Here is a 102,252-nt window from a genome sequence, read left to right on the forward strand (position 1 = left end):
CGCTGGAGTGCCGCTGCAGACTGTGGTTGTGCAGCCTGTTGCGCGGGCGGTTGCTGTGGTTGCGGCTTTTGTGAGCTGCAAGCGGTGAGTGCGAGCAACAGGACTGCGCCCACTATTTGCAGGGCGCGTTGTGCGCCCTGGGAAAATTGAAAAGAGGGCAGAGAGAGAACGTCAGCTTTCCGTAACATGCTGTTCCAGTCTTTGTTGATCCTGTAGCCGCTGCATGGCCGCTGGGATTAGTTTACTTTCGGGGTTGGACTGCAATCCCTGCTCCCACACCTGCATGGCCTGTTGGTGTTTTCCAAGTGCCCATAGAGCTTCGCCCAGGTGTGCGGCAATTTCGTGGTCTTTCATCAGCTCGTGAGCTTTTTGCAGGTACCTCACGGCTTCGACGTGGTTGCCCAGGCGATGATGTGCCCAGCCCATGCTATCGATGATGGCGGGGTCGTCCGGGCTTAGTTCCAGTGCTTTAGTGATCAGTACCAGCGCCTCATCGAGGCGGTCGTCATAGGAAAGCAGTTTGTAACCCAATGTGTTAAGCAGGTTCGCATTATCCGGGTCGCGGGACAACAATTTACGCAAACCCAGTTCAAAATTTTCTACATCGCCGAGCTGCTCACTGGCCATTGCATGTGCGTAGACAAGGCGGTTGCTGTCGTCATTGCGCTTGAGGGCGTCCGCCAATAACGTCTGCGCTTCCTTCAAATAACCATGTTTGGTCAGCAACTCCGTCTGCAGCAGATAAAACTGTTCCTCCTGCGCGGGGTGGCGTTGGCGCAGTTCTTCAAACCACTCCTGGGCGCCCTCGGTGTTGCCACTGGCCGCAAGCAGGTTGGTGCCGCGGGTAATGGCCGGCACATAGTCGCCGCCGGGACGCACCATGCGGTAATGCGTCACCGCTTCTTCGATTTCACTGGTTTGTTCGGCAATGCCCGCGAGATAGAAGTGCGCGGCAGATTCGTGCTCTCCCAGTGCCAGCAGTTTTTCCAGCAGGGGTTTGGCGTTATCAAACTGATTGGTTTCGTACTGAATCAGGGCCAGCGAGAGAATCAGGTTGGCGTCGTTGGGGCGCTGTTTTACCAGCTCCACAAACTGATGCTGGGCCAGGTCCAGATCTTCCCGGATTAGCAGGCGGGCGTATTGAAGCCGCAGGCGGCTCTCCTTGGGATAAAGGTTGACGAGGTTTTCCAGCAGTCGGCGCGCCTCCTTGTTGCGCCCCATATCGATCAGGACATGAGATTCCAGTAGTGGGGCGTCGAGCAATGACGGGTCGCGCTCCTGAACCTGGCGAGTGAGTTTCAGGGCCTCTTCTGATCGTTTATTGGCGCGCAGCATCATTGCCAGCGCGAGGGATACCTCGTTGTTGTTGGGGTGTTTCAGCGACAGGCGCTGAAATTCAGGCAGGACTTTTGCCGCCAGTTCGTCGTTGTCCACAACGGTGGCGGCAACCGATTGCAGTGGCGCATCGGCGCCGAGATCCAGCGCCAGCTCCGCGTGGCGCATGGCGGCATCTAGCTCGCCGGCGAGGGTGAGCTCGGCAGTGGCGGCCAGCTGCGCATCCGGGTTCTCTGGCTCCAGTTCTACCCATAGCTGGGCAGAACGCAGGGCTGCGCGGCGCGCATTGAGGAAGCGCGCGATGCGGGTAGCGCGGGCGGCGATACCGGCATCCTTGGTGCGTTCAGCCTGGAAGTAGTAGTTGGCGAGGGCAAGGTCGTACTGCTCGCGGTTGCCGGCCACTTCGGCGACCAGCAGCGTGTAGAAAGTCTCGATAGGGAAAGGCCTGGTTTTGCTTTCAGGCTCGGCCACGGATTTGGTCGCTGGTTCGCCGGTCGGGTCGGTAGAAGGCGTGGCGGTGGTCGCCTGCCCGTCCGCTGGCTGCTCCGAGACGGATTCCGGCGTCTGGTCAGCGGCTGCGAGAGTGGGCGGGTTCTGCACACTGTGTGGTTGCTGGGTACAGGCGCACAGAACCGCCATCGAAACGGCCGCGGCCAGTCGTTTTCCGTGGCGGCACTCCGCTGGTTGCTGGAGCCGGGGGGCTGCCACTGTGCGCATAAGGCGTGGCGTTAACAGGGTGGCGAGCACTGGGAGGGAGAAAAGCTGCATATAAACGTGTCCGTACGTTCGCGCCACGCACCGTTTGGCGACCGGTCTCTGGCCGGGTCGTGGCGCTGAAGTCACTGCATCCGGCAGCAACCAAAGGCCAATCTTTGTGGTGAGGCGTCTGTTGGCGTATTTTTCCGGGTTATCGCCGTATAATTCTAGTTCTGAATTCTGTGTCCTGCGGTGCCGGCCCGAATCGAGCAACAAAGTCAGCACTTTTTTAAACCGACGGATAGCAGTTCTGCGCCGTCGTTGAGGCGCCTGTGATCAGGCTGGTTCGGTTGAGTCTGGCGCCTGATGGCCAGGTACCCCGGGAGGGCGGCTGTGCCGGCCCCGGCATGACGGCCAGGGACATACAATTGCAGCGATAGCTTGATACCGCTTGCACGGCGTGCGGCAGCCCCGGACAATGTGCGACCTTTTTACCGACAGAAGTACCATTTTCGGGACGGGTGTATAGAGGCACCCGGACGAGATGATGAGAGCCTATGCCGATCCTAGCTCTGGGAATCAATCACGATAGTGCGCCGGTTGCCGTGCGCGAGCGGGTTGCGTTCGCGCCCGAGGTGATGCCCAGTGCGCTGGCGGAAGCACGCGCGGCACTGGATTGTCGTGAACTGGCCATTCTCTCGACCTGCAACCGCACCGAGATTTACGGTGAGGTGACTCCTGAGTCTGTGCTGGCGTGGATATCCCGCTATCACGATGTCCCCATGGAGCAGCTGACCAGCTGTTACTACCAGTTCACTGATGAAACCGCTGTGCGCCATATGATGCGGGTAGCCTGCGGCCTGGACTCGCTGGTATTGGGCGAGCCCCAGATTCTTGGGCAGATGAAGTCCGCCTACGCAGTGGCGAGAGAGTCCGGCAGTGTCGGTTCTACCCTGCACAATGTGTTCCAGCAGGTGTTTTCGGTAGCGAAAAAAGTGCGCACCGAGACCGCTATTGGTGAAAACCCTGTCTCTGTGGCCTTCGCCGCGGTGTCGCTGGCGTCGAGGATTTTTACCGATCTCGGCCAGCAGACTGCGCTGTTGATCGGTGCCGGGGAAACGATCGAGCTGGTGGCCCGCCATTTGCTGGATAAAGGGGTGAAAAAGCTGATCGTTGCCAACCGGACTTTGCACCGGGCGCAATCGCTCGCGGAAGAGTTTGGCGCCGAGGCGATTCTGCTCGCCGATATTCCCAATGTTTTGCCGCGCGCGGACATCGTGATCAGCTCCACCGCCAGCCAGCTGCCTATTCTCGGTAAGGGCGCGGTGGAGACGGCGCTCAAGCAGCGCCGCCACAGCCCCATGTTTATGGTGGATATCGCGGTGCCCCGGGATATCGAGCCACAGGTGGGCAAGCTCGATGACGTCTACCTCTATACAGTGGACGATCTGCGCGGCGTGATTGACGAAGGCCGGCGCCTGCGCGAAAAAGCCGCCGAAGCCGCCGATCTGATCGTCGATTCTGCCGCCCACGATTTCATGCGCGAGCACCGCAGCCTGCGCGCGGTGGACTCCATTCGCAGTTACCGGCAACAAGCCCAGGGCATCAGCAAGGAAGAGCTGGAAAAAACACTGATCCAATTGCGCATGGGTGGTGACCCGGAACAGCTGATGGAGCAACTGGCCCGCTCTCTGACCAACAAACTGATTCACGCACCCACCGTGGCCCTGCGTCAGGCCACCGCCGATGGTGATCTGGAGCGGTTGCGCATCGCGCGGGAAATTATCGGCCTGGCCCCGGAAAAAGGGGGCCAGCAAATGGATGTATCGGCCACGTCGCCGGATAAGAAGAAACTCAAGTAATGAAAGCTTCTGTACAACAGAAACTCGACAACCTGGTGGAGCGCCACGAGGAAGTTTCCGCGTTGCTCGGCGATGCGGAAATCATCAGCGATCAGGACAAGTTCCGCGATCTTTCGCGGGAGTTTTCCGAGCTGGAAGAAGTGGTTAAGTGCTATAGCCGTTATAAGTCCCTGCAGGATGATATGGCCACCGCCCGCGAAATGCTCGATGAAAGCGATACAGAAATGCGGGAGATGGCGCAGGAGGAACTGCGCGAGGCCGAAGTGCAGGTGGAGCCGCTGGAAAAAGAACTGCAGACCCTGCTGTTGCCCCGCGACCCCAACGACCGCAAGAACGTCTATCTGGAAATTCGCGCCGGTACCGGCGGGGACGAAGCCGCTATTTTTTCCGGCGACCTGTTTCGCATGTATTCCCGCTATGCGGAAAAACAGGGCTGGCGCATCGAGGTAATCAGCGAAAACCCCGGTGAGCACGGCGGCTACAAGGAAATCATCACCCGTGTTGCCGGTGAAGAAGTCTACGCAAAACTGAAGTTCGAGTCCGGCGCGCACCGGGTGCAGCGGGTCCCGGAAACTGAGTCCCAGGGGCGTATCCATACTTCCGCGTGTACCGTGGCGGTGATGCCTGAACCAGACGAGCGCGATGCTATCGAGATTAATAAAGCGGACTTGCGCACCGATACCTACCGCGCCTCTGGAGCCGGTGGTCAGCACGTCAACAAAACCGACTCTGCAGTGCGCTTGACCCATATTCCTACGGGTATTGTGGTGGAGTGCCAGGACGAGCGCTCACAGCATAAAAACCGCGCCAAGGCCATGGCATTGCTGCAGGCCAAACTGAACAGTGCCCAGGAATCTGCCGCCGCCCAGGAAATTTCCGACGCGCGCAGAAACCTGGTAGGCAGTGGCGATCGCTCCGAGCGTATTCGCACGTACAATTTCCCGCAGGGCCGGGTGACCGACCACCGCATCAGCCTTACCTTGTACAAGCTAGATGAAGTGATGCAGGGCGCGCTGGATGAAGTGATCGGGCCGCTGCGCACCGAATACCAGGCAGACCAGCTGGCGGCCCTGGGGCAGAACTGATTCCGATGGCCACCGTAAAGGAAAACCTGCTGCGCGCGACGGAACTGGCAGAAAGCGACAGCCCGCGGCTGGACCTGGAGGTGTTGCTCTGCCACCTGCTCGGCAAGTCCCGTGCCTGGCTCTACACCTGGCCAGAACACTCGCTGGATGAATCCCAGCAAACTGAATTTGATGCCCTGGTAGCGCGGCGCATCGCCGGAGAGCCGGTGGCCCACCTCACCGGCAGCCGGGAGTTTTGGTCCCTGCCGTTAAAGGTCAATCGCTCCACTCTGATTCCGCGCCCGGACACCGAGGTGCTGGTGGAAACCGTGCTGTCGCTTTGCCCGCAAACTGAGGCAAGCGTACTTGACCTGGGCACCGGTACTGGTGCTATTGCCCTGGCACTGGCCAGTGAAAAAAAACACTGGCAGATCACCGCCGTCGATACCATGCCGGCGGCGGTGGCGCTGGCGGAAGAAAATCGAAAGTTGCTCGGTTTCCACAATGTGGAAATCCTGCAGAGCGACTGGTTTTCTGCACTGGCAGACCAGCGTTTTGATGTGATCGTCAGCAACCCGCCCTATATCGATACCCAGGATCCGCATTTACGAGAAGGTGACGTGCGTTTCGAGCCGTTGTCGGCACTGGTAGCGGATGAGCAGGGGCTGGCGGATATCCGCAAAATAGCGGCTGACGCCCGCGGTTTTCTCTCCCAGAATGGCATGCTTGCTGTGGAACACGGTTGGGAGCAGGGCAAGGCGGTAAGAAAAGTTTTCGCAGAACACGGCTATACCGAAGTGGAAACCCGTCTTGACTATGCCGGGCGGGAACGTATTACGCTCGGCCGATATCACAACGCTCTCCCGTAGGAGTCAGCTCTGCAGGCGAACAGCCAAGAGTTACGCCCGATCGCCTGCGAGGCAGGCTGTTACAGAAAGTCGCGCAAATGGCAGGATGCTCCCATGCACGATCACTCTCATCATCACCGCGGAAGCGGTCATCTGAAGCCCTTGGTCTGGGGTCTCGTTATCACGCTTACCTTTGCCGTGGTAGAAGCTATTGGCGGTTGGGTTTCCGGGTCCCTCGCGCTGCTCGGTGATGCCGGACACATGGTTACCGATTCTTTTTCTCTCGCTCTCGCTGCTATTGCGGCGCTGCTCGCACAGAAGCCCGCAAGCCGCGAAATGTCGTTCGGCTGGGGGCGTGCAGAAGTACTCGCGGCGATGGTCAACGCGGTACTGATGTTGCTGATTGTTGTTGGTATTTCCATTGCCGCATTTGACCGCCTGCGCAACCCACAGCCAGTTCAGGGCGGTATGGTGATGCTTATCGCGTCGATCGGGCTGTTGGTCAATCTCGTGGTCGCCTGGGTGCTACACCGGGGTGAGCAGACGTTGAATATCCGCGGTGCGCTGTTGCATGTGATGGGAGACTTGCTCGGCTCAGTGGCGGCGCTGGCAGCGGGTGCGGTGATTTACTTCACCGGCTGGACGCCGATCGATCCGCTGCTGTCCGTACTGATCTGCGCCCTGATCCTTTTTTCCAGCCTGAAATTGCTGCGCGATGCCGTGGACGTATTGATGCAGCGGGTGCCGCGGGAATTGAGCCTGCCCGTAGTGGGGGAAACCATGGTGGCGGTGGAAGGCGTGCGCTCGGTACACGACCTGCATATCTGGCGGCTGGACAGCAGAATGGTTTCGCTGTCGGCGCACATTGTTGTAGACGACCTGGAAGCCTGGCCGCGAGTGCTGGAGCGTTTGCGGGAAACGCTGGGCCAGCGCTTCGATATTCAACATGTAACACTGCAGCCGGAGCCGTTGCAGTTTGATACCGCGCCGATTATCGACCGGGTTAGCCCGGGAAAATAGCGACGGTACCAGACTGAATTTTTCTTAGTCCTCTTCCCTGTCCTCGTCGTGCTCTGCTGGCGGTGCATCGCCTTCAGCGCTGGATTCCTCCGTCGCCTGTTCGGGTTGTTGCTCTGTGGTATTTGCGTCAGTTTGTTCAACCTCTGCGGGCTCCGCTTCTGCGGTCACTTCTTCCGGCGAACTGATCTGTTCCTCCGGTGCCTGGATTCCGATGTGATAGGCGGCAAATCCGGGTTGCACGACCTGGTTCATGGCCATACCCAACACGCGTCCATTGTATTGTGAGCGGATTTCCTTGCGCACATTGGTAATCGGGTTGGTAACCGTGCCCAGCAGGTCGCCCTTGCGCACGAATTCGCCCAGCTGCACCTTGCTGAAAATGATCCCGCCGGTGGTGGCGCGTTGCCAGGTTGAGTTGTAGTACACCGGTTCCGGGTCGCCCCACAGGCGGAATTTGCTCACCATCCCCAGCTGGTTCAGCAGGGTGCGAATGCCCTTCACGCTATGGCTGACCGAGGGCTCGTCCAGCACCATGGGAGCGCCGGCCTCCAGCGTTACCGTGGGAATACCGGATTCGACCGCGGCGCGGCGCAGGGTTCCCTTGGCGCCATCGCTGTGCAGTACCACCGTGGAGCCGAAGCCTTTGGTGAGTTTTACCACCTTCGGATTTTTCAGGTCACCGCGCAGCTGTGGCAGGTTGGTGCGGTAGAAAGATCCGGTGTGCAGGTCGACAATCGCATTGCATTGGGTAACGACTTCATCAAAAAATGAGCGCGCGATACGGGAGGCGGAAGAGCCGTGATCGTCGCCCGGGAAGTGGCGGTTCAGGTCCCGGCGATCAGTCAGATAGCGGGAGCCCCGATGGAAGCCCTGAAGGTTGACGATGGGCACCCCGATAACGGCGCCTTTCAATGTTTGCGGATCCAGGTTGTACATCACCCGGCGCACGGTTTCGATACCGTTCAATTCATCGCCGTGGATCGCCGCGAACAGGCACAGTGTCGGGCCGGTCTCCGCACCGTTAACCACCAGTACCGGCGTTGCACTGTAAACGCCTTCAAAATGCTGACTGGGTGACCAGGCCAGGCGGGTGGAGGTGGCTGGTGGCACTTCCGCGCCCAGCAGCTGCAACGCCTTGCCGACCGGTGCTTCCTGGGTGGGCTCGGTTGCAGGTTCTGCCGTGGGCTTTTTCGGGGATTCGGCCGCTGGGCTTTTCCGCTCAGCTTTGCTCTCAGGCTCTTCCTGCGGTGGTGTTGCCAGCTCCTGTTCACTGACCGGCTTGTCCAGCTCGATGCTTTTGGCTTTCGGCATCGGCTTTTCCGGTTGGTCGGCCGGGCTGGCATCGGTGGCCGGGCGTTTGCTGGCCTCCAGTTCTTCCGGGTTCTGTGGTGGTTGCTCGGATTGCGGTTCTGCGATTTGTGCCGAGGTACCCCCCACCGGTTCGCCATTCTCGTCCAACTCCTCCGCGATTAGCGGGGTGGCGTGGCAGGCGAGGGCAAGGATCAGGGGTAAGCTGGTAGAAAGGCTCGAAGAGCGGCGGCGCATGAACAACTCCGGTGCGTGCAATCAGGGAAATCAGTCAGTTTGCTGAGAGCGCGAGTATAGCCAATCGGTTCCCGGGAAATTGCGCGGCAATTGGCGGTTTTGTGATCTCGCGCGGATTAGCGTGCACTCACTAGCGCTGTGCGGCTTGTCTGCCGCAACCGCCAGATCAGCAGTATCGCCGCGGTGCCAAGGCCAATGCAGATACCCACCCAGTAACCGTAGACCCCCCAGAATTGCTCCCCCAGCCAGTAGGCTGAAGTCAGCCCCACCAGCCAGTAGGAAAACAGTTGCAGATACATGGGCACCCGGGTGTCCTTGTAACCGCGCAGCGCGCCCCAGGCCATGGCTTGGGCCACATCCACCAGCTGGAAGGCCGCAGCGAGAAGCAGCAGGTTGGTGGCCACGGCAATGATTTCCGGGTTGCTGGTGTAAGCGAGTACAAACAGGTTGCGCAGGCTAATCAGCACGATACCCGTACATAGGGCGTAAATAAGGCCACTGCCGACGCCCACAATACTGACAAATCGCGCTCGCTTGGGGCGCCCCTGGCCGAGTACCTGGGCGGTGCGGATACTGACTGCCTGGGCCAGCGCCAGTGCCACCAGATAGAAAATAGAGCCGATGCTCAGGCCGATCTGGTGTGCTGCGACAATAGTGGCGCCGTAAGCGGCCAGCAGCAGGGTAAGGCTGGCAAAGAAGGTAACCTCACTGGCAGCGCCAATGCAGATCGGCATACCCACTGCCAGCAGGTGCTTCAGGGTAGGCCAGTGTGGGCGCGGCGGCAGAAGTTTCAGATCGAGGGCGCGGTAAGCGGGGTCGTGGCCCGCGTGCCAGTAGAGAGCGATGGCGATACTCCAGCACACCATGCTGGTGGCCCAGCCGCAACCAGCCCCACCCATGGCGGGAATAGGGCCCCAGCCAAAGACAAACAGGATGTCCAGCGGGATATTCAGGGCCGCGGCGGCGAGATAGATCCGCATCACCGGTCGCACCTGCGCCATCCCCTCACAGTAGCCGCGCAGCGCACTGCCAAAGGCAAAGGGCAGGGTACCGGTAGCCAGCGCCATCAGATATTGCACCATGACCTTGCGCACCGGCTCTTCGGTCTGGATCCACTGGCTCCAGAGGGGCGCTGCTAACAAAGCGCCGGCCACCAGCAGGCCGCCGATCAGTGCAATCCATACCGACTGGCTCATCTGTCGCGCGCAACCCTGCTCGTTGCGGGCGCCGCGCAGGTTGGCTACCACCGGCGATACGGCTGCGAGCATGCCGATCAGGGTGACAGCGCAAACCGCCCAGATACTGGAGCCCAGCGCCAGCCCCGCCAGATCCACCTCGCCGGACTGCCCGGCAACAATAGTGTCGGTGACCCCCATGCTGACCACCGCCAGGTTGCTCACCACCAGTGGGCCACCCAGCTTGGTGAGGTGGCGCAGCTCCGTGGCTGTGGCGCGTTTGTAGAGTCTGAACATCGGATTGCTATTGGCGATAGTTGGCGATAGATAGCAGCTGGCTAAACTGATCGAACTCGGTCCGCGCGAAGTGTAAGAAATCACGGCCTTCGGCGACCAGTCTTCGGTAAATAAAAACGTGCTGCAATCAGTATTGAAGAAAACGGGAGCGGATTATGGATGGGGCACACAGCGGGTTCAATCGGATTTACAGCTGTTTTCTGCACTCGCTGCGGCCACTGGATGGACTGGGGCCGCTGGCATTGCGCCTCTTCCTCGGTCCCATTTTTATTCTCGCCGGCTGGAACAAGATTAACGGGATCGACAATGTAGCCGCCTGGTTCGGCAACCCAGACTGGGGGCTTGGGTTGCCCGCTCCGGTATTGATGGCCTGGTTGGCGGCGCTGACGGAGTTTCTTGGTGGCATCGCGCTGGTGCTTGGCTTGGGGGTGCGCCTCGCCGCCATCCCCCTGATGATCACCATGGCGGTTGCTGCAGTAACCGCTCACTGGCAGTACGGCTGGCATGCGTTGCCGGAGCAGACGCTCACCATGCCCTGGGAGTGGCGCAAAGATCTGATTGAAGAGGCGGTAGCGCGTAAGGAAAAAGCGGTGGAGCTGCTCGAGGCCTATGGCAATTACGCGTGGCTTACCGAAGCGGGTAATTTCACCGTGCTGAAAAATGGTATTGAGTTTGCGGCCACTTACTTCGTGATGCTGTTGGCGCTGCTGTTCACCGGGGGCGGGCGCTTTGTGAGCCTCGACTACTGGATTGCCCGCCGCCGCGGGTTACTGCAGGAGTGATACAGGATTGAGATGAGAACCTTGGGGAAAATGCACCATTAGCTCGCCTTTCCCATATAGATGATATACTCGCCGATTATTTAACCCGTTTCCGTGGCCTGCCGGTCACGTGACTACCCGGTTTGGCCATTTGCGGCCCGCCGGCGCAATTGAGCGAGCAATCTTTTGATAGGCAAGTTTTTCCGTCGTTCGTCTGACAAGTCCGAATCCACTTCCGAGGGCCAGAAGTCGGCCTCATCAAAACCTGAGCAGAGTGCCGGTAACGCTCGCCAAGAGGGCGCTAGTGAGGGCACCAAAGGGCGCCAGCGCGACCGTCGTCGAGGTGGTGCGAAAGGTGCGAGTAAAGGTGCCGGCAAGGGCGGTGAAGGTTCTCGTGGGCGCAGCGCGGCGAAGAAGGCCCCGCAGAAGCCCTGGAGCCTCGACGAGTTTCAGGTGCCGGAGCAGGAAGGTAAAGTACGCTTCCACGACCTCGACCTGCCGCTGCCGCTGATGCACGCCATTGCGGACCTCGGTTTCCAGTACGCCTCTCCTATTCAGGGCCAGTCTCTCCCCCATACCCTGAATGGTCACGACCTGGTAGGTAAAGCCCAGACGGGTACCGGCAAGACCGCGGCCTTCCTGATCACCGTTATCGACGACCTGCTCAAGAATCCGTTTGATGGCCAGCGCTACGCTGGTGAAGCCCGCGCGCTGATCATTGCGCCCACCCGCGAGCTGGTAATGCAGATCGCCGACGACGCCAAGGGGCTGTGCAAGTACACCGATCTGGAAATCCACACCCTTGTAGGAGGTATGGATTACCAGAAACAGCAGAAAGCGTTGAATGAGCGTCTCGTGGATATTCTGGTGGCCACCCCCGGTCGTCTGCTGGACTTTGTCAGTAAACGCGACTGCTTCCTCGATCAGACTGAAATCCTGGTGATCGATGAAGCGGACCGCATGCTGGATATGGGCTTTATTCCCGATGTGCGCCGCATTGTGCGCCAGACCCCGCGCAAGACCCACCGCCAGACCATGTTCTTCTCCGCCACCTTCACCCCGGAAGTGGACGACCTGGTGGAGCAGTGGACGACGGAACCGGTGATTGTAGAAATCGAACCGGAGCGCGTGGCGACGGAATCGGTCACCCAGCATGTGTACCTGGTGTCAGGCGATGAGAAGTATCCGCTGCTGTATAACATCGTGCAGCAGGACGACGTGGAAAGCCTGATCGTCTTCGCCAACCGTCGCGACCAGTGCCGCCGTTTGCATGAAAACCTGCTGGCGCACGGTATTAACGCGGGCCTGTTGTCGGGTGAAGTAGCACAGAACAAGCGTGTGCGTACCCTGGAAGATTTCAAGACCGGAAAATCCAAGGTGCTGGTCGCCACCGATGTGGCCGGCCGCGGTATCCATATTGACGGCATCAGCCACGTGGTGAATTACACCCTGCCGGAAGAGCCGGAAGATTACGTGCACCGAATCGGTCGTACCGGTCGTGCGGGCAAGAGCGGTACCTCTATCAGCTTCGCCTGTGAAGATGATGCGATGCGCCTAGAGCCGATCGAGGGTCTGCTGGGCAACAAGCTGAAGTGCGAAGTGCCGCCGGAAGAGTTGCTGGTAGCGCCGCCGAAGGTGCATGTAAAACGCAGCAGTGGCGGCGATCGCAATGATCGCGGCGGTCGTGGTGGAAGCCGCGGCGGGCGCAGTGGCGGTGGACGTCCGCGCCGGTAATTCCTTTCTTTATTGTACTGCCCGGGACGCATCCGACCCCGGGTAGCCACCTTCTTTAATCCCGGCCGACCGGGTTTCCGTCAGTCTTTCAGCAATTGCTTGCGATACTCCCTGAGTAGCTTGCGACGTGCTTTGGAGACGGTGGGATAACACATATTCATTTCATTCAGCGCCTTGAGCACTGCGCTCGCAACAATGAGGCGCATGTTTTTTTTGTCGTCTGCGGGCACTACATACCAGGGAGCGTGCGGGGTGGCAGTCTCATTGATCATATCCTCAAACGCGCGTTGATAATCGTCCCAGAAACCGCGTTCTTTCAGATCCGTCTCCGAGAATTTCCAGTTCTTTTCTGGCTCATCAATACGGGATAGAAAGCGCTTGCGCTGTTCGCCGCGAGAAAGATTAAGGAAAAACCTCAGTGTGACGGTGCCATTGTCTGAGTTGTAGCGCTCGAGAGAGCGGATGGCTTCAAAGCGGCTGGCAAAAAGTGCGTCCAGGTCGCGCGTATGCTCACCCGGTATTTTCTGGTATTTGGTAACCAGCTCGGGGTGCACACGGCACACCAGCACTTCTTCATAATAAGATCGGTTGAAAACCCCGATATTGCCGCGCTTGGGCATGACGATGGAGGTGCGCCAGAGGAAGTTGTGCTCCAGCTCCGCGCTGGTGGGGTGTTTGAATGAAGTGATTTCCACACCGTGTGGATTGACGCCGTTAAAAACCGCGCGGATGGTTCCGTCCTTACCTGCCGCATCCAGCGCCTGAAAAACGGTCAGCAGGCTGTAGCGGTTGTGCGCGTACATGATTTGCTGACGTTCATCGATGGCGCCGCGTAATTTGCGAATCCTTTTCTGGTAATCCTGCTTGTCCCGGTAGAGAGGATCGATCCGGGTAGGGCAACTTCCCCGTCGATACTTCTTCTCACCGTCGAATCGGATTCCCTTCCAGTCGATGTCCATTTGCCTGTCATGCTCCGCCGCCGGTCTTGCCTCTATTCAAGGTTAGACTCTTGGCTAGAGAGGCGGCGGGCGTTGAGGCTCTCGGCCGGTAGGCCCAGTCTTCAGGGTTACTTCTTGGGGCCGTCGATCCCTTTTGGCCACTTCTTTTCGGCGGGAGTGCTGGCGCTGGAGGTCGTGGCTTGCGCCGGAGCGGTCGGCACGGCGGCGCCATTTGGTCCCCCATTTGGACCTTGTCCGGGGTCGCCTTCGGCCCAGATGCGCTCCACCCACAATGCGGTGCCGCCGGCCACGGCAGCAGGCATAACGAAGATGTTGAGTATCGGCACCATCTTCGCCAGCATCACTGCGCCACCAAAGCCCAGGGTGGTGAACTTCTTGCGCATCAGTACGGTTTTCAGTTCAGAAAAAGAGCGCTGGTGGTTGTCCAGCGGGTAATCCACGTACTGGATGGCCATGCACCAGGCGCCCCAGAGGGCACCGAGAATGGCGGGGATGAAGACTGTCCAGCTGGTAAGCAGGGCGATGATGAAGATCACGATACCCCAGCCGATAAAGTACATCAGCTTGCGCAGCTCGCGCCCGAGGGTGCGGAATACCATGCTGTGCAGGGCTTCCGGGGGCGGCGGGTGGCCGGTGAGCAGCTCTTCGACCTTTTCCGCGAGGAAGCCGTTAAACGGTGCGGCAATAATGTTGGTAATGATGCCGAACAGGTAGCCGTACACAAAGAAGAACAGCAGCACCACGACAATGGCAATCAACCACGCCAGCCACTGGAATACACTCGCGGCCCAGTCTGCGCCCTTGGCCAGGATCGCGCGCCACCAGGACATGTTGGAGGTATCGACGGGGGTGTCGGAAAGCAGGCTGCCGATATAGCTGCCGAGGTCGTCGAACTGGCTGATCATCAGGGCGCCCAGTGCGATAAACAGCACCAGGTTGATGAGCAGGGGGATAATGATGAATGGGCGCAGCTCTTTCCGGGTTAGCAGCTGCGCCCCCCGGATCAGTGCGTGTACGCCGTGTGCCGGGTTGGAAGTCATGACTTACTGCGCTCCTGCTGCCTTCAGAATGTCAGCATACTCGGCACTCTGCTCATGTTCGCTGATTCGCGCCAGCAGTGTCTGCCCTTCCGGGCTCTGGCTGTTCAGGTCCAGTCCCTGTTCCTTGAACATGCGCACGAAGGTTTCAAAATTCTCCGCCTTCATGCCGCGGTAAGCGCGCTCCAGCAGGTAGAAATCCCGATTGAACCCTTCCGGGGCTTCACCAACTAAAAAGCCGGCGATACGTTCATCGTCGAATACTTCGCCGAGGACTTTTTGTTTGTCTTTTTTCAGGCTCACTTGTTAATTCCTTTTTGGTCTGTTATTGCTCTTGTGGTCGTGCCACCTTTGCTACCTGTTGGGCAGTTTGGTGGCGGCGCTGCCGCCGGTATTTGTTTGCGAAACACGCCGTGAACCCATCCATGGGGGCTCTTCCGCGAGGTCCCTCTCGCGGAAGGTTTCGCAAACAAATACCGGCGACATCGCCTTAGCATGTGAGTTTTTTGCCTTCGACAATCAGCTCGAAGTGCAGTTGTTCGAATTGAAGGTCAGGTGCCGGGGGAGGCTTTTCGAAAGCGTCAGCGACAGGGACGTCGCTGACGCAGCGTACAGGGATGTATTCCCAGGGGGACGCCTAGTTCGGTTTCGAAAAGCCTCACCCGGTGCCTGGCTGCCACCGGTGGTGCTAAAAAACGTACCTCCGGGATAAGTCGTCAGAGAAGCGCGTCCAGTTTCTCTTTCAGGATCTTGTTGATCATCTGCGGATTCGCCTGTCCCTTGGAGGCCTTCATGATCTGGCCTACAAAGAAGCCCATCATCTTGGGGCGTTTGTCCGGATCGGCGTTGCGGTAGTTTTCCACCTGGGAAGTCGAGGCTGCAATCACATCATCTACCAGTTTCTCGATAGCACCCGTGTCGGAAACCTGCTTAAGACCCTTGGCTTCAATTACTGTGTCCGCATCGCCGTCACCATTCGCCATCGCCTCAAACACCTGCTTGGCGATCTTCGATGAAATGGTGTTGTCCTTGATACGCGCAATCAGACCCGCCAGGTGCTCCGCAGAAACTGGAGAATCCTCGATGGATTTCTCCTCGCGATTCAACAGCGCCGCCAGCTCACCCATTACCCAGTTTGCAGCGAGTTTCGCTTCGCCGGACTTGGCCGCTACCTGCTCGAAGTAGTCCGCAGTCGCCCGTTCCTGGGTTAGCTGATCTGCATCGTAGGCGGATAGGCCGTAGTCCTTCTCAAACCGTGCGCACTTCGCATCCGGCAGCTCCGGCAACTCGCCGCGAATCTGCTCCACGTAATCATCGGTGAGTACCACCGGCAACAGGTCCGGGCAGGGGAAGTAGCGGTAATCATTGGCTACTTCCTTGCTGCGCATGGAGCGGGTTTCGTTTTTGTCCGCATCGTACAGGCGGGTTTCCTGTGTCACCTTGCCACCGTCTTCGATCAGGTCGATCTGGCGCTGGGCCTCTACCTTGATGGCCTTCTCGATAAACCGGAAGGAGTTCAGGTTCTTGATTTCGGTGCGTGTACCCAGTTCCTCTTCGCCCTTGAGACGTACGGAAACGTTGGCGTCGCAGCGTAGGGAGCCCTGGGACATGTCGCCGTCGGAAATACCGAGGTAGGTAACGATGCTGTGGATCTTTTTCAGGTAGGCAACGGCTTCCGCGGCGCTGCGCATATCCGGCTCGGACACGATCTCGATCAGCGGCGTGCCCGCGCGGTTCAGGTCGATACCGGACATGCCGTGAAAGTCTTCATGCAAAGACTTGCCCGCGTCTTCTTCCAGGTGCGCGTGGTGCAGGCGCACGGTCTTGCTACTGCCGTCTTCCAGGTGAATCTCGATCTGGCCTTCGCCGACGATCGGTTGTTCCAGCTGGGTGGTCTGGTAGCCCTTGGGCAGGTCCGGATAGAAATAGTTTTTGCGCTCGAACACGGAGCGCATACCGATTTCTGCATTCATGGCGAGGCCGAACATCACCGCGAAGCGAAAAGCTTCCTCATTCGGCACCGGCAAGGTACCCGGCATGGCCAGGTCTATTGCGCAGGCCTGGGTGTTCGGTTCGGCACCAAAGGCGGTGCTGGCGCCGGAGAAAATTTTTGATTGGGTGGCCAGTTGCACGTGCACTTCCAACCCGATAACGACTTCCCATTCCACGTCGCTTCTCCTTATTCCTACTTATTCTGCTGCCGGGGCGGTTTTTTGATGCCAGTCACTGGCCTGCTGGAACTGGTGCGCCACATTGAGCATGCGTGCCTCGTCCAGGTAGTTGCCAATGAGCTGCAGGCCGACGGGCAGGCCGTGGGCGAAACCGCAGGGGATGGACATGCCGGGCAGGCCGGCCAGGTTGGTGGCAATGGTGTAAATGTCTTCCAGGTACATGGCCACCGGGTCGGCATTTTTCTCGCCCAGCTTGAACGCGGGGTTGGGGGCGGTGGGGCCCATGATCACGTCGACTTTCTGGAACGCGTCGACGAAGTCCTGCTTGATCAGGCGGCGCACCTGCTGGGCCTTGTTGTAGTAGGCGTCATAGTAACCGGCGGACAGGGCGTAGCTGCCGACGAGGATGCGGCGTTTCACTTCCTCACCGAAACCTTCGCCGCGGGAGCGCATGTACAGGTCGCGCAGGTCCGCGGGGTTTTCACAGCGATAGCCATAGCGCACCCCGTCAAAGCGGGACAGGTTGGCGGAGGCCTCTGCCGGGGCAATCACGTAGTAGGCGGGTACCGCCAGCTTGCTGTGGGGCAGGCTGACCTCCACCAGCTCCGCGCCGAGCTTTTCGTAGGCCTTCAGTGCTTCCTGAACCCGCGAGCCCACCTCGCTGTCGAGGCCCTCGCCGAAATACTCTTTCGGTACACCGATCTTCAGGCCCTGGATGCTGTCATTCAGCCTGGCGGTATAGTCTTCGCGCGGGCGGTCGAGGCAGGTGGAGTCTTTTTTGTCCGGGCTCGCCATGACGGACAGCATCAGCGCGGCGTCTTCCGCGGTGCGGGCAATGGGGCCGCCCTGATCGAGGCTGGAGGCAAACGCAATCATGCCCCAGCGCGATACGCGCCCGTATGTGGGCTTCAGGCCGGTAGTACCGGTCATTGCCGCTGGCTGGCGGATGGAGCCGCCGGTATCGGTGGCGGTGGTGCCGGGGACCAGTTGCGCGGCGACCGCGGCGGCGGAACCGCCGGAGGAACCACCGGGAATACGGTCGAGATCCCAGGGGTTTTTCACCGCGCCGTAATAACTGGACTCATTGGAAGAGCCCATGGCGAACTCGTCCATATTGGTTTTACCCAGGCTGACGGCGCCGGCCTGCAGGAAGTTCTCCACCACGGTGGCGTCGTAGGGGGGTACAAAATTGTCGAGCATCTTCGAGCCGCAGCTGGTGCGGACACCGTTGGTGGTGAAGATGTCTTTGTGGGCAATGGGCACGCCGCACAGGGCCGGGGCGTCGCCCTGGGCCAGTCGCGCGTCGGCGGCGGCGGCGTCTTTAAGGGCCTGGTCGCCGGTGACGGTAATAAAACTGTTGAACTGGCTGTCCAGCTGCTGGATACGCTCCAGCAAATGGCTAGTGATTTCGACGCTGGAGAACTGTTTGTCGCGTAGGCCGCGGATGATCTCGGCGATGGTCAACTGATGCATTGGAAATCCGGTTTCTTGTCTATTCTGTATTCGCGTACGGTCCGGTGGGGGGATCGCGGGGTTGGTCTTTGCCCCGTTAGTCGATCACCTTGGGTACCAGATAGAGGCCCGCTTCCGACTGGGGGGCCAGGGCGAGGAATGCTTCGCGACGGTTGGGCTCGGTCACTTCGTCTTTGCGCAGGACCTGCACTTCGTCCAGGGGGTGCGCCATGGGCTCGACGCCGTCGGTATTGACCGCCTGCAGCTGGTCTACCAGTTGCAGTACGTCACCGAGGCGGCTGCTGACTTCGTCAATGGTTTCTTCGGAAATGGCGATGCGGGCCAGTTCGGCCAGCTTTTCAACGGTTTGCGCGTCCACGGCCATGGGGTTAGAGACTCCAGCTTCTCATTGGCTAATTTGCGGCCGGGCCCGGTTTTCCGGGGCCGGCGGGTACAGAAGGAGCGCAAATTTAGCATATCTGTGGGGGAATCTCTTTATGCTTATTTATTAAGGGGCTCCTGAGCCTTGCCCTGAACCCGCGCCGTTGTTAGAGTTTGCCGATTCTGGCCATGGTCCATAGCCGCTGGCCTATTTGACGATGATCGGACGAAAACGCTGTCCGGAACACAGAATTATTTGTGCTGACTAACTACCCTGTAACGCTTTCCCCGCCGGGAGCGCCTCGGGGGCTCCAGTCGGCGCTCACGGCACCTGACCCAGCTTGGGTGTTGTATCTCAGAATTAAGGTAATCGAATTCCATGTTTAAACGTTTGCGGGGCATGTTCTCCAGTGATCTCTCCATCGACCTGGGTACTGCCAATACGCTGATCTACGTACGCGATCGCGGCGTAGTCCTCGATGAACCCTCTGTTGTCGCCATTCGCCATTACAACGGCACCAAGATCGTGGAAGCGGTAGGTGTGGAAGCGAAGCGCATGCTGGGCCGCACCCCGGGCAACATCACGGCTATCCGCCCGCTGAAAGACGGTGTGATCGCGGACTTCCAGGTCACCGAGAAGATGCTGCAGCACTTTATCAAAAAAGTGCACGAAAACAGCTGGATGCGCCCGAGCCCGCGGGTTCTGGTGTGCGTGCCTTGCCAGTCTACCGAAGTGGAGCGTCGCGCTATTCGCGAATCCGCCCTCGGTGCCGGTGCCCGCGAAGTGTGGCTGATTGAAGAGCCCATGGCCGCGGCCATCGGTGCCGGCCTCAAGGTTGAGGAAGCCAGCGGTTCCATGGTTGTGGACATCGGTGGCGGTACTACCGAGATTGCGATCATCTCCCTGAACGGTGTGGTCTACTCAGACTCTGTGCGTATCGGTGGCGACCGCTTCGACGAGGCCATCGTTAACTATGTGCGTCGCAACTACGGCAGCGTGATTGGTGATGCCACCGCCGAGCGCATCAAAGAAGAGATCGGCTGCGCCTACGCAGGCAGCGAAGTGCGCGAGATCGACGTGCGCGGCCGCAATCTGGCAGAAGGGGTACCGCGCAGCTTTACCCTGAACAGCGACGAAATTCTGGAAGCCCTGCAGGAGCCACTGACCGGTATCGTGCAGGCAGTGAAGAGCGCGCTGGAGCAGTCCCCCCCCGAACTGGCTTCTGATATCGCCGAGCGCGGTATGGTGCTTACCGGTGGTGGCGCGCTGCTGCGGGATCTGGACCGTTTACTGATGGAAGAGTCCGGCCTGCCGGTGATCGTCGCCGACGACCCGCTGACCTGTGTTGCCCGTGGTGGTGGCCAGGCGCTGGACATGATGGACAAGAGCCGCCTGTATCTGGTTTCCAACTGATCGGAACCCGTCTGGTGCGGCCGCGCTCAGGGACTATACCCATAGCAGGTATACGAGTGCGGCCGATTCTCCCGCGTACGGACACGCGCAATAGCCAATAACAATATTCTTGCTGAACAGGTCGATGGGGGCCGCCCATTAAACCGCTATTTACCCGAGGTCCGTCGCCGGAATCCCGCATCGTTGTGCTGGGACTGGCGGCGACTGCGCTGATCCTGATCAACCTCTACACCGATTGGCTTGATCCGGTGCGCGAGCGCCTCTCCAGTCTTGCCGCCCCTTTCTACTGGCTGACCGACACTCCCTCTCGCGTGGGCGACTGGGCCGGTGAACAGTTGCGCACCCGAGAAGAGCTGTTGGAAGAAAACAGCCGTCTTCAGCACCAGGTGATGCTGCTGGAGCAGCAGACCCAGCTACTCGCCGCCGTGCGCGCTGAAAATACCCAGCTCAAGGAATTGATGAACTCTGCCGAGAGTGTCGATCAGCGCGTGCTGGTGGCGCAGGTAATCGGCGTGTCACCGGACCCGCTGGAGCATGTGGTGATCATCGACAAGGGGCGCAGCGATGGCGTGCGCCAGGGTGCGGCGATCATGGATGCAAGCGGACTGCTGGGGCAGGTGATCGAGGCCGGGGACATTTCCAGTCGGGTACTGTTGATTACCGATGCCAACCATGCGCTGCCGGTGCAGGTACTGCGCAACAGTGTGCGCGCGGTGGCAGAGGGCACTGGCGACCTCTATCGCCTGAAACTGCGCCACCTCGCCAACACCAGCGATATCCGTGAGGGCGACCTGTTGCTCAGCTCGGGTCTCGGTGGCCGCTTCCCGGCGGGCTACCCGGTGGGCGAGGTGATTTCCGTCAAGCGCGATCCAGGCCATGCCTTCGCCGATGTGGACGTGCAGCCCCGGGGGCGGATGAATCGCAGCCGGTTTGTGATCGCGGTCATTGAGCAGCCGTCCACTGAGCTGCCCGCAGAGAGTGGGTTTGAGCCGGAGTCGGACAGCGGCCTCGAGCCCCGGGATTGAAGCCATGGAAGCTCACAACCGCTGGTTTATCCTGCTGACGATATTTTTTGCCCTGTTATTGTCCGTGATGCCTTTGCCCACCAACTGGCTCTGGTTTCGCCCTGCCTTCTGCGCGCTGCTGGTGATTTTCTGGACCACCCGTATGCCCCAGGAACTGGGAGTTGGCTTTGCCTGGATGGTCGGGTTGGTGGAGGATCTGGTGACTGGCTCAACCCTGGGGGCGCATGCACTGGCGCTGGCGGTTCTGGCGTATTTCAGCCTGCTCACCTACCGCCGCACCCGGGCGTTCAACCCGGGCCAGCAATTGATGTGGATTTTTGTGCTGGTGGGAATCCACCAGTTGCTGGGCAACTGGGTACACAGTCTGGCAGGCCGGGCGGTACCGGGTCTTACCTTTCTGTGGCCGGCACTGACCACCGCACTGCTGTGGCCACTGGTGACTCCCTGGTTACATGGGATGGCTTCCCGGCTTCAAATTCGCTGACCTGAGCCACCCGGGAAGCGTGACCGCGCAAAATAGTGTTAAGTCCTGCACTCAGTGCGGTCATTTTTCGAGCGCTGACGCTATAATCAGGCCCTCAGCCGACCATATTTATGACTCTAATAACCATAAGCCTTGCCCGTGCCCAGATTCGACACCAATACGACCGACACACAGCAGCCTGACAGACAGGAATCTGGTACCCGGCAGCGCCTGATCCTCGCCTCCGCCTCCCCGCGGCGTGCGGAGCTGCTGATGCAGATCGGCGTGACGTTTTCTTCCGCCGCGACTTCCGTTGAAGAGCGCCGCAGCCCCGACGAAGCGCCTGAGGCCTATGTGCTGCGCCTGGCTCAGGAAAAGTCCCGCGCTGGTCTGGCGCTGCTGGACAATCCCAGCACCTGGTCCCTGGGGGCTGATACCCTTGGGGTGGTCGATGGCGAGATCCTGGAAAAACCGCGCGATTTCACCGATTTTGCCCGCATGATGCGCCTGATGTCCGGGCGCGAGCACTCGGTGCTGACCGCCATCTGCCTCACCGGGGCAGGGCAATCGTTCAGTGAGGTGGTAGAGACCCGGGTTCGGTTTCGTGAACTGGATCGGAGATTGATCGAGGGGTACTGGAGCACCGGAGAACCCGCCGACAAAGCGGGTGGTTATGGCATTCAGGGCATGGGTGCGCTGCTGGTGGAATCCATTCACGGCAGTTACAGCAATGTGGTGGGGCTGCCACTGGAGACCCTGGCAGGCTTTCTGGAGCAAGCGGGAATTCCCTACTGGCAGTTCGACAAGCGCACCGCCGGTCAGGCGGCCGGCCCAGGGACGGTTTAGGAGTTACCCCTAGTGAGCGAAGAATTACTCATCAATGTGGCGCCGATGGAGACCCGTGTGGCGCTGGTTGAAAACGGTGTGTTGCAGGAAGTCTATCTGGAGCGCACCGCCAGCCGCGGTATTGTCGGCAATATCTACAAGGGCAAGGTGGTGCGCGTGCTGCCGGGGATGCAGGCGGCGTTTGTGGATATCGGCCTCGAGCGGGCGGGTTTTATCCACGCTTCGGATATAGCGCCATTGGATGAAGAAGGCATGGAGTCCCGCGAGGGCGAAGTGGCAGATATCCGGGCACTGGTGCGCGAGGGGCAGTCGCTGGTGGTGCAGGTGGTGAAGGACCCCATCTCCAGCAAGGGTGCACGCCTGACCACACACCTCTCCGTTTCTGCCCGCTACCTGGTGTATATGCCGCAGACCCGCCACATTGGTATCTCCAACCGCATCGAAGACGAGGCGGAGCGCGAGCGCCTGCGCGAGCTTGTGGACCTGGCGTCGGGGAAACTCGCCGAGGAAGGCCACAGCGGTGACGGTGGGTTTATCCTGCGCACGGTGGCGGAGGGCGTGAGCGAGGAAGAGTTGTTGCGCGACATTCCGTTCCTTTACAAGCTGTGGAATGAATTGGAGCAGCGCATTAAGATTGAGAAAGAGCCGGCGATCATCTACGAGGACCTGCCCTTATTCATGCGTGCCCTGCGGGACCTTGCCCGCCCGCACACCGAAAAAATCCGTATCGACTCCCGCGAGGCCCACGCCCGCGCGGCCAAATTCACCAGTAAGTATGCTCCGGAAATTGCGCCGCGGATCGAACACTATCCCGGCGAACGCCCGCTGTTTGACCTCTATGGTGTCGAGGAGGAGATCCGCAAGGCGCTGCAGAACAAGGTCACCCTCAAATCCGGCGGCTACCTGATCGTCGAGCAGACCGAGGCCATGAGCACCATCGATGTAAATACTGGTGCGTTTGTCGGTCATCGCAATCTCGAAGAGACCATCTTCAAGACCAACCTGGAAGCGGCCACCGCGATTGCCCGCCAGTTGCGCCTGCGCAACCTGGGGGGAATCATCATCATCGACTTTATCGATATGCAGGACACCGAGCACCAGCGGCAGGTATTGCGCACCCTGGAAAAATCCCTGGAGCGGGATCACGCCAAGAGCAGTATCACCGGTGTTTCCGAGCTCGGGCTGGTGGAGATGACGCGCAAGCGCACTCGCGAGTCCCTGGGGCAGATGTTGTGCGAGCCCTGTTCGGTGTGTGCCGGTCGCGGCACCCTGAAAACCGCAGAAACCGTGTGTTATGAAATCTTTCGCGAGATCATTCGCGAGGCGCGGGCCTACGACAGTGAAAAGATCATGGTACTTGCCAGCCAGGTGGTGATAGACCTGTTGCTGGATGAAGAGTCCGCGAATGTGGCGGACCTGGAAGAGTTTATCGCGCGTCCCATCCAGTTCCAGGTGGAGCCCATCTACAACCAGGAGCAGTACGACATTGTACTGGTGTGAGTTCACCACAGGCGCCAGTTGCGGTGGCCATATCCTGCGCGTAAGCAGCTTCGGGAGGAGATCCTGATGCTGTGGCTGCGCTGGTTTGTCCGCAAATTCTGGCTGCTGGTCGTGGTACTGGTGATCTCCCTGGCAATTCTGGTGCAGACTGGTCGCCTGTTGTCGCCACAAGTGGGCAAATACAGCCCACAAATCGGCGACTGGTTTTCCGAGCGCCTCGGTGCCCCGGTGCAACTGGAGCATATCTCGCTGCGTTGGCAGGCGCTGGAAGTGGCACTGCAAATCGATGGCCTGAAAATCGGCGAGTCTGGGCAAGTAAAGCTCGAGCGCGGCCTGTTTCACCTGGACCTGCTGGCCAGTATCTGGAACCGGGAACTGATCTGGAAAAACCTGGAGGTCGATGGTTTCTCCGCGCAACTGGAGCAGCACCCGGATGGTGGCTGGCAGGTGCAGGGCTTCCCGCTGGTCGCCGCGCCAGCAAAGAACAAGTCCGATGCCGGAGTGCGTCTCGGAGACCCCGCGCGGATTTTCCAGTTGGGACCGAAAGTACTGGTACGCGACGCCAGCATCGGCCTGACCCTGACCGACGGCCAGTCGGCAAACCTCGACCTGCGTGAAATCCAGCTGGAAAACAGCGGTCAGTTCCACCGCCTCGTGGCCCGGGCTTTTGTAACCGGCGCCATGGAAAGCCTGCACTCTGGTGAAGAAAGCCTGCGCCTGGTGCTGGAAGGACGCGGCAATCCTCGCAACAGCGATGAATTTTCTCTCAAGGGTTATGTGCAGCTAAACGAACTTCTGGTGGATTCCGACCTGGTGGGTTTGCTCTTTCAGCTGTCGCCACTGCCGGAAAAACTCTACTGGCCTGGACGCAAGCTCGCCGGCGGCCGTCTGTGGCTCAGCTCAGATGCCGCAAACGGTTACAGCCTGCGAGGGGACCTTAGCCTTGCCCAGGTTGCCCGCGGTGATAATGACGCGGGTGCCAACGGGGGCGCAGAAGAGGGCAGCGAAGCGGAGCCGGTTGTCCACAAGCGCGGGGCGCTGGAAAACCTGAATGCGCTGTCCAGCAATATTTCCGGACGCTGGCTCCCGGGAGACTCCTGGGAGCTGGTGCTGCAGCAGCTTGGACTCAACTGGCAGCAGCTTGAAGTACCCGACGTCAACGTGCAGGCCAGCGGAGATCAGCACGGCAATCTGCAGTTAGCGGTCGATCAGATAGAGCTGCAGGCCTGGCACCGCGTGCTCAAGGTGCTGGAATTGATTCCCGAGAAGGCGGACGAGTGGCTCAACGCCCTGGATCCCACCGGGGATCTACAGAATGTACGCCTATCCCGTCAGGGAGGTGAACTGACCGTGGCGGCCAATCTGCATAATGTCGTGGCCGGTGCGCATCGCGGTGCGCCAGCGGTAACCGGCGTGAATGGCTACTTGTCCCTGAACGGCAAGGGTGGCCGGGTGGAGCTGGCGAGCCGCGATGGTTTCAGCGCGCACTTCCCTGCGCTGTACGAAGCGCCTTTCGAATTTGGTGCGGCGCACGGCACCGTTGCCTGGGATGTCGACCGCGACCACAACACGGTTTCGGTCTACTCTGGGCCGATTCTGCTCGACGCGGTTACTGAGCCGCAGGGCGAGGGTAGATCCTCTGGCGGAGACCATGTTCCCTCTGGCGGAGCCTTTCGCGGGCAGTTCCTGTTGCAGATCCCGCTTGAGCCCCACACCCGCGCTGCGGATTTCACCCTGGCACTTGGGCTTCGCAATGTCGCGGTCCAGGAGCAGCGCAACCTCGTGCCCATTACGGTGAGCGACGATCTGCGCCAGTGGCTCAATCAGAGTGTGGGCAAGCGTAATGAGGGTCGTATCCCCGCGGCGGGTTTTATCTATCGCGGATACAGCTATCGCGATGGGGACGACAAAGATTTGCTGGCGCTGGGTGAGCACGATTATCGCCAGACAGTGCAGTTGCAGGCGGACATTCGCGACAGCAGCCTGGAATACGCCCCCGACTGGCCGGCGGCGGAACACGTGGATGGTCATCTCGGTATCAATGATCGCTATGTGCAGGTGGTGGCGCCGACGGCAAAACTTTGGGACGTCGATGGGGCAAACGTCTCCGTGCGACTCTCCCCGGAAGCCACAGGCTCACGCCTGGACGTTAGTGCGGAGCTGAGCGGGCCCGCTACTGACGGCCTGAAAATTCTGCGTGAATCCCCGTTGCGTGAACGCCTGGGCAACGCCTTTGATCATTGGGCGCTGGACGGGGCCATGCAGGGAACCCTGCAGTTGAGCCAGCCCTTGGGTGGCGCGGAGTTCGAGCCGCGCCAGCAGGTCGATCTGGCGCTCAGCGGAGCCAGCCTATCGCTGCAAAACCTGAACCTGGATATCGAACGGCTGAATGGCAAGGTGCGATACCACAGCCGCGACGGCCTTAAAGGCTCCAGTTTCCGCGGCCAGTTGTGGGGCAAGCCACTGCGCGCCTCTATCCAGCATCTCGGCGACGGTGACAATCGGGATACCCAGGTTATCGTGCGTGGCGAGGCGGTGACCCAAAGCATCGGCCAGTGGAGTGGACGACCGGAGCTGCAGTGGCTAGACGGTGCTCTGGATTACACGGCGCGGGTCACCATCCCCGCGCAGGCCAAGGAAAAACCCTACGCGGCGGTACTGGAATTGTCTTCCGACCTGGAGCAGGTGGCCGTGAATCTGCCGGCGCCCCTGACCAAGCCCGCTGGCGAGAAATCCCGTTTCGTATTGCGGGTACCTATTGGTGAGCAGGGCAATCTTTACCACCTCAGTTACGGCGAGCACCTGCAGGGCCAAATCTGGCAAGTGGACGGCAAGCTGGAGCGGGCCTCGATTGCCCTGAACGCGGAGGCAAAGTTGCCGCCGTCCCCGGGGATTTCGGTTATCGGCGACCTGCCGCTGGTTGATCTGAAGCCCTGGAAACAGGCTCTGGAAATTTATACCGATCCCGCTGCCGGGCAAGATGCGGGGAAAGATGCCGGAACTGTGGGCGCAACAGTAGCTTCCTCCAGTGAAATTCCCGAGGATGAAAACCCGCTGCCGATTCTGCTCGACCTGAGTACCGACCTGTTGCAGGTCTCCGATACTACCCGCATCGAGAATATCCACGTGCGCGGGCGCGGTCTGGGAGCGGACTGGAAGCTGGATTTTGACAGTGAAACCGCTGCCGGCAAACTGAGCGGCACACTCAATGCTCCAACCCCGTTGCAGCTGAATCTCGAGCATTTGCGCCTGCCAGCCCTGGCCGCGAAAGAAGCGGCAGAGAAGGGGGCCGAAGCTGAAAGTGAAGCCTCTCTCGCCGCGCGTCTTCAGGATCGCTGGAAGGGGTTCGATTTTGCCAGTCTGCCCAGTGTGGATTTCAGTACCGAAAATCTGTGGATGGGCGATGAGCCGATGGGGCCCTGGTCCTTTCAGCTGCGGCCTTCCGAGCAGCGTCTGGTAGTGAGTGAGATCGAGGGCACACTGCGCGGCATCACCATTGAGGGGCGCATTGCCGGAAATGACCGCCTGGGGGCGCAGCTGATGTGGATGCGCGACCCTGACGGCCGCGAGTCCTCCCAGTTCATCGGCCGCCTCCGCGGTGAAAACCTGGGCGATGTACTGCAGGCGTGGGGCCAGGAGGCCGCAATCGAAAGCCGCAGTGCGGTGTTTGATACGGCATTGCGCTGGCAGGGTTCGCCAGCCATGCTGAGCCCCAACAGTCTTAACGGCGAGATCCGCATTGATATCCGCAATGGACGCTTTTTGCGCGCCAGCGACAATGCGGGGACCTCGCTGCTACGCCTCTTGTCGCTGTTTAACTTTGACACCTGGGCACGTCGCCTGCGTCTGGATTTCTCCGACCTGGTCCAGAGCGGCCTGACCTTCGACCGGGTGCATGGGGAGGTGTATTTCGAGGGGGATGGTGAGCTGTTGATTGCAGTCCCGATCCAGGTGGAGGGGCCAACCAGTGAGTTGCAGATGGCCGGTCGGGTCAATCTCCAGCGGGAAGACCTCAACCTGACCCTGGTGGCAACCCTGCCTGTGGGCAATAACCTTGCATTTGTGGCGGCCCTGGCCGGTGGTCTGCCGGCGGCGGCGGGTGTCTACCTGATCAGTAAGGTCTTCAAAAAGCAGGTAGATCGCGTGGCTAGCGTGAGCTACCGCATCAATGGTGAGTGGGCGGACCCGGAGGTGCGTTTCGACAAGCTGTTTGACGATGGCGCCGCAGGTCGTGAAGGGCGCAGTGCGGTGGTTCAGAGCAATAAGGAGAAAGCCGCACGTGCGGCATCCACTCATCCGGAAACCGCCGAAGGGGGGTTGCCGATCAGGGACACAGAGGAAGTGTCCGAAGCCCCTGCAGCGGGCGCTTCCGAGCAGCAGGCTCCGAAGCCGATGCCGCTTGGCGCTAGTTGATTCTGTCGACCGGTGGTTGCAAAAACCGAATAATTGTTCGATATTGACGTTCGAGCTAACCGTTAATAGCTCCTCAACAAAAATAAATTCGCTTTCAGAGGTGCGTCGCCAATGTCTGAGGTGGTCTCTTTGGCCGGTATTCCGTTCAACCGCTACACGCTGTTCAAGGTCTTCAAGTACACGGTTTACTGCCTGCTGGCCTATAACGTCTACGCTTTTTTTGTCGAGAATCATGCGGCGGCGGGCACTGTGTTTGCCGACGGCATAAGCTTGGGCAAGATCATTGAGGCCTACAACGATTCCATCGACACTCTGGCTTGGGTCGTGTTACTGCTGGTTTTCGAGCTGGAAACCTGGGTGCTCTCAGATGAGAAGTTGAAGGGGAGCACCAAATGGGCGCTGAATCTGGTTTCGGCGTTCTGTTATGTGTTTATCGTGTATTCGTTCTACGGATACTTTTCCGAGATGGTGTCGCTGACCCATCTGTTGCCGGTTTCCGGTTCTGCCTGTGATCTGGCGGCCAATGGCGGCTGGTCGATGGTGCTGGAGCAGGATGACTATGTTGCGCTGACGGCTGCAAATTGTGCTTCGCTTTCCGACGCGAGCCTGCTGCGTTTGGCGGATGCGCAAATTGTCGGTGATGCGGTGATCTGGCGAGAAATTCAGTGGCTGGCGTGGGTAGATGTGATCAATGCGGGTGCCTGGCTGCTGGTGGTGGCAATCCTGGCATTTGATGTCTGGTTGCAGCTGCGTCACCAGCTGTCCGATTCCATCATGCGTTATTCCCAGGTTATCAAAGGGCTGCTGTACTTCACCCTGCTGATGTGCGCCATTTACTGGGGCATCAACGGCAGCTTCCTGGACTTCTGGGACGCTTTCCTTTGGCTGGTAGCCTTCTTCTTTATCGAGATGAACCTGTTCGAGTGGCAGGCTGAGACTAGCGCTGAGTAATTGGGTTAGTTTAGGGAGTCACTGGCACTTCGTATTGAGTGCTGTGGCGGTACCGCTGTCGGGTACTACCTTGCAAGACACGCCGTAAACCCATCCGTGGGGGCTCGGCTGCGGCCGTCCTGGCCGCAGACGGTCTTGCAAGGTAGTACCCGACATCGGCACCTTCGATTCAGGCTTTAGTACTTTGCGTTAAACACCCGTCATCTAAAATTTTTTCAGTCACTACGGCTGGTAACTTCCAGCAGGTGATAACCAAACTGCGTTTTCACCGGGCCGTGCACCTTGTTCAACTCATCGTTGAAAACCACCTTGTCGAATTCCGGCACCATCTGACCTTGGCTAAATTCACCCAGGTCGCCGCCATTGCGACCGGACGGGCACTTGGAGTATTGCTGGGCAATCTTTCCGAAATCGGCGCCGTCTTCAATCTGCTTTTTCAGGTCCTGACACTGGGCTTCGCTTTCTACCAGAATGTGGCGTGCTGTTGCTCTTGGCACGGGAGTCTCCTTAATTTATTGGTGATGAATAATTTCGTGAGCGGCAAGCTTAGTGGTTATATCCCCACGGGGCCAGCTACTGTCCTGACAATGCTGCGAAGGTGTTGCACTTGTTCACATCACCGGTGCTGAAACCCTGATTGAACCAGTAGGCGCGCTGTTCGGCGCTGCCGTGGGTGAAGGCGTCGGGGGATACGGCGCGGCCGGCGCGGCGTTGCAGGTGGTCGTCGCCTACGGCGGCGGCTGCGCGCAGGCCTTCTTCGATATCACCGGGCTCCAGCATATTGCGATCGCGGTGGGCGTAGAACGCCCACACGCCGGCATAGCAGTCCGCCTGCAGTTCCAGCATGACTGACAAGCGGTTGGATGTGACCTTGTCTGCCCGCATCCGCGCCTGTTGCACTTTTTCCGAAACTCCTTGCAGATTCTGTACATGGTGTCCCACCTCGTGGGCAATCACGTAGGCAAATGCGAAGTCGCCCGGTGCGCCAAGCTTTTTCAGTTCGTTTAGAAAGCTCAGGTCGAGGTACACCTTCTGGTCGCCAGGGCAGTAAAACGGGCCGACGGCCGCGGAGCTTAATCCGCAAGCAGAGCGCACGGCGTCGTTATACAGTACGAGTTTTGGTGGGGAGTATTGCGATCCGGCCTGCTGGAACAGGCTGCCCCAGGTGTCCTCCGTATCTGCCAGCACAACGGAGACAAACTGCGCTACCTCATCTTCGGGCCCTGCACCCTGGGTGCCGGGGGCGGTCTGTGCATCCGGGCCCAGACTCGGTGATTCCGTGCTCTGCATGCCGCTGAACAGGTTGCCGCCGAAATAGTAGAGTGCGCCCAGTGCCAGCAGGATCAGCCAGCCTTTTTTACTGCGCAGCAGGAAAGGGGCAAGGGCGAGGAGATTGCCCAGTCCACCCATACCTCCGCCGCCACCGGGTGCTTTCTCGCCACGGCGGTCTTCAACATTCGAACTTCTGCGACCCTGACGCCAGCGCATGGGAGCACCTCTCGTTTTACAGCCCGATTCACATCCGCGTATTGCTTTCAGCATAGAACAGCTGGCGTCATTTTTTGTTTAATGCGCGGGAGATTATCCTTGTGGTCGGGATACCGGTGGTATCTTTGTCGCTAAACCAACCATCCAGTGAGCCGAAACATTGTCGTTGATTCCACTTTTTCCTCTCAATATGGCGCTGTTCCCCGGCGTTACGCTGCCACTGAGGATCTTTGAGCAGCGCTATCTGCGCCTGGTCACCGAATCCCTGAAGTCCGATACCGGGTTCGGGGTGGTGCTAATCCGCAGTGGCAAAGAAGTCGGGGCGGCACAGGTGTGGCCACTGGGGCTGTACGTGCGCATTGTGGACTGGAGCCAGGGGGAGGAAGGGCTTTTGCACATTGATGTGGCGGGCGAGTCCCGTTTTCGCGTGCTGGATACCTTCCGGGAAGAGGACGGACTGTTGATGGCGGAAGTGGAGTGGCTGCCGGATGAGGAGTCGCACCCGGTGCCGGAGAGCTGCGATGGCTTATTGGCGGTGTTGAACGAGCTGAAACAGCACGCGGCCTCCCTGGCCCTGAAATTCGCACCGGTGGAAAGTGCCGAGGCGCTCTCCTGGCAGTTGGCGCAGCTGTTGCCGCTGGAGGATCAGGCGCGGGTGGAGTTGCTGGCGAGTCACGATCCGCTGGAACGCCTGGCGAGCATTGCCGCAAACCTCGATCGCTGGGCGAGGGAATAGTGGGTGTCGTTAGCCTACGATAAATCGATAATCAGAGATTAGAACAATAATCAGCGTTAAGCCGCTTTCTGGGGATGCATGGATAATTTTGTGTTGCTCGGTGTACTGCTGATCCTCACCGTGGTCGTCGGTGCGTTTTTGGGGATCTTTGCATTTGCCGAAGTGAAAAGCCTGCGGGGCGAAGTGCGCCGGTTGCGCGGGATGATCGAGGGATTGCAGGGGGTGGATCGCACCCCTGAATCTGTTGAGCCTGGCCCGGAGCAGCCGGTAGCAACACCGCAGGTGGATATCGACACAGAAACTCCTCGGAAAGAACCCGAAGTAAAACCACCTGTCGTGGCGCGCTATGCCTCTCCGCAGGTGCAGACCGCCCGTTCTGCCAGACCGCGAGCCCGCGAGGTCAACCAGGAACAGGCAGCCGCGCGTGCCCGCTTCTGGTCGCGCCTGCAGGAAAACTGGATGGTCTGGCTGGGGGGTGCCTGCGTCGCCCTCGCCGGTGTTTTTCTCGCCCGCTACGGTATCGAGCAGGGGCTACTCGGACCGAAGGTGCGTGTGGTCCTGGGGCTGGTGATGGCGGTTGCACTGTACGTCGCCTCCGAGGTCCTGCGGCGGAGAACCGGCGGCAGTCATCCGACGTTTGCCGCTCTTGCCGGGGGAGGGGCGATAACCGCATTTGCCGCGGTGTTGTCTGCGGTACACCTCTATCAATTGATGGCTCCGGGCCTCGCTTTCGGCCTGCTGGCACTGGTGGCAATGGTCACCATGTGGCTGGCCCGGCTGCACGGGCCGGTACTGGCGGCTATTGGTATGCTCGGCGCCTACTCTGTGCCGGCACTGGTTTCGACCGGCAGTGGCAATGTATTGGGGGCAATGATCTATGCACTGATTATCAGTGTGTCGGTGCTGTTCCTGTTGCGCTATGTCTACCGCAGCTGGCTCTGGCTCGGGGTGCTGGCGGGCGCACTGGCGTGGTGGTTGCTCTCCCTGCTTGGCCACCAGGCAGACGGTTGGCGTGGAGCCTATCTGGCAGCAATGGCATACCTGCTGGTAGCGGTGGTGCCAGGCAACTGGTTGCTGACAAATCCGCAACCCCTGGGCGACAGTGCCGGCGGGCCAGTAGGTAAAGTAGCGCCGCTTATCCTGCCGAGCCTTCTGGTGCTGGTCGCCGCCCAGTGTCTGTCGATTTTGCGTGAAGGGTTTCATCCGGCGGCTATCTGGGCGTGGAGCCCGCTGGCACTGGTGGTGCTGGTAGCAGCGCGCCACCGTGCCAGTCTCGCGCTTGTTCCATGGGCGTTGATGGCCGGTCAGCTGGTGTCGTGGCTGGCGACCCGGCTCGATCAGTGGGGCGAGCAGAATGTGCGTCTGCTGCCCCAGCCAGCCGAGCAGCAGGGCAGCTTCCTGTTGTATCTTGCAATCACGGCTGCGCTCTTCGCAGGGTTTGCGCTGTTCAATTACCGCCGCGGTCTGGCGCGTTACTGGTGGGCATCGCTGGCGGCGATGGCGCCATTATTATCTCTGCTGGTCGGCTATGTACTGGCTGGGGATTATCTGCCGCTGTACTGGTGGTGCCTGTACGCGGCGGTCTTTGGCGGCGTGTTCATGTATTTGGGCAGCCGCGGTGCGCTGCATCAGTGGCACAAGGGCTTGGTGGTGTGGCTATTTATTGCCGCGCACTTTGCCTACAGCCTGGCGGTGTGTCTGTGGCTGGAGCAGGCGAGCCTTACCCTTGCGCTTGCGCTACAGGCGGTGTCCCTGGCCTGGATCATCCGCCGTTTCGAGGTGCCTGCACTGGGCTGGTTGCTGAAAGCTGTGCTGTTGCTGGTGGTGGTTCGCCTCACTCTAAACCCCTGGTTGCTTACCTATAGCGAAAACACCCACTGGTCCCTGTGGACCTACGGTGGCTCCGCCCTGTGTGCATGGGGGGCGGCAAGAGCCTTGCGAGGACCCTTCCCACCCCTGGCAGACTGGGCTGGCGCCGCTGCGCTACATCTGTTGGTGCTCGCGCTCTGGGCAGAGTGCCGTTACTGGCTTTACCACGGCAATGCCTTTGCCGCGGAGTTCAGCTTTACCGAAGCGGTGGTCAATATGTGGCTGTTTACCGGGTTGGGGCTGGTTTACTACCGCAAGTCCCTCGTCACCGATGGCTTTTCCCGCTGGTACGACGGCTACGGGCGGCTGCTAATGCTCGCCGGGCTCGGTAATTACCTGGCCATCCTGGTTTCCACCGCCGCTAGTGAGCCCTGGACTTGGCATGCCATTAGCGAGCGACCACTGTTCAATATGCTGGTGCCCACCTTTGGCGGTGCTACGCTGCTTGCGCTCCTGGTGAGCCGTTTTTACCTGCCGTCTGTGCGCCGGTTTGCGGGGCTGGTGGCCGCGGTCGCCGCCTTTATATGGATATCCCTGGAAGTACGCCACCTCTGGCAAGGCAGTATTCGCCTGGATATCCCGGCTGAGACAGGTGAGCTGTACACCTATTCTGCGGTGTGGCTGGTCATGGCAGTGGTCGGCATCCTGTTGGGCAGTTGGAAGGGCTGGCGCGGCTGCTACCAGGGCGGTATGGCGGTGCTGGCACTGGTGATCGTGAAGCTATTCCTGGTGGATATGTCCGGTCTGGAAGGCCTGTTACGGGTGGCCTCGTTTATGGGTATGGGACTGGCGCTGCTGGGTATCGCCTACCTTCATCAGAAACTCGGTGGCAAAAGCGCAGATCGTGGCCAATAACTGCTTTCTTCAGGCATTTTCCCCCAGTGGTTGCGGTATACTTCGCGGCCCGTTTTTGCCGGGGATTTTTTGAGGGGAGTCCGGAAGGAGCCCCGATAGAGGACGATAGCGAAAAAGTACCGCGGGATCTCAGCAGATCCCAGCGTTTTAGCGTGAATTGCATGGAGATCAGCAGTGAACAGTATCAGTGCAACCAAGGTTGAGCCGGGTTCCAACGAAGTCGAATCCACCCAACAAACGATGCAGGCCATGGGACGCGCCGCCCGCGCTGCCGCCCGTCTGATGGCGCGCGCTGATACCCGTACCAAAAATGCTGCTCTCAAGGCCATTGCTGCGGAGCTGGATGCTCAGCGACCACAGCTGGCGGCGGCCAACGCAATCGATATGCAGAATGGCCGCGACAACGGCCTCGATGCCGCATTGTTGGACCGCCTTCAACTGAATGATGGGCGCATTGACGCCATGATCGAAGGGCTCAACCAGATCGCCGAGCTGCCGGACCCGGTGGGCGAGGTGAGCGACCTGAAATATCGCCCCAGCGGCATCCAGGTGGGCAAGATGCGCGTGCCCCTGGGGGTGGTGGGCATCATTTATGAGTCCCGCCCCAACGTGACCATCGACGCCGCCAGCCTGTGCCTGAAGTCCGGCAACGCGACGATATTGCGCGGCGGCAAAGAGGCACTGCATTCCAATGGCGCTATTGCGGCGTGTGTTGCCGCGGGTCTGAAACAGGCCGGCCTGCCGGAAACCGCGGTGCAGGTAGTGGGCACCAGCGACCGCGCGGCGGTAGGCGCACTGATAACCATGCCGGAATACGTGGACGTGATTGTGCCCCGCGGTGGCAAGGGGTTGATCGAGCGTATCAGCAGTGAGGCCCGGGTGCCGGTAATCAAGCACCTCGATGGTATCTGCCACGTGTATCTGGATGACCGTGCAGATCCGGTCAAGGCGTTCAACATTGCATTGAATGCCAAAACGCACCGCTACGGTGTGTGCAATGCCATGGAAACCCTGCTGGTGGCAGAGGGGGTGGCTGCAGAATTTCTGCCCAAGCTGGCAGCGGCCTACGCTGAAAAGGGTGTGGAACTGCGCGGCTGTGACAAGACCCGTGCAATCCTTGCCGATGCACTGCCGGCTACGGATGAAGACTGGGCCACCGAATACCTGGCGCCGGTGCTGGCAATTCGTGTGGTTGACGACATGGATACGGCGATGGATCACATCGCCCGCTACAGCTCGGGCCACACCGAGTCCATCGTCACCGAAGACTACACCCGCGCCCGCCGGTTTATGGCGGAAGTGGATTCCGCCTCGGTCATGGTGAATGCCTCCACCCGCTTTGCCGACGGCTTCGAATACGGGCTGGGTGCGGAAATCGGCATCAGCACCGACAAGATTCACGCCCGCGGTCCGGTGGGGCTGGAAGGGCTGACGTCGCAGAAGTGGATCGTGTTCGGGGATGGCCAGATCCGCGAATGAGTACGCCCTCGTTGGAGCCAGTGCGAAAAACGATCGCCCTGTTTGGTGGCACCTTTAACCCGGTGCATTTCGGTCACCTGCGCATGGCGCTGGAACTGAAAGAGGTGCTGGGTTTCGACGAGATGCGCCTGCTGCCCTCCCATCAGCCGGCGCACCGTGTCGAGCCCGGTGTTACTGCAAGGGCTCGCAGCGAGATGCTGGCTCTGGCCCTGGAACGCTGCCCGGAGCTGCAGTTGGACGAGCGGGAGCTGCAACGCGAAGGCCCCACTTACACCGTGGATACCCTGGAAACGCTGCGCGCCGAACTCGGTGACGAGGTCTCCATCAGCTTTTGTATGGGACTCGATTCTCTGCTGGGACTGCCGGGTTGGCACCGCTGGGAGCAGTTGATCGAACTGGCGCATCTGGTCGTCGTTACCCGACCGGGCTGGCAGCTTCCCCTTCAGGGCGAAGTCGCGGACTTGTTGTCTGCCCACCGCGGCGAAGCCGAAGATCTGAAACGCAGTGCAGCCGGCAGAATTCTGCTGCGGGAACAGACGCTGCTGCCGATTTCCGCCACCGGAATCCGCAGCCTGATTGCCAGTGGCCGCTCTCCGCAGTATCTGCTGCCGGAGCGGGTACTCGACTACATTCAAACTCATCAGCTCTACAAGAGCGAAAACCAGGAAAACTTATAGGTAGGAGCCAAGGCTCCTGATACAGATGTTATGACTGATATCAAAACAATTGCGGTAAACGCACTGGAAGACCTCAAGGGTAAAGACATCGTTTCAATGGATGTCTCCGAACTCAGTGATGTAATGGATACCCTGATCATCTGCACCGGCACCTCCAGCCGCCAGGTGAAGTCCCTCGCCAACAATGTGGTGGAAGACGGCAAAGAGGCCGGCATTCGCCCCATCGGTGTCGAGGGTATCGAGCAGGGGGAGTGGGTGCTGGTGGATTACGGAGACGTGGTGATTCACGTGATGCAGGCGGAAACCCGCGGTTTCTATGACCTGGAAAAGCTCTGGTCGATGACGCCGAATACCCGCGAAGACGCGGACGGTTCCGACCCTCACCAGGACTGACAGGGACCACCCAGCGCTCGTGAAGATCCGGATCATCGCCGCCGGCGGTAAAATGCCTGCCTGGGTACAGGAGGGCTACAACGAGTACGCCAAGCGCCTGCCCCGGGAGCTGACCCTGGAGATGGTGGAGGTTCCCCTGGGGAATCGTGGCCAGAAGAACTCCGCCGCGCTGGTGGAGAAGGCTCGCCAGAAAGAAGGCGAGGCCATGCTGGCCGCGATCAATCCGCGGGACCATGTGGTCGCGCTTGAGGTGAAGGGCAAGCCCTGGAGCACGGAGCAGTTGTCGCGGGAATTGTCTGGTTGGCAGATGTCCGGCGACAACATGTGCCTGCTGATCGGCGGTCCGGACGGACTCTCGCCGGACTGTGTAGCACGGGCCAACCAGAAGTGGTCGCTGTCTCCGCTTACCCTGCCGCATCCGCTGGTGCGGGTGTTGTTGGCGGAGCAGTTGTACCGCGCCTGGACACTGCTGGCGGGGCACCCCTACCACAAGTAAGTGGGTTGCTTACGCGTTTCGCGCTTCCCTCCCCTATTGAACTTTCTGGCGCCACCAGACTCATACTGAGCTGGTGTGTACCGGTTATACGCCAAAGGCTCTGCAGGGAAGGCAAACTTGTGTACACTTCGTGGTCATTTTCGCGCCACCGAATAATCTGCTTCGACCATCATGTCTGAAAACCTGCGTTTCAAAGACCACCACACAGAACAGCGGCTGTTTCGCAACCGTATGCTGGTGGCCATATTTGGCGTAGTCGTGCTGCTTGGCGTGCTGGTGGCTCGGTTCTACAACCTGCAGGTGGTCAACTACGAGGACTACCGCACCCAGTCCGACCAGAACCGCATTCAGGTGCGTCCAGTACCCCCCACCCGTGGACTGATCTACGACCGCAATGGTGAGATGCTCGCTGACAACCGCCCCAGTTACACCCTTTCTGTGGTGCGCGAGCGAGTAAAGGATCTTGACGCCACCATTGAGCTGCTCGGCCAGCTGGTGAGCCTCGAAGACCGTGACGTGGAGAAATTCAATCGCCGCCTTCAGCGTCGCCGCCCGTTTGAACCTGTTCCTTTGCGCTATCGCCTGAGCGAAGACGAAATCGCCCGTATCAGTGTCAATGAGTTTCATTTGCCGGGTGTCTCTGTCGAGGCGGAACTGGTCCGCTACTACCCCGAAAACAAACTGTTTGCCCACAGCGTCGGCTATGTGGGGCGGATTGCCGAGCGCGACCTTTCTGCGTTTACCGAAGAAGATGTGCGCCGCTACCGGGGTACCCAGAGTATTGGCAAGGTTGGGCTGGAGCGCTCCTACGAAGACTTGCTGCTCGGTGAAGTGGGCTATGAGAACGTGGAGACCAACGCGCGCGGCCGGGTGCTGCGTGTTCTGGAGCGGCACGATCCCAAGCCCGGCGCCGAGCTGACCCTGCATCTGGACACTCGCCTGCAACAAGTGGCTACCGAGGCATTGGGCGACAAGCGCGGTGCGGTGGTCGCCATTGATGTGAAAACCGGCGGGGTGCTGGCGTTTGTCAGCCAGCCGTCGTTTGACCCCAACCTGTTCGTTACCGGTATCAGCTTCAAGGACTACAGCGCACTGCGGGATTCCCTCGATGTGCCGCTGTTTAACCGTGTAGTACAGGGGCAGTACCCGCCCGGATCCACCCTGAAGCCGATGATGGGGCTCGGCGGCCTTGCCGCCGGCATTATCACTGGCGACACCGAAGTGCCGGATCCAGGGTTCTACAAACTGCCCAATGACTCCCGTATCTACCGCGATTGGAAGCGCTGGGGCCACGGCAAACATGTTGATCTGATACAAGGACTCGCGCAAAGCTGCGATGTCTATTTCTGGGACATGGCCGCGCGCTGGAACATCGACGGTATGCACGATATCGCCACCCGCTTTGGCCTGGGTGAGAAAACGGGTATCGACCTGCCGCGGGAATACCCTGGGCTCTTCCCCTCGCGAGCGTGGAAGCGCGGCGCCCGCGGTGTGCCCTGGTTTCCCGGTGACAGCCTGAATGCCGTTCTGGGGCAAGGGTTTGTACTGTCAACGCCGCTACAGTTGGCGGTGATGACCGCCACTATCGCCAATCGCGGCACCCATTACCGGCCGCAGATGGTGATGGCGATCGACGGCGTGGAGCAGCCGCCGGAAGTGCTCCACCATATCGACGCGCGTCCAGAACACTGGGATCTGGTCTTCGACGGCATGGAAGCGGTGGTTTACAGCACTCACGGTACCGGCAAGAAAGCTGGTGCCGGGCTGGATTTCAAGGTGGCGGGTAAATCTGGTACCGCGCAGGTGGTGGGCATTGCCCAGGGGGAGAGATACGACTCCGAAGCACTGAAAGAGCGCCACCGGGACCATGCCCTGTTTGTGGCCTTCGCCCCGGTGGATGACCCGCAGATTGCCGTATCGGTACTTGTCGAGAACGGTGAAAGTGGCGGCGGTGTTGCGGCACCGGTAGCGCGGGAAGTCTTTTTCGACTGGATGTCGCGACCGCTGGAGGATACTGCCAGCCGACATTCCTGGCGTGCGCCCATGAGCATTTCCGCTCCCGCACAACGTCATCCGTATCAGCAGGAGACCGCTATCCGTGGCTAGTCGCGACTATATGCACCGATTGCCGGATGCGGGCAGCAGTCTGCGCCGTCCGGAAAGTATTTCCCGCCGCTGGCATATCGATCTTCCGTTGCTGTTCCTGCTTCTGGTGCTGGCAGGCGTGGGGCTGGTGGTTCTGTACAGCGCTTCTGGCGATGAAATCCACTACGTGAAACGCCAGGCGGTGTTCATGAGCCTGGCGTTTGTGGGCATGGTGATTGCCGCGCAGATTCCGCTGGAGTTCTATCGGCGCTGGTCGCCTTGGTTCTACCTGGCCGGTTGCTGTCTGCTGGTCGCGGTGTTGTTTTTTGGTGTCGGTGCAAAGGGCGCGCAGCGCTGGTTGCAGATCGGTGGTTTCCGTTTCCAGCCCTCAGAGGCACTGAAGCTCGCGGTGCCCATTGCCGTCGCCGCCTACCTGCACAAGCGCAGCCTGCCACCATCATTCATTACGGTAATAGGCACGCTGACAATAATCGCGATTCCCGCGGCACTGATCGTGCGCCAGCCCGACCTGGGAACCTCAATCCTGATTGCCGCATCGGGTATTTTTGCGCTGTATCTGTCCGGCCTCAGCTGGAAAATGATCGGCGGGGCAGTGGTGATGGCGTTGATGGCGGCCTGGCCCATGTGGATCTGGGGGCTGCGGGAGTACCAGAAGCAGCGGATTCTCACGCTGTTTAACCCGGATGCGGACCGTCTTGGCGCCGGCTGGAACATCTTCCAGTCCAAGGCCGCCATTGGCTCCGGCGGTTGGGATGGCAAGGGGTACATGCAGGGAACCCAGTCGCAGCTGGATTTTCTGCCGGAGAGTCACACCGACTTCATTATTGCGGTGCTGGCAGAAGAGTGGGGTATGCGCGGGGCTTTGATCCTGCTGGCCCTGTATCTGTTGATCATTGCCCGGGGCATCTATATTAGTTTTATGGCCCAGCATGTATTCGGACGTCTGTTGGCAGGCAGTATCACGCTGACGTTCTTCGTTTATGTGTTTGTGAACATCGGTATGGTCACCGGCCTGTTGCCAGTAGTAGGGGTGCCCCTGCCACTGGTGAGTCACGGCGGCACCTCGGTGATTACCCTGATGGCAGGGTTCGGTATTTTGATGGCCGTCAGTACGGAAAGACGCAGAGTACTTTTTTAAATTCAGGTCTTATATTCAGGTTTCGTGGCTGATTGTGAGGCGGTTCAGGCTGGCTTCACTTTTTCCCGTGTATCGTGCCACTTTTTGGCGCGTTTGCAGTCACAAGTGCAGACCGAATCGAATAATTGAATAAAGTAGTTGGAAGTACTCTATGAACACAGGAGCGGTTGTTTTGAAGTGGACCACAGGATTGATGGCTGGGCTGGGGCTGGTCCTTAGCGCCTGCGCGCAGGAGCAGGGGCATGAGGAAAATGCCCAGGCGAATGCCTTTGTGGATTACATGGTGGCCGAGCACAACTTCAACCGCGACGATCTGCAACTGCTGATGAAAGAGGCCAAGCGCAAGGACTCGATCCTGAAGGCGATCAAGCGCCCGGCAGAAAAAGCCAAGCCCTGGCACGAATACCGCAAGATTTTCATCACCAATACCCGCATCGCGGGTGGCGTGGAGTTCTGGGACAAGAACGCCGACGCCCTCAAGGCCGCGGAAGAAAAGTACGGCGTGCCGCCGGAGATGATCGTTGCCATCATCGGTGTGGAAACCCGCTACGGAGGCAATATGGGCAGCTATCGGGTGATCGACGCGCTCTCTACTCTCGCGTTCAACTATCCGCGCCGCTCCAAGTTCTTTACCAAAGAGCTTGAAAACTACCTGCTGCTTACCCGAGATGAGAAAATCGACCCCACGACGCTCAAGGGGTCCTATGCCGGTGCTATGGGCTTCGGCCAGTTTATGCCGTCCAGTTACCGCCACTATGCCGTAGATTTCAATGGCGACGGTCGTGTGGATATCTGGGAAGATACCGAGGATGCGATTGGCAGCGTGGCCAACTATTTTGTCGAGCACGGCTGGAAAGCAGGTGAGCCGATTACTGTAATCACCCAGCCGTTACCCAATGCCGATATGACCATCGTCAATGACGACCTAAAGCCCAGGTGGACCGTGGGTGAGCTGGAAGCCAAGGGGTTCCCGACCACCGCCCAGGTCACGAAAGAAATGCCCGCCAACGTGTTCTCTCTGAAAACCCTGGATGGGGAGCAGTTCTGGATCGGGCTGAATAATTTCTACACCATCACCCGCTATAACCACAGCCGACTCTACGCCATGGCGGTGTACGAGCTGGGGCAGGAAATTATCAAGGCGCGGGGTGGTCGCTCCTGATAATCGCGGGGCGCATATAACAAGTTTTACCGATTGCCGGTTTCAGCCTCTGTTGCCGGCTTTTATCTTGCACTGGCTGTACGATAACTCGAAAGTACGATAAATCGCGGTAGCGGGCGCTGTTTGACCTGCTCCGGGGGGAAGTTATGAAAACCAGAAAAATAGCGGTTAACGCCGCGGTTTTGACGCGTCTCGGCGCCGGCTGTGCCCTGGCACTACTCGCTGCCTGTAGCACTGTGCCTTTGCACGATACAGGTAAGGCCAAGGTGGAGCCAAAGGACGAAGTACCATTCGATCAGGTGCGCGACAGCGGTCCGGATATGCCCGTGGATATGCTCGCCACACCGGAAGTCACGCCGGTGCGGGAACCTATCGGTGTCGCTGGCAACAAATCTCCTTATGTGGTTAATGGTGTCAAATACCGGGTGCTGCAAGGGGTAAAAGGGTACAGTGAGCGCGGTCACGCCTCCTGGTATGGCACCAAATTTCACGGGCGCAAAACCGCTAACGGTGAGGTTTACAATATGTACGCCATGTCCGCAGCGCACAAAACCCTGCCGCTGCCGAGCTACGCCAAAGTTACCAACCTGGATAATGGTCGTAGCATCATCGTGCGCATCAATGACCGCGGACCATTTGTGCCGGGGCGTATTATTGATCTCAGCTATACCGCTGCGCAGAAACTGGGTTATATCGACAAAGGTGTAGCCCGGGTGGAAGTGGTCGCCCTGGACCCGGAAACTCTGCCCAGTGCCACCGAAAGCCTCGCGGTGGAAAAAGATGCCGCAGCGCGCAAGGGCTTGCCGCAAGATGCCAGTTTCAAACTGCCGGACAATACTTTCCTGCAAGTGGGTGCCTACAGCTCAGCCAATCAGGCCGAAGAGATTCGTGGCCAGCTCGCTGCTGCATTCGGCTATCCTGTATCCGTCAGCCCGGTAAACCGTGACGGAAAAATGCTTTACCGGGTGCGTATCGGACCCATCGCCCAGCAGCGGGCACTGGCTGCATTGCGGGAATCGGTAGAACAGCAGGACTTTGGCCAACCCACGGTGGTGGTCGACTGACCTGCCTCGCAGCGCATTTTTCCGGCCGGGGCCGGGTTTTTGACATTTTTCGAACGCAAGGAATAAAGAGATACTCATGTTCAAACGCTTATTCGCCTGTCTGCTCCTGATTGTCAGCACCAGTGTTGCCCAGGCTGATAAACCGCTGATACCCGCGCCACCGCAGCTCGCGGCCACCGCCTATCTGCTGATCGACGCCCATACCGGTCAAGTGTTGGTAGAACACGATGCAGACAAACAGATCCCACCGGCCAGCCTGACCAAGATGATGACCAGTTACATCGTCTCCGAGGAACTGGAAAAAGGCGCGATCAAAGAGCAGGACATGGTGAATATTTCGGAGAAGGCCTGGCGCAAAGGCGGCTCCAAAATGTTTGTCAAAGTCGGTGACAAGGTACCGGTGATCGATCTGCTGCGCGGCGTTATCGTACAGTCCGGCAACGACGCCAGCATTGCCCTGGCGGAATTTGTTTCCGGCAGCGAAGAGGTTTTTGCCGAGGTGATGAACCAGCAGGCACAACTGCTGGGTATGCAGGACACCAACTTTGTTAACGCGACCGGCTGGCCCGCTGAGGGACACGTCACCACCGCCCGCGACCTGGGCAGGCTGGCGCAGGCGCTGATCAATGATCATCCGGACCATTACGCGCTCTATTCCGAAAAGTACTTCCGCTTCAACGGTATCAACCAGCCCAACCGCAACCGCCTGCTGTGGCGCGACCCGGCGGTTGACGGCATCAAGACCGGCCACACCGAAGAGGCCGGCTACTGCCTGGTGGCCTCCGCGGTCAAACGCGGCATGCGCCTGATTTCTGTTGTGGTGGGTACCGATAGCGACGAGAAGCGCGCTGCTGAAACCCAGAAACTGCTCGCCTATGGCTTCCGCTACTACCAGACCCACAAGGTTTATGGCAGCAACGATGTGCTGCAGACCGAACGTGTGTGGGGTGGTAAAACCGACTCCGTTGGCGTGGCAGTGAAAAATGACGTCTTCGTCACCATCCCTCGTGGCGGTGAGGAGAGCATCAAGGCTGACCTGATTGTCGACGGCGAGCTCAAGGCACCCCTGGCCAAGGGCCAGCAGGTAGGCAAGGTGGTAGTCACCCTGGATGGTGAAACGGTCGCGGATGTACCTGCGGTGGTCGCCGAAGATGTGGAAGAGGCCGGGTTCTTCAAGCGCCTGTGGGATTCCATCAAGCGCTTTGTGATGGGCTTTTTCCAGTAAAAAAATCCAAATGGGCCCGGCGATATAAGGCGCCGGGCTTCAATTGCCGCTCTGCAAAGCAGTTTCGTCTGCAATCTTTCCTCCCTGTCCAGTGGTCTGTCGGCACTGTATAATCGCCGACCGGCCGCAATCTCCCGCTGGGAATTGTCCCCACGCCTTCATTATCTGACCTGCGGCCCTGTGAGAGTGGTATGACCCAGGATTCAGAACAGCAGCCCCCAAAAATCGAGTTCCCGTGTGAAGACTATATGGTCAAAGTGGTGCGAGACACCGATGACCAGGTCCACGAATTCGTTCTGGAGGTTATGCGCCGCCATGCACCGGAGCTCGACGAGAGCCAGCTGAAGCACAAGCCCAGCCGCAACGGCAGATTCACCTCGGTGACCTTCTTTATCGTCGCCACAGGTGAGCCCCAGTTGAAGGCACTGTTTGAAGAGCTCAAAGCCCATCCGGGCGTACATATGGTGCTGTGATGGCAGCCCCCGAGACCATCATTTGCAATCTGGGCCGACGCGATTACGAGAGCGTATGGCGCAGCATGTCGCACTACACCGACACCCGCGGCAGCGACGCCGTGGACCAGATCTGGTGTGTGGAGCACCCGCCCGTATTCACCCAGGGCCAGGCCGGCAAGGCGGAACATTTGCTCAACACGGGCGACATTCCGGTCGTGCAGGTGGATCGCGGTGGACAGGTCACCTATCACGGCCCCGGCCAGCTGGTGGTGTATCCGCTGCTCGATCTTCGCCGCAGCAAAACCGGCGTCCGTGACCTGGTGACCGCGCTGGAAGAGGCCACTGTGGCGATGCTGGCAGAGTATGGCGTCAGCGCCGCCCCCCGTCCCGACGCACCGGGTGTGTATCTCACTGAGGGGCCGCGTGCGGGCAACAAGATTGCCTCCATTGGCCTGAGGGTCCGTCGGGGCTGCAGCTTCCACGGTATTGCTATCAATATCGACATGGACCTGGCGCCGTTTCTGCGTATCAACCCCTGTGGTTATGCGGGGATGCAGATGGTGCAGATGGCCGAGATTATCCAGCCCACACCAGAGTGGTCGGATGTGGCCGAAAAATTTGCCTCCGCCCTGCAGCAGAAGCTGAATATTCCGGAAGCCAGCTGGCAGCCGGTAGATGAACGTATGTTTGACGAAAAGTTATTTGAGGCAGCCGCCGATGTGCAGGGTGCCGAACCAGGAACCAGTAATGTCTGAACGATTTGACGCCGACCCGTCTGAAGTCAAAGCGACCGCGGTAAATCCGTCGGAAACTGCCCAGCCGGATATCGTTCCGGTCAAGCGTACCCGTCGCCTGCAGCAGGGGGAAAAGCTCCGCGATGGCGATAAGGTTGAGCGCATCCCGGTAAAGGTGATCGCCAGCGACCAGACCCTGCGCAAGCCTGACTGGATTCGCGTCAAGGTGCCATCCGTGAAGGCTTCGAAGGAAGTGGAGCGGATCAAGAGCATCCTGCGCTCCCAGAAACTGGCCACTGTGTGTGAAGAAGCCAGCTGCCCGAACCTTGGCGAATGCTTCAGTGGCGGCACTGCTACCTTCATGATCATGGGTGAGATCTGTACCCGCCGCTGCCCCTTCTGCGATGTGGGCCACGGCAAGCCGAACCCGCTGGACCCGGAAGAGCCGAAACAGCTGGCGGAAGCCATCGCCGCCATGAGCCTGCGCTACGTGGTGATCACATCCGTTGACCGCGACGACCTGCGCGACGGCGGTGCCCAGCACTTTGCCGACTGTATCAAGCAGTCCCGCGAGCTGTCGCCAAACCTGCAGGTGGAAATCCTGACTCCGGATTTCCGCGGCCGTATGGACATTGCGCTCGATATTCTTGAGGCGGAAGCCCCGGATGTGTTCAACCACAACCTGGAGACTGTGCCGCGTCTGTACCGGGAATCCCGTCCCGGTGCCAACTACAAGTGGTCGCTGAAACTGCTGCAGGAATACAAAAAGCGCCGTCCGGACGTACTCACCAAGTCCGGCCTGATGGTGGGCCTGGGCGAGACTAAGGAAGAAATTTTCGAAGTGCTGGACGACATGCGCGCCCACGACATCGATATGCTCACCATTGGTCAGTACCTGCAGCCGAGCAAGGAGCACCTGCCGGTGCAGCGTTACGTACACCCGGATGAGTTTGAAGAGTACCGTCGCTACGCTGAGCAGATCGGTTTCACCCATGCCGCCTGTGGCCCGATGGTGCGCTCTTCTTATCATGCGGACAAGCAGGCCCACGGGGAAAAGGTCAGCTGATCCGACAGCTGCATACTTTTTTCAATATCCCGGCCATGTGCCGGGATTTCTTTAATTCTCCTCTCGATGTTCCATGACAGGCCGCCCCGGTCCCTGGCGGTCTCCACTCTTGTTCAGCACTCCAGCCTGTAATTGCCTGGGGCCCGCGAACTTCTTCAAGACTTTGTAAGTATTTTCGTGCGCCTTTCCCACTTCGGGGAGTGACTTAAGGTGGGACGCACAGCGGGAAAGTGGCACCCGTGGTCGGTAAAGCGTCGTGATAATCTGCCTCGGCACCCTATGTCGCCTACTCAATCGTTGAGCACGGCAGTGGATTAGACGGTTTGCGTCGTCTCATCGGATAGGTGAAGTAGACACAATAACGATCATGAGAGGTGAATTTATGGCCGGGACCCAGGCCCCAATGACTGATGCTCCACTCGACTCTGCGACCAGTAGTGAGGGGGGAAATTTCCGATTTGCGCTTACAGCACTCACGGTGCTGTTTTTTATGTGGGGCTTCCTGACCTGCCTCAACGATATTCTGATCCCCCACCTGAAAGCAGTGTTCAACCTGAGTTACACCCAGGCGATGCTGATTCAGTTCTGCTTTTTCGGGGCCTACGCCATGGTTTCACTGCCCGCAGGGGCACTGGTCAAGCGGATCGGTTACCAGAAGGGAATTGTTGGCGGTCTTTTGGTGGCTGCGGCAGGTTGCCTGCTGTTCTACCCGGCGGCAGAGAGCCACTCTTACCCGGTATTCCTGGGCGCGCTGTTTGTGCTGGCCTCGGGGATCACCCTGTTGCAGGTGTCGGCGAACCCCTACGTGACGGCCCTGGGTGATCCGGCCACGGCATCCAGCCGCCTGACCATGACCCAGGCATTCAACTCGCTGGGGACCACAGTGGCACCGCTCTTCGGCGGTGTGCTCATTCTGTCGGCGGCGACAGTGGGGGCCGAGGCCCTGAGCGCCGACGCAGAAGCCGATGCGGTGAAAGTACCCTACCTGATGCTGGCGGGTGTACTGGCGGTGCTGGCAGTCATTTTCAGCCAGTTGAAGCTGCCACAGATTGAGATGCAGGAAATCAAGGCGGTGGCAGATGAGGGGGATTCCGTATGGTCCCACCGACACCTGGTACTGGGCGCTGTGGGTATCTTCGTGTATGTGGGCGCGGAAGTGTCCATCGGCAGTTTCCTGGTGAACTTCCTCGGCCTCGACAGTGTGGCGGCCATGGAAGAGGCCAAGGCGGCGCATTACATCGCCTACTACTGGGGTGGTGCCATGGTTGGCCGTTTCATTGGTGCCGCAGTGATGCGCACGGTGTCCCCGGGACTGGTTCTGGCGTTTAATGCCGTGGCGGCCATCCTGTTGGTGTTCGCTGCCATTCTGGGCTCCGGTGCCGCTGCGATGTGGGCGATCCTGCTGGTGGGCCTGTTCAACTCTATTATGTTCCCCACTATTTTCAGCCTGGCGTTACAGGGGCTCGGTAAACAGGCGGGGCAGGCATCCGGGGTACTGTGTCTGGCCATTGTCGGTGGTGCCATAGTGCCGCTGATTCAGGGGGTGGTGGCGGATACCGCCGGCCTGCAGCTCTCCTTCCTGGTGCCGGTGGTGTGTTATGCGTATATCGCGTACTACGGTTTGAAAGGGTGCAAGGTCGCCCACTGACGACCGCGTATTTACCATATAAACAAAAAGGGCGGGGAGCTTTGTGGCTCCCCGCCCTTTTTGTTTATATGGATTCGAAAGTAGGCTCAGTGCGCGTAGGTCAGGCAATTTACCGAGTTGCCGCTATAGCCGAGCTCAATCTGATCTGCGCTGCACTCAAAGTCCACGTTGTGGTTGCAGCCGGTGACCTTGCAGGCACCGACGCCTGCAACACGCTCACGCTTGGTGTGCTGGTGGTTACTGAAAAAGGTATCGCAATCCGGGTGCTGTCCATCGCCGATGGTGATGGCGCGGGCATGACAGGCGGAATCGGTATTGTAGGCGCACTCGCTGGCGGCGCAGCTGGAAACCTCGGGCATATCGGTGGCAATGATCATGGCGCGATTCTCTTTAGATTTCTCTCGAAGGACCAAACTCCCGCTTAAAGCCTAGTAGAGAGTCCGGAGGAGTCAAATTACTGACGCGTGATTGGGGCTGTGCCGGTTTACCCGCCTTTCGGCGCGCAAAAGGATATGGTCGAGTCGGTTGATACCGGCAGCTGATTATGGCGAGCTAGCGACACCGTCGACTTTTCGCTAATTGCCCTCGGGCTCTCGCTTCGGGTATACAGAGTAATAACCATTCTGAAAGCTTTGTGAGAACGCCATGATCGGCAAGCCGCTGTTGCTGTTTTTTGCCCTCTTGTATGTGGCCCTGTTGTTTGTGGTGGCCTGGAGAGCAGACCACCGCAAGCAGTGGATGCAGCGTTTCCGCCCGATCATCTACGGGTTGACGCTTGCTGTTTATTGCAGTTCCTGGACATTCTTTGGCGCCGTGGGGCAGTCGGTCAGCGATACCTGGAGTTATTTACCGATTTATCTCGGGCCGATACTGCTATTCCTTTTTGCTGGCGGCTTCCTGCGCAAGCTGATGCAGGTTGGAGAACGCCAGAAAGTCACATCCATCGCCGACTTTATCGGCTCCCGCTACGGAAAAAGTCGCGGCCTCTCTGCACTGGTCACCCTGCTGGCGATCGTCGGTAGCCTGCCTTACATCGCCCTCCAGCTGCGTGCTGTGACTATGGGGTGGGAAGCGATTGGCGGTAATGGCGAGGGAGACACCTTCGTCAATCTGGATACTGCGCTGGCTACCGCACTACTGATGGGGCTTTTCGCGATACTGTTCGGTACCCGACACCTGGAAGGGCGCGAGCGGAACCTGGGCGTGGTGGCCGCGATTGCGCTGGAATCGCTGGTGAAATTGTTTGCGTTTGCTGCGGTTGCGGTGCTGGCATTGTGGCTGCTGGTGTCTGGCGACAGTGGCGTGGAAGGTCTGGATACGCAATGGACACTCAACTTTCAGGGGCTCGTGCCGGACGTCAACTTCGTTACCCAGACCCTGCTGGCGATGGCCGCGATCATCTGTCTGCCGCGGCAGTTTCATATGGCAGTTGTGGAATACCGCAACCCGGATGATCTGAACACGGCGCGCTGGTTGCTTCCCGCCTACCTCGTGCTGTTCTCGGTATTAATTCTGCCTATTGCCCTGGCTGGACAGCCGCTGGTAGCGGCGGGACTCAGCAGCCCTGACAGCCTGATGTTGACCCTGCCGCTGAACAGCGGTCAGAACACACTCACCATGCTTGCCTATATCGGCGGCTTCTCTGCTGCAACCGGAATGGTCATCGTTGCCGCGGTTACCCTGGCGGTGATGGTATCCAACGAGCTGGTAGCGCCGGTGTGGCTATATCTCAGCCGCTATACCCGGTTGACCGCCGTTTCCCTTGGCAAACACCTGCGCCTGATCCGGCGGGTCAGTATTTTGCTTTTGATGCTGTTGAGCTGGGGCATGCATCGGGCCATTACCGGGATGGAAGCCCTGGCGTCCATCGGCCTGCTGTCTTTTGCCGCGTCGGCGCAGCTGGCCCCGGCGCTGATCGCTGCGCTTTACTGGCGGCGGGCACATCGGCGCGGTGTGTGGGCGGGGCTGATTGCCGGATACGGACTCTGGTTTTACTGCCTGGTTGTGCCAGCGATTTATCCCGGCACGGAGTTACTGATCCGCGGGGCCTTCGGCGTCGAGTGGCTGCGGCCGCAGCAACTGTTTGGCCTGTCGGGACTGGATCCCCTGAGCCACGGCGTTTTCTGGAGCCTGCTGTGCAACCTGGTGTTGCTTATCGGGGTATCGCTTTTCTGTCGTCAAAGTGTAGGGGACACGCGTCAGGCAATCGCATTTGTTACGCCGCAGCGCAGCGACGAACCGGTGCCGGATATGGTGCCTACCGGAATCCGCATGGGGCAGTTGCACAGCCTGCTGCAGCCTTTTGTGGGGCGCGACCGGCTGGAGGAAATCTGGAACGATTTCGAACGGCGCAGCCAGCAGCGACTGTTGCCGGACGACGCTGCGCCGCGGTTCGTGGTCAGTGAAGCAGAGCGAACCCTGGCGGGGATTGTCGGCTCTGCGGCGGCCCATCAGGTGATGGGACTTCTGCACAGCAACCGGCCGCTGAAACTGGAGGATATCGCGCGGCTTGTCGACAGCACCTCGGAGCGGTTGCGCTTCAGTCAGGAGCTGCTGCAGACCACGGTGGAAACCATCAGCCAGGGGATCAGCGTGGTGGACGCGGAGCTCAGGCTGGTGGCATGGAACCGTCAGTATCTGGAACTGTTCCATTATCCGGAGCGGCTGCTCTATATCGGCTGCCCGGTGGCCAACCTCTACCGGCATAATGCAGAGCGCGGCCTGTATGGGAATAGCGACGATCCAGAAGTACTGGAAGCGCATGTGCAGCGGCGCCTCGACCTGCTGCGTCACGGCAGCGCGCACCGCTTTGAGCGGCGGCTTCCTTCAGGTGCGATCGTCGAAGTGCGCGGTACGCCCATGCCCGGCGGTGGCTTTGTCACCACGTTTACGGATATCAGTGAGTATCGCGCGGCAGTGGATGCGCTGGAGGAAAACCGTCGCAGTCTGGAAGACCGGGTGCGCCAGCGTACTGCGGAGCTCTCCGAGAGCAACCGCGCACTGCAGCAGGAAAATAGCCGTCGTGCCGAAGCGGAAATCAAGATTCGTGACCTGCATGCGGCCAAGTCCCGTTTCCTTGCCCACACCAGTCATGACCTGTTGCAACCGATTAATGCGGCGCGTCTGTTTATTGCCTCTCTTCAGCAGAAGGCTGCCGCAGGTAGCTGGCGGGAAATGGGTGACGATATTCACTATATCGACAGCGCCCTGACTTCCGCCGAGCAACTCATCGGCGCCCTGCGTGAAATCAGCAGACTGGATGCCGGAAGTTTCACGCCGAAGCGCACGAGCTTTCCGTTGCGTCAGCTGCTGGACGGCCTGAATGCGGAGTTTTCGGCGCTGGCCAGTGAGCGGGGGCTGTCCCTGCACTATGTGCCCACCGATGCCTGGGTCTGTTCTGACCGTCACCTGCTGCGCCGAATCCTGCAAAATTTTCTCAGCAATGCACTGCATTACACCGCGCGTGGACGCGTACTGCTGGGGGTGCGCCGACGCACCGAAATTGCGGATGAGGGCGAACACCGGAATTTTCTCGAAATCCAGGTGTGGGATACCGGTCCCGGTATCGCCAGCGATGTCCGCGAGAAAATTTTTGACGAGTTCGTGCGCCTTGGTAGCGGCGAGCACACTGCCGACAAGGGACTGGGGCTGGGGCTGGCAATCGCGCGCCGCAGCGCCGAACTGCTCGGGCACCGCCTGGGGCTGGAGTCCAATCCCGGTCGAGGATCCATGTTCAGCATTCGGGTGCCAGTGGGAGACGTGCAATCTGCGCCCGCACAAATACCCAGTACCGTTGGCACTGCCACTCTGGATTCGGCGGCGGTGCTGTGCATTGATAACGAGCGCCAGATACTGCGGGGAATGGAGAGCCTGCTTTCCGGCTGGGGTTGTCGGGTAATCACCGCGGTGTCACTGGAAGAGGCGCTGGCGCGCTGGCCATACCCGATGGCGCCAGCAGTGGTCATCGTTGACTATCACCTCGATTATGGTGCCACCGGTACGGATGCCCTGGACGCATTATGTGCGCACTGGCAGATGGCGCTGCCGGGCATCATGATCAGCGCCGATACCTCGGAGGCGGTGCGCGAACGTGCTGCAGCGCGGGGTTGTTTTTACCTGGCCAAACCGGTGAAGCCTGCCGCATTGCGCAACCTGATTCGTCGGCTGGTGCGCACGGGCCAGGGGAATCCTCAAGGCAGAGGGCAGCTGGAATACCTTTGAAGCCCTTGTCTCAAGTTACCGCCAATCCCGAATTCAATTGACAGGTTTTGGCTCTGGCCGCGCGGGCGGGGCAAATTGCCCGGGAGCTTCCACATCCAGGCTACCCAGAGCCAGCACCGCCTGGGTGCGGGAATTGACGTTCAGCTTGCGGAACAGTGCGGTCAGATGCGCCTTGACGGTGGCTTCGGTGACCTGCATCTCGTAAGCGATCTGTTTGTTGAGCAGGCCTTCCGCGAGCATGGTGGCAACGCGAAACTGCTGAGGAGTAAGGGTCGCGATAACATCAATTACCTCTGTGTCTTCACCTGGATCGCCCCCGGCCTGGTAGCGCTCGGCCACCGCCGGCGGTAACCAGATTTCTCCTTCCAGGCTCTGCCGCAAGGCCTCGGCAATCTGATCGACCGGAGCCGATTTGGGCAAAAACCCGCAGGCGCCGTAATCGATAGCACGGCACATGATTTCCGGCTTTTCATTGGCGGACACCACCATCACCGGTAACTGTGGATACTGGCCGTTGAGGAAAATGAGGCCGCTGAAACCGTGGGCGCCAGGCATGTGTAAATCCAGCAGTAACAGGTCGCAATCCGGATGCTCCGCCACGCACTGCTGCAGCGTCTGCATATCACTGGCTTCAAAAATACTGGCGTCTGGAAAGGCTTGCTGGATGGACAGGCGTAGGGCGTTGCGGAACAGGGGGTGGTCGTCCGCAATAATAAATTGTCGGGCAGATTGCCCACTGTCGGTGAGATTGTTCATCGCTTTGCATCCCTAATCGGCGGGATTTTCCCGGGCTTTTCCACTTCGCGAAATGCGGGCTGAAAAGTGTACCGAGAAAACCCCTCCAGTTCCTGTTGTTATTTTTTATCGGGGGCTGCTGCTGTACCAATGGCGTCGGTTAGGTAGGCGCCGCTCTGGCTAGACGGTTGTCGCCGCGCGGTTGGCTACCAGGTCGTCTACAACACCTGGATCGGCCAGTGTGGAGGTGTCCCCCAACTGGTCGCACTCGTCTGCGGCCACCTTGCGCAGGATTCGGCGCATGATCTTGCCCGAGCGGGTCTTCGGCAGTCCCGGTGCCCACTGGATGACATCCGGGGTGGCGATAGGACCGATCTCCCTGCGCAGCCAGTTGCGTAAATTGTTGCGCATGGCCTCGCTGGGCTCGATACCGCTGTTGAGGGTGACATAGACATAAATACCCTGACCCTTGATATCGTGGGGATAGCCCACCACCGCGGCTTCGGCCACGGCCTCGTGTGCCACCAGTGCACTTTCCAGTTCGGCGGTACCCATGCGGTGACCAGACACATTGAGTACGTCGTCCACCCGCCCGGTAATCCAGTAATAGCCGTCTTCATCGCGACGCGCGCCGTCGCCGGTGAAGTACATGTTTTTGAAGGTACTGAAATACGTATCGGCGAAGCGCTGATGATCGCCGAAGACGGTGCGCATCTGCCCTGGCCAACTGCCCAGTAATACCAGGTTGCCCTCGGTGGCGCCCTCGAGAATACTGCCCTCGTTGTCGACCAGCGCCGGCTGCACCCCGAAGAAGGGGCGGGTGGCAGAGCCGGGTTTCAGTACGGTGGCGCCGGGCAGCGGTGTGAGCATGGCGGCGCCGGTTTCGGTCTGCCACCAAGTATCCACAATCGGGCACTGGCCGCGACCGAACGTGCGGTGATACCACTTCCATGCTTCGGGGTTGATCGGCTCGCCCACGGTACCGAGCAGGCGCAGGCTGCTCAGGTCGGCGCCGGCTACCGGTTTGTCGCCTTCGGCCATCAGCGCGCGGATAGCGGTAGGGGCAATGTACAGAATGTTGATCTCGTGGTCGTCGATGATCTGCGCGACCCGGGTGACATCCGGGTAGTGAGGCACTCCCTCGTACATCACGGTGGTGGCCCCGTTGGCCAGCGGACCGTAGATAATATAGCTGTGGCCGGTGATCCAGCCGATATCTGCGGCACACCAGTAGCGTTCACCGCGGCGGTAATCGAATACGTATTCGTGGGTAATCGAGGCGTAGGTGATATAGCCGCCGTTGGTGTGCAGCACGCCCTTGGGTTTACCAGTGGAACCAGAGGTGTACAGGATAAACAGCGGGTCTTCCGCGTCCATGACTTCCGCCGGGCAGTCATCGCTCTGTGCCGCCACCAGTTCAGCGTAATCGCGGTCCACTGCCGGGTTCCAGTCGGTGCTGTCGTCGGTGTAGTTGACGACCACCACGTTTTCTACCGCGGTCTCTTCGCACAGGGATACCGCCCTGTCCACATTCTGTTTCAGTGGCACCGAGCGACCGCCGCGACGGCCGGCATTGGCGGTAATAAGGCAGCGGGATTTGCCATCGTCCATGCGCCCGGCAAGCGCTTCCGGGGAGAAGCCGGCGAACACCACCGAGTGCACGGCACCGATACGCGCGCAGGCCAGCATGGCCACGGCCGCTTCCGGGATCATCGGCATATATATGGTCACTACATCGCCTTTCTGCACCCCGAGACTCTTCAGGCCATTGGCAAAACGGCACACGTCCCGGTGTAGCTCGCGGTAGCTGATTTCGCGGGAGGTGCCGGGCTCGTCGCCAACCCACAGGATGGCGGTGGTGTCGCCATGCGCCGCCAGGTGCCGGTCGAGACAGTTGGCGGCCACGTTCAGCTTGCCGTCGGCGAACCAGCGGATATGCAGGTCGTCTTTGGCGAAGGAGACGTCCTTTACCTGGGTAAATGGCTCTATCCAGTCTATGCGCTCGGCCTGTTCGCGCCAGAAGCCGTCGTTGTCTTCGATGGAGCGGTTATAGAGTTCGAAATAGCGCGCTTCGTCCAGCAGGGTATTGGCGGCGTAGGCAGCGGGTACGGGGAAGGATTCACTGTTACTGGTCACGGACCGGCCCTCTTCATCGATGCAGTATTTATCGGTGTTTTACTTGCTGGGTACATTTTGTCACCGAGCCCGCGGCAGTACGTATTAGACAAAAGTCGAAAGGCGGTGGCAGCGTGCGCCGGATACTATCTGCGGTATGGGCTTGGGTAGGGGTATCGACATAGACATTGGTCGAAGTGGCCCCCCAATTTAGACCAATGGTTAATACCCGTATTTTCCATGACGTTGTTTGCTTGCACCTGTGTTATCCCAAAATGGCAAACAACGGCAGGGACAAAAGTGATGACGGTGAAAATAATTAAAAACCGCAAACTGGCCGGCGCAGTGGCACTGGCAGCGATGGTAAATACACTACCCGCTCTGGCAGCGGAACCGGATGCATTGACCGCAGCGCAATTGCAGCAGCGGATCGCCGAACTGCAGGCGCAAGTCGACGCACTCGCCGCGCGTCCGGTGGAAATCGAAAACCCGGAACCAGCGAAAGCCTCTCCCTTTGGCGATACCGAGATCCAGATAGGCGGTTACGTCAAACTCGATAGTATTTTTAGTGACTATTCCGATGGCAGCGCGGCAACTGCAGGTGTCGGCGAAGACTTCCTCGTGCCGTCCACTATTCCCATTGGCGGTGAAGGTGGTGACGTCCACTACAATGCGCACGCGAAATCTACCCGGCTGTTTTTCAAGTCTGCAACCGAGCTGGGTGCGGGCAGCGTGAATACCCATATTGAGATCGATGCGATGGCCGGCGCTCAGGGCGATGAACGCATCAGCAACTCTTACGCACAGCGCCTGCGGCATGCCTATGTGAACTGGAATATTGATGGCGACCGATCACTACTCGCTGGTCAGTCCTGGTCCACCTTTTTCAATGTCGGCGCATTGCCGGAAGGGCTGGATTTTGTTGGTCCGGTCGGCACGATTTTCGAGCGACAACCTCAGATTCGCTACACCCAGGGTCTCGGCAGCGGCAGCCTGCAGTTTGCCGCCGAGAATCCGGCCACCACGTTATACAACAGCACGGAAAACCCCTACGATGACAACAGCCGTCCCGACCTGGTCCTTCGCTACAACAACAATATCGGCGACCTCAACTACTCCATCGCTTCCATGAGCCGTGAGCTGGCCTATGACCGCGCCGATGCAAGCAGTGAGTCCGAGCAGGGGTATGCAATCAGTCTCTCGGGCAAGTGGCAGCTGGGACGTGATGATCTGCGATTCATGTACAGTTACGGCAATGCGCTCGGGCGCTACCTGGGGCTGAACAGTTACCGCGCCGGCATTATCGATCCACTGGATGGCAGCATCGACTTGATCGACCAGCACGGTGGCTATGTTGCCTTGCGGCATTTCTGGAGCGAGCAGTGGCGAAGCAACCTGGTACTTTCCGCTACTGCTGCGGATAACCCAGCGTCGGTTGCGGACACTACGCCATCTGCATATCAGAGCCTGCACCTGAACCTGATGTATTCGCCAGTTCCAAAAATGACCCTGGGTGGTGAGTATATTTTTGCGAGTAAAGAAGTGGAAAATGCCAGCGGTCAGCTTGCAGATGATGAAGGGGATATGCAGCGTATGCAGCTGTCCGTGAAATATGTATTCTGAAAATACACGTAACAATCAACGTCAATCCGATAATTCCAGAATAATTGAGGAGAGGAAACGATGAGTTTCAAAAACAAAGAGCTGGCCAGTGCCTACTGGCGTGAAAACCTGAAGCTAATGTTCGGCCTCTTGGTCGTGTGGTTTGTGGTGTCTTTTGGTTGTGGCATTTTATTTGTCGAAGAGCTTAACCAGATTCGCATGGGCGGCTTCAAACTTGGATTCTGGTTTGCGCAGCAGGGTGCTATCTACGTATTCCTGGTGCTGATTTTTGTCTATGTCTACAAGATGAATCAGCTGGACCATAAGTACGACGTGTATGAAGACGATGGTGTCGCAGAAGCGACCGGCGATACCAGCATTCCGGGTGAAGCACAGCAATTGCAGGGGGAGCACTGAGCCATGGATGTTCAAACTCTGACTTTTCTGATCGTCGGTGGAACCTTCCTGCTGTATATCGGCATCGCCATCTGGGCGCGTGCTGGTTCTACTAATGATTTCTATGTGGCCGGTGGTGGGGTAAACCCGGTGGCTAATGGTATGGCCACGGCCGCGGACTGGATGTCGGCGGCCTCGTTTATTTCCATGGCGGGCCTGATCTCCTTTATGGGGTACGATGGCACCGTGTATCTGTTGGGCTGGACCGGGGGCTATGTGCTGTTGGCCCTGTGCCTCGCACCTTACCTGCGCAAGTTCGGGAAGTTCACGGTGCCGGATTTTATCGGTGACCGCTACTATTCCCAGGCAGCGCGGACCGTGGCTGTCATCTGCGCGATCTTTGTGTGCTTTACCTATGTGGCGGGGCAGATGCGCGGTGTGGGTGTGGTGTTCTCGCGCTTCCTTGAGGTGGACATCGTCACCGGCGTGGTGATCGGTATGGGCGTAGTATTTTTCTACGCGGTGCTCGGCGGCATGAAGGGCATTACCTATACCCAGGTTGCGCAGTACTGTGTACTGATTTTTGCCTACATGGTACCCGCGATCTTCATTTCCATCATGATGACCGGGCACGTCCTGCCGCAGACCGGCTTTGGCGGTATGCTCTCTGACGGTACCTACCTGCTGGACAAGCTCGATGGCCTTTCAACAGAGCTCGGGTTTGCGGAATATACATCGGGCACAAAAAGTACCATTGATGTGTTCTTTATCACGGCCGCCCTGATGGTGGGCACCGCTGGTCTGCCGCACGTGATTGTGCGCTTCTTTACCGTGCCGAAAGTGCGTGACGCGCGGATGTCCGCCGGCTGGGCACTGCTGTTTATCGCACTGTTGTATACCACTGCACCGGCGATCGCGACCTTTGCCCGCGTGAACATGATCGACACCATCAATGGTCCGGAAGGCCAGGGCACCGCACACGCGGAAGCACCGAGCTGGGTGAGCAACTGGGAAGAAACCGGCCTGATTACCTGGGAAGACAAGAATGCCGACGGCAAGATGTTCTATTCCGGTGACGAGCGCAATGAAATGTCTGTGGATCGTGACATCATGGTATTGGCCAACCCGGAGATTGCGAATCTGCCTGCATGGGTGATCGCGCTGGTGGCTGCCGGTGGTGTGGCTGCGGCGCTGTCTACCTCGGCGGGTCTGTTGCTGGTGATCTCCACGTCGGTTTCCCACGATCTGCTTAAGCGTAACCTGATGCCGCGCATTACCGAGAAACAGGAGCTGCTGTATGCCCGCTCTGCCGCCGCTGTGGCGGTGTGTATCGCCGGTTATCTCGGGGTCAATCCGCCGGGCTTTGTGGCACAGGTGGTGGCTTTCGCCTTCGGGCTCGCGGCGTCGTCCTTCTTCCCGGCGATCATCATGGGGATCTTCTCCAAGCGGATGAACAAGGAAGGGGCCATTGCCGGTATGCTGTCAGGCATCCTGTTTACCGCGGCGTACATCGTGTACTTCAAGTTCATCAACCCTGCAGCCAATACGCCGGAGAATTGGTGGTTCGGTGTTTCACCGGAAGGTATCGGTACCCTGGGTATGATGATCAACTTCGCGGTTGCCATCGCGGTGGCTAAGGTGACCCGCGAAGCACCGCAAGATGTGCAGGAAATGGTGGAGAGTATTCGCTTCCCGCAAGGAGCTGGGCAGGCGAGCGCACATTAATTTGTAAGTTGTCAGTCAGAATGTATTTAGGCGAGCTTCGGCTCGCCTTTTTTATTGTGGTGGTTAAGTTTTTTAGTGAGGCCAGGCCAGTAGCAAGGTTTCGCTGTCTTCGTCCGGCAGGGTGATTTGGCGCTCCTGCCGCAAGCCTAGTTTTTCCAACAGGCGGACAGAAGCGCTGTTGTGCGGCGACACCAGGGCGACAATGCGCGGCAGTGCCAGAGTGTTGCGGGCAAAATCCATTACCGCTTGCGCCGCTTCCAGCGCGTAGCCCTGTCCGCGGTATTCCGGCAGGAATGCATAGCCGATGTCGACATCCTCGAGGAAGTCACGCTTGACCAGGCCACACAGGCCGATGGGAGTGCCATCCTGCAATGCAACCTTGTACATACCGAAGTTGTGTTCGCGGTATGACGCAATGGGGCCGCACTCCAGATAATCCTGTGCCTGCTCCAGTGTGCGTACACCGCGGTCGGCCACATTCCGGATAAAGTCCGGATCATTCAGGATCGCGAGCATAAGCGCACCATCTTCCCGGGTGAGTTCACTGACTCGTAGCCGTTCGGTTTTCCGTTCAAACATGACGATGCTCAATGACTTGTTGATGCGGGGAGTATATGGGGATTACATGGAAATTACATGGAGAGTTAAAGGGGAGGGTAAACGGGAAGAGTAAACGGGAAGAGTAAACGGGAAGAGGGGATAGGTTGCGCCCCCAAAATTGGGGGCGCTGTGCCAGAGGGGGATCAGAAGGCGTAAGTTACGCTGATGGAACCGTGCTCCGAAGTCGGACGTGTAGTGAGGTTGGCACTGACGGCAACTGCGTCGGCTGCCTGCCAGCGCAATCCGACCAGCGCACCGGCGCCGGCTTCAAACAAGCCTGTATCCTTGCTTGCGTAACTGGGCATGGCGTTCATATTACCCTGCATGGACTTCACGCCCACTTCGAGGTGATCGTTTTCCGTGCCGGTGGTGTCCTCATACCAGAGTTGTCCGTATGCACTGATATTGCCCCACTGCTTGTCGGCGAAGGCACCGAGACGCATGGTGGAGTAACGACGTTCCTGGGATCCGTAATTCATCCCGAAGGGGTCCATTGTTGCTCCGGAGGCATCGGTGTAGGTGAAGCCGGCTAGAGCGTCTTCCGTGTAGCCATCCACATCCGCTTCCACCTGAGTCACGCCGACGAATGGCCCGAAGCGGCTGGCACCGCCGGAAATATTCACACCGCCAGTGAGATCGAGGGTCATGTTTTCACCATTGGTCGCACCTTGCAGTGTGCCGGTAAAGTTATTCCCCAGTTCAAGCGTGCGGCCTACCTGATCGTATTCCACGTCGGACAGCGTGGCACTGGCTTCGAGGAAAAACTCGTTGTGGTGGAAGCGGCCAAACAGGCTGTAGTTGGTCGCGGTGGAGTCGATATCACTGAGCTGGTTTTCCAATGTCTGGTCTGCGCGGCTGACGGCGAAGCCCAGTTCAGCATTGTCGCGCAGCGCGTAGCGGGCGCCGATCACGCCGCCGTTCTGGTCACCGCTGGCGGCGGGGGCGAAGTTGTTGTCGTAGTCGCTATTGCCGAAAGTGCCGCTGGCAAACACGCCGCTTTCCGCGGTGCGGTAGCGGGTACCGAGCAGTGCCTGTTGCAGGCTGCCCACATGGCTGCGGGATGCCTGTACACCCATGTCCGGGAGCTGGCCAGCCACCTGTGCCGCGTTCACTACACCGGCGTAGTAGTCGGCCAGTACTGCCTGGGCAGCCTGAGTCGGGTGTACGGCGTCATTGAACAGCAGCTTGCTGGCGTCCGGTGCGGTACCGTTTATTCCGTACTCCGGATGTTCAATACAGCCGCCGCTGCCGTCATAGCAGAATTCGCTCTGTGCGATGTCTGCGTATCCCAGTGCGCTGGCATTGGCGAGGGACACCTTGAGCACACCGCCCATATCCACCATCAACACGCCGTCGATATCCTTGGCGGAGTCGAGCAGGGTACTGTTGAACAGGTCGACGGCAGTACTGGCGGTACCCAGAGTGCCGTTGATCGCTGCAGAGAGTTGCGCATTGGCTTCTTCTTGAGACAGCAGCCCCGCAGTGACGGCGTCGGCCAGCTGCTGAGCTTCCGGGCTCGCCGCAACCGCCTGGCTGACAGCGGCATACATGCCGGGGGTATTGCTGATGTCCGGTACATTGGAGACCAGAATATAGTTTGCCCCGGCATCGGACAGCACCTGAGCGCTGTCCGCGAGCATGGTGGCCGCAAGACCGGTCATCGCCGCAAACTGGTTGCTATCGATAGTGCCGGAGAGGGTTGCAGTGAAGCCGCCCAGCAGGTCGTTGCCGCCGCCGTTGATCCAGTAAAGCGCTTTGCTGTCAGCGCGTTGGGTTGTTTCCAGATAGCCGAGGCCAAGCGGGTGCGGGTTACCGGTGGTTCCGGAGTCGGCGACGATCATGCCCGGGGCGGCATCAATCTGTGCCTGCAGGGCATCTGCCTGTGCGGAATAGGCCGCGGCTGTGGCGCTATCTCCCGCGGCTTCAAACTGGGCGGCCGCGGCGCGCAACTGGGCTACACCGTCCGGGCCCTGCAGCAGCAGTCCGAGCAGCTGAAGGTCAGGGTAAAGGCCGGTGCTGGTTTCACGGGTTGGGTCTGGCAATAGGGCGCTGACAAAATTGTGACGCGATGGATCCAGGCTCAGGCCATTCTGATCGAGGTATTCGAGATATCCCCGGGTACCGAGAATATTCAGCAGTACGTCTGCCGCGCGGTGTCCACCCACGGCCCAGCCGCCGCCCACATTGGACAGGGATGCGCGCACCTGGGCCTCCGCTGCCGCAATCATCTCGCTCTCAGACAGGCTGGGGTCGACATCCGGCAGGCACAGATACATGCCTGCACAGGAGGCCGTTACCGGCCCAAGACCTAGTTGCTGGGAGAGGAGACTGATTGCCGCCTGCTTGTCTTCACCGCTGGTGAATACGCCGGCATTGCCGACATCGGTAAGGCTGTCACCGAAGGCAATCACCTGTGAAAAGGGGGAGTCGTCGGCTGAGGCGGAAGCGCTCAGGGTAGACAGTGAGGCAAGGGCAATGGCTGCCGCCAGGCTGCGCTTGGCGTTGGGCATAGATATCTCCTTATCATCGCTGCGCAGCCGATGTTGTCGATGCTTTTTATGGCTTTTGTACTGCGCGCGTGTCGTTATTGTTGTATCGAAAAGTCCCAGAATAACCGGGAGCTGTCCGATATTAACTGACATAAAATGGAGAATGAAAGGAAAGCTGAAACTAAATTTGTCCGATCAGTCACAAAATGCAGGCGTGTGTAATTTGGAAACACACGCCTGACAAAAGCGCAAAAAAACGGCGAATCAGCGCAACGTATGCAGGAACTGCAGGTGGCGCTCGTACTGGGAGACCATGTCTGTGAGTATCTGGTCCTTGGTCCAGCCCATCACATCGTAGTCCTGTCCACCTTCATAAAGGTGCACTTCCGCGCGGAAGTAGGTATCCGGTGAGCCGTCATCGTAGTCGTCGTGCAGTTCCTTTTCCGGATGGCTGGCATCGGGCTTCATAGTGGCCTTGGGGTGGATACCGTAGATAAACTCGACTTCCTCTCCATGGCTGACTTCCAGTTGCACCCACTTGTTTTCCTTCTCTGTCACGGTCGTCTCGTAGCCATTCTTTCGCATTTCTTCCGCAAATTCTTCCAGTGCCGGTTTTCCCACATCGCGGATATATTCGTGGACCTCAGTGAGCGAAGGTAACTTCAATGCGTTCTTCAAGCGGCGCTGCCAGACCACCGGGTTGCGTGCGCTTATGGGGGCGACGACCGCAGACTGGGTGATGCGCTTGACCGTATCTGTTCGCAGGGCTTTTATAAGCCCGAACATGGCGAAGAGAAGTATCGCGGAGAAGGGCAGTGCACTGGCGACCACCGCCGTCTGCAATGACTTCAACCCCCCGGCAAGTAAAAGTGCGATGGCCACGACGCCGATCAGGAAGCACCAGAAGATCCGCTGCCAAAGGGGCGTTTGATCCTTCCCGTAAGACGACAGCATATTGACGACCAGCGCACCCGAGTCGGCGGAGGTGACGAAGAACACGATCACCATAAGTACCGCTACAAAAGAGAAAATCGAGGAGAATGGAAACTGTTCCAGAAACTGGAACAATGCCACCGACTGGTCCTTGGCGACGACCTCGCCAAGTTGGGTCATGCCCTGGTCGAGAATCATATGAATGGCGGAGTTGCCGAAAAACGTCATCCACAGCATGGTGACCAGCGCGGGTACTAGCATCGCACCGATCACAAATTCACGGATGGTTCTGCCGCGGGAAATACGTGCGATAAACAGGCCAACAAATGGCGACCAGGACATCCACCAGCCCCAGTAGAGTATGGTCCAGCCGCCCAGCCAGTCGGTGGGTTTGTACGCGAACAGGTTGAACGTCTTGCTGACTATCTCTGAAAGGTAACTGCCAAAATTTTGCACGAATGCCTGCAGCAGATAGACGGTACTCCCCAGCAACAGGACCATGATCAGCAGGATTGCGGCAAGGGTCATGTTGAGCTGAGAGAGCCGCTTGATCCCCGCATCGAGCCCTAGTACCACGGAAATAGTGGCGAGAATGGTGGTGACAATAATCAGCACCACCTGAACGCCCGCACCCACGGGTATCCCGAAAAGGTGATGGAGCCCCGAGTTGATCTGCAGTACCCCGTAACCTAGTGTCGTGGCCACGCCACATACCGTGCCGACAATGGCGAATACATCGACTGCGTGGCCAATGGGGCCGTAAATGCGCTCGCCGATCATCGGATAGAGTGCGGAGCGCAGGGTCAATGGCAGTTTATGGCGGTAACTGAAATACGCGAGTATCAGGGCCACAATGGCGTAAATTGCCCAGGCGTGAAAACCCCAGTGGAAAAACGTCAGTACCATGGCCTCGCGGGCGGCGAAAACGGTTCCCGTTTCCCCTACCGGTGGGTCGAGGTAGTGCATCACCGGCTCGGCAACACCGAAGAACAGCAGGCCAATACCCATTCCGGCGGAAAACAGCATGGCAAACCAGGAGGTAAAATCGTACTCTGGTTCTGCGTGCTCTGGCCCCATTTTAATTTCGCCAAATCGCGACATTGCAATCGCAATAGTCCCGATCAGGATGATTGCAACAGTCAGCACGTAATACCAACTCATGTGCTCGACAACCCACGCCTGCACCATTGCAAAGGTCGATGTCGCATTCTCAGGAACGATTACGGCATAAGCTACCATCAGCAGCAAAACGGCGGTGGCAGAGTAGAATACCGGTGGATTGAAGTGTGCCGGTTGTTCTTTGCTGCCGCTGGTCGTATCTGCCATAGCTGGTGTACCTGAAGTGCTGTATGTGGTGATGGTGGTATAATTTTGCGCCTTTTGCTCATAGCATAGACGAAAGTACAGCTTATAAATGCAGCGAATAACGCTGCCTTTTCATATGTTGAAAATTTCTAGAAGTATTGAAATCCCGTTGGAAGAAATCGAGATGCACGCGATGCGTTCCGGTGGCGCCGGCGGTCAGAATGTCAATAAAGTGTCTACAGCGATTCACCTTCGCTTTGATATACCGGCGTCCAGTTTGCCTCCGACCATAAAAGAGCGCCTGCTAGGCTTACGCGACCAACGCATTACCGCGGACGGGATTGTTGTAATAAAGGGCCAACGGTTCCGCACCCAGGAGAAAAACCGGACAGATGTTCTCGAGAGGCTGCAGGAGCTGGTCGCGAGTGTATTAAAGACGCCTAAAACACGTGTTCCGACCAAGCCCACCCGCGGCTCCAAAGAGCGTCGTCTAAAGCACAAATCCCGCCGTGGGCAGATCAAGTCTCTGCGAGGGAAGGTTTCCGACCACTGATCGCACACCTTGTTCTTCACATTTTCTCCACCGCAATCCGACAAGGAGTTCCCATGTCCAACCGATACCGCGCCCAGGATCTAAAGCAGTTTGCCGCGGACCTTTTTGCCTCCACCGGCCTTGCCCGCGAGCGCGCGGACGTGATGGCGGAGACCTTTCTACAGGCAGACCTTATGGGCTTTACCACCCATGGGCTGCACCGTGTGGCGAGCAACCTGAAGTGGCTCGAGAGCGGTGCTTCTCGCTTGCAGGGCGAGCCCAATGTGCTGTCCGATCGCGGCAATTGTTTTAACTGGGATGCAGACTTTCTTCCCGGGCCCTGGGTGGTAAACCAGGCGATCGATCAGGCTCTGGAGCGGATTGGCGAGCAGGGTGTGGTGACGGCGACTATTCGCCGCAGCCAGCATATTGCCTGTCTCGCGGCTTATCTCCCGAAAATTGTCGAACGCAATTGTGTCGGCATCCTTACCTGCTCCACACCGGCAGAGGAAACCGTTTCTCCCCAGGGCTGTAAGACTCCACTGTTTTCCGCCAACCCGATTGCCTTCTGTGCGCCAGCAGGGGATTACCCCCTGTTGTTCGATATCAGTATGTCGGTGACTGCCGGCGGCTATGTGGCGCGCGCCGAGCGCGAGGGCAAAAAACTGCCCGAGCAGTATCTGAAAGACCGCGATGGCAATCTCTCCGATGATCCTGCGGCGTTTACCAACGGAGGCAGTATTCTGCCGGTGGGTGGCGCTGACCACGGCTACAAGGGCGCGGCCCTGTCAGCGATGCTTGAAGTCTTGTCCATGGGGCTCGGCGGATATGGCCGCGCCGATTCCGTGGCGGGAGATGATGAAGCCAATTCCGTATTTTTGCAGATCATTGATCCCAAGGCGTTTGGAAGCGAGCAGAAATTCCTTCGCCAAACAGCGGCACTCACACATTTGTGGGAGTCCTGTGAGCCCGAGGATGGCGGCTCCGTGCGGGTTCCGGGAAAGCGGGCATGGAATTTGCGTAGTGATCAATTAGAGAACGGTGTCTCCCTGTATCCGACCATTACTGCGGACCTGCAGGCGTTGGCCCAGAATTACGGCAAGGCATTCCCTCACCCGGTGAGTTGAGATTGGGCTTTGCAATTTGTTTAGTGCAATCGGGGCGGATTGTTCGACATGTGTTTCGCGGAATCGGCGCCAATTCGGTCTACATTAGGGGGTAGCGTCATAACAGCACCATAACCAAGTGATCTTCTAGCGATCACCCAACGACCTTGGTCGAGGGGATAAACCGGAGAATAACGCCGATGAACGACTTTATTCGAATGTCTGCACTGGAATTGCTCAAGGGCTACCAGGACAAGCAATTTTCTCCGGTTGAAACCACTCAGGCGATGCTCGCGCAGATCGCGCGCTGTAACCCGGTAGTTAACGCGTATAACCTTGTGGATGAAGAGACCACTCTGGCATTTGCTCGGGAGTCCGAGCAGCGTTACCTGCAGGGCAACCCCAAAGGGCCGCTCGACGGCGTTCCGGTTGCCATCAAGGATGTCTTTCTCACTCCCCAGTGGCCCACCATCAAGGGCTCTAAAACCATCGATCCAAGCTCCACGCTCGGCAAAGAGGCTCCCAGTGTTGCGGCGCTCAATCGCAACGGTGCTGTACCCCTGGGGAAAACCACCACGCCGGAGTTTGGCTGGAAAGGCGTGACCGACAACCCGGTAGACGGCGTCACCCGCAACCCCTGGAACCCGGACAAGACCGCCGGCGGCTCCAGCGGTGGCAGTGCCGCCGCGGTACCACTGGGGATGGGTCCTCTGGCGCTGGGGACCGACGCCGGCGGTTCCATTCGTATTCCCGCCGGTTTCAGTGGCCTGGTTGGCCTTAAGCCCAGCTTTGGTGAAGTGCCGCACTGGCCGGCGAGTCCATTTGGCACTTTGGCACACGCCGGTCCAATGACCTGGACAGTACCCGATTGCGCCCTGTTGATGAATGTACTGGCGGAGGCGGATTACCGCGATACCAATGCCATTCCCCGCCGCAATATCGATTATCTCGCAGCACTGGAAGGCGAGCCGCAGGATTTACTGCGTGGAGTGCACATCGCCTTCAGCGCAACCCTTGGTTATGTACAGGTTGAGCGCGAGGTGGAAGAGAGCGTGCGTGAGGCGGCCAAACTGTTGCAATCGCTGGGTGCGGAAGTTACCGAAGTGGCGCCGGGTTTTGATGATCCATTGGCCGCATTCGGTCACCTGTTTTACGGTGGTGCGGCTAATGCCCTGCGCGATATTGGCAAAAAACAGCGCGCGTTGATGGACCCCCAGCTGGTGGCGGTATCCGAGAAGGCCGCGCAGCTTTCCATGCTGGATTACCTGGAGGCCGTCAATGAGCGCGCCGCACTGTGTGAGCGCATGGCCGCGTTCCATAACAAGTACGATCTGCTGCTGACGCCGACATTGCCGATCACCGCATTCACCGCCGGCCGTGAAGTGCCGGAAGACTGGCCCAGCACACGCTGGCCCTCGTGGACCCCATTTACCTATCCGTTCAATATGACCGGGCAACCGGCCATCTCGGTACCCTGTGGCTTTGACAGTGCCGGCCTGCCGATCGGCCTGCAACTCGTGGGGGCCCGCTTCGATGATCGCGCCGTGCTGCGCGCGGCCCAGGCCTATCAGTTGGCCGCGCCACTGACCGACAAGCGTCCCGATTTGTTTTATGAAAGTTCGGACGAGGGCGCCACGGCGGGAGCGGATATATGAGCCGGCTGGATTTTGATTTTTACGAGTCGGAAGATCCGGTCTGGAACCCTGCGCTTCTCACCATTCCCGTGCCGGGAATTCGCAAGATGGTCAACATGGCGGCTTCCATGGAAGACGTCATTCATTTGTCCATTGGCCAGCCGGACGCGCCAACGCCACCCCATGTGGTGCAGGCAACGGTAGACGCGCTGAATGCAGGGCAGACTGGCTACACCATGGATGCCGGCTTACCTGAGCTGCTGGATGCACTGGCGGAATATTACGGTGAGCGCTCCGGACGTGCGCTCAGCCCGGAAAATATTCTGGTCACCACCGGCGCTACGGAAGCCATTTACCTGGCGCTCACGGCGGTGTCCGCACCGGGCCGTGAATTTATCGTGCCCGATCCGTCCTTCATGCTGTACGCGCCGCTGATTCGGATGAACGGCGGGGAGGTGAAATGTATTCCGACCCGGGCGGAAAATAACCATCAGCTGGATCCGCAGGAAGTCATCGATGCGATCGACACCAACACCCACGCGATCATTCTAAACTCCCCCAGTAATCCCACCGGCACTGTGTACCCGCGGGAAACCGTGGAGACCATCGTGCAGGAGGCGGCCTATCGTGGAATTTATGTGATCAGCGACGAGGTATACGATCACCTTATTTATGACGACCGGGATTACGCCAGTGTCCTGTCCTGTTGCTCGGACCTGGATCATGTGATGGTCATCAGCAGTTTCTCCAAAACCTTCAGTATGGCCGGCATGCGCGTGGGCTGGTTGATCGCGAGTCAGGGCGCCATCCGCAAGCTGCGCCGTTACCATATGTTTACCACCACGGTGGCGAACACCCCTTGCCAGTGGGGTGGTGTTGCCGCATTAAAAGGTGATCGAAGTTGCGTGAGCGAGGTGGTGAGTACCTACAAGAAACGTCGCAACCGGCTTGTGGAACTGGTGGATGAAACGCCTTTTCTGGAAGGTTATGTACCTGAAGGCGCTTTTTATATGTTTCCCGCGCTGCCGGAAGGCGTGAATGGCAATAATGTCGCACTGCGCTTACTGCGGGAAACCGGTGTTTGTACCATCGCCGGTGATACCTTTGGTGAGAGTAGCCGCAATGCACTGCGCTTCAGTTATGCCACTTCCATTGAAAATATCGAGCGGGCGTTTGAGCGGATTATTCCGTGGATGGAGAAGCAGGACTTCGGCTGATCCGCAGTCTGGTATTAATAGTTCTTTCTGGCAGCTCTGGGCGGTTATATTGTTCAGTGTATGCTGGTTTTAAGATAGTTCTTTTCGATTCCCCCCACTTTGCGACCTTCTATTTCCCCATCACGGATTTTCCGTGATCACTTTGGCTAATTGTTGGCGCATAATTCATTTTGTGCACTGTTTATTGCCCCTCCTTTTGAATTGCCCTAATCTGATGCTGCTCCAGTATAGGAAACAATAATGATAATCGGGTCACGATAATCGTTCGTGTAAAGACAATAAGGCGAGATATCTTTCCCGATCTCATAAAAATAATAGGACGGGTAATTATGCGAGTATTCAAAAACAATGCACTGACTCTGGCGATCGCGGCGGCGACTGCACTGCCAGCTTCGCTGGCCTTCTCTCAGCAGGGTGCTGAAGCAGAACCTGCGAGCGATCATGGGGTAATGGAGGAGGTCATTACTACCGGCACCCGAAAAGAGGGTGTTGCCCCCACCGAAACCCTGTCACCGGTGGACGTCCTTGGCGGAAGTAAATTTTCCGATCAGGGCAGCTTTGACCTGACAGAGTCCCTGGCCAAGGTGGCCCCTTCGTTCAATACCCAGCGTTTCCCCATCGCGGATGGCACTGCATTTATTCGTCCTGTCACCTTGCGTAATCTGTCACCAGATCAAACATTGGTGCTGGTAAACGGCACGCGTCGGCATCGCTCTGCGCTGGTAAACCTGCAGCTGGCACCTCTCGGTACCACCAATCAGGGTGCACAGGCGGTGGATTTCGCTGCGTTGCCATCCCTGGCTATCGAGCGTGTTGAAGTGCTGCGCGACGGCGCCTCCGCCCAGTATGGTTCCGATGCCATTGCCGGGGTGGTGAACGTGATCCTGAAAGATGACGCCGAGGGTTTCAGTCTTTCTGCCCAGACCGGCGAATACTTTGATGGCGACGGTGCGCGCACTACCCTGGCGGCGAATGGTGGATTTGCACTGGGGGACGAGGGCTTCGTTAACGCCACGATTGAACACTCCTCCGCAGATAAAACCTGGCGCGGTGCTGCGCGTCCGGATGCAGAGTTTGTTGGCAGTGTTGTGGGGGTAGAAAATGTCCCGCTCGATGGTCTCGGCCAGCGCTGGGGTGATCCGGAGGTGGAAGCGCTCAAGCTGTTCGTCAACACCGGCTATTCGCTGAATGACACCACCGAGCTGTACGGTAACCTGGGTTACTCGAACAACGAAACCATTTCCGATTTCTTCTATCGTGGCCCGGTTCTGGATCCGTCGGCAGAGTTTGGCGCTCGTGAAACCTTGCAGCAGGATTTGGATGGGGACTTTATGCCCGATGCCGCGCCCCAGTCTCTGGTGGACGACATTATTGCCCAGGGGCTAAACCCCAGCGACTACCTGATGGCCGATAGCAGCAGCGCCAGTGGGTTCGTTCTGCGCAACCCGATCTATACCCAGTTCCCCGGTGGTTACAACCCGGCTTTCGGTGCCGATATCACCGATTTCTCTGCCGTGGTCGGCGCTCGCGGCGAATGGGCCAATGGAATCAGCTGGGACCTGCGCGCGCGCAGTGCTGAAAATGAAGTTTCCTACGTACTGGAAAATTCAATCAACCCGAGTCTGGGGATTAATTCTCCTCTCAGATTTAACCCCGGCACACTTACCCAGGCAGAAACCAGCGTAAACGCTGATTTCGTTAAGCCGATTGACGTAGCTGCATTTGCGACGCCGCTGAACCTGGCATTTGGCATGGAGTGGCGGGATGAAACCTACAAGATCGGTGCGGGCGACGAGGCGTCTATTGCCGTAGGCCCTACCGCGGCAGTATTTGGCGTAGGCTCCGATGGTTTCCAGGGGTTCCCGGTAGAGGCTGCGGGTGAGTACAGCAGTACCAGCACAGCGGCTTATGTGGACCTGGAAGCGGATGTTACCGACCAGCTTTTGCTGGGTGCCGCACTGCGTTTTGAAAACTTTGAAGAGTTCGGTTCGACGTTCGACTGGAAACTGTCCGCGCGCTACGACTTCAGTGAAAATTTCGCGCTGCGTGGTACCGCCAACACCGGTTTCCGCGCGCCGACGCCGGGGCAGGTGAATACGCTCAATGTCACTACCACTTCCGATTCCGATGGCAACCTGATTCCCAATGGTACCTATCCGGTTAATCACCCGGTGGCCATGGCGTTGGGTGCCAAGGAATTGACGCCGGAAGAGTCCACCAGCTTTACCCTGGGTGCGGTGTGGAGTCCGCTGGATAACACCAGTGTGACCATCGATTACTACAACATCCAAATTGAAGATCGCCTGGCACTGCGTAATAACACCATAGGTGATGCAGAAGTGGCACTGCTGGAAAATGCCGGTGTAGCCAATGCGGCTCTGCTGAACGGCAGTAACGCCAACTACTTTGTGAACGCGTTTGACTCTGATGTGTCCGGTATCGATCTGGCGGTGACCAGCGACTTCGACTTTGCCGGTGGCCTCCTGGTGATGGATCTGCGTCACAACCACAACCAGCAGAAAGTGGATAAAGTAGCACCGAACACCATCAACGCGTCGCGTGTGTTTGACCTGGAGAACCAGGTGCCCAGTGACCGCACCACGCTGACCTTCGATTACGATTCCGGTGACCTGTTTAACGGCTACCTGCGTTTCAATCGCTACAGCGGTTGGGAGAGTACCTTTGGCCTGTTCGGCCCGGGTGACGCTTCCGATGCTTCTGCTTACGGCAGTGAGATCCTGGTCGACCTCGAAGCGACGATTACCCTGGCAGAGAACTACAAGGTTTCCCTGGGTGGCGAGAATATCTTCGATGTGCGCCCGGATGATGAAGCCGATCCCACCCTGCAGTTCCTGGGTGTGCGCCAGTCGCTGACCTCTCCGTTTGGTTTTAACGGTGGCTTCTGGTATCTGCGCGCGAGCGCCCAGTTCTAATTGCCAACCTCTGTAAAAAAGGCCTCCTTTGGGAGGCCTTTTTTATGCGCTAGTGAAAACTCCTCACATGCTGGATCTCTTTCCAGGTAATGCCTTCGAGCCTTTTTCCGATCAGGTGGATCACTGCGAGGTTCTGTTCTTTCGCATCGCGGCTGATCTGTAAATTTCCCTCAATCAATAGCACTTTCCCGCTGAGGATCTCCTTGCGGTAGCGCTCCTGCACCTGCTTCCATATCACCACATTGACCACGCCGGATTCGTCCTCCAGTGTCAAAAACAGAACGCCAGCCGCAGTACCCGGGCGCTGGCGACAGGTAACCAAGCCCAGGACTTTTATCCGGTCGCCGTCCCTGTGGTTTTCCAGCTCGCACGCGCGGGTCAGGCTGGTAAAACGTCGTTGCTGCCGCAGCAGGGTTACCGGGTGCTCCCGCAGGGTCAGGCCGGTACTCTGGTAGTCACTGTAAATATTGTCTGCCTGATTGCTCTCCGGCTGGTGCTGGACGGATAGGGATTGCTCCAGCTGGCTGTTCAATACCTGCCAGGTACTGTGGTAACGGCTTTCCGCAATGCTGTAAAAACAGTTGGCCTGCGCCAGGATGGCGCTTTGCCTGGTGGGGATATCCAGCCGCTGGCCAAAGTCGTTCAATGAGCGGAAAGGGCCCTGCAGCCTTTCTGTTTCCACCGCCTCTACGGTTTCTTCGGTGAGCCCCTTGATCAGCCGCATCCCGAGGCGGATGGCGGGTGCCTTCAGGTTATTCTGTTGGTCCGTGGCATCCGGGCTGCCGGGCAGTGCGAGGCTGTGGTGCCAGCTGCTGTGGTTGATATCCAGGGGCAGGACTTTCACATTGTGGCGCTGGGCGTCGTACACTAGTTGTGCGGGAGCATAAAAACCCATGGGCTGGCTGTTGAGCAGGCCGCTGTAGAATGCAGCGGGGTGGTGGCACTTGATCCAGGCGGAGAAGTAGGCGAGCAGGCCGAAACTCGCGGAGTGGGATTCCGGGAAGCCATAGGAGCCGAAGCCTTTCATTTGCTCAAACAGCTGTTCTGCCAGGCTGTGTTCGTAGCCATTGGCAAGCATGCCGTTGATTAGTTTTTCGCGGAACTGCAGCAGGTTGCCGTTTTTTCCCCAGCTGGCCATGGCGCGGCGCAGCGCATCCGCTTCGCCGCCGCTGAAGCCTGCGGCGACCATCGATAGCTTGATGACCTGCTCCTGGAAGATGGGCACGCCCAGGGTGCGCTCCAGAACCGGACGCAGGTTTTCGTGGGGATAATTGACCGGCTCCAGTTTCTGTTTGCGGCGCAAATACGGGTGCACCATGCCGCCCTGAATCGGGCCGGGGCGCACGATGGCAATTTCGATCACCAGTTCATAAAACTTCCGCGGTTGCAGGCGCGGCAACATACTCATCTGTGCGCGGGATTCGATCTGGAATACCCCCACGGTATCCGCGCGGCACATCATGTCATAGACGGCGGGATCATCCGGGGGGATATCCTGCAGCCGCATTCTCTTGCCGTAGAGCGCCATATAGGTGAGAGACTTGCGCAGGGCGGTGAGCATGCCAAGGGCGAGAATATCCACCTTCATCAGTTTCAGGTCTTCGATATCCTCCTTGTCCCACTGAATAATGGTGCGGTTGTCCATGGCCGCGTTTTCAATAGGTACCAGTTGGCTGAGCGGCAGCTCGGTAATCACAAAACCGCCCACGTGCTGTGACAGGTGTCGAGGGAAACCGTAGATCTGTTCCAGCAGCACTGGCAGCATTCGACCGGTGATACTGTCCGGGGCTATGCCGACTTTTTTCATCTGTTTGGGGAAATCATCCAGCTTGTCCCACCAGCTGCGCTCGGCCTGCAGTTGCTCGATGGTGGCCGCTCCCAGGCCCAGGGCCTTGCCAATATCCCGCAATGCACTCTTGAAACGGTAGGTGATTTTGGTGGCCGCAAGCCCGGCGCGCTCACGGCCGTATTTGCGGTAGATGTACTGAATGATTTCCTCGCGTCGTTCGTGCTCGAAGTCCACATCGATATCCGGCGGCTCATTGCGTTCGCGGGAAATAAAGCGCTCGAACAGCAAGCCAATCTTGTGCGGGTCTATCTCGGTAATAAACAGGCAGTAACACACCACGGAGTTGGCGGCAGAACCGCGACCCTGGTACAGGATGTGCTGGCGGCGTGCGTGCTGGACAATATCGTAAATGGTGAGGAAGTAGTGCTCATACCGAAGCTCGGCGATGAGTGACAATTCGGTTTCAATCTGTGCACGGATATGCGCTTGGGGACCCTTGGGCCAGCGTATCGGAATACCGGCTTCCACCAGGTCGCGCAGGTGTTCACTGGCACTTTTATTTTTCGCCACGACTTCCGAAGGGTAGTGGTACTGCAACTCCTTCAGGCTGAAAGTACAGCGTACGGCGATTGCCACTGTGTTGTCGATCGCCCCCTGTGGATAAAGTGCGGCGATTTCCGGCAGGTCGCGCAGATAGCGTTCCGCGTTCTGTTCCAGGCGGTAGCCGAGTTGGCTGAGGGTGCAGTTGTGGTAATTCGCATTCAGTACATCTTGCAAGGGCTTGCGGCTGCGACTGTGCATCAGTACGGCGTTGGTTGCGACCACAGGAAGCTGCTGGGACTCGGCAAAGGCGAGCAGCTTCTGCAGTTTCCGGTTTTCTCCCGGCAGCAGGTGATGGCGCAGGGCGATATAAAGTCGCTCGCCAAAGTGCTGCTTCAGCTCGCAGGGCAATGCCAGTGAATCATCGGTTGGCAGCCAAAGGCATAGCGCGTGTGTGCAGAGTTTGATGATGTCCTGAATAAAAGTCTGGTACTGGCCTTTCTCGGCGCGCAGCCGTGAGGTGCTTATCAGTTGGCAGATTTCACTATAGGCGGTTTTGTCTGGAGCCAGTAAGACCAGTTCCTGTCGGTCCTCCTGCAGTCGAAAGAAGCTGCCGCAGATCAGTTTGAGCTGACTGCCTTCGGCCCGGAGTTTTTCCAGTTCGGCATAGGCGCGTACCACCCCGGCCATGGAGCATTCATCGGTAATCGCGAGGGCGCGGTAACCGAGTTTATGTGCTGTTGTTACAAGCTCCTGCGGGTGGGAGGCCCCCTGCAGAAATGAAAAATTACTCTGACAGAAAAGTTCGGCGTACTGCATACCGATAAATATCAAAATCCATTATGCCGGCGTGGGAATGCTGGCGCGGGGAGGGTTATGAATAAACCCCGTGCAGATACCAGTGCTCCGAGGTGAGATCCTGGAATACCCAGTAGAGGCTGCCGTGGGCGCCACGGGCGATGTAGTAGTCGCGGGCGTGGCGATGGTGTTGCCACCAGTAGCCGTCGATACGCTCCGGGCCCTGCAACAGGTGCAGTTCACCGTCGTAAAACAACTTGTGGTCGCGCTGCTGGATACGGTCGGGTCTCGGCAGTAGCCAGTTGGGGCGCGGCGCATTGACCGGGGTGAGGTGGTGCTTGCGCGCCTTGTTCTGCAAGGTGAGGCTGTCGGCGTTTTGCCAGGCCTGCTCCGGCAGGTAGCTTTCTTTGAGGGTGACACCGGACAATGCCTGGTGGCCCAGTCGCGCCTTGAGTTTGTCGATCAGCTGGTAGCTTTCGTTCAGCTTGCTGCCCTCGTCGAAAAAGTCTTCCCGCAGGTTGTGACTTTCAATGGGGCGCAGTTGTTGGCACTTGAGTGTGAGTGCCTGTACGGGCTCCTTCAGTTCCACTCGCTCAAACTGCAGTTTTGTCAGCGCGATCAACCGCTGGGGATCGAGCAGTGGACGAGAGACTTCCACCTGAATCTGCTGGCTGCCGCGACTGCCGTAATCCAATACCCAGCACAACTGCTGGCTGTACAGCTGACGGCGCTGTAATTGCCGGCAGAGCTCGCGCACCAGGCGGCCGGCGGGGAACAGTAGTTGTTCACTGTTATCCAGCGGGCTGGGGAAAAACAGCTCGCTGTGAAACTCTGCGGGTGGTTCGAAGCTGGGGACGGGATCCGGGCGGGAGCCATTCAGTCGGGCCAGGTAGTCGATAAATCCGCGCCCGAAGCGGCCGCCCACTTCCGACAGGGGAATAGCCAGTAGCTGGCTGACCCGCTTGATTCCGCAGGCGTACAGTTTGGCGATAGCCTTGTGGCTGCAATCCAGCAATTTACTGGGGGCAAAGCTGATCCACTGACGCCACTGCTGTGGGGTCGGGGCGGATCTGGTTTCCAGCAGCCACTGGCGGTGTTCCGGCAACTGGCTGAGCAGATGCGCGGCACTGGGGCTGTGGCCCAAGCCCATAAAGTGGCTGATGCGCATCTTGCGCAGCTCTTTGCCCAGTTGTTGCAGCAGGGGGGCGAGGCCACGGTAAGCCTTGAGGCTGCCGCTGATTTCCAGGTACAGGCAGGCGAAGTTGCTGTCCAGCTGATTCTGTTCGCGCTCGGCGCTGCGCGGGGAGACCACCGGGGTAAAACTATAGGCCCATAGGGCCAGTTGTTGTAACAGCTGCTCTTCCCGCTCTGGATCCCGTTCCAGCAGTTGCAGTTCCGCGCAGTAGGCGCAGGCAGTGGCGATGCTGAGCCCGGGCTCCACATGCTGGGTACTGGCCGACTGATTGGCCTCAACGACCAGGCTGTGCTGGGTCACGGCTACCGCGGCACTGTCACCGGCGCGATGGGCGCGGGTCAGCGCCTCCAGGGGAAGTTTTGGGAGCTGAATACAGAGCCAGAGCATAGATTGTTCCTCGCGCCGCCTTGCACCGTTCAGTGCAATGGTTTCAGTGCAGTGGTTGATCCCGGCGCACCAGGTCCGGGTGGCGCGCCAGGTGCACACGCTGGCCGGATTTGCCGCTCGACTGCTTGAGCAGGTGCAGCGCCAGCTGCTCGCCGTCGCTCTTCAGTTGCAGGCGCAGTGCCGCCGGGGACGGGGTTTGCGCGCAGGAACCGGGCCGAAAGTGGAAGTGGAGGCAATCGCCGTCGCGGGCGGCAACCTGCAACCGGCGCAGGTCTTTATCGGCCGGGGTTTCCTTGCCCTGCCACTGGATCAGCGCGCCACAGGCACCGGATTGCAGGGACTGTTCCGCTGCCCACAGCTGGTCCCGCTGCCCACGAGGGTGCAGGATCAACAGCTTTTCCAGTTGCACGCCGGCCTGTACCAGTGCCGGGGCATAGGGGATATGTGGCGGGTTGGCCAGGATCACCATGCGCCCCTGACGGGTGAGCTCTGCCAGGGTGGGGAGAATCAGCGACATCTCACCGATGCCGGCCTTGTCGATCAACAGCTCGGTGGTGGCCGCGCGGGGCCAGCCGTGCCCGGTCAGCAGCGCATCCAGACCGCGGTAGCCGGTGCTGATTCCGGTGCGGGGGCGACGCTGGCCACTGGCCAGTTGCCAGATGTCCGGACGGGTCAGCAGTTGCTGCAGTGGCTGTGGCTGTACTGGCTCAGGCTGCTGCCCGGGCTGCTGTTGCCCTGATAGTACGGGCCCGTTGCTGGCCTGCTGAGCTAACTGCTTGTTTTGCAAAAAGTTTTCGGCGCTGTTCACGATTGGCTCGCTCCACACGGGTGGTCTGACAGTGGTTGACTGTATGGGTATACAGCATTTACTGGTAATTTATACAGTAGTCATCCAGTGTCGGCAAGCCCGAACCAGGTAGACTGACACTTTTTTGCACAGGTTAAACCGGCTATGATTCCGCCTCTTTAAATGACCGCCAGAAATGGGCCGAGACCAGATAAGTGAGGGGACAGGGTGAGTATCAAATCCGATAAGTGGATTCGTCGTATGGCTGAGCACGAGGGCATGATCGAGCCCTTTGAACCGGGCCAGGTACGCCACGGAGAGTCCGGTGATCGCCTGATCTCTTACGGCACCTCCAGCTACGGCTACGATGTGCGCTGCGCTAACGAGTTCAAGATCTTCACCAACGTGCACTCCGCCACCGTCGACCCCAAGGCCTTCGACGAAGACAGCTTTGTGGATGTGACCGGTGATTATTGCGTAATTCCGCCCAACTCCTTCGCCCTGGCGCGCACGGTCGAGTACTTCCGTATTCCGCGTTCGGTATTGACCATCTGTCTGGGCAAGTCCACCTACGCCCGCTGCGGCATCATCGTGAATGTGACGCCGCTGGAGCCGGAGTGGGAAGGGCATGTGACCCTGGAATTCTCCAACACCACCAACCTGCCAGCGAAGATCTACGCTAATGAAGGCGTGGCACAGATGCTGTTCTTCGAATCCGACGAAATCTGTGATGTGTCCTATAAGGACCGCGGTGGTAAATACCAGGGCCAGCGCGGCGTTACTCTGCCGAAGACCTGATCCCTAGCGAATGACAGACCTCCCCACCCAGGCCGATGTATTGATCATCGGCGCCGGCGCCGCCGGCCTGATGTGCGCCGCGGTGGCGGGCAAGCGTGGCCGCAGTGTGCTGGTGCTGGACCACGCCAACAAGGTCGGCAAAAAAATCCTCATGTCCGGCGGCGGCCGCTGCAACTTCACCAACCTGTACACGGCGCCGGACAACTTCTACAGCGAAAATCCCCACTTCTGTAAATCCGCCCTGGCCCGCTATACCCAGTGGGATTTTATTGCGCTGGTGGAAAAGTATGGTGTGGGCTATCACGAGAAAACCCTCGGCCAGCTGTTCTGCGATAACAAATCCCGGGATATTGTCGACCTGCTGCTGGCGGAGTGCCGCGAGGCCAAGGCCCAGATCCGCACCCGTTGTGAAATCCATCGTATCGAGCCTCTTGATGAAGAGGAGTCGAAAGGCTTTGAAGTACACACCTCTCTCGGCAAGGTGGTGTGCACATCCCTGGTGATCGCCACTGGTGGTCTGTCGATACCCACCATGGGCGCGACGGGATTTGGCTACGATATTGCCAGACAATTCGGCCACAACCTCATCCCCACCCGCGCCGCACTGGTGCCTTTCACATTGAACAAGCGCGCCCTGGCGCGGCAGCAGGAGTTGCCGGGAACCTCCCTGGCGGTAAACGCCAGTTGTGATCAGGGGCACTTTCACGAGCAAATGCTGTTTACCCACAAGGGGCTGAGTGGTCCGGCGGTACTGCAGATTTCCAGCCACTGGCGAGAGGGAAAGCCGGTGGTGTTCGACCTGGCCCCGGGGCTGGATCTGGCCCAGTGGCTGGGTGAGCAGCGCGCTAAAAAACCGGAAAGCCACCTGCATACCATCCTGGCGGATCTCTGGAGTAAAAAGCTGGTGCAGTTTTTCCTGCATCTGAACGGCATTCAGAGTAAACCGCTTAAGCAATACGGTGAGAGTGAAGTAACAAGCCTTGGTGAAAAATTGCAGACCTGGAGCCTGACTCCAGAAGGAACCGAGGGCTACCGCACCGCGGAAGTTACCCTCGGTGGAGTGGATACCAACGAGGTTTCATCTCGCTCCATGGAAAGCCAGAAGCAGCCGGGGCTGTATTTTATTGGTGAAGTACTGGATGTGACCGGCTGGCTGGGTGGCTTCAATTTTCAATGGGCTTGGGCGTCGGCGCATGCAGCGGGTAGTGAGGTTTGATTGATGGGTGACATTCTGCCATTCAAGCGAAAGACAGCGTGGGAAAAGCACAAGGGAAGCAGCTTGTGCCGGGACGGTTTCCATAAGTGGAAGGTGGTTACCGAGCGAAAGTTTGATGTGAAGCAAGGCAAGCTAGTGACGGAGTCTCGTTGCCAGCGCTGTGGCAAGACCAAGACCGAGTTGTTGTAAATAAAGTGTTTGGAAACAAAAAAGCCGGCATTTCTGCCGGCTTTTTTGTTCTGGGGCTGAATTACTCCTTCGGAGCTGCAACGCCCATTTCTTCCAGCAGGTTATCGGCTTTATCCACCTTCTCCATTACCCACAGCATGTAGGCCACATCTACGTGGATTGCGCGGGTGCTGTCATTGAAGTCCCAGTCCGCATTGATGCTGTCGTAGGTGCCATCGAACACCAGGCCGATAAACTCACCCCTGCCGTTCATGGTAGCGGAGCCTGAATTGCCGCCAGTGATGTCCACGGTGGTCAGGAAGTTAACCGGAACAGAGTCGATGCTTTCCTTGTAGAAGCGGCCGTAGTCCTGGTTTTTGATCGCGTCCAGCAGTGCCTGTGGCGCATCGAACGGATCTTCACCTGTGTACTTGGCTTCGATGCCGCGCAGGGTGGTGAAAGGAACAAACCCGTCCTTGCCGTCGTTGCCATCGGCGGGGCCTTTAATGGTGCCGGCGGGCGGCGTGTAGCCCTTCACCAGGCCGTAGGTCAGGCGCAGGGAACTGTTCGCATCCGGGTAAACCGGTTTGCCCTGCTCGTGGTAGTAAGCGATCAGCAGGTCCATATATTTAGGACGCACTTCGGCGAATTCACCAGCCATTTCCTTGTCACGCTGTTCCAGTGCGAAGCGCTCGTCGTAGGTGGCAACAGCCAGCTGGATAAACGGGTCGTCACTGTTGCGGAAATCCTCCGGGGACTTGTCCACCCAGGCCAGACGCTGTTTGGTTTCGGTGAGGCCGGTTTCCTCGTACATGGAAGAAAGCTTTTTCTGCAGTGCGTCACCGCTTAGCTCGCCGCCAAAGAATTTATCGAAACTCTCCAGGTGCTGGTCTTGCGGAAGGGCATTGTAGCGCTCGATAAAGTAGGTCCACACCGCCTGATCCACGCTCGGTGCGAAGTTGCGCTCGATGCGCTTCATGCTTTCGGTGAAGCGGGTCATGTCCCGTTCCTGGTAGCCGGGCTCGCGCGCCATGTTCGGCTTCTGCTTTTCCAGGCTCAGGCGGTACAGGCGCTGTGCCGCACTGAGCATGGCGGAGCGGTTCATGTAGGCCAGCAGCAGGTCGCGCTCCTGGGTGGACTCTTTTTCATTGATCAGTTTCTGCAGATCGCTGATCACGGACGCGTATTTTTTACTGGCTTCCGGGTTGGCTTCGATCCATGCCTGCAGGTCTTTTTCCAGCTGCTGCTTGCGCTGCAAGAGGTCACTGCGGTTGTAGCCTTCCATCATGCCGGTGAAGTTTTTGGCATAGTTGTTCAGGCCCGCGACCTGACTGGCGTATTTGAGTGCGGCGTCCTTGTTGTTCTCGGTGGCACTGCCGATCACTTCGGACCATTCCGCCAATACTTTTTGCATTGTCGGGTAGTACCAGCTGAAGTTGTTGCTCACTTCTTCTGCGGTGCGGTAACGATTGGTGCGGCCCGGGTAGCCGGCAACCATAACAAAATCACCTTCTTCGGGGCCTTTGGTGGCCACTTTCAGGTGGTGCTTGGGCTTGTAGGGCACGTTGTCTTTGGAAAAGTCTGCCGGCTTGCCATCGGGGCTGACATAAGCGCGCAGGAAGGAGTAATCACCGGTGTGGCGCGGCCACATCCAGTTGTCGATGTCGCCACCGAATTTGCCGATGGAGGAGGCGGGCGCGTGCACCAGGCGCACGTCGCGAATGGCCAGCTGCTTGATCAGGTAATAGCTGGCACCGCCGTAGTAGCTGTACACCTCACAGCGATGGCCGGGGTCGGATTCACACTCGGCTACCAGGGCTTTCTCGGCATCTTCAATGGCCTTGAAGCGGGTGGCGCCGTCCATGTCGTCGCTGAGTTTGCTGTTGATCTTGTCGGTGACTTCGTTCATGTCCACGGTGACATAGATACGTGAGCCCGGGGCTGCGGGGACTTCTTCTTCCAGGGTCTTGGCGAGGAAGCCGTTGGCCAGCAGGTCGTTGTCTTCGGTGGAGTTGTAGGAGATCGAACCGTAGGCGCAGTGGTGGTTGGTGGCTACGAGGCCCTGCGGGGAAACGAAGGATGCGGAACAGCCGCCGAGGCTCACTACCGCATTCATCGGGAACTTGGTGAGATCCGTCATAGTTTTCGGATCCAGCTCCAGGCCGAGGTCTTTCAACTTATCGCCCAGCTCGGGCAACTGGCGGGGCATCCACATGCCTTCGGTGGAGACACTGTCGGTAGCAGGCTGGGCGCTGTTCGCTTCTGCGTTGGCTGGAGTTTTCGTAGCCTTGTTGGCCGCGTCGGCGGAGGTGCTGGCGTTGTCTGCGGGTTTGCCACAGGCGGCGAGCAGGGCGATGGTAAGAGCCAGCCCGAATGTTTGCGTGCGCTTGTTGTTTATCACTGTCATTCCTTCAACCACGTTCGTTGGATATACCGCGGTAATCAATACCGGGGATTTTTCCGTCAGTACAAAAAATAAACGGCCGCTTTGGCGGCCGGAAGCACGATACTGCCACAGAAGCTCGGGCGACAAAATCGTTTGCGCGACGGGTGGAAGTGTCACCGGGGCAGGTTACTGACAGTGTAGAATCCGCGGGAAAAGTGTTTGGGATGGTTGGAAGAAAGAGATGTTGGATAAGCAGGATCTGGTGGATATCGCCCGTACCGAAATGCCCTTTGGCAAGTATGCGGGCCGGGTGCTGATTGATTTGCCGGAGGAGTATCTGCTCTGGTTTGCGAAAAAGGAGTTCCCCAAGGGCCGCCTCGGGCATTTGATGGCGCTGACGCTGGAGATCAAGATTGAGGGGTTGGAGGGGCTGGTCAAGCCGTTGAAAAAACAATGAGCCCCCGTGACGGGGGCTCATATTTGACGGTTAGGGCAAGCGTTTAACGATAAATGCGGCGACCATAGCGGTCGTAGCGATAATGTCTTTTCTGGTTACGGTCATAAAGCCAGCCGCCGGCACCACCCAGGGCTGCACCTACTGCGGCACCGCCAACATCGCCCGTCACCAGTGCGCCAGTGACCGCACCGATACCAATACCAGTGCCCACACGACGATCGGTATCGCTCATGTTGGCACAACCGCCAGCGGCCAGGGAAAGCGCCAGCGCGGAAGCCAGGCCGGCGTGCTTGAGAGTCTGCAACTGCATAAATACTCCGTCTACGTTTACTCGGATATCGCTGGGGGAGTCTATGGTCGCTTACACCCCTTCCCAATCCGGACCACGGCATAAAGCGTTTGGCGGGGGAAAAATGAGAAAAAAGTGTGGGGAATCGGCGGCGCGATCCTACACTGGTAACAGTCCCGGGAAGACTCCCCCATCGCGAGACGAGGTGGAGTGCCAACAAAAAGCGGTCCGTAACCGAGACTGAGCATGACCGTAAATAGACCCACAGCGGGTGACCACTGATCTGAAATTGATTGATTTCAGCGAGTGAAAGAGCGGGAAGTTTCAGTCAGCTTGATTGGGAAAATGGGGCGAAAGCGGTCGACATAGCTCGGCCGCTTTTCTGTTGTCTTTTTTGTTCCTGCACAAGCCTCGGGAAGAGGCCAAGCACCTGTACCACCCACCGTACCACTCCCCAAAAGCAAAAATTAAGCGCCAGAAACTTGTCTTTCAATGTGACTGACCTCTCAAGACTGTCCCAGGGGGCTGGTCAGATCCGGGTTAAGCGGAGTATTGTGAAAAAGTAATGACACCGCTGTCATGTTTTCATTAAAAATGACAGCGGTGTCATTCGTCCGCGCCACAAGCGGGCAACCAGAGGTACCTGTTGCAGTTGCAGGCAAGCAGTAACAGACAAGAAGTACCGGCATAGAGAAGTAATTGAATGCCGTTCATCGGGGGCAGCCTTGCCCGTTGAGGTATGACGGATACAGTTCACTGCTGCTCTCGTTGATAGAACCTGATCAATAAAAGATAACGACAAGGTGAAAATCAATGAAAGGGCTCACTCCAAGCCACTGGCGCCGCGCTTTATTCGCGCTCGGTCTCGCCAGCTCCTCGGCCATCGCCGCACCCGGCGCACCCACCATCGACTGGATGGAAACCAGCTTCGCCATTATTGAGGTGGACGAAGCAGCCACTGCTTACGAGCAGCTGGTCACTATCAATGACTATGCGGAAGTTCCGGTCGCCTGGTCCAAATGGTCCGGCGACCCCGCCACCACTGCCCAGTACCTGCTCAATGGTGAAGTGGTACTGGAGCAATCCATCAGCGGCGGCGAAACCCAGACCGGTTCCGCGACCCTGCAGGTCGCACAGGGTGGTCAGTATTCCCTACAGGTAGCACTTTGTAACGACGACGGTTGCGCGACATCTGCGGGCAAAGACATTGTGGTTGCCGATACCGATGGCAGCCACCTGGACCCGATCACCGTTACCGCAGGTGAAAACAACCAGCCATACCAGAACACCAGCAATTCCGTGGTGGGCACTTACTTTGTGGAGTGGGGCGTTTACGGGCGCAAATTCTCCGTGGACATGATGCCTTCCTACAACCTGACCCACCTGATCTACGGGTTTATCCCCATCTGTGGTGGTGACGGCATCAACGATAGCCTGAAAGAAATTGAAGGCTCCTTCCAGGCGCTGCAGCGTTCCTGTTCCGGCCGTGAAGACTTCAAGGTTTCACTGCACGACCCGTTTGCAGCGCTGCAGAAGTCCCAGGCCGACCAGACCTTTTCCGATCCCTACAAGGGTAACTTCGGCCAGCTAATGGCTTTGAAGCAAGCCTATCCGGACCTGAAGATCCTGCCTTCCATCGGTGGCTGGACCCTTTCTGATCCCTTTTATTTCTTCAGCGATGCCGCCAAGCGCCAGACCTTCGTGGACTCCGTGGAAGAATTCATGCGCACCTGGAAGTTCTTCGACGGTGTGGATATCGACTGGGAATATCCGGGTGGCCAGGGTGCCAACCCGAGCCTGGGTGACCCCGCCATTGACGGCGAAACCTATCGCCTGTTGATGCGTGATCTGCGCGCGATGCTGGACGGGCTTGAGCAGGAAACGGGTCGTGAGTACGAACTCACCTCGGCAATCGGTGCTGGCTCCGACAAGATCGAAGATGTCGACTACCTCGATGTACAGCAGTACATGGATTACTTCTTCGTGATGACGTACGACTTCTACGGCGGTTGGAGCAACGAAGTACTAGGTCACCAGACTGCGCTGTACGCGCCTACATGGCGCCCGGACACCGACTACACCACCCACAATGGCATCCAGAACCTGCTGGGCCTGGGCGTTGATCCCGGCAAACTGGTTGTGGGTGCCGCTATGTACGGCCGCGGCTGGACGGGGGTTTCCGGCTGGACCGGCAATGACCACATGACCGGTACTGCTACCGGCATGGTCAGCGGTACCTGGGAAGACGGTGTTGTGGACTACCGCGATATCGTGGCTCGACTTTCCACCGGTGAGTGGGAGGAGTACTACGACGAAGCCGCGGAAGCACCTTACATGTTCAAGCCGAGCACCGGCGATCTGATCACTTACGACAACCATCGTTCCGTGATGGCGAAAGGTGCCTACGTACAGGCAAATAGCCTGGCGGGTCTCTTCTCTTGGGAAATCGACGCGGACAATGGCGACATCATGAACGCCATGCATGAGAGCCTTGGCCACGGTGGCGGAGTGGGTAATCGCACCCCGACCGCACGTGCCGGAGGCGATCAGTCTGTGGATAGCGGTGTGACTGTCACCCTCGATGGCAGCACTTCAAGTGACCTGGACAATGACCCGCTGGTTTACAGCTGGGTGCAGCTTTCAGGTACCAGCGTTAATCTGCAGAACGCCAATAGCGCTTCCGCCAGCTTCACCGCTCCGTCCGTTACCGCGGATGAAGTGTTTATGTTCGAACTGACCGTGACCGACGACAGCAGTGCCAGTGACTCCGATCAGGTATTCGTGACCGTGCTTGCGGACCAGCCGAATCAGGCCCCCAGCGCCGACGCCGGTGCAGACCAAATCGTTATCACGCCGGCCACCGTTACCCTCAACGGCAGTGCCTCCAGCGACCCGGATGGCGATGCGCTGACGTACGCCTGGACCCAGATCTCCGGTGCCAGCGTAACTCTGAGCAATGCGTCCGCTGCCAGCCCGAGCTTCTCCGCTGCCGAAGTTACTGCGGAGCAGGAGCTGGTGTTCGAGCTGAACGTCAATGATGGTGCCTTGAGTGATGACACTCCGGATCAGGTCAGCATCTTCCTGCTGCCGCCGGATGCCAACACCCCGCCGGAAGTGTCTGCGCCGGCCCAGGTCACCATTCAGGAGGGTGCCAGTGATTCCATCACCGCGACCGGCAGCGATGCCGATGGCGATGCACTCACCTACACCTGGAGTGGCATGGCGAGCGGCACCGGAGACACCATCACCATTAACGCACCGCAAGTGGAAGCCGATACCGACTTCACTCTTACGGTAACCGTGAGCGACGGCATTGACAGTGCCAGCGCGAATGTCACCGTTACCGTAACCAACGTTGGTGGCGGCGGTGGTTGTGAGATGACCGACCCGAACGCCGGTAATTACCCCGCCTGGCAATCTGGCAGCACCTATCTGGGTGGCGATCAGGTGAGCTTTGATCAGCTGGTCTGGGAAGCCAAGTACTGGACACAGCAGCAGCCGGGCTTCAGCTCCGCAGACTGGAAACTCATCAGTGATGTGGAAGTGCCGTGGAATTCCGGTACCGCCTACAACGGTGGGGATGAAGTCAACCATAACGGCAAACGTTACCGTGCCAAGTGGTGGACCCAGAGCGAGCCGGGCGTCTCTTCCGATTGGGAAGAGATCGGTGACGCGACGTGTAACTAAGCGTTAAAGCAGTAGACAGAGGGCGCCGCGGCGCCCTCTGTTCTTTTAACGTTTTTTCGAGAGGCATCCTAAAAAAATAATTCAGGAAAACCTTATGAAAAAGCAATTAATGAGCCTGCTTGTGCTCGGTCTGCTTTCAATCGAGGCTGCAGCGGTGGATTGCAGTGCACGCCCGGACTGGGAAGCGAGTGCTATCTATGTGGGCGGTAATTCGGTGCAACACCTGGGCAACGCCTACACCGCAAATTACTGGACACAGAACAATGACCCGGTAACGCACTCCGGTACCTGGGCGCACTGGAAATACGACGGCGCCTGTGATGGCGGTTCGTCATCCAGCTCTTCCAGTTCCTCGTCCAGCTCTTCTTCCAGTTCTTCTTCCAGTTCTTCTTCCAGTTCTTCTTCCAGCTCCTCGAGTTCCAGTGGTGGCTCCGGTGGCGGTTCCGGTGGTGGTTCATGCAGTTCCCTGCAGTACGTGGCCGGTACCAGCTACGTTGCAGGGCAGCTGGTGCAGAATGTCGGGCTGGAATTCCAGTGCAATATCGCCGGCTGGTGTTCCTCCAGTGCCGCCTGGGCTTATGCGCCGGGTGAGGGTGCTCATTGGGAGGACGCCTGGAGCCAGGTGGGTGACTGTGGCAGCTCCTCTTCCAGCAGCTCATCCAGTGGTGGGTCCAGTTCTTCCTCCAGCAGTTCCGGTTCGTCCAGCTCTTCCGGTGGTTCTTCTTCCGGTGGTAATAGTGGATTGCTACCCAAGCACGCCCTTGTGGGTTACTGGCACAACTTCGACAACGGTTCCGGCCTGTACCGCATCAGTGAAGTCTCCGATGTGTGGGACGTGATCGTGGTTGCCTTTGTGGACGACGCGGGCAACGGCAATATCGCGTTCAACCTGGATCCGGGTCTCGACAGGCAGCAGTTTATTGACGACGTTGCGGCCAAGCGCGCGGCCGGAAAAATCGTGATTGCTTCCTACGGCGGCGAGAAAGGCACCGTGACTCTCAATACCGAGGAAAACGTTACCAACTTCGTCAACAGCACTGCGGCAATGATCGACGAGTACGGTTTTGACGGAATCGATATCGACCTGGAATCGGGGGCGGGCGTGATGCACGGTGCACCGGTAATCCAGAACATGGTGGATGCGGTCAAGCAGCTGAAGCAGCGTTACCCGGGCATGTATCTGTCCATGGCTCCGGAGCACCCGTATGTGCAGGGCGGCTATGTGTCTTACACCGGCATCTGGGGTGCCTATCTGCCGATGATCGACCAGTTGCGGGATGACCTGGATCTGCTGCATGTGCAGCTGTACAACAACGGCGGACTCGCGACCCCATACCGGGGGCAGGCCTACGCGGCGGGTTCTGTGGATATGATGGTGTCTTCCGCACTGATGCTGATTGAAGGTTTCCCGCTGGGTTATGGCAATGCGGGCTTCTTTGAAGGCTTGCGTCCGGACCAGGTGGGCCTGGCCTTGCCTTCCGGCCCAAGCTCCGCAGGCAGCGGCTTTGCTACCACCGCGGACATCAACCGCGCGCTGGATTGCCTGACGCAACAGCTGAACTGTGACACGCTGACACCGTCCCAGGCCTACCCGACCTTTAACGGCGTAATGACCTGGTCCATCAACTGGGACATGCACGACGGCGGGATCTTCTCCGGGCCGGTGGGCAGTCATGTGCACAACCTGCCGTAACACTTCCTTGAGGTAGGCGGCGACTATCCCCTGTACCGGTTGGTGTGGGGGTGTGCAGCCTGAGAGTAATACGGAGAATTATTGAGGCATAAAAAAACCCGGCAAAAGCCGGGTATTTTCGGTGTTCTGAAAAAGTCGCTTAGCGATCGTTCAGGGACACGTAGTCGCGCGCGGTGTAGCCGGTGTACAGCTGACGCGGACGACCGATCTTGTACGGATTGGAGATCATCTCGTTCCAGTGTGCAATCCAGCCAGCGGTACGGCCGGTGGCGAAGATTACGGTGAACATGTCGGTGGGGATACCGATGGCCTTCATGATGATGCCGGAGTAGAAGTCCACGTTCGGGTACAGCTTCTTCTCGACGAAGTACTCGTCTTCCAGGGCGATCTTTTCCAGCTTCTTGGCGATACGCAGCAGCGGATCGTTCTCGGCACCCATAGCACCCAGTACTTCGTCGCAGATGCCCTGCATTACGCGGGAACGCGGGTCGAAGTTCTTGTATACGCGGTGGCCGAAGCCCATCAGGCGGAACGGATCGTTCTTGTCCTTGGCCTTGGCAACGTACTCGTCGATACGGCTCTCGTCGCCGATCTCCTGCAGCATGTTCAGTACCGCTTCGTTGGCGCCGCCGTGTGCCGGGCCCCAAAGGGTGGCGATACCGGAGGAGATACAGGCGAAGGGGTTGGCACCGGAGGAGCCAGCCAGGCGCACGGTAGAGGTAGAGGCGTTCTGCTCGTGGTCCGCATGCAGCAGGAAGATCACGTCCATGGCCTTGGCCACGATCGGGTCGATCTTGCTCGGCTCACAGGGGTTGCCGAACATCATGTGCAGGAAGTTCTCGGAGTAGCTGAGGCTGTTGTCCGGGTACATGAACGGCTGGCCCTTGCTGTGCTTGTAGCACATGGCGGCGAGGGTCGGCATCTTGGCGATCAGGCGATCCGCAGAGATCTTGCGGTGTTCCGGGTCGGTGATGTCCAGGGAGTCGTGATAGAAGGAGGCGAGGGCGCCGACAACGCCGCACATCATGGCCATCGGGTGGGCGTCGTAACGGAAGCCCTTGAAGAAGTTGACCAGTGATTCATGCACCATGGTGTGGTTCATGATGCTGTTGACGTATTCCTTCTTCTGCTCTGCGTTCGGCAGCTCGCCATTCATCAGCAGGTAGCAGGTTTCCAGGTAGTCAGACTTTTCCGCCAGTTGCTCGATGGGGTAGCCGCGGTGCAGCAGCACGCCCTTGGCGCCATCGATGTAAGTGATCTTGGACTCGCAGGAGGCGGTAGACATAAAGCCCGGGTCGTAGGTAAACAGGCCTTTGCTCGCCAGGCTGCTGACGTCAACAACGTCGGGACCGGCAGTGCCAGAGTAAACTGGCAGGTCGTAAGGGGCGTCGATACCGTCGACCGTGAGTTGAGCTTTCTTGTCGGACATTGTGGACTCCTAAAAACTATTCTTTTGCCAGCGTTCTTATTTCCACACAAATCACTGAATGCAATCAGGGATTTTACGGCCCGGGTAGGGGCGCGCTCCGCGCTCACCTGTGATCACCTTTTTATGGGAAGGCGTTATTCAGGTGGTTTTTGGCGTATGCAAAACCCGGAAGGTGCCGGATTCTGCGGGCTCGGAGGGCCTTCATTGGCTGCATCCGGGCGCGGATATGGGGCTAGCGGGCTTTTGAGCGCGGCCAAACTTAAGTGCCTCGCCCTAAATTGTCAAACCAAATCGGAATGGCTGACCGGTTCTGTGCCCGCAGGATCTTCCGTATTGAGCGTGGGTGGCAGGGATTTTGCCTGCAGGGAAGGGGCGCTGGAAGCGGAATCTGGCGCGCCGATCCGGTGGGGTGGAAATAGGCGCTTCATACTTTGGTCTGGTGTGTGGCGTAGATTGCAACTGGTACAAAGCCGCCACCATAGGACCATCAAGGGCCGATGGTTCGTTGTGTTTTGATATATGAATGCCTATAATCCGCGCGGCTTGCGCCTTGGTAAGGCCACTTTGTACAAGACCTCTACAGGTTGTGTGGATAGTGATCAGCAAGCTCGCCCGGACTACACAATTTTCAACGGGCGCCCCGTCTTTCAGGGCAACAAGGTGTTTTTCCTGTGAACAAGAACAGACCTGTCAATTTAGACATTTCTACTATTAAGCTTCCCGCGCCAGCGTTGGTTTCTATTCTGCACCGTATTTCCGGTGTGGTGCTTTTCGCTGTGGTTGCACTTCTTCTGTGCATGCTGGATTCCAGTCTGGAATCTGAGCAGGGTTTCCAAAAAGTAGCCGACTTCTTTACGAGTGTGCCGGCCAAGCTGCTGCTGTGGGCCTCACTGGCTGCACTGATCTACCACTTGATCGCGGGTGTGCGTCACCTGTTGATGGATGCTGGTCTGGGTGAGAGCCTCGAAGGTGGTCGCCGCGGCGCCATCCTGGTACTGGTGCTTTCTATAGTGCTCATTCTGCTGGCGGGGGTTCTGATATGGTAAAGGCAGTTACTGGTTTCGGTCGCAGTGGTCTGTACGACTGGTTCATTCAGCGCATCAGTGCAGTAGTGCTGGTGGCTTACACCCTCTTTATAGTGGGCTTCATTTTTCTCTCCAAAGACTTTGGCTACGCCAGCTGGTCTGCGCTGTTTGAACAGCGCTGGGTGCGCGTATTCAGCCTGGTGGCTTTGATCTCCACAATTGCTCATGCCTGGATCGGTCTCTGGTCCGTGGTTACCGACTACCTCACCAACCGGATGATGGGCGGCAAAGCGACCGTTCTGCGTATCTTGGTTGAAGTACTGCTGGGCGCGGTTGCCGTGTTCTATGCGGTGTGGGGCATTGAAATTCTGTGGGGTGTGTAAGTAATGTCGAATATGCGAACAATAACCTTTGACGGTATCGTGATTGGCGGCGGCGGTGCGGGTATGCGCGCTGCCCTGCAGATGGCCCAGTCCGGTTTCAAGACTGCGGTAATCACCAAAGTATTCCCGACCCGTTCACACACAGTTTCCGCCCAGGGCGGTATCACCTGTGCAATTGCCAGTGACGATCCCAATGACGATTGGCGCTGGCACATGTACGACACCGTCAAGGGCTCCGACTACATCGGTGACCAGGACGCGATCGAGTACATGTGTTCCGTAGGCCCTGAAGCGGTGTTCGAGCTGGAGCACATGGGTCTGCCGTTCTCCCGTACTAAAGAAGGGCGTATCTATCAGCGTCCGTTCGGTGGCCAGTCCAAGGACTTTGGTCGCGGTGGCCAGGCGGCGCGTACCTGTGCTGCTGCTGACCGTACCGGTCACGCCCTGCTGCACACCCTTTACCAGAACAACGTCAAGCACAACACCGTATTTCTGAACGAGTGGTTCGCGGTAGACCTGGTGAAAAACCAGGACGGCGCTGTGGTCGGTGTTATCGCGATCTGCATTGAAGATGGTGAAGTCGTCTTCATCAAGTCGAAAGCCACCGTGCTGGCGACCGGCGGTGCTGGCCGGATTTATGCCTCTACCACGAACGCACACATCAATACCGGTGACGGTGTTGGTATGGCACTGCGCGCTGGTGTGCCGGTGCAGGATATCGAAATGTGGCAGTTCCACCCCACCGGTATTTACGGTGCGGGCACCCTGGTGACCGAAGGTTGTCGCGGTGAGGGCGGTTACCTGATCAACAAGGACGGCGAGCGCTTCATGGAGCGTTACGCGCCGAATGCCAAGGACCTTGCCGGGCGCGATGTGGTTGCCCGCTCCATGGTTCTCGAAATTCTGGATGGCCGCGGTGCCGGTCCGAATGGCGACCACGTGTTCCTGAAGCTGGACCACCTGGGTGAAGAGTTGCTGCACAGCCGCCTGCCGGGTATTTGTGAGCTGTCCAAGACCTTCGCTCACGTCGATCCGGTAAAAGAGCCGATTCCGGTTGTGCCGACCTGTCACTATATGATGGGCGGTATTCCCACCAATATTCACGGCCAGGCCCTGACCCAGGATGCATCGGGCAATGATCAGGTGATCGACGGTTTGTACGCCTGTGGCGAAGTCGCCTGCGTATCGGTGCACGGCGCCAACCGCCTGGGCGGCAACTCGCTGCTGGACCTGGTGGTCTTCGGCCGCGCCTCCGGCCTGTTCATCGAGAAGGCCCTGCGCGAAGGTATCGAAAGTCGTGAAGCTTCTGACTCTGATATCGAAGCCGCTATGTCCCGCCTGAACCGTCTCGAAACCACCAACAATGGTGAGAAGTCAGCGGACCTGCGCGCCGAGCTGCAAGGCGTGATGCAGAATCACTTCGGTGTATTCCGTCGCGGCGACTACATGGCCGAGGGTGTTAGCAAGCTGGAAGACCTGCGTGAGCGTATTGCCAACGTGCGTCTGGACGACAAGTCCCGCGCCTTCAATACCGCGCGGATTGAAGCACTCGAGCTGCAGAACCTGCTGGAGGTGGCCGAAGCCACCGCGATCGCGGCAGAAGTGCGTACCGAGAGCCGCGGTGCCCACGCTCGTGAAGACTATCAGGAGCGCGACGACGAAAACTGGCTGTGCCACTCCATGTATTACTCGAGCGAGAAGCGTGTGGGCAAGCGCGCGGTCAACTTTGCGCCCAACACCGTAGACGCTTTCGAGCCGAAAGCGCGTACCTACTAATTCGGGAGCGGAAAGAACATGTTGAAAGTAAGCATTTACCGTTACAACCCGGAAACCGATTCTGCACCCTACATGCAGGATTACGAGCTGGATACTCAGGGCAAGGACCTGATGGTGCTGGACGTGCTGGAGCTGCTGAAAGCGCAGGACCCGACCCTGTCATATCGCCGTTCCTGTCGTGAAGGTGTCTGTGGCTCCGACGGTATGAATATTTCCGGTAAGAACGGGCTCGCCTGTATCATGCCTATCTCCGAAGCGGCGCCGAAAGGCAAGCTGGTACTGCGTCCGCTGCCCGGGCTGCCGGTCATCCGTGACCTGGTGGTAGATATGGAGCAGTTCTACACCCAGTACAAGAAGATCGAACCATACCTGCAGAACGATACGCCGGCTCCGGCCATCGAGCGTCTGCAGTCTCCGGAAGAACGTGAAAAACTGGATGGCCTCTACGAGTGTATTCTCTGCGCCTGCTGTTCCACGTCTTGCCCGTCCTTCTGGTGGAACCCCGACAAGTTCATCGGCCCGGCAGGTCTGCTGCAGGCCTATCGTTTCCTCGCGGACAGCCGCGATGAAGCCACTGATGAGCGCCTCGGTAAACTGGATGATCCGTTCAGTGTTTTCCGCTGTCACGGTATCCAGAACTGTGTGAATGTTTGCCCCAAAGGGTTGAACCCTACCCGGGCAATCGGCCATATCCGCAATATGCTGATAACCCGCGCGGTATAGGGGCTAGCCCCAACCGGGAACGCGGGTTCCCATCAAAAATAATCACAATTAGGTCGACAGCAGCGCAGCTGTCAGGCTTATACGAAAAAGGGGAGGTGTCTTTTCAGCACCTCCCCTTTTGTGAGTGAAAAGACAGGAAAGAGCGGCGCGAAATTTCAAGGGTGCGCGTCGTCAATTGAGGTAGGCATTAATGCACGAAAGCACAATGGAGGAACTCTGGCGTACTTCGCATATTTCTGGTGGCAACGCCGGGTATGTGGAGGAGCTGTACGAGACCTATCTGCACGACCCCAGTGGTGTACCGGAAGAATGGCGCAGTTACTTTGACAGCCTGCCGCGGGTAAATGGCGGTGATGTCTCACATGCTGCCATTCGTCAGCACTTCGAGTTGCTGGCGAAGAACCGTACCCGCCCTCTCGCCGCTCCCGGCGCTGGCTCGGTCAATATTGAACACGAGCGCAAGCAGATTAAAGTTCTGCAACTGATCAATTCCTATCGTCACCGCGGTCACAAGAAGGCCACCCTTGACCCGCTGGGCATCATGGCCCGCGAGCAGGTGCCGGATCTGCAGCTGAACTACCACGGCCTCACTGAAGGCGATTTCGACACCACCTTCCAGACTGGCGACCTGTTCTTCTGCAACGGTGAAGCCACTCTGCGTGAAATCGTCGAAGGCCTGGAAAATACCTACTGCCGCAACCTGGGTGCCGAGATCATGCACCTGTCCAACCTGGACGAGCAGCAGTGGTTCCAGCAGCGCCTTGAGCGCAGCCAGTCCAACCCGACTTTCGGCAATGACATTCGCACCGAAATTCTGCAGCGCCTGTCTGCGGCAGAAGGCCTCGAGCGTCACCTGGATTCCAAGTACCCGGGCACCAAACGTTTCGGCGTGGAAGGCGGCGAGAGCCTGATCCCGCTCATGGACGCACTGATCCGTCGTTCCGGTACCTACTCGGTAAAAGAAATCGTGATCGGCATGGCCCACCGCGGCCGCCTGAACACGCTGGTGAATATCCTGGGTAAAAACCCGGCGGACCTGTTTGAAGAGTTCGAGGGCAAGAAAACCCTGGATACCTCCGGCGACGTGAAGTATCACCAGGGCTTCTCCTCCAACGTAATGACCCCCGGCGGCGAAGTGCACCTGGCGCTGGCCTTTAACCCCTCGCACCTTGAGATCTGTGCGCCGGTGGTTGTCGGTTCCGTGCGCGCCCGCCAAGATCGTCGCGGCGACAGCACTGGTGAAAAGGTGATGCCGATCAATATCCACGGTGACGCGGCCTTCGCCGGTCAGGGCGTAGTGCAGGAAACCCTGCAGATGTCCCAGACCCGTGGCTACTACACTGGCGGCACCATCCATCTGGTGCTGAACAACCAGGTTGGCTTCACCACCAGCAAACGCGAAGACGCCCGCTCCACCGAGTACTGTACCGATGTCGCGAAGATGATCGACGCCCCGGTACTGCATGTGAACGGCGACGACCCCGAAGCCGTAGTGCTGGCAGGTCTGCTGGCGGTGGATTACCGCTACGAGTTCAAGAAAGACATCGTCATCGACCTGGTGTGCTACCGCCGTCGCGGTCACAACGAAACCGATGACCCTTCTGGCACCCAGCCGCTGATGTACCAGACCATCCGCAAGCACAAGACCACCCGTACCCTGTACGCGGAAAAACTGGTCGCTGAAGGTGTGCTGGACAAGGCTGCCGCCGACAAGCTGGCCAATGATTACCGCGATAAACTCGACCGCGGTGAAGACGTGGCCACCGGTCTGGTGAAAGAGCCGGACGAGTCCATGTTTGTGGACTGGCGCCCCTACCTGAATCACGAGTGGACCGTGGCAGGTGACACCAGCTTCCCAATGAAGAAGCTGAAAGATGTTGCCAATCGCATGACCACCGTGCCCGACGGTATTGTGATGCAGCGCCAGGTCTCCAAGATCTACGAAGACCGCCGCAAAATGGCCGGCGGTGCGCTGCCTCTGAACTGGGGTATGGCGGAAACGTTGGCCTACGGCACGCTACTGGAAGAGGGCTTTATGGTCCGCTTCACCGGCGAAGATGTTGGCCGCGGTACCTTCTCGCACCGTCACGCGGTTATCCACAGCCAGAAAGATGGCCAGAGCTACGTTCCCCTGCAGAACATGTTCGAAGGCCAGCCGCGTTTCGATATCTACGATTCGCTGCTGTCGGAAGAAGCCGTTCTCGCGTTCGAATACGGCTATGCCACCACCACGCCAAAATCCCTGGTGGTGTGGGAAGCACAATTTGGCGATTTCGCCAACGGTGCCCAGGTGGTGATCGACCAGTTCATCACTTCCGGTGAGCACAAGTGGGGCCGTATGTGCGGCCTGGTGATGCTGTTGCCGCACGGTTATGAAGGTCAGGGCCCGGAGCACTCCTCCGCCCGTCTCGAACGCTTCATGCAGCTGTGTGCCGAGCACAATATCCAGGTGTGTAACGCCACCACCCCGGCCCAGATCTTCCACCTGCTGCGTCGTCAGGCAGTCCGCCCGATGCGCCGCCCGCTGGTAATCATGAGCCCGAAATGGATCCTGCGACACAAACTGGCCACCTCCAGCCTCGACGAGCTGGCAAAAGGCAAGTTCCACAACGTGATCCAGGACGAGGGTGTTGATCCCGCCAAGGTGAAGCGCCTGGTCATCTGCTCGGGCAAGGTTTACTACCATCTGCTGGAAGCGCGCATGGAGCGCGAACAGGAAGATGTAGCTCTGGTACGTCTGGAGCAGCTGTATCCCTTCCCGGACGACGAGTTCCTGGCTGCGGTTTCCGCATTCAAGAACATCAAGAGCGTGGCCTGGTGTCAGGAAGAGCCTATGAACCAGGGCGCCTGGTACTCCAGCCAGCACCACCTGCGTCGTCTGCTGAATGAAGCACATCCGAAGCTGGAGCTGGAATATGTCGGCCGCGCAGCCTCTGCTGCACCGGCGGCGGGCTATATGTCCACCCACTTGGAAGAACAGAATACGTTCATCAATGAGGCGCTGACTGTCAAATAAGACAGCAGTACAACGAAGAGCAATCTCAGGAAACAGGAAAAATGACCATCGAGATTAAAGCGCCAACTTTCCCGGAATCCGTTCAGGACGGCACTGTTGCCACCTGGCACAAACAACCGGGTGAAGCCGTGTCCCGCGATGAACTGATCGTGGATATTGAAACCGACAAAGTTGTGCTGGAAGTCGTTGCTCCGGCAGACGGCGCCATCAGCGAAATTATCAAGGGAGAGGGCGATACCGTGCTCTCCAACGAAGTGATCGCCAAGTTTGAAGAAGGTGCAGGCGGCAGCGCTGGTGCCTCTTCCGAAGCCCCTGCAGCAGAAGCCGCAGCCGAAGCGCCGGCCCCGGCAGCCGGCGGCGAGAAAATTGCCATGCCTTCCGCCAAGAAAATGGCGGCGGAAAAAGGCGTAGACCTGGCTGGCGTTGAAGGCTCCGGTAAAGGTGGTCGCGTTCTGAAAGAAGACGTGATGAAGGCTGGTTCAGCTCCCGCCGCTGCCGCTGCGCCCGCCGCTGCGGCACAGGTTGAAGTTACTCCGGGCGAGCGTGTTGAAAAGCGCGTACCCATGACCCGTATGCGCAAGCGTATCGCCGAGCGCCTGCTTGATGCGTCCCAGTCCACTGCCATGCTCACTACCTTCAACGAAGTGAACATGAAGCCGATCATGGACCTGCGTAAAAACTACAAGGACCTGTTCGAAAAAACCCATAACGGCACCCGCCTGGGCTTTATGGGCTTCTTTGTGAAAGCGGCAGTGGAAGCGCTCAAGCGTTACTCTGCGGTGAACGCTTCCATCGACGGTAACGACATCGTGTACCACGGTTACCAGGACATCGGTGTAGCAGTTTCTTCTCCGAAAGGTCTGGTAGTGCCGATTCTGCGCAATGCGGAGAACATGGGCCTGGCGGACATGGAAAACAATATCCGCGACCTGGGTCTGCGTGCCCGCGATGGCAAGCTGTCCATCGAGGAGATGACCGGCGGCACCTTCACCATCACTAACGGTGGTGTATTCGGTTCCCTGCTGTCCACCCCGATCCTGAACCCGCCGCAAACTGCAATCCTGGGTATGCACAAAATCCAGGAGCGCCCGATGGCGGTAGACGGCAAGGTAGAAATCCTGCCGATGATGTATTTGGCGCTGTCTTACGACCATCGCCTGATCGACGGTAAGGAAGCGGTAGGCTTCCTGGTGGCGATCAAGGAAATGATCGAAGACCCGGCGCGTATTCTGCTGGAAGTGTAAGCAGATTCTGTATTGGAGATATGGCGGCTGAATGTGCAGCCGCCTGACGAATGAGCCGGCCATTCGAGTCGGCAACAACGGCAGCAAGACCGTCTCAGGGAAAGCCGGGAAGACCCCGGTTATGCGAAAAAAATATTCGCATACATTGAATCCACTCAAATTTGGAACAGACCATGTCAGAAAAATTTGACGTAATCGTAATCGGCTCCGGCCCTGGTGGTTATGTTGCCGCAATCCGCGCAGCGCAGCTGGGCCTGAAAACTGCCTGTGTTGAAAAATGGGTAAACAAAGATGGCAAGACCGTTAATGGCGGTACCTGCCTGAATGTGGGCTGTATCCCTTCCAAGGCGCTGCTGGACAGCTCCTGGAAATACCATGAAGCAAAAGATTCTCTCGACGTGCACGGCATCGATACCGGCAAGGTAAAGATCGACGTCAAGAAAATGATCGAACGCAAAGACGGTGTAGTTAAGCAGATGTCCGGTGGTATCTCCGGGCTGTTCATGGCCAACAAGGTAACCTCCATTGAAGGTACCGGTAAGCTGCTGGCTGGCAAGAAAGTGGAAGTGACCGATAAAGACGGCAAATCCACCACTTACGAAGCCGACAACGTGATCCTGGCGTCCGGTTCTGTACCGGTAAACATTCCGCCGGCGCCTGTGGATAACAAAATCATCGTCGACTCCACCGGTGCACTGGAATTCACCGAAGTGCCCAAGCGCCTGGGTGTAATTGGTGCCGGTGTGATTGGCCTGGAACTGGGTTCTGTTTGGGGCCGCCTGGGTTCTGACGTTGTGGTTCTGGAAGCGCTGGATAATTTCCTGTCCATTATGGATCAGCAGATTGCCAAAGAGTCCCAGAAGATCTTCAAGAAGCAAGGTCTGGATATCCGCCTGTCCTGCCGTGTAACCGGTACTGAAGTAAAAGGCAAAGAAGTCGTTGTTACCTATCAGGACAAAGACGGCAAAGAGCAGAAGGAAACCTTCGACAAGCTGATCGTTTGCGTTGGTCGTCGCCCATACACTGAAGGCCTGCTGTCTGAAGACGCCGGCGTGAAGATGGACGAACGCGGTTTTATCTACGTCAACGACCTGTGTATGACTTCCGCTCCTGGCGTGTGGGCAGTCGGCGACGTGGTGCGTGGCCCGATGTTGGCTCACAAAGCGTCTGAAGAAGGTGTTGTGGTTGCTGAGCGCATCGCCGGCCAGAAGCCGATGATGAACTACGATGTGATCCCGAACGTGATCTATACCCACCCGGAAATCGCTGCGGTTGGCCGCACCGAAGAGCAGGTGAAAGCAGATGGCGAACCCTATAACGTAGGTGTATTCCCGTTTGTAGCGTCCGGTCGCGCCGTTGCCGCAAACGACACCAGCGGTATGGTCAAAATTATCGCCCATGCGGAAACTGACCGTGTGCTCGGCGCCCATATCGTAGGCCCGTCTGCCGCCGATCTGGTGCAGCAGGTTGCCATCGCTATGGAATTTGGTTCCAGCGCGGAAGACATCGGCATGACCGTCTTCGGTCACCCGACCCTGTCCGAAACCGTTAAGGAAGCGGCGCTTGCGGTCAACGGCCACGCGATCCATATCGCTAACCGTAAAAAGCGCAAGAAGTAAGCTCGTAATATTTCGGGGCGGCTATAACAGTCGCCCCGGTTTCATTTCAGAGCTCTGGCCTGGTATCAAAATACCACCAGAGCGCTGTCTAAAGGTGCAGAGTAATCTGCAAATTGGTAAACACATTTTAAATGTGAATTGGTATTGACTATGAACTTGCATGAGTATCAGGGCAAACAACTGTTTGCAGCATACGGATTGCCGGTTTCCCAAGGCATTGCAGCGGAAACCCCGGCAGCAGCAGCAGCGGCAGCAGACGAAATCGGCGGTGACAAGTGGGTTGTTAAAGCCCAGGTACACGCTGGTGGCCGCGGTAAAGCGGGCGGCGTAAAGCTGGTGGACTCCAAAGCGGAAATTGAAGAATTCGCGAAAAAGTGGCTGGGCAACAACCTGGTAACTTATCAGACAGACGAAAACGGCCAGCCGGTTTCCCGTATCCTCGTGGAAAGCTGCACCGATATCGATCAGGAACTGTACCTGGGTGCGGTGATGGACCGTGCTACCCGTCGCATCGTCTTCATGGCCTCCACCGAAGGCGGTGTTGAGATCGAGAAGGTTGCGGAAGAGACTCCGGAAAAAATCCTGAAAGCCATCATCGACCCGCTGGTAGGCGCACAGCCTTACCAGGGCCGTGAGCTGGCGTTCAAACTGGGCCTCGAAGGCGACCAGATCAAGCAGTTCACCAAGATCTTCCTGGGTCTGGCGAAAATGTTTGAAGAGAAAGATCTGGCCCTGCTGGAAATCAACCCGCTGGTCATCACTCCAGAGAAGAACCTGCACTGCCTGGACGCCAAGATCGTGATCGACAGCAACGCGCTGTACCGTCACCCGGACCTGCGTGAAATGCACGACCCGTCTCAGGAAGACGAGCGCGAAGCACACGCAGCCAAGTGGGACCTCAATTATGTGGCACTGGATGGCAACATCGGCTGCATGGTGAACGGTGCCGGTCTGGCCATGGGTACCATGGACATCGTGAACCTGCACGGCGGCAAGCCGGCCAACTTCCTGGACGTTGGTGGCGGTGCAACCAAAGAGCGCGTTGTGGAAGCGTTCAAGATCATCCTGTCTGACGAGAACGTGAAAGCCGTTCTGATCAACATCTTCGGCGGCATCGTGCGCTGCGACATGATCGCAGAAGGCGTAATCGGCGCGGTTAAAGAAGTTGGCGTTAAGATCCCGGTTGTTGTTCGCCTTGAAGGTAACAACGCAGACCTGGGTGCCAAGGTTCTGAGCGACAGCGGCCTGAACATCATCGCTGCCACCAGCCTGACCGACGCGGCAGAGCAAGTGGTTAAAGCTGCGGAGGGTAAATAATCATGTCAGTACTGATTAACAAAGACACTAAAGTAATCTGTCAGGGCTTCACCGGCTCCCAGGGTACTTTCCACTCCGAGCAAGCCATCGAGTACGGTACAAAAATGGTCGGTGGTGTTACCCCGGGCAAAGGCGGCCAGACTCATCTGGGCCTGCCGGTTTTCAACACCGTAAAAGAAGCGGTTGAAGCCACCGGTGCAGAAGCGTCCGTAATCTACGTACCGGCGCCTTTCTGTAAGGACTCCATCCTGGAAGCAGCCAACGGCGGCATCAAGCTGATCGTGTGCATCACCGAAGGCATTCCTACCATGGACATGCTGCAGGCCAAGGTTAAGTGCGACGAGCTGGGCGTGCGCCTGATCGGCCCGAACTGCCCGGGCGTAATCACTCCCGGTGAGTGCAAAATCGGCATCATGCCGGGCCACATCCACAAGCCGGGTAAAGTGGGCATCGTTTCCCGCTCCGGTACTCTGACTTACGAAGCCGTAAAGCAGACTACCGACCACGGCTTCGGCCAGTCCACCTGTGTAGGTATCGGTGGTGACCCCATCCCGGGCTCCAACTTCATCGACATTCTGGAAATGTTCCAGAACGACCCGCAGACCGAAGCGATCGTTATGATCGGTGAGATCGGTGGTTCCGCTGAAGAAGAAGCTGCTGCTTACATCAAGGAAAACGTCACCAAGCCGGTGGTTTCCTACATCGCTGGTGTAACCGCTCCTCCCGGAAAGCGCATGGGCCACGCCGGTGCGATCATCTCCGGTGGTAAAGGCACTGCAGACGAGAAGTTTGCCGCTCTGGAAGACGCCGGTGTTAAAACCGTGCGCTCCCTGGCGCAGATCGGCGACGCGCTGAAGGAAGTAACCGGCTGGTAATCAGCTGCTGCTTCCGAGCATAAAAAAAGCCGCCTTCGGGCGGCTTTTTTTGTGCCTGGAGGTGCTGGAAAGTCATAATAGTCGAGTGCTTGGTGTATGGGGCTTACTCGCAGTCATTTTAAAAACACTGAAAATTAGTAAACTAAGATCGGTTTTAAGGCCAACTTCCCGAAATATATAAGCTGAGTCTCCTATTTATCTGGTAGCGCTTGTAAGTTATTGATCTTAAAAGGGAGTGAAAACTGTTCAATGGCCGTGGGTAAGAATATGTTAATGACCTGAAGTCTCGTTAATTCTGAGGCGGGAAAGGTTGGTTTGGCTTTAGCGTTGATTTTAAAGGACTTTTTCCTGGGGGCGTGGCCGCGGTCCAGTAAATAGTAGCGAGAGATATATAAAGCCACTGGCCTTTGAATAAACTGTTAGGCTCTCGGAGAAGCCATGTCTCTATCAAAGAAAGGCCTAAGAAAAATAGAGCATTGTGGGCAAGAATACGGTTGGATGATTCTGAAAAGACCAACGTATACTCAAGCAGCTTTTCGCTCAAATATGACAGTAGCGATACAATTACTTAATACCGAAAAACCGAAGGTATTACACGTAACTCTGAATATAGATCGTCCAGATAATTGGCTTGAGCCTCACCAAACTCAGATAACTCCGCGGATAATAGAAGGAATTATTTCGGGCGCAATTGAAGATGGTTGGGTGCCAGATTCAGGGGGTGCAGCTTATGAGTTTTCGTATCAAGTCATAAAGTACGCGTAAGTTGAGCCTAACAAACGGTTGTAGTCGCCGCGAAAGACACGGCTGGGACGGCTTACGCTACGCTCCAGCCGCCCCTAAACCGAGCGTTAGTGGTCATCATGAATCGAGCATTATTTATAGCGCTTGCGTTTTCCTTTCAGGTTTCTGCGACTGAAGATCCAGAAATTCTAGAAACTGTTTGGCATAAATCGGAATCTGAACTTTCATGTTCTTCCACGGAGTTAAATCCTAGCGAGACGCTTCAAGTTAAGCTCGGAGGACATCATGGAAGCGAGTTGGCGGTGTACCGTCACGATGATAATTTGTGGTTGTTTATGGTGGTAGGCTCTCCGCCTACGGGCATGGTTTCTTTGATGTCACCTCAAGAGTTTGAGGGCGCCAAATCGTTTGTGATTTCACCAAAAACAACAGGATATCGCTGGGATTCAGTGGGCGCTAATGAGGTTATTTTTTCTAAGCCGGGTAAATATACTCTGTACGTAAGTGAGAATCTTGAAAGCGAGCTTGGAGGGTACAAGTGCGATCTAGTGGTCAAAAACCACTAACAAGTGACTATGGCTCTGAGTCAACCGCTTAGGCCATGTTTCCCTCCCAGGCAGTACCATTTCGTACCATGCTGTTGAGGATAACAATCATCTTACGCATGCATGCCACCAGAGCAACCTTCGGCCGCTTGCCGGCTGCTCTAAGTCGCTCATAGTAGTCTTTGAATTTCTTATTGCATTGGATGGTCGACATCATCGCCATAAACATAACCGTGCGTATTTGATGACGTCCGCCGCGTATTCTGCGAAGGCCCTGGTATCG

The 102,252-nt window shown here is 58.2% G+C and carries 79 protein-coding genes (1 of these 79 cut by a window edge); 54 read left to right on the forward strand and 25 right to left on the reverse strand.

Going from position 1 to position 102,252, the window contains the following annotated elements:
* Both lolB and LC059_RS16400 read right to left on the reverse strand, forming a co-directional pair.
* Positions 1-188, reverse strand: partial view of a lipoprotein insertase outer membrane protein LolB gene (lolB, locus tag LC059_RS16395; RefSeq protein ID WP_226704949.1) — the 5' portion only. It extends 475 nt beyond the left edge of the window; only the first 188 of its 663 coding nucleotides appear in the window; the start codon lies at positions 186-188; its stop codon lies beyond the left edge, outside the window.
* The gene (locus LC059_RS16400; protein WP_226704950.1) at positions 172-2,103 is read right to left on the reverse strand and encodes a tetratricopeptide repeat protein; all 1,932 of its coding nucleotides are present in this window, start codon (positions 2,101-2,103) and stop codon (positions 172-174) included. Before LC059_RS16400 ends, lolB begins: the two co-directional genes overlap by 17 nt.
* 485 nt (positions 2,104-2,588) lie before the next feature.
* Here LC059_RS16400 and hemA point away from each other — a divergent pair, with 485 nt between their 5' ends.
* From hemA to LC059_RS16420, 4 genes are all read left to right on the forward strand, one after another.
* The gene (hemA, locus tag LC059_RS16405) at positions 2,589-3,893 is read left to right on the forward strand and encodes a glutamyl-tRNA reductase (protein WP_226704951.1); all 1,305 of its coding nucleotides are present in this window, start codon (positions 2,589-2,591) and stop codon (positions 3,891-3,893) included.
* Positions 3,893-4,978, forward strand: coding sequence for a peptide chain release factor 1 (gene prfA / locus LC059_RS16410; protein WP_226704952.1), 1,086 nt, complete (start codon positions 3,893-3,895; stop codon positions 4,976-4,978). The genes hemA and prfA overlap by 1 nt, the downstream gene beginning before the upstream one ends.
* Positions 4,979-4,983: 5 nt before the next feature.
* Complete coding sequence (gene prmC, locus LC059_RS16415) at positions 4,984-5,826, forward strand: peptide chain release factor N(5)-glutamine methyltransferase (RefSeq protein WP_226704953.1); 843 nt, start codon at positions 4,984-4,986, stop codon at positions 5,824-5,826.
* 93 nt (positions 5,827-5,919) lie between these two features.
* A complete protein-coding gene (locus LC059_RS16420; RefSeq protein WP_226704954.1) occupies positions 5,920-6,825 on the forward strand; it encodes a cation diffusion facilitator family transporter in 906 nt (301 codons plus the stop codon).
* A gap of 24 nt (positions 6,826-6,849) precedes the next feature.
* Here LC059_RS16420 and LC059_RS16425 read toward each other — a convergent pair whose 3' ends face one another.
* The gene (locus LC059_RS16425; protein ID WP_226704955.1) at positions 6,850-8,370 is read right to left on the reverse strand and encodes a succinylglutamate desuccinylase/aspartoacylase family protein; all 1,521 of its coding nucleotides are present in this window, start codon (positions 8,368-8,370) and stop codon (positions 6,850-6,852) included.
* A 116-nt stretch (positions 8,371-8,486) separates the two neighbouring features.
* Entirely contained in the window at positions 8,487-9,842 is a 1,356-nt protein-coding gene (locus LC059_RS16430; RefSeq protein ID WP_226704956.1) for an MATE family efflux transporter, read from the reverse strand.
* A 155-nt stretch (positions 9,843-9,997) separates the two neighbouring features.
* On the opposite strand from LC059_RS16430, the gene LC059_RS16435 reads away from it, so the two are divergent.
* On the forward strand, positions 9,998-10,624 hold the full coding sequence (locus LC059_RS16435; RefSeq protein WP_226704957.1) for a DoxX family protein: 627 nt from the start codon (positions 9,998-10,000) through the stop codon (positions 10,622-10,624).
* 165 nt (positions 10,625-10,789) lie between these two features.
* Positions 10,790-12,337, forward strand: coding sequence for an ATP-dependent RNA helicase RhlB (gene rhlB / locus LC059_RS16440; protein ID WP_226704958.1), 1,548 nt, complete (start codon positions 10,790-10,792; stop codon positions 12,335-12,337).
* A gap of 80 nt (positions 12,338-12,417) precedes the next feature.
* On the opposite strand, the gene LC059_RS16445 is transcribed toward rhlB, so the two are convergent.
* From LC059_RS16445 to gatC, 6 genes are all read right to left on the reverse strand, one after another.
* Positions 12,418-13,296: a PPK2 family polyphosphate kinase gene (locus LC059_RS16445; protein WP_226704959.1), complete on the reverse strand. Its 879-nt coding sequence runs from the start codon at positions 13,294-13,296 to the stop codon at positions 12,418-12,420.
* A 107-nt stretch (positions 13,297-13,403) separates the two neighbouring features.
* Positions 13,404-14,336 (reverse strand): sulfate transporter CysZ, encoded by a 933-nt coding sequence (cysZ, locus tag LC059_RS16450; RefSeq protein ID WP_226704960.1) that lies wholly within the window; start codon positions 14,334-14,336, stop codon positions 13,404-13,406.
* A 3-nt stretch (positions 14,337-14,339) separates the two neighbouring features.
* Positions 14,340-14,636 (reverse strand): PA4642 family protein, encoded by a 297-nt coding sequence (locus LC059_RS16455; protein ID WP_226704961.1) that lies wholly within the window; start codon positions 14,634-14,636, stop codon positions 14,340-14,342.
* Between the two features lie 413 nt (positions 14,637-15,049).
* Positions 15,050-16,516, reverse strand: a complete 1,467-nt coding sequence (gene gatB, locus LC059_RS16460; protein WP_319005125.1) for an Asp-tRNA(Asn)/Glu-tRNA(Gln) amidotransferase subunit GatB — start codon at positions 16,514-16,516, stop codon at positions 15,050-15,052.
* A 6-nt stretch (positions 16,517-16,522) separates the two neighbouring features.
* The gene (gene gatA / locus LC059_RS16465; protein WP_226704963.1) at positions 16,523-17,977 is read right to left on the reverse strand and encodes an Asp-tRNA(Asn)/Glu-tRNA(Gln) amidotransferase subunit GatA; all 1,455 of its coding nucleotides are present in this window, start codon (positions 17,975-17,977) and stop codon (positions 16,523-16,525) included.
* Positions 17,978-18,053: 76 nt separating this feature from the next.
* Positions 18,054-18,341 (reverse strand): Asp-tRNA(Asn)/Glu-tRNA(Gln) amidotransferase subunit GatC, encoded by a 288-nt coding sequence (gene gatC / locus LC059_RS16470; protein ID WP_226704964.1) that lies wholly within the window; start codon positions 18,339-18,341, stop codon positions 18,054-18,056.
* Between the two features lie 375 nt (positions 18,342-18,716).
* Between gatC and LC059_RS16475 the strand changes: the two genes are divergently transcribed.
* The 7 genes from LC059_RS16475 to LC059_RS16505 all read left to right on the forward strand — a co-directional run bounded on the left by LC059_RS16475 (position 18,717) and on the right by LC059_RS16505 (position 28,949).
* Positions 18,717-19,751: a rod shape-determining protein gene (locus LC059_RS16475; RefSeq protein ID WP_043318714.1), complete on the forward strand. Its 1,035-nt coding sequence runs from the start codon at positions 18,717-18,719 to the stop codon at positions 19,749-19,751.
* A gap of 137 nt (positions 19,752-19,888) precedes the next feature.
* A complete protein-coding gene (mreC, locus tag LC059_RS16480) occupies positions 19,889-20,776 on the forward strand; it encodes a rod shape-determining protein MreC (protein WP_226705025.1) in 888 nt (295 codons plus the stop codon).
* Between the two features lie 4 nt (positions 20,777-20,780).
* The gene (gene mreD / locus LC059_RS16485) at positions 20,781-21,260 is read left to right on the forward strand and encodes a rod shape-determining protein MreD (protein WP_226704965.1); all 480 of its coding nucleotides are present in this window, start codon (positions 20,781-20,783) and stop codon (positions 21,258-21,260) included.
* Positions 21,261-21,398: 138 nt separating this feature from the next.
* Positions 21,399-22,085: a Maf family protein gene (locus LC059_RS16490; RefSeq protein WP_226704966.1), complete on the forward strand. Its 687-nt coding sequence runs from the start codon at positions 21,399-21,401 to the stop codon at positions 22,083-22,085.
* Between the two features lie 12 nt (positions 22,086-22,097).
* Positions 22,098-23,585: a ribonuclease G gene (gene rng / locus LC059_RS16495; protein ID WP_226704967.1), complete on the forward strand. Its 1,488-nt coding sequence runs from the start codon at positions 22,098-22,100 to the stop codon at positions 23,583-23,585.
* Positions 23,586-23,651: 66 nt separating this feature from the next.
* The gene (locus LC059_RS16500) at positions 23,652-27,998 is read left to right on the forward strand and encodes a YhdP family protein (protein WP_226704968.1); all 4,347 of its coding nucleotides are present in this window, start codon (positions 23,652-23,654) and stop codon (positions 27,996-27,998) included.
* Positions 27,999-28,109: 111 nt separating this feature from the next.
* Complete coding sequence (locus LC059_RS16505; RefSeq protein ID WP_226704969.1) at positions 28,110-28,949, forward strand: hypothetical protein; 840 nt, start codon at positions 28,110-28,112, stop codon at positions 28,947-28,949.
* A 215-nt stretch (positions 28,950-29,164) separates the two neighbouring features.
* Here LC059_RS16505 and LC059_RS16510 read toward each other — a convergent pair whose 3' ends face one another.
* Positions 29,165-29,446 (reverse strand): peptidylprolyl isomerase, encoded by a 282-nt coding sequence (locus LC059_RS16510; protein WP_161857766.1) that lies wholly within the window; start codon positions 29,444-29,446, stop codon positions 29,165-29,167.
* 76 nt (positions 29,447-29,522) lie between these two features.
* On the reverse strand, positions 29,523-30,437 hold the full coding sequence (locus LC059_RS16515) for a neutral zinc metallopeptidase (RefSeq protein ID WP_226704970.1): 915 nt from the start codon (positions 30,435-30,437) through the stop codon (positions 29,523-29,525).
* Between the two features lie 166 nt (positions 30,438-30,603).
* Here LC059_RS16515 and LC059_RS16520 point away from each other — a divergent pair, with 166 nt between their 5' ends.
* The 15 genes from LC059_RS16520 (at position 30,604) to LC059_RS16590 (ending at position 47,540) form a co-directional block, all read left to right on the forward strand.
* Positions 30,604-31,173: an LON peptidase substrate-binding domain-containing protein gene (locus LC059_RS16520; RefSeq protein WP_226704971.1), complete on the forward strand. Its 570-nt coding sequence runs from the start codon at positions 30,604-30,606 to the stop codon at positions 31,171-31,173.
* A 78-nt stretch (positions 31,174-31,251) separates the two neighbouring features.
* Positions 31,252-33,897 (forward strand): DUF2339 domain-containing protein, encoded by a 2,646-nt coding sequence (locus LC059_RS16525; protein ID WP_226704972.1) that lies wholly within the window; start codon positions 31,252-31,254, stop codon positions 33,895-33,897.
* A gap of 183 nt (positions 33,898-34,080) precedes the next feature.
* Positions 34,081-35,376: a glutamate-5-semialdehyde dehydrogenase gene (locus LC059_RS16530; RefSeq protein ID WP_319005126.1), complete on the forward strand. Its 1,296-nt coding sequence runs from the start codon at positions 34,081-34,083 to the stop codon at positions 35,374-35,376.
* Positions 35,373-36,053: a nicotinate-nucleotide adenylyltransferase gene (nadD, locus tag LC059_RS16535; protein ID WP_226704974.1), complete on the forward strand. Its 681-nt coding sequence runs from the start codon at positions 35,373-35,375 to the stop codon at positions 36,051-36,053. The genes LC059_RS16530 and nadD overlap by 4 nt, the downstream gene beginning before the upstream one ends.
* Positions 36,054-36,083: 30 nt before the next feature.
* The gene (gene rsfS, locus LC059_RS16540; RefSeq protein ID WP_226704975.1) at positions 36,084-36,446 is read left to right on the forward strand and encodes a ribosome silencing factor; all 363 of its coding nucleotides are present in this window, start codon (positions 36,084-36,086) and stop codon (positions 36,444-36,446) included.
* Between the two features lie 19 nt (positions 36,447-36,465).
* The gene (gene rlmH / locus LC059_RS16545) at positions 36,466-36,942 is read left to right on the forward strand and encodes a 23S rRNA (pseudouridine(1915)-N(3))-methyltransferase RlmH (protein WP_226704976.1); all 477 of its coding nucleotides are present in this window, start codon (positions 36,466-36,468) and stop codon (positions 36,940-36,942) included.
* A gap of 171 nt (positions 36,943-37,113) precedes the next feature.
* On the forward strand, positions 37,114-39,048 hold the full coding sequence (gene mrdA / locus LC059_RS16550; RefSeq protein WP_226704977.1) for a penicillin-binding protein 2: 1,935 nt from the start codon (positions 37,114-37,116) through the stop codon (positions 39,046-39,048).
* The gene (gene rodA, locus LC059_RS16555; RefSeq protein WP_226704978.1) at positions 39,041-40,186 is read left to right on the forward strand and encodes a rod shape-determining protein RodA; all 1,146 of its coding nucleotides are present in this window, start codon (positions 39,041-39,043) and stop codon (positions 40,184-40,186) included. Before mrdA ends, rodA begins: the two co-directional genes overlap by 8 nt.
* A gap of 172 nt (positions 40,187-40,358) precedes the next feature.
* Entirely contained in the window at positions 40,359-41,348 is a 990-nt protein-coding gene (mltB, locus tag LC059_RS16560; protein WP_226704979.1) for a lytic murein transglycosylase B, read from the forward strand.
* Between the two features lie 146 nt (positions 41,349-41,494).
* Positions 41,495-42,412, forward strand: a complete 918-nt coding sequence (locus LC059_RS16565) for a septal ring lytic transglycosylase RlpA family protein (protein ID WP_319005124.1) — start codon at positions 41,495-41,497, stop codon at positions 42,410-42,412.
* Positions 42,413-42,488: 76 nt separating this feature from the next.
* Entirely contained in the window at positions 42,489-43,637 is a 1,149-nt protein-coding gene (locus LC059_RS16570; RefSeq protein ID WP_226704980.1) for a D-alanyl-D-alanine carboxypeptidase family protein, read from the forward strand.
* 191 nt (positions 43,638-43,828) lie between these two features.
* Entirely contained in the window at positions 43,829-44,110 is a 282-nt protein-coding gene (locus LC059_RS16575) for a YbeD family protein (protein WP_226704981.1), read from the forward strand.
* A complete protein-coding gene (gene lipB / locus LC059_RS16580; RefSeq protein WP_226704982.1) occupies positions 44,110-44,847 on the forward strand; it encodes a lipoyl(octanoyl) transferase LipB in 738 nt (245 codons plus the stop codon). Before LC059_RS16575 ends, lipB begins: the two co-directional genes overlap by 1 nt.
* Positions 44,840-45,892: a lipoyl synthase gene (gene lipA, locus LC059_RS16585; protein ID WP_226704983.1), complete on the forward strand. Its 1,053-nt coding sequence runs from the start codon at positions 44,840-44,842 to the stop codon at positions 45,890-45,892. The genes lipB and lipA overlap by 8 nt, the downstream gene beginning before the upstream one ends.
* A 403-nt stretch (positions 45,893-46,295) precedes the next feature.
* Entirely contained in the window at positions 46,296-47,540 is a 1,245-nt protein-coding gene (locus tag LC059_RS16590) for a sugar MFS transporter (RefSeq protein WP_226704984.1), read from the forward strand.
* 86 nt (positions 47,541-47,626) lie between these two features.
* Here the strand turns inward: LC059_RS16590 and LC059_RS16595 are convergent, their stop codons facing one another.
* Positions 47,627-47,917, reverse strand: a complete 291-nt coding sequence (locus LC059_RS16595) for a DUF1540 domain-containing protein (protein ID WP_226704985.1) — start codon at positions 47,915-47,917, stop codon at positions 47,627-47,629.
* A 268-nt stretch (positions 47,918-48,185) separates the two neighbouring features.
* Here LC059_RS16595 and LC059_RS16600 point away from each other — a divergent pair, with 268 nt between their 5' ends.
* A complete protein-coding gene (locus LC059_RS16600; protein ID WP_226704986.1) occupies positions 48,186-51,761 on the forward strand; it encodes a hybrid sensor histidine kinase/response regulator in 3,576 nt (1,191 codons plus the stop codon).
* Between the two features lie 33 nt (positions 51,762-51,794).
* Here LC059_RS16600 and LC059_RS16605 read toward each other — a convergent pair whose 3' ends face one another.
* On the reverse strand, positions 51,795-52,517 hold the full coding sequence (locus tag LC059_RS16605) for a response regulator transcription factor (protein WP_226704987.1): 723 nt from the start codon (positions 52,515-52,517) through the stop codon (positions 51,795-51,797).
* A 159-nt stretch (positions 52,518-52,676) separates the two neighbouring features.
* Complete coding sequence (acs, locus tag LC059_RS16610; protein WP_226704988.1) at positions 52,677-54,632, reverse strand: acetate--CoA ligase; 1,956 nt, start codon at positions 54,630-54,632, stop codon at positions 52,677-52,679.
* Positions 54,633-54,920: 288 nt separating this feature from the next.
* Here acs and LC059_RS16615 point away from each other — a divergent pair, with 288 nt between their 5' ends.
* From LC059_RS16615 to LC059_RS16625, 3 genes are read left to right on the forward strand one after another with little or no spacing between them, the layout of a single operon-like run.
* A complete protein-coding gene (locus tag LC059_RS16615; RefSeq protein ID WP_226704989.1) occupies positions 54,921-56,234 on the forward strand; it encodes a DcaP family trimeric outer membrane transporter in 1,314 nt (437 codons plus the stop codon).
* 60 nt (positions 56,235-56,294) lie between these two features.
* Positions 56,295-56,630 carry a DUF4212 domain-containing protein gene (locus tag LC059_RS16620; RefSeq protein ID WP_413231572.1) on the forward strand — a complete coding sequence of 112 codons (336 nt, stop codon included), beginning with the start codon at positions 56,295-56,297 and terminating at the stop codon, positions 56,628-56,630.
* Positions 56,631-56,633: 3 nt separating this feature from the next.
* Entirely contained in the window at positions 56,634-58,334 is a 1,701-nt protein-coding gene (locus LC059_RS16625; protein WP_226704990.1) for a sodium:solute symporter family protein, read from the forward strand.
* Positions 58,335-58,406: 72 nt separating this feature from the next.
* Here LC059_RS16625 and LC059_RS16630 read toward each other — a convergent pair whose 3' ends face one another.
* The 3 genes from LC059_RS16630 to LC059_RS16640 form a co-directional block, all read right to left on the reverse strand.
* Positions 58,407-58,913, reverse strand: a complete 507-nt coding sequence (locus tag LC059_RS16630; protein WP_226704991.1) for a GNAT family N-acetyltransferase — start codon at positions 58,911-58,913, stop codon at positions 58,407-58,409.
* Between the two features lie 164 nt (positions 58,914-59,077).
* On the reverse strand, positions 59,078-61,444 hold the full coding sequence (locus LC059_RS16635; protein WP_226704992.1) for an autotransporter outer membrane beta-barrel domain-containing protein: 2,367 nt from the start codon (positions 61,442-61,444) through the stop codon (positions 59,078-59,080).
* Positions 61,445-61,687: 243 nt separating this feature from the next.
* Positions 61,688-63,682 carry a BCCT family transporter gene (locus LC059_RS16640; protein ID WP_226704993.1) on the reverse strand — a complete coding sequence of 665 codons (1,995 nt, stop codon included), beginning with the start codon at positions 63,680-63,682 and terminating at the stop codon, positions 61,688-61,690.
* 115 nt (positions 63,683-63,797) lie between these two features.
* On the opposite strand from LC059_RS16640, the gene arfB reads away from it, so the two are divergent.
* The 5 genes from arfB (at position 63,798) to LC059_RS16665 (ending at position 71,083) form a co-directional block, all read left to right on the forward strand.
* Positions 63,798-64,214 carry an alternative ribosome rescue aminoacyl-tRNA hydrolase ArfB gene (arfB, locus tag LC059_RS16645; protein WP_226705026.1) on the forward strand — a complete coding sequence of 139 codons (417 nt, stop codon included), beginning with the start codon at positions 63,798-63,800 and terminating at the stop codon, positions 64,212-64,214.
* A gap of 53 nt (positions 64,215-64,267) precedes the next feature.
* On the forward strand, positions 64,268-65,320 hold the full coding sequence (locus tag LC059_RS16650; RefSeq protein WP_226704994.1) for an Ldh family oxidoreductase: 1,053 nt from the start codon (positions 64,268-64,270) through the stop codon (positions 65,318-65,320).
* A 179-nt stretch (positions 65,321-65,499) separates the two neighbouring features.
* Entirely contained in the window at positions 65,500-66,954 is a 1,455-nt protein-coding gene (locus tag LC059_RS16655; protein ID WP_226704995.1) for an amidase, read from the forward strand.
* Positions 66,951-68,150: a pyridoxal phosphate-dependent aminotransferase gene (locus LC059_RS16660; RefSeq protein WP_226704996.1), complete on the forward strand. Its 1,200-nt coding sequence runs from the start codon at positions 66,951-66,953 to the stop codon at positions 68,148-68,150. Before LC059_RS16655 ends, LC059_RS16660 begins: the two co-directional genes overlap by 4 nt.
* Positions 68,151-68,479: 329 nt before the next feature.
* Complete coding sequence (locus tag LC059_RS16665) at positions 68,480-71,083, forward strand: TonB-dependent receptor plug domain-containing protein (protein WP_226704997.1); 2,604 nt, start codon at positions 68,480-68,482, stop codon at positions 71,081-71,083.
* Between the two features lie 49 nt (positions 71,084-71,132).
* Here the strand turns inward: LC059_RS16665 and LC059_RS16670 are convergent, their stop codons facing one another.
* From LC059_RS16670 to imuA, 3 genes are read right to left on the reverse strand one after another with little or no spacing between them, the layout of a single operon-like run.
* Complete coding sequence (locus LC059_RS16670) at positions 71,133-74,231, reverse strand: error-prone DNA polymerase (RefSeq protein ID WP_226704998.1); 3,099 nt, start codon at positions 74,229-74,231, stop codon at positions 71,133-71,135.
* A gap of 55 nt (positions 74,232-74,286) precedes the next feature.
* Complete coding sequence (locus tag LC059_RS16675) at positions 74,287-75,792, reverse strand: Y-family DNA polymerase (RefSeq protein WP_226704999.1); 1,506 nt, start codon at positions 75,790-75,792, stop codon at positions 74,287-74,289.
* Positions 75,793-75,835: 43 nt separating this feature from the next.
* Entirely contained in the window at positions 75,836-76,600 is a 765-nt protein-coding gene (gene imuA, locus LC059_RS16680; protein WP_226705000.1) for a translesion DNA synthesis-associated protein ImuA, read from the reverse strand.
* A gap of 207 nt (positions 76,601-76,807) precedes the next feature.
* On the opposite strand from imuA, the gene dcd reads away from it, so the two are divergent.
* Genes dcd through LC059_RS16695 form a run of 3 tightly spaced genes read left to right on the forward strand, consistent with a single transcriptional unit; the run spans position 76,808 to position 78,782 of the window.
* Entirely contained in the window at positions 76,808-77,377 is a 570-nt protein-coding gene (gene dcd / locus LC059_RS16685; RefSeq protein WP_226705001.1) for a dCTP deaminase, read from the forward strand.
* Positions 77,378-77,387: 10 nt separating this feature from the next.
* The gene (locus LC059_RS16690; RefSeq protein ID WP_226705002.1) at positions 77,388-78,593 is read left to right on the forward strand and encodes an NAD(P)/FAD-dependent oxidoreductase; all 1,206 of its coding nucleotides are present in this window, start codon (positions 77,388-77,390) and stop codon (positions 78,591-78,593) included.
* Positions 78,594-78,596: 3 nt separating this feature from the next.
* Positions 78,597-78,782: a hypothetical protein gene (locus tag LC059_RS16695; protein ID WP_226705027.1), complete on the forward strand. Its 186-nt coding sequence runs from the start codon at positions 78,597-78,599 to the stop codon at positions 78,780-78,782.
* Between the two features lie 61 nt (positions 78,783-78,843).
* Here LC059_RS16695 and LC059_RS16700 read toward each other — a convergent pair whose 3' ends face one another.
* Entirely contained in the window at positions 78,844-81,168 is a 2,325-nt protein-coding gene (locus LC059_RS16700; RefSeq protein ID WP_226705003.1) for a S46 family peptidase, read from the reverse strand.
* Positions 81,169-81,391: 223 nt separating this feature from the next.
* On the opposite strand from LC059_RS16700, the gene LC059_RS16705 reads away from it, so the two are divergent.
* Complete coding sequence (locus LC059_RS16705) at positions 81,392-81,604, forward strand: DUF3820 family protein (RefSeq protein WP_319005127.1); 213 nt, start codon at positions 81,392-81,394, stop codon at positions 81,602-81,604.
* Positions 81,605-81,647: 43 nt separating this feature from the next.
* On the opposite strand, the gene LC059_RS16710 is transcribed toward LC059_RS16705, so the two are convergent.
* Positions 81,648-81,914, reverse strand: a complete 267-nt coding sequence (locus LC059_RS16710; RefSeq protein ID WP_226705005.1) for a hypothetical protein — start codon at positions 81,912-81,914, stop codon at positions 81,648-81,650.
* A gap of 792 nt (positions 81,915-82,706) precedes the next feature.
* Between LC059_RS16710 and LC059_RS16715 the strand changes: the two genes are divergently transcribed.
* Entirely contained in the window at positions 82,707-85,580 is a 2,874-nt protein-coding gene (locus tag LC059_RS16715) for a glycosyl hydrolase family 18 protein (RefSeq protein WP_226705006.1), read from the forward strand.
* A 94-nt stretch (positions 85,581-85,674) separates the two neighbouring features.
* The gene (locus tag LC059_RS16720) at positions 85,675-87,273 is read left to right on the forward strand and encodes a glycosyl hydrolase family 18 protein (RefSeq protein WP_226705007.1); all 1,599 of its coding nucleotides are present in this window, start codon (positions 85,675-85,677) and stop codon (positions 87,271-87,273) included.
* A gap of 139 nt (positions 87,274-87,412) precedes the next feature.
* On the opposite strand, the gene gltA is transcribed toward LC059_RS16720, so the two are convergent.
* Complete coding sequence (gene gltA / locus LC059_RS16725) at positions 87,413-88,702, reverse strand: citrate synthase (RefSeq protein ID WP_226705008.1); 1,290 nt, start codon at positions 88,700-88,702, stop codon at positions 87,413-87,415.
* Positions 88,703-89,373: 671 nt separating this feature from the next.
* Between gltA and sdhC the strand changes: the two genes are divergently transcribed.
* The 11 genes from sdhC (at position 89,374) to LC059_RS16780 (ending at position 101,990) form a co-directional block, all read left to right on the forward strand.
* Positions 89,374-89,748, forward strand: a complete 375-nt coding sequence (gene sdhC, locus LC059_RS16730) for a succinate dehydrogenase, cytochrome b556 subunit (RefSeq protein WP_226705009.1) — start codon at positions 89,374-89,376, stop codon at positions 89,746-89,748.
* A complete protein-coding gene (sdhD, locus tag LC059_RS16735; RefSeq protein ID WP_226705010.1) occupies positions 89,742-90,110 on the forward strand; it encodes a succinate dehydrogenase, hydrophobic membrane anchor protein in 369 nt (122 codons plus the stop codon). Before sdhC ends, sdhD begins: the two co-directional genes overlap by 7 nt.
* A gap of 3 nt (positions 90,111-90,113) precedes the next feature.
* A complete protein-coding gene (sdhA, locus tag LC059_RS16740; RefSeq protein ID WP_226705011.1) occupies positions 90,114-91,886 on the forward strand; it encodes a succinate dehydrogenase flavoprotein subunit in 1,773 nt (590 codons plus the stop codon).
* 18 nt (positions 91,887-91,904) lie between these two features.
* Complete coding sequence (locus LC059_RS16745) at positions 91,905-92,609, forward strand: succinate dehydrogenase iron-sulfur subunit (RefSeq protein ID WP_226705012.1); 705 nt, start codon at positions 91,905-91,907, stop codon at positions 92,607-92,609.
* Between the two features lie 190 nt (positions 92,610-92,799).
* The gene (locus tag LC059_RS16750) at positions 92,800-95,625 is read left to right on the forward strand and encodes a 2-oxoglutarate dehydrogenase E1 component (RefSeq protein ID WP_226705013.1); all 2,826 of its coding nucleotides are present in this window, start codon (positions 92,800-92,802) and stop codon (positions 95,623-95,625) included.
* Positions 95,626-95,666: 41 nt separating this feature from the next.
* Entirely contained in the window at positions 95,667-96,869 is a 1,203-nt protein-coding gene (gene odhB / locus LC059_RS16755; protein ID WP_226705014.1) for a 2-oxoglutarate dehydrogenase complex dihydrolipoyllysine-residue succinyltransferase, read from the forward strand.
* A 173-nt stretch (positions 96,870-97,042) separates the two neighbouring features.
* Positions 97,043-98,488: a dihydrolipoyl dehydrogenase gene (lpdA, locus tag LC059_RS16760; RefSeq protein WP_226705015.1), complete on the forward strand. Its 1,446-nt coding sequence runs from the start codon at positions 97,043-97,045 to the stop codon at positions 98,486-98,488.
* 150 nt (positions 98,489-98,638) lie between these two features.
* Positions 98,639-99,805: an ADP-forming succinate--CoA ligase subunit beta gene (gene sucC / locus LC059_RS16765; RefSeq protein WP_226705016.1), complete on the forward strand. Its 1,167-nt coding sequence runs from the start codon at positions 98,639-98,641 to the stop codon at positions 99,803-99,805.
* Positions 99,806-99,807: 2 nt separating this feature from the next.
* Positions 99,808-100,680 (forward strand): succinate--CoA ligase subunit alpha, encoded by an 873-nt coding sequence (gene sucD / locus LC059_RS16770; RefSeq protein WP_010131883.1) that lies wholly within the window; start codon positions 99,808-99,810, stop codon positions 100,678-100,680.
* A 438-nt stretch (positions 100,681-101,118) separates the two neighbouring features.
* The gene (locus LC059_RS16775; RefSeq protein ID WP_226705017.1) at positions 101,119-101,445 is read left to right on the forward strand and encodes a hypothetical protein; all 327 of its coding nucleotides are present in this window, start codon (positions 101,119-101,121) and stop codon (positions 101,443-101,445) included.
* 98 nt (positions 101,446-101,543) lie between these two features.
* A complete protein-coding gene (locus tag LC059_RS16780; protein ID WP_226705018.1) occupies positions 101,544-101,990 on the forward strand; it encodes a hypothetical protein in 447 nt (148 codons plus the stop codon).
* A gap of 28 nt (positions 101,991-102,018) precedes the next feature.
* Here the strand turns inward: LC059_RS16780 and LC059_RS16785 are convergent.
* A partial coding sequence (locus LC059_RS16785) for a transposase (protein ID WP_226705019.1) occupies positions 102,019-102,252 on the reverse strand: 234 nt, incomplete at its 5' end.

It is taken from the genome of Microbulbifer elongatus (assembly GCF_020524885.1).
Lineage (GTDB): Bacteria > Pseudomonadota > Gammaproteobacteria > Pseudomonadales > Cellvibrionaceae > Microbulbifer > Microbulbifer elongatus_A.

What these genes read in the sequence shown, in the direction of transcription:
- LC059_RS16700 (WP_226705003.1), bottom strand. Translation starts at nt 81,168, where the DNA reads ATGACAGTGATAAACAACAAGCGCACGCAAACATTCGGGCTGGCTCTT.
- LC059_RS16605 (WP_226704987.1), bottom strand. Translation starts at nt 52,517, where the DNA reads ATGAACAATCTCACCGACAGTGGGCAATCTGCCCGACAATTTATTATT.
- LC059_RS16500 (WP_226704968.1), top strand. Translation starts at nt 23,652, where the DNA reads ATGCTGTGGCTGCGCTGGTTTGTCCGCAAATTCTGGCTGCTGGTCGTG.
- LC059_RS16570 (WP_226704980.1), top strand. Translation starts at nt 42,489, where the DNA reads ATGTTCAAACGCTTATTCGCCTGTCTGCTCCTGATTGTCAGCACCAGT.
- cysZ (WP_226704960.1), bottom strand. Translation starts at nt 14,336, where the DNA reads ATGACTTCCAACCCGGCACACGGCGTACACGCACTGATCCGGGGGGCG.
- LC059_RS16780 (WP_226705018.1), top strand. Translation starts at nt 101,544, where the DNA reads ATGAATCGAGCATTATTTATAGCGCTTGCGTTTTCCTTTCAGGTTTCT.
- odhB (WP_226705014.1), top strand. Translation starts at nt 95,667, where the DNA reads ATGACCATCGAGATTAAAGCGCCAACTTTCCCGGAATCCGTTCAGGAC.
- arfB (WP_226705026.1), top strand. Translation starts at nt 63,798, where the DNA reads ATGTTGAAAATTTCTAGAAGTATTGAAATCCCGTTGGAAGAAATCGAG.
- lipB (WP_226704982.1), top strand. Translation starts at nt 44,110, where the DNA reads ATGGCAGCCCCCGAGACCATCATTTGCAATCTGGGCCGACGCGATTAC.
- LC059_RS16660 (WP_226704996.1), top strand. Translation starts at nt 66,951, where the DNA reads ATGAGCCGGCTGGATTTTGATTTTTACGAGTCGGAAGATCCGGTCTGG.
- LC059_RS16690 (WP_226705002.1), top strand. Translation starts at nt 77,388, where the DNA reads ATGACAGACCTCCCCACCCAGGCCGATGTATTGATCATCGGCGCCGGC.
- LC059_RS16630 (WP_226704991.1), bottom strand. Translation starts at nt 58,913, where the DNA reads ATGTTTGAACGGAAAACCGAACGGCTACGAGTCAGTGAACTCACCCGG.
- LC059_RS16670 (WP_226704998.1), bottom strand. Translation starts at nt 74,231, where the DNA reads ATGCAGTACGCCGAACTTTTCTGTCAGAGTAATTTTTCATTTCTGCAG.
- LC059_RS16575 (WP_226704981.1), top strand. Translation starts at nt 43,829, where the DNA reads ATGACCCAGGATTCAGAACAGCAGCCCCCAAAAATCGAGTTCCCGTGT.
- LC059_RS16750 (WP_226705013.1), top strand. Translation starts at nt 92,800, where the DNA reads ATGCACGAAAGCACAATGGAGGAACTCTGGCGTACTTCGCATATTTCT.
- mrdA (WP_226704977.1), top strand. Translation starts at nt 37,114, where the DNA reads ATGTCTGAAAACCTGCGTTTCAAAGACCACCACACAGAACAGCGGCTG.
- sdhA (WP_226705011.1), top strand. Translation starts at nt 90,114, where the DNA reads ATGTCGAATATGCGAACAATAACCTTTGACGGTATCGTGATTGGCGGC.
- LC059_RS16620 (WP_413231572.1), top strand. Translation starts at nt 56,295, where the DNA reads ATGAGTTTCAAAAACAAAGAGCTGGCCAGTGCCTACTGGCGTGAAAAC.
- rsfS (WP_226704975.1), top strand. Translation starts at nt 36,084, where the DNA reads ATGACTGATATCAAAACAATTGCGGTAAACGCACTGGAAGACCTCAAG.
- gatA (WP_226704963.1), bottom strand. Translation starts at nt 17,977, where the DNA reads ATGCATCAGTTGACCATCGCCGAGATCATCCGCGGCCTACGCGACAAA.
- lpdA (WP_226705015.1), top strand. Translation starts at nt 97,043, where the DNA reads ATGTCAGAAAAATTTGACGTAATCGTAATCGGCTCCGGCCCTGGTGGT.
- LC059_RS16655 (WP_226704995.1), top strand. Translation starts at nt 65,500, where the DNA reads ATGAACGACTTTATTCGAATGTCTGCACTGGAATTGCTCAAGGGCTAC.
- LC059_RS16775 (WP_226705017.1), top strand. Translation starts at nt 101,119, where the DNA reads ATGTCTCTATCAAAGAAAGGCCTAAGAAAAATAGAGCATTGTGGGCAA.
- LC059_RS16640 (WP_226704993.1), bottom strand. Translation starts at nt 63,682, where the DNA reads ATGGCAGATACGACCAGCGGCAGCAAAGAACAACCGGCACACTTCAAT.
- LC059_RS16715 (WP_226705006.1), top strand. Translation starts at nt 82,707, where the DNA reads ATGAAAGGGCTCACTCCAAGCCACTGGCGCCGCGCTTTATTCGCGCTC.
- LC059_RS16695 (WP_226705027.1), top strand. Translation starts at nt 78,597, where the DNA reads ATGGGTGACATTCTGCCATTCAAGCGAAAGACAGCGTGGGAAAAGCAC.
- LC059_RS16675 (WP_226704999.1), bottom strand. Translation starts at nt 75,792, where the DNA reads ATGCTCTGGCTCTGTATTCAGCTCCCAAAACTTCCCCTGGAGGCGCTG.
- LC059_RS16505 (WP_226704969.1), top strand. Translation starts at nt 28,110, where the DNA reads ATGTCTGAGGTGGTCTCTTTGGCCGGTATTCCGTTCAACCGCTACACG.
- gatC (WP_226704964.1), bottom strand. Translation starts at nt 18,341, where the DNA reads ATGGCCGTGGACGCGCAAACCGTTGAAAAGCTGGCCGAACTGGCCCGC.
- sucC (WP_226705016.1), top strand. Translation starts at nt 98,639, where the DNA reads ATGAACTTGCATGAGTATCAGGGCAAACAACTGTTTGCAGCATACGGA.
- LC059_RS16475 (WP_043318714.1), top strand. Translation starts at nt 18,717, where the DNA reads ATGTTTAAACGTTTGCGGGGCATGTTCTCCAGTGATCTCTCCATCGAC.
- LC059_RS16720 (WP_226705007.1), top strand. Translation starts at nt 85,675, where the DNA reads ATGAAAAAGCAATTAATGAGCCTGCTTGTGCTCGGTCTGCTTTCAATC.
- LC059_RS16625 (WP_226704990.1), top strand. Translation starts at nt 56,634, where the DNA reads ATGGATGTTCAAACTCTGACTTTTCTGATCGTCGGTGGAACCTTCCTG.
- LC059_RS16420 (WP_226704954.1), top strand. Translation starts at nt 5,920, where the DNA reads ATGCACGATCACTCTCATCATCACCGCGGAAGCGGTCATCTGAAGCCC.
- LC059_RS16595 (WP_226704985.1), bottom strand. Translation starts at nt 47,917, where the DNA reads ATGATCATTGCCACCGATATGCCCGAGGTTTCCAGCTGCGCCGCCAGC.
- LC059_RS16650 (WP_226704994.1), top strand. Translation starts at nt 64,268, where the DNA reads ATGTCCAACCGATACCGCGCCCAGGATCTAAAGCAGTTTGCCGCGGAC.
- LC059_RS16710 (WP_226705005.1), bottom strand. Translation starts at nt 81,914, where the DNA reads ATGCAGTTGCAGACTCTCAAGCACGCCGGCCTGGCTTCCGCGCTGGCG.
- lipA (WP_226704983.1), top strand. Translation starts at nt 44,840, where the DNA reads ATGTCTGAACGATTTGACGCCGACCCGTCTGAAGTCAAAGCGACCGCG.
- LC059_RS16665 (WP_226704997.1), top strand. Translation starts at nt 68,480, where the DNA reads ATGCGAGTATTCAAAAACAATGCACTGACTCTGGCGATCGCGGCGGCG.
- hemA (WP_226704951.1), top strand. Translation starts at nt 2,589, where the DNA reads ATGCCGATCCTAGCTCTGGGAATCAATCACGATAGTGCGCCGGTTGCC.
- mreD (WP_226704965.1), top strand. Translation starts at nt 20,781, where the DNA reads ATGGAAGCTCACAACCGCTGGTTTATCCTGCTGACGATATTTTTTGCC.
- prfA (WP_226704952.1), top strand. Translation starts at nt 3,893, where the DNA reads ATGAAAGCTTCTGTACAACAGAAACTCGACAACCTGGTGGAGCGCCAC.
- LC059_RS16435 (WP_226704957.1), top strand. Translation starts at nt 9,998, where the DNA reads ATGGATGGGGCACACAGCGGGTTCAATCGGATTTACAGCTGTTTTCTG.
- LC059_RS16525 (WP_226704972.1), top strand. Translation starts at nt 31,252, where the DNA reads ATGGATAATTTTGTGTTGCTCGGTGTACTGCTGATCCTCACCGTGGTC.
- gltA (WP_226705008.1), bottom strand. Translation starts at nt 88,702, where the DNA reads ATGTCCGACAAGAAAGCTCAACTCACGGTCGACGGTATCGACGCCCCT.
- sucD (WP_010131883.1), top strand. Translation starts at nt 99,808, where the DNA reads ATGTCAGTACTGATTAACAAAGACACTAAAGTAATCTGTCAGGGCTTC.
- LC059_RS16745 (WP_226705012.1), top strand. Translation starts at nt 91,905, where the DNA reads ATGTTGAAAGTAAGCATTTACCGTTACAACCCGGAAACCGATTCTGCA.
- LC059_RS16565 (WP_319005124.1), top strand. Translation starts at nt 41,495, where the DNA reads ATGAAAACCAGAAAAATAGCGGTTAACGCCGCGGTTTTGACGCGTCTC.
- LC059_RS16590 (WP_226704984.1), top strand. Translation starts at nt 46,296, where the DNA reads ATGACTGATGCTCCACTCGACTCTGCGACCAGTAGTGAGGGGGGAAAT.
- LC059_RS16425 (WP_226704955.1), bottom strand. Translation starts at nt 8,370, where the DNA reads ATGCGCCGCCGCTCTTCGAGCCTTTCTACCAGCTTACCCCTGATCCTT.
- LC059_RS16430 (WP_226704956.1), bottom strand. Translation starts at nt 9,842, where the DNA reads ATGTTCAGACTCTACAAACGCGCCACAGCCACGGAGCTGCGCCACCTC.
- LC059_RS16600 (WP_226704986.1), top strand. Translation starts at nt 48,186, where the DNA reads ATGATCGGCAAGCCGCTGTTGCTGTTTTTTGCCCTCTTGTATGTGGCC.
- prmC (WP_226704953.1), top strand. Translation starts at nt 4,984, where the DNA reads ATGGCCACCGTAAAGGAAAACCTGCTGCGCGCGACGGAACTGGCAGAA.
- LC059_RS16635 (WP_226704992.1), bottom strand. Translation starts at nt 61,444, where the DNA reads ATGCCCAACGCCAAGCGCAGCCTGGCGGCAGCCATTGCCCTTGCCTCA.
- LC059_RS16515 (WP_226704970.1), bottom strand. Translation starts at nt 30,437, where the DNA reads ATGCGCTGGCGTCAGGGTCGCAGAAGTTCGAATGTTGAAGACCGCCGT.
- sdhD (WP_226705010.1), top strand. Translation starts at nt 89,742, where the DNA reads ATGGTAAAGGCAGTTACTGGTTTCGGTCGCAGTGGTCTGTACGACTGG.
- LC059_RS16445 (WP_226704959.1), bottom strand. Translation starts at nt 13,296, where the DNA reads ATGGACATCGACTGGAAGGGAATCCGATTCGACGGTGAGAAGAAGTAT.
- nadD (WP_226704974.1), top strand. Translation starts at nt 35,373, where the DNA reads ATGAGTACGCCCTCGTTGGAGCCAGTGCGAAAAACGATCGCCCTGTTT.
- LC059_RS16400 (WP_226704950.1), bottom strand. Translation starts at nt 2,103, where the DNA reads ATGCAGCTTTTCTCCCTCCCAGTGCTCGCCACCCTGTTAACGCCACGC.